The organism is Pseudomonas sp. 2822-15 (genome assembly GCF_002742515.1).
Lineage (GTDB): Bacteria > Pseudomonadota > Gammaproteobacteria > Pseudomonadales > Pseudomonadaceae > Aquipseudomonas > Aquipseudomonas salomonii.
Map to the genome: position 1 here is coordinate 280953 of NZ_LJRY01000156.1, position 113720 is coordinate 394672.

At 60.3% G+C, this 113720-nt stretch carries 107 protein-coding genes (2 of these 107 cut by a window edge); 37 read left to right on the forward strand and 70 right to left on the reverse strand.

Annotation, left to right across the window (positions count from 1 at the left end; genetic code table 11):
- The 10 genes from AOA59_RS03005 to pdeM all read left to right on the forward strand — a co-directional run.
- A protein-coding gene (locus tag AOA59_RS03005; RefSeq protein WP_099485874.1) for a penicillin acylase family protein crosses the window boundary here: on the forward strand, positions 1-110 show its 3' portion. The gene continues 2332 nt to the left of window position 1, outside the view; 110 of the gene's 2442 nt are visible here — the last part of the coding sequence; its start codon lies off the left edge, out of view; it ends in the stop codon at positions 108-110.
- A 176-nt stretch (positions 111-286) separates the two neighbouring features.
- Positions 287-1291: a ligase-associated DNA damage response exonuclease gene (locus AOA59_RS03010; protein WP_099485876.1), complete on the forward strand. Its 1005-nt coding sequence runs from the start codon at positions 287-289 to the stop codon at positions 1289-1291.
- On the forward strand, positions 1288-2922 hold the full coding sequence (locus AOA59_RS03015) for an ATP-dependent DNA ligase (RefSeq protein WP_099485878.1): 1635 nt from the start codon (positions 1288-1290) through the stop codon (positions 2920-2922). The genes AOA59_RS03010 and AOA59_RS03015 overlap by 4 nt, the downstream gene beginning before the upstream one ends.
- A 340-nt stretch (positions 2923-3262) precedes the next feature.
- Positions 3263-4042 (forward strand): transporter substrate-binding domain-containing protein, encoded by a 780-nt coding sequence (locus tag AOA59_RS03020; RefSeq protein WP_017137173.1) that lies wholly within the window; start codon positions 3263-3265, stop codon positions 4040-4042.
- Positions 4043-4102: 60 nt separating this feature from the next.
- Complete coding sequence (locus AOA59_RS03025; RefSeq protein WP_099485880.1) at positions 4103-4831, forward strand: ABC transporter permease; 729 nt, start codon at positions 4103-4105, stop codon at positions 4829-4831.
- Positions 4828-5538 carry an ABC transporter permease gene (locus tag AOA59_RS03030; protein WP_058421686.1) on the forward strand — a complete coding sequence of 237 codons (711 nt, stop codon included), beginning with the start codon at positions 4828-4830 and terminating at the stop codon, positions 5536-5538. The genes AOA59_RS03025 and AOA59_RS03030 overlap by 4 nt, the downstream gene beginning before the upstream one ends.
- A 9-nt stretch (positions 5539-5547) precedes the next feature.
- On the forward strand, positions 5548-6666 hold the full coding sequence (locus tag AOA59_RS03035; RefSeq protein WP_099485882.1) for a succinylglutamate desuccinylase/aspartoacylase family protein: 1119 nt from the start codon (positions 5548-5550) through the stop codon (positions 6664-6666).
- A gap of 13 nt (positions 6667-6679) precedes the next feature.
- Positions 6680-7444 carry an ABC transporter ATP-binding protein gene (locus AOA59_RS03040; RefSeq protein ID WP_017137170.1) on the forward strand — a complete coding sequence of 255 codons (765 nt, stop codon included), beginning with the start codon at positions 6680-6682 and terminating at the stop codon, positions 7442-7444.
- 57 nt (positions 7445-7501) lie between these two features.
- A complete protein-coding gene (locus tag AOA59_RS03045; RefSeq protein WP_099485883.1) occupies positions 7502-9982 on the forward strand; it encodes a ligase-associated DNA damage response DEXH box helicase in 2481 nt (826 codons plus the stop codon).
- The gene (gene pdeM, locus AOA59_RS03050) at positions 9982-10632 is read left to right on the forward strand and encodes a ligase-associated DNA damage response endonuclease PdeM (protein WP_099485885.1); all 651 of its coding nucleotides are present in this window, start codon (positions 9982-9984) and stop codon (positions 10630-10632) included. The genes AOA59_RS03045 and pdeM overlap by 1 nt, the downstream gene beginning before the upstream one ends.
- A gap of 24 nt (positions 10633-10656) precedes the next feature.
- On the opposite strand, the gene AOA59_RS03055 is transcribed toward pdeM, so the two are convergent.
- Together AOA59_RS03055 and dcd are read right to left on the reverse strand one after the other, a co-directional pair.
- Positions 10657-10857, reverse strand: coding sequence for a hypothetical protein (locus AOA59_RS03055; RefSeq protein ID WP_017137167.1), 201 nt, complete (start codon positions 10855-10857; stop codon positions 10657-10659).
- 107 nt (positions 10858-10964) lie between these two features.
- Positions 10965-11531: a dCTP deaminase gene (dcd, locus tag AOA59_RS03060; RefSeq protein WP_017137166.1), complete on the reverse strand. Its 567-nt coding sequence runs from the start codon at positions 11529-11531 to the stop codon at positions 10965-10967.
- A 389-nt stretch (positions 11532-11920) separates the two neighbouring features.
- Between dcd and AOA59_RS03065 the strand changes: the two genes are divergently transcribed.
- On the forward strand, positions 11921-12130 hold the full coding sequence (locus AOA59_RS03065; RefSeq protein WP_002554837.1) for a cold-shock protein: 210 nt from the start codon (positions 11921-11923) through the stop codon (positions 12128-12130).
- Positions 12131-12392: 262 nt separating this feature from the next.
- Here AOA59_RS03065 and rpoS read toward each other — a convergent pair whose 3' ends face one another.
- From rpoS to AOA59_RS03105, 8 genes are all read right to left on the reverse strand, one after another.
- Complete coding sequence (gene rpoS, locus AOA59_RS03070; protein WP_056857520.1) at positions 12393-13403, reverse strand: RNA polymerase sigma factor RpoS; 1011 nt, start codon at positions 13401-13403, stop codon at positions 12393-12395.
- Positions 13404-13509: 106 nt separating this feature from the next.
- On the reverse strand, positions 13510-14352 hold the full coding sequence (locus AOA59_RS03075) for a peptidoglycan DD-metalloendopeptidase family protein (protein ID WP_099485887.1): 843 nt from the start codon (positions 14350-14352) through the stop codon (positions 13510-13512).
- A gap of 209 nt (positions 14353-14561) precedes the next feature.
- Positions 14562-15197, reverse strand: coding sequence for a protein-L-isoaspartate(D-aspartate) O-methyltransferase (locus tag AOA59_RS03080; protein WP_169850588.1), 636 nt, complete (start codon positions 15195-15197; stop codon positions 14562-14564).
- Between the two features lie 41 nt (positions 15198-15238).
- Positions 15239-15988 carry a 5'/3'-nucleotidase SurE gene (gene surE / locus AOA59_RS03085; RefSeq protein ID WP_017137163.1) on the reverse strand — a complete coding sequence of 250 codons (750 nt, stop codon included), beginning with the start codon at positions 15986-15988 and terminating at the stop codon, positions 15239-15241.
- Entirely contained in the window at positions 15976-17034 is a 1059-nt protein-coding gene (gene truD, locus AOA59_RS03090; RefSeq protein WP_099485889.1) for a tRNA pseudouridine(13) synthase TruD, read from the reverse strand. The genes surE and truD overlap by 13 nt, the downstream gene beginning before the upstream one ends.
- Positions 17031-17504 carry a 2-C-methyl-D-erythritol 2,4-cyclodiphosphate synthase gene (gene ispF / locus AOA59_RS03095; protein ID WP_012722614.1) on the reverse strand — a complete coding sequence of 158 codons (474 nt, stop codon included), beginning with the start codon at positions 17502-17504 and terminating at the stop codon, positions 17031-17033. Before ispF ends, truD begins: the two co-directional genes overlap by 4 nt.
- A 54-nt stretch (positions 17505-17558) precedes the next feature.
- Positions 17559-18404, reverse strand: a complete 846-nt coding sequence (gene fghA / locus AOA59_RS03100) for an S-formylglutathione hydrolase (protein WP_099485891.1) — start codon at positions 18402-18404, stop codon at positions 17559-17561.
- An 8-nt stretch (positions 18405-18412) separates the two neighbouring features.
- Positions 18413-19525 carry an S-(hydroxymethyl)glutathione dehydrogenase/class III alcohol dehydrogenase gene (locus AOA59_RS03105; RefSeq protein ID WP_017137160.1) on the reverse strand — a complete coding sequence of 371 codons (1113 nt, stop codon included), beginning with the start codon at positions 19523-19525 and terminating at the stop codon, positions 18413-18415.
- Positions 19526-19634: 109 nt separating this feature from the next.
- Between AOA59_RS03105 and AOA59_RS03110 the strand changes: the two genes are divergently transcribed.
- Entirely contained in the window at positions 19635-20531 is an 897-nt protein-coding gene (locus AOA59_RS03110; protein WP_058421678.1) for a LysR substrate-binding domain-containing protein, read from the forward strand.
- Between the two features lie 236 nt (positions 20532-20767).
- Here the strand turns inward: AOA59_RS03110 and ispD are convergent, their stop codons facing one another.
- The 23 genes from ispD to rpsB all read right to left on the reverse strand — a co-directional run bounded on the left by ispD (position 20768) and on the right by rpsB (position 46970).
- On the reverse strand, positions 20768-21475 hold the full coding sequence (gene ispD, locus AOA59_RS03115) for a 2-C-methyl-D-erythritol 4-phosphate cytidylyltransferase (RefSeq protein WP_099485893.1): 708 nt from the start codon (positions 21473-21475) through the stop codon (positions 20768-20770).
- Entirely contained in the window at positions 21472-21750 is a 279-nt protein-coding gene (ftsB, locus tag AOA59_RS03120; protein ID WP_017137157.1) for a cell division protein FtsB, read from the reverse strand. Before ftsB ends, ispD begins: the two co-directional genes overlap by 4 nt.
- Before the next feature lie 170 nt (positions 21751-21920).
- Complete coding sequence (eno, locus tag AOA59_RS03125) at positions 21921-23210, reverse strand: phosphopyruvate hydratase (protein ID WP_065928985.1); 1290 nt, start codon at positions 23208-23210, stop codon at positions 21921-21923.
- A gap of 157 nt (positions 23211-23367) precedes the next feature.
- Positions 23368-24213 carry a 3-deoxy-8-phosphooctulonate synthase gene (gene kdsA / locus AOA59_RS03130; RefSeq protein ID WP_065928984.1) on the reverse strand — a complete coding sequence of 282 codons (846 nt, stop codon included), beginning with the start codon at positions 24211-24213 and terminating at the stop codon, positions 23368-23370.
- 5 nt (positions 24214-24218) lie between these two features.
- Positions 24219-25850 (reverse strand): CTP synthase, encoded by a 1632-nt coding sequence (locus tag AOA59_RS03135; protein ID WP_056857526.1) that lies wholly within the window; start codon positions 25848-25850, stop codon positions 24219-24221.
- Between the two features lie 273 nt (positions 25851-26123).
- Complete coding sequence (gene tilS, locus AOA59_RS03140) at positions 26124-27458, reverse strand: tRNA lysidine(34) synthetase TilS (RefSeq protein ID WP_099485894.1); 1335 nt, start codon at positions 27456-27458, stop codon at positions 26124-26126.
- A gap of 190 nt (positions 27459-27648) precedes the next feature.
- Positions 27649-28596, reverse strand: coding sequence for an acetyl-CoA carboxylase carboxyltransferase subunit alpha (locus tag AOA59_RS03145; RefSeq protein WP_065928982.1), 948 nt, complete (start codon positions 28594-28596; stop codon positions 27649-27651).
- A gap of 129 nt (positions 28597-28725) precedes the next feature.
- A complete protein-coding gene (gene dnaE / locus AOA59_RS03150) occupies positions 28726-32247 on the reverse strand; it encodes a DNA polymerase III subunit alpha (protein WP_065928981.1) in 3522 nt (1173 codons plus the stop codon).
- A 77-nt stretch (positions 32248-32324) separates the two neighbouring features.
- Positions 32325-32957 carry a ribonuclease HII gene (gene rnhB, locus AOA59_RS03155; RefSeq protein WP_065928980.1) on the reverse strand — a complete coding sequence of 211 codons (633 nt, stop codon included), beginning with the start codon at positions 32955-32957 and terminating at the stop codon, positions 32325-32327.
- On the reverse strand, positions 32954-34093 hold the full coding sequence (gene lpxB, locus AOA59_RS03160; RefSeq protein ID WP_056857530.1) for a lipid-A-disaccharide synthase: 1140 nt from the start codon (positions 34091-34093) through the stop codon (positions 32954-32956). The genes rnhB and lpxB overlap by 4 nt, the downstream gene beginning before the upstream one ends.
- A 2-nt stretch (positions 34094-34095) precedes the next feature.
- Entirely contained in the window at positions 34096-34872 is a 777-nt protein-coding gene (lpxA, locus tag AOA59_RS03165; protein WP_056857531.1) for an acyl-ACP--UDP-N-acetylglucosamine O-acyltransferase, read from the reverse strand.
- Positions 34869-35309 (reverse strand): 3-hydroxyacyl-ACP dehydratase FabZ, encoded by a 441-nt coding sequence (gene fabZ, locus AOA59_RS03170; RefSeq protein WP_003172281.1) that lies wholly within the window; start codon positions 35307-35309, stop codon positions 34869-34871. Before fabZ ends, lpxA begins: the two co-directional genes overlap by 4 nt.
- A gap of 111 nt (positions 35310-35420) precedes the next feature.
- Positions 35421-36476 carry a UDP-3-O-(3-hydroxymyristoyl)glucosamine N-acyltransferase gene (gene lpxD, locus AOA59_RS03175; protein WP_056857532.1) on the reverse strand — a complete coding sequence of 352 codons (1056 nt, stop codon included), beginning with the start codon at positions 36474-36476 and terminating at the stop codon, positions 35421-35423.
- Positions 36477-36479: 3 nt separating this feature from the next.
- Entirely contained in the window at positions 36480-36983 is a 504-nt protein-coding gene (locus AOA59_RS03180; RefSeq protein WP_003189173.1) for an OmpH family outer membrane protein, read from the reverse strand.
- A gap of 45 nt (positions 36984-37028) precedes the next feature.
- Positions 37029-39419, reverse strand: a complete 2391-nt coding sequence (gene bamA / locus AOA59_RS03185) for an outer membrane protein assembly factor BamA (protein ID WP_065928979.1) — start codon at positions 39417-39419, stop codon at positions 37029-37031.
- Between the two features lie 74 nt (positions 39420-39493).
- Positions 39494-40846 carry a sigma E protease regulator RseP gene (rseP, locus tag AOA59_RS03190; protein ID WP_099485896.1) on the reverse strand — a complete coding sequence of 451 codons (1353 nt, stop codon included), beginning with the start codon at positions 40844-40846 and terminating at the stop codon, positions 39494-39496.
- A 53-nt stretch (positions 40847-40899) separates the two neighbouring features.
- Positions 40900-42090 (reverse strand): 1-deoxy-D-xylulose-5-phosphate reductoisomerase, encoded by a 1191-nt coding sequence (gene ispC, locus AOA59_RS03195; protein WP_099485898.1) that lies wholly within the window; start codon positions 42088-42090, stop codon positions 40900-40902.
- Positions 42087-42896 (reverse strand): phosphatidate cytidylyltransferase, encoded by an 810-nt coding sequence (locus AOA59_RS03200; RefSeq protein ID WP_065928976.1) that lies wholly within the window; start codon positions 42894-42896, stop codon positions 42087-42089. Before AOA59_RS03200 ends, ispC begins: the two co-directional genes overlap by 4 nt.
- Entirely contained in the window at positions 42897-43652 is a 756-nt protein-coding gene (uppS, locus tag AOA59_RS03205; protein ID WP_056857537.1) for a polyprenyl diphosphate synthase, read from the reverse strand. It lies immediately after the preceding gene.
- A 17-nt stretch (positions 43653-43669) separates the two neighbouring features.
- Positions 43670-44227 (reverse strand): ribosome recycling factor, encoded by a 558-nt coding sequence (gene frr, locus AOA59_RS03210; RefSeq protein WP_099485900.1) that lies wholly within the window; start codon positions 44225-44227, stop codon positions 43670-43672.
- Positions 44224-44967 carry a UMP kinase gene (gene pyrH / locus AOA59_RS03215; protein WP_003172271.1) on the reverse strand — a complete coding sequence of 248 codons (744 nt, stop codon included), beginning with the start codon at positions 44965-44967 and terminating at the stop codon, positions 44224-44226. Before pyrH ends, frr begins: the two co-directional genes overlap by 4 nt.
- A 210-nt stretch (positions 44968-45177) precedes the next feature.
- Positions 45178-46041 carry a translation elongation factor Ts gene (tsf, locus tag AOA59_RS03220; RefSeq protein WP_053254736.1) on the reverse strand — a complete coding sequence of 288 codons (864 nt, stop codon included), beginning with the start codon at positions 46039-46041 and terminating at the stop codon, positions 45178-45180.
- A gap of 191 nt (positions 46042-46232) precedes the next feature.
- Complete coding sequence (gene rpsB, locus AOA59_RS03225; RefSeq protein WP_003219330.1) at positions 46233-46970, reverse strand: 30S ribosomal protein S2; 738 nt, start codon at positions 46968-46970, stop codon at positions 46233-46235.
- Positions 46971-47357: 387 nt separating this feature from the next.
- On the opposite strand from rpsB, the gene map reads away from it, so the two are divergent.
- From map to AOA59_RS03245, 4 genes are all read left to right on the forward strand, one after another.
- Positions 47358-48140 (forward strand): type I methionyl aminopeptidase, encoded by a 783-nt coding sequence (map, locus tag AOA59_RS03230; RefSeq protein ID WP_032877377.1) that lies wholly within the window; start codon positions 47358-47360, stop codon positions 48138-48140.
- A 66-nt stretch (positions 48141-48206) separates the two neighbouring features.
- Complete coding sequence (locus tag AOA59_RS03235; RefSeq protein WP_065928974.1) at positions 48207-50909, forward strand: [protein-PII] uridylyltransferase; 2703 nt, start codon at positions 48207-48209, stop codon at positions 50907-50909.
- Between the two features lie 140 nt (positions 50910-51049).
- A complete protein-coding gene (gene dapC, locus AOA59_RS03240) occupies positions 51050-52246 on the forward strand; it encodes a succinyldiaminopimelate transaminase (protein WP_065928973.1) in 1197 nt (398 codons plus the stop codon).
- Positions 52247-52413: 167 nt separating this feature from the next.
- Positions 52414-53124, forward strand: a complete 711-nt coding sequence (locus AOA59_RS03245) for a M12 family metallopeptidase (protein ID WP_065928972.1) — start codon at positions 52414-52416, stop codon at positions 53122-53124.
- Positions 53125-53143: 19 nt separating this feature from the next.
- On the opposite strand, the gene AOA59_RS03250 is transcribed toward AOA59_RS03245, so the two are convergent.
- Entirely contained in the window at positions 53144-54787 is a 1644-nt protein-coding gene (locus tag AOA59_RS03250; RefSeq protein WP_065928971.1) for a Na+/H+ antiporter, read from the reverse strand.
- A gap of 278 nt (positions 54788-55065) precedes the next feature.
- On the opposite strand from AOA59_RS03250, the gene AOA59_RS03255 reads away from it, so the two are divergent.
- The 4 genes from AOA59_RS03255 to AOA59_RS03270 all read left to right on the forward strand — a co-directional run bounded on the left by AOA59_RS03255 (position 55066) and on the right by AOA59_RS03270 (position 58119).
- On the forward strand, positions 55066-55374 hold the full coding sequence (locus AOA59_RS03255; RefSeq protein ID WP_231982825.1) for an arsenate reductase: 309 nt from the start codon (positions 55066-55068) through the stop codon (positions 55372-55374).
- 31 nt (positions 55375-55405) lie between these two features.
- The gene (gene dapD, locus AOA59_RS03260) at positions 55406-56440 is read left to right on the forward strand and encodes a 2,3,4,5-tetrahydropyridine-2,6-dicarboxylate N-succinyltransferase (RefSeq protein WP_017137134.1); all 1035 of its coding nucleotides are present in this window, start codon (positions 55406-55408) and stop codon (positions 56438-56440) included.
- Positions 56441-56503: 63 nt separating this feature from the next.
- Positions 56504-57709 (forward strand): aminotransferase class V-fold PLP-dependent enzyme, encoded by a 1206-nt coding sequence (locus tag AOA59_RS03265; RefSeq protein WP_099485902.1) that lies wholly within the window; start codon positions 56504-56506, stop codon positions 57707-57709.
- On the forward strand, positions 57706-58119 hold the full coding sequence (locus tag AOA59_RS03270; RefSeq protein ID WP_099485904.1) for a SufE family protein: 414 nt from the start codon (positions 57706-57708) through the stop codon (positions 58117-58119). The genes AOA59_RS03265 and AOA59_RS03270 overlap by 4 nt, the downstream gene beginning before the upstream one ends.
- A 99-nt stretch (positions 58120-58218) precedes the next feature.
- Here the strand turns inward: AOA59_RS03270 and tcdA are convergent, their stop codons facing one another.
- Positions 58219-59040, reverse strand: coding sequence for a tRNA cyclic N6-threonylcarbamoyladenosine(37) synthase TcdA (tcdA, locus tag AOA59_RS03275; RefSeq protein WP_099485906.1), 822 nt, complete (start codon positions 59038-59040; stop codon positions 58219-58221).
- Positions 59041-59251: 211 nt separating this feature from the next.
- On the opposite strand from tcdA, the gene AOA59_RS03280 reads away from it, so the two are divergent.
- The 4 genes from AOA59_RS03280 (at position 59252) to AOA59_RS03295 (ending at position 64489) form a co-directional block, all read left to right on the forward strand.
- Positions 59252-61843 (forward strand): glycosyltransferase, encoded by a 2592-nt coding sequence (locus AOA59_RS03280; RefSeq protein WP_065928967.1) that lies wholly within the window; start codon positions 59252-59254, stop codon positions 61841-61843.
- 253 nt (positions 61844-62096) lie between these two features.
- On the forward strand, positions 62097-63248 hold the full coding sequence (dapE, locus tag AOA59_RS03285; RefSeq protein ID WP_056857547.1) for a succinyl-diaminopimelate desuccinylase: 1152 nt from the start codon (positions 62097-62099) through the stop codon (positions 63246-63248).
- Positions 63248-64057: a putative RNA methyltransferase gene (locus tag AOA59_RS03290; RefSeq protein ID WP_065928966.1), complete on the forward strand. Its 810-nt coding sequence runs from the start codon at positions 63248-63250 to the stop codon at positions 64055-64057. Before dapE ends, AOA59_RS03290 begins: the two co-directional genes overlap by 1 nt.
- 54 nt (positions 64058-64111) lie before the next feature.
- Entirely contained in the window at positions 64112-64489 is a 378-nt protein-coding gene (locus tag AOA59_RS03295) for a hypothetical protein (protein ID WP_056857549.1), read from the forward strand.
- Positions 64490-64626: 137 nt separating this feature from the next.
- On the opposite strand, the gene AOA59_RS03300 is transcribed toward AOA59_RS03295, so the two are convergent.
- Positions 64627-64836 (reverse strand): cold-shock protein, encoded by a 210-nt coding sequence (locus tag AOA59_RS03300; protein ID WP_003219353.1) that lies wholly within the window; start codon positions 64834-64836, stop codon positions 64627-64629.
- 182 nt (positions 64837-65018) lie between these two features.
- Between AOA59_RS03300 and plsB the strand changes: the two genes are divergently transcribed.
- From plsB to AOA59_RS03315, 3 genes are read left to right on the forward strand one after another with little or no spacing between them, the layout of a single operon-like run.
- Complete coding sequence (plsB, locus tag AOA59_RS03305) at positions 65019-67523, forward strand: glycerol-3-phosphate 1-O-acyltransferase PlsB (protein ID WP_099485908.1); 2505 nt, start codon at positions 65019-65021, stop codon at positions 67521-67523.
- A 51-nt stretch (positions 67524-67574) separates the two neighbouring features.
- Positions 67575-67976 (forward strand): YbaY family lipoprotein, encoded by a 402-nt coding sequence (locus tag AOA59_RS03310; protein WP_099485910.1) that lies wholly within the window; start codon positions 67575-67577, stop codon positions 67974-67976.
- Positions 67977-68015: 39 nt separating this feature from the next.
- Entirely contained in the window at positions 68016-68705 is a 690-nt protein-coding gene (locus tag AOA59_RS03315; protein WP_065928963.1) for a DUF4197 domain-containing protein, read from the forward strand.
- Between the two features lie 502 nt (positions 68706-69207).
- Here the strand turns inward: AOA59_RS03315 and AOA59_RS03320 are convergent.
- The 5 genes from AOA59_RS03320 to AOA59_RS33095 form a co-directional block, all read right to left on the reverse strand.
- Complete coding sequence (locus AOA59_RS03320) at positions 69208-69801, reverse strand: LysE family translocator (protein WP_065928962.1); 594 nt, start codon at positions 69799-69801, stop codon at positions 69208-69210.
- A 48-nt stretch (positions 69802-69849) separates the two neighbouring features.
- Entirely contained in the window at positions 69850-70467 is a 618-nt protein-coding gene (locus AOA59_RS03325) for a LysE family translocator (RefSeq protein ID WP_083221713.1), read from the reverse strand.
- Positions 70468-70500: 33 nt separating this feature from the next.
- A complete protein-coding gene (locus AOA59_RS03330; protein ID WP_256593022.1) occupies positions 70501-71817 on the reverse strand; it encodes a serine hydroxymethyltransferase in 1317 nt (438 codons plus the stop codon).
- A 44-nt stretch (positions 71818-71861) separates the two neighbouring features.
- Positions 71862-72131: a hypothetical protein gene (locus AOA59_RS33090; protein WP_256593023.1), complete on the reverse strand. Its 270-nt coding sequence runs from the start codon at positions 72129-72131 to the stop codon at positions 71862-71864.
- Positions 72132-72194: 63 nt separating this feature from the next.
- Complete coding sequence (locus tag AOA59_RS33095) at positions 72195-72626, reverse strand: hypothetical protein (protein WP_256593024.1); 432 nt, start codon at positions 72624-72626, stop codon at positions 72195-72197.
- Positions 72627-72791: 165 nt separating this feature from the next.
- On the opposite strand from AOA59_RS33095, the gene AOA59_RS03340 reads away from it, so the two are divergent.
- Entirely contained in the window at positions 72792-73247 is a 456-nt protein-coding gene (locus tag AOA59_RS03340; RefSeq protein ID WP_065928959.1) for an Lrp/AsnC family transcriptional regulator, read from the forward strand.
- Positions 73248-73350: 103 nt separating this feature from the next.
- Here AOA59_RS03340 and AOA59_RS03345 read toward each other — a convergent pair whose 3' ends face one another.
- Positions 73351-76416: an efflux RND transporter permease subunit gene (locus AOA59_RS03345; protein ID WP_099485914.1), complete on the reverse strand. Its 3066-nt coding sequence runs from the start codon at positions 76414-76416 to the stop codon at positions 73351-73353.
- Positions 76417-76422: 6 nt separating this feature from the next.
- On the reverse strand, positions 76423-77523 hold the full coding sequence (locus AOA59_RS03350; protein WP_099485915.1) for an efflux RND transporter periplasmic adaptor subunit: 1101 nt from the start codon (positions 77521-77523) through the stop codon (positions 76423-76425).
- A 93-nt stretch (positions 77524-77616) separates the two neighbouring features.
- On the opposite strand from AOA59_RS03350, the gene AOA59_RS03355 reads away from it, so the two are divergent.
- On the forward strand, positions 77617-78252 hold the full coding sequence (locus tag AOA59_RS03355) for a TetR/AcrR family transcriptional regulator (protein WP_017137119.1): 636 nt from the start codon (positions 77617-77619) through the stop codon (positions 78250-78252).
- Between the two features lie 122 nt (positions 78253-78374).
- Here AOA59_RS03355 and AOA59_RS03360 read toward each other — a convergent pair whose 3' ends face one another.
- On the reverse strand, positions 78375-79157 hold the full coding sequence (locus AOA59_RS03360) for a class I SAM-dependent methyltransferase (RefSeq protein ID WP_099485917.1): 783 nt from the start codon (positions 79155-79157) through the stop codon (positions 78375-78377).
- Positions 79158-79253: 96 nt separating this feature from the next.
- Here AOA59_RS03360 and AOA59_RS03365 point away from each other — a divergent pair, with 96 nt between their 5' ends.
- On the forward strand, positions 79254-79886 hold the full coding sequence (locus tag AOA59_RS03365) for an energy transducer TonB (protein ID WP_099485919.1): 633 nt from the start codon (positions 79254-79256) through the stop codon (positions 79884-79886).
- A gap of 1 nt (position 79887) precedes the next feature.
- Here AOA59_RS03365 and AOA59_RS03370 read toward each other — a convergent pair whose 3' ends face one another.
- The 6 genes from AOA59_RS03370 to ppc all read right to left on the reverse strand — a co-directional run bounded on the left by AOA59_RS03370 (position 79888) and on the right by ppc (position 86398).
- Positions 79888-80715 carry an isocitrate lyase/phosphoenolpyruvate mutase family protein gene (locus tag AOA59_RS03370; protein WP_099485921.1) on the reverse strand — a complete coding sequence of 276 codons (828 nt, stop codon included), beginning with the start codon at positions 80713-80715 and terminating at the stop codon, positions 79888-79890.
- 27 nt (positions 80716-80742) lie between these two features.
- Positions 80743-81603 (reverse strand): DUF72 domain-containing protein, encoded by an 861-nt coding sequence (locus AOA59_RS03375; RefSeq protein WP_099485923.1) that lies wholly within the window; start codon positions 81601-81603, stop codon positions 80743-80745.
- The gene (locus tag AOA59_RS03380) at positions 81603-81905 is read right to left on the reverse strand and encodes a hypothetical protein (protein ID WP_017137114.1); all 303 of its coding nucleotides are present in this window, start codon (positions 81903-81905) and stop codon (positions 81603-81605) included. The genes AOA59_RS03375 and AOA59_RS03380 overlap by 1 nt, the downstream gene beginning before the upstream one ends.
- A 160-nt stretch (positions 81906-82065) precedes the next feature.
- Positions 82066-82752 carry a tRNA (adenosine(37)-N6)-threonylcarbamoyltransferase complex dimerization subunit type 1 TsaB gene (gene tsaB / locus AOA59_RS03385; protein ID WP_099485925.1) on the reverse strand — a complete coding sequence of 229 codons (687 nt, stop codon included), beginning with the start codon at positions 82750-82752 and terminating at the stop codon, positions 82066-82068.
- 90 nt (positions 82753-82842) lie between these two features.
- On the reverse strand, positions 82843-83490 hold the full coding sequence (gene adk / locus AOA59_RS03390; protein WP_099485927.1) for an adenylate kinase: 648 nt from the start codon (positions 83488-83490) through the stop codon (positions 82843-82845).
- 280 nt (positions 83491-83770) lie between these two features.
- A complete protein-coding gene (gene ppc / locus AOA59_RS03395; RefSeq protein WP_099485929.1) occupies positions 83771-86398 on the reverse strand; it encodes a phosphoenolpyruvate carboxylase in 2628 nt (875 codons plus the stop codon).
- 184 nt (positions 86399-86582) lie between these two features.
- On the opposite strand from ppc, the gene AOA59_RS03400 reads away from it, so the two are divergent.
- The 3 genes from AOA59_RS03400 to AOA59_RS03410 all read left to right on the forward strand — a co-directional run bounded on the left by AOA59_RS03400 (position 86583) and on the right by AOA59_RS03410 (position 88477).
- The gene (locus AOA59_RS03400) at positions 86583-86927 is read left to right on the forward strand and encodes a pilin assembly protein (protein WP_065928949.1); all 345 of its coding nucleotides are present in this window, start codon (positions 86583-86585) and stop codon (positions 86925-86927) included.
- Positions 86928-87210: 283 nt separating this feature from the next.
- Complete coding sequence (locus AOA59_RS03405) at positions 87211-87636, forward strand: DUF4398 domain-containing protein (RefSeq protein WP_017137109.1); 426 nt, start codon at positions 87211-87213, stop codon at positions 87634-87636.
- A 55-nt stretch (positions 87637-87691) separates the two neighbouring features.
- On the forward strand, positions 87692-88477 hold the full coding sequence (locus AOA59_RS03410; RefSeq protein ID WP_056857564.1) for an OmpA family protein: 786 nt from the start codon (positions 87692-87694) through the stop codon (positions 88475-88477).
- A 47-nt stretch (positions 88478-88524) separates the two neighbouring features.
- Here the strand turns inward: AOA59_RS03410 and AOA59_RS03415 are convergent, their stop codons facing one another.
- From AOA59_RS03415 to AOA59_RS03490, 17 genes are all read right to left on the reverse strand, one after another.
- The gene (locus AOA59_RS03415) at positions 88525-88848 is read right to left on the reverse strand and encodes a hypothetical protein (protein ID WP_083221712.1); all 324 of its coding nucleotides are present in this window, start codon (positions 88846-88848) and stop codon (positions 88525-88527) included.
- Between the two features lie 121 nt (positions 88849-88969).
- A complete protein-coding gene (locus AOA59_RS03420) occupies positions 88970-89296 on the reverse strand; it encodes a hypothetical protein (RefSeq protein ID WP_069786226.1) in 327 nt (108 codons plus the stop codon).
- Positions 89293-90198, reverse strand: a complete 906-nt coding sequence (locus AOA59_RS03425) for an alpha/beta hydrolase (RefSeq protein ID WP_099485931.1) — start codon at positions 90196-90198, stop codon at positions 89293-89295. Before AOA59_RS03425 ends, AOA59_RS03420 begins: the two co-directional genes overlap by 4 nt.
- Positions 90199-90373: 175 nt before the next feature.
- Positions 90374-91651, reverse strand: coding sequence for a flavohemoglobin expression-modulating QEGLA motif protein (locus AOA59_RS03430; protein WP_017137104.1), 1278 nt, complete (start codon positions 91649-91651; stop codon positions 90374-90376).
- Between the two features lie 21 nt (positions 91652-91672).
- Complete coding sequence (locus AOA59_RS03435; RefSeq protein WP_099485933.1) at positions 91673-92233, reverse strand: hypothetical protein; 561 nt, start codon at positions 92231-92233, stop codon at positions 91673-91675.
- Positions 92234-92262: 29 nt separating this feature from the next.
- Positions 92263-92979: a TetR/AcrR family transcriptional regulator gene (locus tag AOA59_RS03440; protein WP_074854403.1), complete on the reverse strand. Its 717-nt coding sequence runs from the start codon at positions 92977-92979 to the stop codon at positions 92263-92265.
- 96 nt (positions 92980-93075) lie between these two features.
- Positions 93076-94578: a lysine--tRNA ligase gene (gene lysS / locus AOA59_RS03445; protein ID WP_099485935.1), complete on the reverse strand. Its 1503-nt coding sequence runs from the start codon at positions 94576-94578 to the stop codon at positions 93076-93078.
- 79 nt (positions 94579-94657) lie between these two features.
- Positions 94658-95753, reverse strand: a protein-coding gene (prfB, locus tag AOA59_RS03450; protein WP_096236834.1) for a peptide chain release factor 2 whose coding sequence is annotated in 2 segments (ribosomal slippage) — positions 94658-95680 and positions 95682-95753 — 1095 coding nt in all. Because the reading frame shifts where the segments join, the coding sequence is not laid out codon by codon here.
- Positions 95679-95930, reverse strand: coding sequence for a hypothetical protein (locus tag AOA59_RS32620; protein WP_178076227.1), 252 nt, complete (start codon positions 95928-95930; stop codon positions 95679-95681). The genes prfB and AOA59_RS32620 overlap by 75 nt, the downstream gene beginning before the upstream one ends.
- Before the next feature lie 56 nt (positions 95931-95986).
- Entirely contained in the window at positions 95987-96988 is a 1002-nt protein-coding gene (locus AOA59_RS03455; protein WP_056857569.1) for a PleD family two-component system response regulator, read from the reverse strand.
- Positions 96989-97040: 52 nt separating this feature from the next.
- Positions 97041-98051, reverse strand: a complete 1011-nt coding sequence (locus tag AOA59_RS03460) for a chemotaxis response regulator protein-glutamate methylesterase (RefSeq protein ID WP_065928944.1) — start codon at positions 98049-98051, stop codon at positions 97041-97043.
- Positions 98048-100333 carry a hybrid sensor histidine kinase/response regulator gene (locus AOA59_RS03465; protein WP_099485937.1) on the reverse strand — a complete coding sequence of 762 codons (2286 nt, stop codon included), beginning with the start codon at positions 100331-100333 and terminating at the stop codon, positions 98048-98050. Before AOA59_RS03465 ends, AOA59_RS03460 begins: the two co-directional genes overlap by 4 nt.
- Positions 100330-101031, reverse strand: coding sequence for a chemotaxis protein CheW (locus tag AOA59_RS03470; protein WP_099485938.1), 702 nt, complete (start codon positions 101029-101031; stop codon positions 100330-100332). The genes AOA59_RS03465 and AOA59_RS03470 overlap by 4 nt, the downstream gene beginning before the upstream one ends.
- Positions 101028-102281 (reverse strand): protein-glutamate O-methyltransferase CheR, encoded by a 1254-nt coding sequence (locus AOA59_RS03475; protein WP_099485940.1) that lies wholly within the window; start codon positions 102279-102281, stop codon positions 101028-101030. The genes AOA59_RS03470 and AOA59_RS03475 overlap by 4 nt, the downstream gene beginning before the upstream one ends.
- On the reverse strand, positions 102278-102790 hold the full coding sequence (locus tag AOA59_RS03480; protein WP_099485942.1) for a chemotaxis protein CheW: 513 nt from the start codon (positions 102788-102790) through the stop codon (positions 102278-102280). Before AOA59_RS03480 ends, AOA59_RS03475 begins: the two co-directional genes overlap by 4 nt.
- Entirely contained in the window at positions 102790-104412 is a 1623-nt protein-coding gene (locus AOA59_RS03485; protein WP_056857575.1) for a methyl-accepting chemotaxis protein, read from the reverse strand. Before AOA59_RS03485 ends, AOA59_RS03480 begins: the two co-directional genes overlap by 1 nt.
- Before the next feature lie 174 nt (positions 104413-104586).
- Entirely contained in the window at positions 104587-105294 is a 708-nt protein-coding gene (locus tag AOA59_RS03490) for a tellurite resistance TerB family protein (RefSeq protein ID WP_056857576.1), read from the reverse strand.
- Positions 105295-105598: 304 nt separating this feature from the next.
- Between AOA59_RS03490 and AOA59_RS03495 the strand changes: the two genes are divergently transcribed.
- Positions 105599-107224, forward strand: a complete 1626-nt coding sequence (locus tag AOA59_RS03495) for a glucan biosynthesis protein D (RefSeq protein WP_099485944.1) — start codon at positions 105599-105601, stop codon at positions 107222-107224.
- A 51-nt stretch (positions 107225-107275) separates the two neighbouring features.
- Here the strand turns inward: AOA59_RS03495 and AOA59_RS03500 are convergent, their stop codons facing one another.
- From AOA59_RS03500 to AOA59_RS03510, 3 genes are all read right to left on the reverse strand, one after another.
- Positions 107276-107461: a hypothetical protein gene (locus AOA59_RS03500; protein ID WP_065928938.1), complete on the reverse strand. Its 186-nt coding sequence runs from the start codon at positions 107459-107461 to the stop codon at positions 107276-107278.
- 335 nt (positions 107462-107796) lie between these two features.
- The gene (locus AOA59_RS03505) at positions 107797-108903 is read right to left on the reverse strand and encodes an NADH:flavin oxidoreductase/NADH oxidase (RefSeq protein WP_065928937.1); all 1107 of its coding nucleotides are present in this window, start codon (positions 108901-108903) and stop codon (positions 107797-107799) included.
- Positions 108904-109030: 127 nt separating this feature from the next.
- On the reverse strand, positions 109031-110932 hold the full coding sequence (locus AOA59_RS03510; RefSeq protein ID WP_056857580.1) for a potassium transporter Kup: 1902 nt from the start codon (positions 110930-110932) through the stop codon (positions 109031-109033).
- Between the two features lie 289 nt (positions 110933-111221).
- Here AOA59_RS03510 and rimO point away from each other — a divergent pair, with 289 nt between their 5' ends.
- The 3 genes from rimO to AOA59_RS03525 all read left to right on the forward strand — a co-directional run.
- On the forward strand, positions 111222-112562 hold the full coding sequence (rimO, locus tag AOA59_RS03515) for a 30S ribosomal protein S12 methylthiotransferase RimO (RefSeq protein WP_099485945.1): 1341 nt from the start codon (positions 111222-111224) through the stop codon (positions 112560-112562).
- Between the two features lie 158 nt (positions 112563-112720).
- A complete protein-coding gene (locus AOA59_RS03520; RefSeq protein WP_099485947.1) occupies positions 112721-113188 on the forward strand; it encodes a GNAT family N-acetyltransferase in 468 nt (155 codons plus the stop codon).
- A 215-nt stretch (positions 113189-113403) separates the two neighbouring features.
- Positions 113404-113720, forward strand: partial view of an rRNA pseudouridine synthase gene (locus AOA59_RS03525; protein ID WP_065928935.1) — the 5' portion only. The gene runs 394 nt beyond the window's last position; only the first 317 of its 711 coding nucleotides appear in the window; it begins with the start codon at positions 113404-113406; its stop codon lies beyond the right edge, outside the window.

Sequence of the window (113720 nt, forward strand, 5' to 3'; positions counted from 1 at the left end):
ACGGCATCGATGCGTCGCTCAAGGCGCAATACCTGAGCTTCCCGATGCAGCCGCAGAACTTTGACAAGGTGTATGGGAAAACCCGCTTGACCCTTACACCCGGCAAGTAACCCGGTGATCGTTCCCACGCTCTGCGTGGGAATGCATCCTGTGACGCTCCGCGTCACGCCATCAAAATGTGGGAGCTGGCTTGCCTGCTCCCACATTTGGATTGCATGCATTCAGATAGAACTTCTGCGTTGCGCTTTGCCTCCTAACTGATAAGCCCATCGCCCCCGGCACGCCCATGGACCTTGTCATCGCCCGCCCCGAAGGCCTCTATTGTGCTGCGGGAGATTTCTACATCGACCCCTGGCGCCCGGTGGACCGCGCCGTCATCACCCACGCCCATGGCGACCACGCCCGCACCGGCAACCAGCATTACCTGGCCGCCGCTCCAGGCGAAGGTATCCTGCGCTCGCGACTGGGCCAGGACATCAACCTGCAAACCCTGGCCTACGGCGAAAAACTCCTCCATCACGGCGTCACCCTGAGTTTCCACCCCGCCGGGCACGTGCTCGGCTCCGCCCAAGTGCGCCTGGAATACCAGGGCGAAGTCTGGGTCGCCTCCGGCGACTATAAAGTCGAACCCGACGGCACCTGTGCGCCCTTTGAGCCGGTGCGTTGCCACACCTTCATCACCGAATCCACCTTCGGCCTGCCGATTTACCGCTGGCAGCCCCAGGCGCAGATTTTTGCCGGCATCAATGACTGGTGGCAGGCCAATATCGCGGTCGGCAAGGCCAGCGTGTTGTTCTGTTATTCCTTTGGCAAAGCCCAGCGCATCCTGCATGGCATCGACGCCAGCATCGGCCCGATCCTCAGCCATGGCGCGGTCGAACCGCTGAACCGTGTGTACCGCGAGGCCGGCATTTATATCCCTGAAACCCTGTATGCCGGTGACTTCAAAAAGACTGACCCATTGCTGCGCCAGGCACTGATCATCGCCCCGCCGTCTGCCGGTGGCAGCAGTTGGATCAAGCGCTTCGGCGACTACAGCGACGCTTTCGCCAGCGGCTGGATGCGCCTGCGTGGCACGCGACGGCGGCGCGGTGTGGACCGAGGTTTTGTGCTCTCGGACCACGCCGATTGGCCCGGATTGCTGTGGGCCATCGAACAGACCGGCGCCGAACGGGTGATGGTCACCCATGGCTCTGTCGGCGTATTGGTGCGCCACTTGCGGGAAAAAGGCCTGGATGCCCAGGGCTTCACCACCGAATACGGCGATGACGAAGAAGAGGCCACGGCATGAAAGCCTTCGCCGAGCTGTACGCTAACCTCGACGCCACCACCTCCAGCAACGCCAAGCTGGCCGCGCTGCAAGCCTACTTCCGCCAGGCGCCACCCGAAGATGCGGCCTGGGCCGTGTATTTCCTCTCCGGCGGGCGGCCCCGGCAATTGGTGCCAACCCGTCTGCTGCGTGACATGGCCACCGCAGCGTCGGGCATAGAACCTTGGTTATTCGAAGAAAGTTACCAATCAGTGGGCGACCTGGCCGAGACCATTTCGCTGTTGTTGCCCGAATCCTCCTACACCTCGGAAGACGGGCTGGCGGTATGGCTGGAAGAAAAGTTGCTGCCCCTGCGGGGTCTGCCGCCGCTGGAATTGGCTGAACGCCTGCCCGCGTTATGGGCGCAGCTCGATCAGCCGAGCCTGATGGTGTGCATCAAATTGATCACCGGCAGTTTTCGCGTCGGCGTGTCCAAACTGCTGGTCACCCGCGCCCTCGCCGCCATGGCCGACCTGGACAGCAAACGTGTGGCACAACGGTTGGTGGGCTACACCGACCTGTCCAACCGGCCTACGGCCGAAGGCTACCTCAAGCTGATCGCCGCCGAATCGTCCGACGAACATGCGCAACGCGGCGGGCAGCCGTATCCATTTTTTCTGGCCCATGGGCTGGCGCAACCGGTGGAGCAATTCGACGCCTTGCTCGGCGCAACCGCCGACTGGCAGGTGGAATGGAAGTGGGATGGCATTCGCGCGCAACTGGTCAAGCGCGAAGGTCGCCTGTGGGTTTGGTCGCGCGGTGAGGAGTTAGTCACAGAGCGCTTCCCCGAACTGCACAGCCTGGTCAGCGGCCTGCCGGATGGCACGGTGATCGATGGCGAAATTGTGGTGTGGAAGGACGCGGTGCAACCCTTCGCTCTGCTGCAACAGCGCATTGGCCGTAAAACCTTGAGTAAAAAAGTCCTGGAGGATGCGCCCGTCGCGGTTCTGGCCTATGACCTGCTGGAGCATCAGGGCAACGATTGGCGCAACCACACCCAGGCCGTACGCCGCGCCCAGCTTGAGCAAGTGATTGCGCAGTGCAACCAGCCCGTGCTGTTGCCATCGCCCTTGCTGACGGGCGCGAGCTGGAAGGACCTGGCTGAGCAACGCGAAGACTCTCGCCGCCTCGGCGTGGAAGGCATGATGCTAAAAGCCCGCGATGGCCTGTACGGCGTGGGCCGCACCAAGGACATGGGCGTGTGGTGGAAATGGAAGGTCGACCCGTTCAGTGTCGACGCCGTATTGATCTACGCCCAGCGCGGCCATGGCCGACGCGCCAGTTTGTATAGCGATTACACCTTCGCGGTGTGGGACGGCCCACCCGGCACTGAACGCACGCTGGTGCCATTCGCCAAGGCGTATTCAGGGCTGACGGACGAAGAAATGCGCAAGGTCGACGCCATTGTGCGCAAGACCACGGTGGAGAAATTCGGCCCGGTCAGCAGCGTAACGCCGAGCATGGTGTTTGAGCTGGGGTTTGAGGGGATTGCCTTATCCAAACGCCACAAGAGCGGGATTGCGGTGCGGTTTCCGCGGATGCTGCGGTGGCGGCAGGATAAGACAGTGGAAGAAGCCGACAACCTCGGGACCTTGCAGGACTTGTTGACTTGACCCCTTACTCCCAAACACTGCAGAAACCTGTGGGAGCCGGGCTTGCCCGCGATGGCGCTGGGTCAGCTTAGAGAGATTTGGCAGACACACCGCTATCGCGGGCAAGCCCGCTCCCACATTTTAATTTTCATTTGCTTCAAAATGGTGCGCCGAATTTTCCATGCCCATTTTCGGGCATCTCCTACAATCACATCTCCTTTATCCTTCCTTTTAAAACACCCATTCGGAACTACTTTCGGAACTATGGTGCAGAAATTGCTACTTGTGATCCGTCTGACACCGTTCAGTAACAGTCCTAACCGCGCCACAAGCGCTTATCTTGGTTTCCAGGGATTACATAATGAAAAAAGCATTGCTGACCCTTTCTGCACTGGCTCTGTGCATGGCTGCCGGTACCGCGCTGGCCAAGGAATACAAGGAATTGCGTTTTGGTGTCGATCCTTCCTACGCACCATTCGAGTCCAAGGCCGCCGACGGCAGCCTGGTAGGCTTCGATATCGACCTGGGCAATGCGATCTGCGCCGAGCTGAAAGTGAAGTGCAAGTGGGTTGAAAGCGACTTCGACGGCATGATTCCAGGCCTGAACGCCAACAAGTTCGACGGCGTGATTTCCTCGATGACCGTGACTGAAGCCCGCGAAAAGGCGATCGATTTCTCCAGCGAGCTGTTCTCCGGCCCGACGTCCCTGGTGTTCAAAAAGGGCGCGAACTTCTCCACGCCTGAGTCCCTCAAGGGTAAATCCGTGGGCTACGAGCAAGGCACCATCCAGGAAGCCTACGCCAAGGCCGTGCTGGACAAGGCCGGTGTGACCACCAAGGCCTACGCCAACCAGGACCAGGTTTACGCCGACCTGACTTCGGGCCGCCTGGACGCTTCCGTGCAGGATATGCTGCAAGCCGAACTGGGCTTTTTGAAGTCGCCGGCCGGCGCTGACTACGAAGTCAGCAAGGCCATCGACGACCCACTGCTGCCATCGAAAACTGCGGTCGGTATCAAAAAAGGTAACAAAGACCTCAAGGCTCTGCTCGATAAAGGTATCAAAGCGTTACACGATGATGGCACCTACGCCACCATCCAGAAGAAACACTTCGGCGACCTGAACCTCTACAGCGGTAAATAACACCCCGGCGCCCACCGGTTTGCGGTGGGCGCTTTTTTATCGCCATTAGGTCCTGAATTCATGTTTGAAGATCTTTTGCAAACCCTGGGGCTGGGTGCCTTCAGCTTGAAGGGGTTCGGCCCGCTGTTGCTGCAAGGTACGTGGATGACCGTGAAACTGTCGGTCGCCTCCCTGGCCGTCAGCGTCCTGCTGGGCCTGCTCGGCGCCAGCGCCAAACTGTCCAGCGTCAGCCTGATACGCATCCCTGCCCAGCTCTACACCACCTTGATTCGCGGTGTGCCCGACCTGGTGCTGATGCTGCTGATTTTTTACAGCCTGCAAATCTGGCTGACCGGCTTAACCGACTTTATGGAATGGGACTACATCGAAATCGACCCATTCAGCGCCGGGGTCATCACCCTGGGCTTCATCTATGGCGCCTATTTCACCGAGACCTTTCGCGGCGCGATCCTCGCCGTGCCCCGTGGCCAACTGGAAGCGGCGACCGCCTACGGGCTCACGCGCGGGCAGCGGTTTCGCTTCGTGACCTTCCCGCAGATGATGCGCTTTGCCTTGCCGGGCATCGGCAACAACTGGATGGTGATGCTCAAGGCCACCGCGCTGGTGTCGATCATCGGCCTGGCGGACCTGGTCAAGGCCGCGCAGGATGCGGGCAAGAGTACTTATCAGCTGTTCTATTTTCTGGTGATCGCCGCGCTGATCTACCTGCTGATCACCAGTGCATCCAACGTCGTCTTGCGCTGGCTTGAGCGCCGCTACTCCGCTGGGTCCCGGGAGGCCGTGCGATGATCGAACTTCTTCAACAATACTGGCGGCCGTTCCTGTACAGCGACGGCCAGCACATCACCGGGCTGGCGATGACCATGTGGCTGCTGAGCGCGGCGCTGGTAATCGGCTTTCTGGTCTCGATCCCGCTGTCCATCGCCCGCGTCTCGCGCAAACGCTCCATACGCTGGCCGGTGCAGTTCTACACCTACCTGTTTCGTGGCACGCCGCTGTATATCCAACTGCTGATTTGCTACACCGGCATCTACAGCATCGCCGCCGTGCGTGCGCAGCCGGTGCTGGATGCGTTCTTTCGCGATGCGATGAACTGCACGATCCTCGCCTTCGCGCTTAACACTTGCGCGTACACCACGGAAATTTTCGCCGGCGCGATCCGCAGCATGGCCCATGGCGAAGTCGAAGCGGCCAAGGCGTACGGCCTGAGCGGCTGGAAACTCTATGCTTACGTGATCATGCCGTCGGCCCTGCGCCGCTCGTTGCCCTACTACAGCAACGAAGTGATCCTGATGCTGCACTCGACCACCGTGGCATTTACTGCGACGGTGCCGGACATTCTCAAGGTAGCGCGGGATGCCAACTCAGCCACTTACATGACCTTTCAATCATTCGGCATCGCCGCGCTGATCTACCTGACCGTGACCTTCGCGCTGGTCGGGCTGTTTCGTCTGGCGGAGCGCCGCTGGCTGGCCTTTCTCGGGCCGAGCCATTAAGGAGTCGCGATGCGTCATCAGGTACATGAACTGATCGCGCCGGTGCCCGGCACGGCGCGGCAGGTTCACAGTTTCCACTTCGGCCCGGAACAGGCTGAGGGCAAGGTTTACATCCAGTCATCACTGCATGCCGATGAGCTGCCGGGCATGCTGGTGGCCTGGCACCTGAAGCTGCGTCTGGCGGAGCTGGCAGCGGCCGGGCGCCTGCGCAGCGAGATCGTGCTGGTGCCCGTCGCCAACCCGGTGGGGCTTGAGCAGGTGTTGATGGACATTCCATTGGGCCGCTACGAGCTGGAAAGCGGGCAGAACTTCAATCGCCTGTTTGTCGATCTCAGTGAGGCAGTCGGCAATCAGGTCGAAGACCTGCTGGGCGACGACCCCACGCACAACGTCGAGCTTATTCGCGACGCCCTGAGCCTGGCCCTTGCGGCGCAAACGCCCGCGACCCAGCTGCAATCCCAGCGCCTGGTGCTGCAACGCCTGGCCTGTGACGCCGACATGGTGCTGGACCTGCATTGCGACTTTGAGGCCGTGGCACACCTGTACACCACGCCCGAGGCGTGGCCGCAGGTGGAGCCGCTGGCGCGCTATATCGGCTCGGAGGCCAACTTGCTGGCGACCGACTCCGGCGGGCAGTCGTTCGACGAGTGCTTCACGCTGGTGTGGTGGCAGTTGCAGCAACGCTTCGGCGAGCGCTTCCCGATCCCGATGGGCAGCTTTTCGGTGACCGTCGAACTGCGCGGCCAGGGCGACGTCAACCACGGCCTGGCGGCGCTGGATTGCCAGGCGATCATCGATTACCTGATTCACTTCGGTGCCATTACCGGTGACGCGCCGCCGCAGCCCGAGCTGCCTTACCCGGCCACGCCACTGGCGGGCGTGGAACCGGTGGCCACGCCGGTCGGCGGCTTGCTGGTGTTCTGCGCCCTGCCCGGGGAATACGTGGAGGCCGGGCAACTGCTCGCCGAAATCATCGACCCCATTACTGACCGCGTAACGCCTGTGCACTGCCAACATGCCGGCCTGCTTTACGCCCGTTCGCTGCGGCGCATGGCCACTGCCGGCATGGTGATCAGCCATGTTGCCGGCACGCAGGCCTATCGCAGCGGCTACCTACTTTCGCCTTGAGGATGCACGCCCCATGTACAAATTGACCGTTGAAGGCCTGCATAAAAGCTATGGCGACAATGAAGTGCTCAAAGGTGTTTCGCTCAAGGCCAACACCGGTGACGTGATCAGCCTGATCGGCGCCAGTGGTTCGGGCAAAAGTACCTTTTTGCGCTGCATCAACTTTCTGGAAACGCCCAACGACGGCGCCATGACCCTTGATGGTCAGCAGATCCGCATGGTCAGCGACCGCCACGGCATGCGCGTGGCCGACGACGCCGAACTGCAACGCCTGCGTACGCGGCTGGCGATGGTGTTCCAGCATTTCAACCTGTGGAGCCATATGAGCGTGCTGGAAAACATCACCATGGCGCCGCGCCGGGTACTGGGTTGCAGCAAGAAGGACGCCGAAGACCGTGCCCGTCGCTACCTGGATAAGGTCGGGCTGCCGGCACGCGTGGCCGATCAATACCCGGCGTTCCTCTCGGGTGGCCAACAGCAACGGGTGGCCATCGCCCGCGCCCTGGCCATGGAGCCGGAGGTAATGCTGTTTGACGAACCCACCTCGGCCCTCGACCCGGAACTGGTCGGCGAGGTGTTGAAGGTGATCCAGGGCCTGGCCGAGGAAGGCCGCACCATGATCATGGTCACCCACGAGATGAGCTTTGCGCGCAAGGTGTCGAACCAGGTGCTGTTCCTGCACAAGGGTCTGGTGGAAGAGCAAGGCACGCCCGAAGATGTGTTGGGCAATCCCAAGAGCGAGCGCCTGCAGCAATTTCTGAGCGGTAACTTGAAGTAAACCTTTGCCACGCCTGGAGGGTCTCTGACATAGAGCCTCCAGAGCGTCAGCCGCCGAATGGCAAAACCCCTCGACTTCGCCAAAAAATGGTTTGCCGCCAAGGGCTGGAAGCCGTTCGCCTTTCAAAAAGCCGTATGGGCGGCCGTTAAAGAAGGCCAGTCAGGCCTGCTGCACGCCAGCACCGGCGCGGGTAAAACCTATGCGCTGTGGTTTGCCGCCCTTAACCGCTTCGCCGTCACTCGCCCGCCCGCTACCGGTAAACGCAAAATACCCGCCGAGCCTCTGACGGTGTTGTGGATCACACCTATGCGCGCCTTGGCCGCCGACACGGCACGCGCCCTGGAGGCGCCACTGGCGGCACTGGAGATTCCCTGGAGCGTCGGCCTGCGCACGGGGGATACCAGCAGCAGTGAACGCGCACGCCAGACCCGCCGCCAGCCCACCGCGCTGGTGACCACACCGGAAAGCCTGACACTGATGCTTGCGCGTGCCGACAGTGAGACGAGCCTTACGCACCTGCGCATGGTGATCGTGGATGAGTGGCACGAACTGATCGGCAATAAGCGTGGCGTGCAGTTGCAATTGGCGTTGGCGCGCTTGCGGCGTTGGCATCCGGATTTGATGGTGTGGGGGATTTCCGCGACGTTGGGCAACCAGTCCCACGCCCTTGAGGTTCTGGTCCCGCAAGGCGGCGCAATTAATGTGCAGGGGCAGACGGCTAAAGAACTGAAGGTCGACACCTTGTTGCCGCCCACTGTCGAGCGTTTTCCCTGGGCCGGGCATATCGGCTTGAAGATGCTCCCGCAGGTGGTGGCCGAAGTGGAGGCCAGCAGCAGTTGCCTGGTGTTTACCAATACGCGCGCGCAGTCGGAGATCTGGTACCAGGCGCTGCTGGAGGCGCGCCCGGATTGGGCGGGTTTGATTGCCCTGCACCATGGCTCGCTATCCCGTGAAACCCGCGACTGGGTGGAGCGCGCCCTGAAAGACGGTCAGCTCAAAGCGGTGGTGTGTACCTCGAGCCTGGACCTGGGCGTGGATTTCCTGCCGGTGGAGCGCGTGCTGCAAATCGGCTCGGCCAAAGGCGTGGCGCGCCTGATGCAACGCGCCGGGCGCTCCGGCCATGCGCCAGGCAGGCCATCACGGGTGACGTTGGTGCCGACCCATAGCCTGGAACTGGTGGAAGCCGCCGCTGCCCAGGATGCGATAGCGCAGCGGCGCATCGAAGCTCGCGAATCGCCCTACAAGCCTTTGGATGTACTCGTACAACACTTGGTGAGCATGGCCCTGGGCGGTGGTTTTACCCCGGATGCACTGTTGACGGAGGTGCGTGGTGCCTGGGCTTATCGTGACCTTACTGACGCCGACTGGGCCTGGGCGCTGGGGTTTGTGCGCCATGGCGGCCTGTCGTTGACGGCCTATCCGGATTACCGCCGTGTGGAGCCCGATGAGCATGGCGTGTGGCGCGTGCCGGATGCACGCCTGGCGCGACGCCATCGCATGAGCGTGGGCACGATCGTCAGCGATGCGAGTATCCAGCTGAAATTCTGGAGCAAGGGCGGCGGCGGCAAGAATCTGGGCAGTGTCGAAGAAGGCTTTATCGCCCGGCTCAAGCCTGGCGACGGTTTTTTGTTTGCAGGGCGTTTGCTGGAGTTGGTGCGCGTGGAAAACATGACGGCGTATGTACGCCGCAGCACCGCGAAAAAGGCTGCCGTGCCGCGCTGGAATGGCGGGCGCATGCCGCTATCCAATGAATTGGCGCAAGCGGTGGTCGAGCGCTTTGATGCAGCCGCCCACGGTCACTTTGACGGCCCTGAGATGCGCGCGGTGCAACCTCTGCTACAAACCCAGTTGCGCTGGTCAGGTCTGCCGACACGTGCGCGCTTGCTGGCGGAAGCCCTGAAGTCGCGGGAGGGCTGGCACCTGTTTCTCTACCCGTTCGCCGGGCGCCAGGTGCATCTGGGGCTGGCGAGCCTGCTGGCGTGGCGGGTCAGCCAAGGCCAGCCGGTGACCTTTTCGATTGCGGTGAATGATTACGGGCTGGAACTGTTGAGCGCCACCCCGGTGGACTGGCCGGTGTTGTTGAACGAAGCGCTGCTGAGCCCGGCTAACCTGCTGGTGGATGTAGCCGCCAGCTTGAACGCCGGGGAACTGGCGCTGCGCCGCTTCCGCGAAATCGCCCGCATCGCCGGGCTGGTGTTTGCCGGTTACCCCGGTGCGCCGAAAAGCACGCGGCAGGTGCAAGCTTCCAGCGGCTTGTTCTTTGAGGTGTTCAAACAATATGACCCAGAGAACCTTTTACTGACCCAGGCCGGGGAAGAAGTCCTGCGTGATGAGTTGGATATTCGTCGGCTCGAAGAGACATTAAGCCATCTGTCGGCACTGAAACTCGACCTGCATGTAATCGAACGGCCGACGCCGCTGGCTTTTCCCCTGCTGGTTGAGCGAATGCGCGAGAGCATGAGTTCGGAGAAGCTGTCCGAGCGCATTGCACACATGGTCAAGGACCTGGAAAAAGTCGCGGATAACGGGAAACGCTGATGCATCATTCGCTGACGCTTGAGGGTGAGGAGCTGTGGCTGCTGGCGGAAAAGGCGATTTACTGGCCCGCCCGCCAGTGCCTGCTGATCGCCGATGCGCATTTTGGCAAGGCCTCGGCGTATCGCAGCCTCGGGCAACCGGTGCCGCAGGGCACCACCACCGAAAACCTGCAGCGCCTGGACCGTCTGTTATCGGCCCTGCCGTGCACGTGGGTGATCTTTCTCGGCGACTTCCTGCATGGCCCTGGCTCACACGCCAGCGGCACCCTGAGCGCCTTGAGAGCCTGGCGCGCGCACAATCACGAACTGAACCTGACCTTGATTCGCGGCAATCACGATAAACGCGCTGGCGACCCGCCTGCCGACCTGAGGATTGAAGTGGTGGCCGAGCCGCTGTTGATGGGGCCGTTCGCGCTGCAGCATGAGCCGGATGCCCACCCCAGCCATCATGTGCTGGCCGGGCATGTACATCCGGTGTACCGGTTGCGCGGCAAAGGCCGCCAGAGTTTGCGACTGCCGTGCTTTCAGATCGGCTCGCGGATCAGCTTGCTGCCGGCGTTCGGAGCTTTTACCGGCGGCTATTCCGTGGAGAAAAGCGATGATCAGCGGTTATTTGTGATCGGCGATCAAGACGTATGGCCGGTGCACTGAAGCGCCAGCCATGTCTTTTATAAATCAGGCGACAGGCGCTGGAGGCGGCTCATCGGGAAGGACTGGCTCACCGGGCTCGGTGGGCTGCTGTGGCCAATCTTCGTCAGGTTGACCAGGGATGCCGCCCGCATATGCAGGGTCGGCCATCAGGGACCAGGCCAAAACACCAATCTGGTTGGGTTCAAGCCGGGCGAGTTCGGCGCTGATTCGCGGGTCGATCTTCATAAAGTACTCCTCAAGCGTGGCTCGGCGCGTTTTGCACGCGCCGAGGCAGTACACCCAATAGAGTCACTTCACGCAGACTAATTCCCTTTACGTGTAAGACCTTTCGATCAAGCGCGTGGGAGAGTGACGCCGCGCTGGCCCTGGTACTTGCCGGCGCGGTCTTTATAAGACACTTCACAGGCTTCGTCGGACTGCAGGAACAGCATCTGCGCCACGCCTTCGTTGGCGTAGATCTTGGCCGGCAAGGTGGTGGTGTTGGAGAACTCCAGGGTCACGTGGCCTTCCCACTCCGGCTCAAGCGGCGTCACGTTAACGATGATGCCGCAGCGTGCGTAGGTGCTTTTACCCAGGCAGATGGTCAGCACGTCACGGGGAATCCGGAAGAATTCCACTGTGCGCGCGAGGGCAAAGGAGTTTGGCGGAATGATGCACACGTCGCTTTTAACGTCGACGAAGCTCTTTTCGTCGAAGTTTTTCGGGTCGACGATCGCCGAGTTGATGTTGGTGAACACCTTGAATTCATCGGCACAGCGCACGTCGTAGCCGTAGCTGGACACACCGTAGGAAATCACGGGAGCCGCGCCTTCGCCACGGATCTGGCGTTCAACGAAGGGTTCGATCATGCCGTGTTCTTGCGCCATGCGGCGAATCCACTTGTCCGATTTGATGCTCATGGCGGGTGTCCTGAATAGCGAGGTGGAAAAATTCTGTTGGGCATCTTACCGGGGCCGGCCTTGGGGTTCAAAGGGCGCGGGGCATTTGTTGATGAATGTGCAGCCGTCCATAAGCGGCAGCCAGCAGGGCCGGGGCCCACATTGCAATGCCCGATGACTGTAAATACCACCGCCAGTCACGAAAATAGAGAAACCTTCGGAAATACCATTGGCACGTCCCGGAAAAAGGGTTAAGGTGGCGCCACTGTGCTGCTTGTGTCACTGAGAATCTCTACACGATATGTTGAATTTCGATCCAACCATCTCCAAGAATTTTTCCTGCTCTTTGCACTCAGTCTCGGCCAGGGCTTTTCCTGAGTCGCAGTTAACTTTGTCCAAGGAGATACACCATGTCTAATCGCCAAACTGGTACCGTTAAGTGGTTCAACGATGAAAAAGGCTTCGGCTTCATCACTCCACAATCCGGTGACGACCTGTTCGTTCACTTCAAAGCTATCCAATCCGACGGCTTCAAAAGCCTGAAAGAAGGCCAACAGGTTTCTTTCATCGCTACCCGCGGTCAGAAAGGCATGCAAGCTGAAGAAGTTCAAGTTATCTAACTTGTACTGACTTAGTCGAAAAAACCCCGCCCTTAAAAGCGGGGTTTTTTTATGCCTGATCGTTCCCACGCTCTGCGTGGGAATGCCTCTTGTGACGCTCTGCGTCACGCTTGGGGACGCTCTGCGTACTGCCCTGATCGTTCCCACGCAGAGCGTGGGAACGATCAGGGCAGGTACAAAAAAATGTGGGAGCAGACTTTATGTGGAAGCTGGCAAGCCAGTTCCTACATAAAGTCTGCTCCCACATTTTGTTCAGCGTCGCTTATTGGAACAACGACTCACTCGACAAGCCGTTCTTCTCGAGGATCTCACGCAAGCGTTTGAGGCCCTCTACCTGGATCTGCCGCACCCGCTCACGGGTCAGGCCGATTTCCAGGCCCACATCCTCCAGGGTGCTGCTCTCATGGCCGCGCAGGCCGAAGCGGCGAATCACCACCTCGCGCTGCTTGTCCGTGAGTTCCGACAACCACTGGTCAATGCTTTGGGAAAGATCATCGTCCTGCAACAGCTCACAAGGATCTGTCGGGCGATCATCCGTCAGGGTGTCCAGCAGGGTTTTATCCGAATCCGGACCCAGCGAGACATCGACCGAAGACACGCGCTCATTCAAGCCGAGCATGCGCTTGACCTCTCCCACCGGTTTTTCCAGCAGGTTGGCGATTTCTTCAGGCGAAGGTTCATGATCGAGTTTTTGTGTCAGCTCACGTGCCGCCCGCAGGTAGACGTTGAGCTCCTTGACCACATGGATCGGCAACCGGATCGTGCGGGTCTGATTCATGATCGCCCGTTCGATGGTCTGGCGAATCCACCAGGTGGCATAGGTAGAAAAGCGGAAGCCCCGCTCAGGGTCGAACTTCTCCACCGCCCGGATCAAGCCCAGGTTGCCCTCCTCGATCAGGTCCAGCAGCGACAGGCCACGATTGACGTAGCGTCGGGCGATTTTCACCACCAGCCGCAGGTTGCTTTCAATCATGCGCTTGCGCCCAGCCGGATCGCCCTTTTGCGACAAGCGCGCAAAATGGACTTCTTCTTCGGGAGTCAGCAAAGGGGAAAAGCCGATTTCATTGAGATACAGCTGCGTGGCGTCGAGCGCCCGCGTGTAGTCAATGTACTTGTGTTGCTTCAACGCGGTGGAGTTCTTGGATTTGGTGCGAACTGAAGGAGTTGGAGACCCTTCATCATTCGACATCGATTCCTTTTCGGTGAGTATCTCCATTTCAAGGAGAACCTCATCGTCGATGTCAAACTCCGGCGCTTCTTTACTGAGAGCCATTGTTATAGTCCTTTGGTGAGTTCGACCTCAAGCTCAAGCGACGCCTTTATCCTTGGCAACGCTGGAGCCTGTTCCTTCTACGTGAGGGAACAGGCTGTGCAACACATCAACGACGGGGTAGGAATTGCAGCGGGTCTACAGGTTTCCCTTGGCGGCGAATCTCAAAGTGCAGTTTCACCCGGTCTGTACCAGTTGACCCCATTTCGGCAATTGTCTGTCCGACTTTGACCTGCTGCCCCTCCCGAACCAACAGCCTGCGGTTATGACCGTAGGCACTGACGTAGGTATCGCTGTGTTTGATGATGACCAGCTCGCCGTAGCCCCGTAAACCACTCCCGGCGTAAACCACTGTCCCATCAGACGCAGCTAAAACAGGCTGTCCCAAATCCCCGGCGATATCAATGCCTTTATTCAAACTACCGTTTGAAGAGAATTTTCCAATCAGCACCCCGTTTGAAGGCCATCCCCAACCGGTCGGTGCCGGCCCGGCAGGTGGCAACGGCGTAGCTGCCGGCTTGCTCGCAACCGCAGGCGCGGCGGTGCCCGCAGGCCTGGTGATGATCGTGGTTTTGCTTGAAGAGGAGGCCGAGGATCCGGACTTTGTCACAACTGCCGTCGAGGCCGAACCGGTACGCCCATCGAAACGGATGGTTTGCCCCGGATGTATCGTATAGGGCACAGGAATATTGTTACGAGCTGCGAGCGCCTTGTAATCCCAGCCGTAACGGAAGGCGATCGAGAACATCGTGTCCCCCTTTCGCACTACATATTGCCCGGTGGTGACCGTCGGTTTTTGCGGCACGGCGCTGGCACCGCTTCGATCGACAACCCGAGCGCCACTGGACGGAGAGCTTGAGCAACCCACCAATAAGGAACTCAAGACGAGGCCAAGCACCAGTCGCTGAAAACTTGTTTTACTCATACGCTGCGCAAGACCTGTGAGACTCACCCGCCGCTCCCTTTGTGCTGGCCGAACATGAATGCCTGTATCAGGCTTGAAATATGTCGCAAGTATAACTGGGCATTGGCTTTTTACCGGTACACGACTGAAACGAAAAATTCATCGTGTTTAAACCCGGCATCCAATCATGTTGACTCAATAAGCCCCGCCGTAAGACACATCCCCATCAACAGAATTCACTGTTTACAAAGAAATGATCAGGCCAGCGGGCCATTGAGCAGCGGAACGAAGCGCACGGCACCCAGTACATGCCGGGAAAAACCTTCGTCCTCACGGATAATGAGCATCAATTGTTGCACTTCGCCAGAGCCCACCGGGATGACCAGGCGTCCGCCGGGGGCGAGCTGATCGAGCAGCGCCTGGGGCACATCGGTGGCGACCGCCGTGACGATAATGCCGTTATACGGCGCCAGCGCCGGCCAGCCTTCCCAACCGTCGCCCCAACGGAACACCACGTTGCGCAGGTTGAGCTCCACCAGGCGCTCCTTGGCGCGGTCCTGCAGGACCTTGATGCGCTCCACCGAGAACACCCGTTCCACCAGTTGCGAGAGCACGGCGGTCTGGTAACCCGAGCCGGTGCCGATCTCCAGCACCTTGTCCAACGGCCCCGCCGCCAGCAACAGCTCACTCATGCGTGCAACCATATAAGGCTGCGAGATGGTCTGGTTGTGGCCAATCGGCAACGCAGTGTCTTCATAGGCGCGATGCGCCAGCGCCTCATCCACGAACAGATGCCGAGGCGTGCGCCGGATGACTTCCAGAACCTGGGCGTTGGACAGGCCTTCTTCATACAGACGCTGGATCAAACGCTCGCGGGTACGCTGGGAGGTCATCCCGATACCGCGACGCAACAGGTCGTCTTGTTCACGCGCCATTAACGCAGCCCCTCAAGCCAACCATCCAGACTACTGAAGGCATCACTGAAGGTGCGATCGAGCTGCAACGGGGTAATCGAAACATAACCTTGCATCACCGCATGAAAGTCGGTGCCGGGGCCGCCATCTTCGGCATCGCCGGCGGCAGCAATCCAGTAACCTTCCTTGCCACGCGGGTCGACCACCTTCAACGGCGCTGCCGCACGGGCGCGATGGCCCAGGCGGGTCAGCTGAATGCCGCGGATATGGTCGAGGGGCAAATTGGGAATATTGACGTTGAGCACCGTGCGCGGCGGCAAGTCCAGGGAGCCGTGGGCCTCCACCAGCTTGCGGGCGAAGTACGCCGCCGTCGCCAGGTTATCCAGTTGCCGCGAGGCAAACGAAAAAGCGAACGAAGTGCGCCCCAGGAAACGCCCTTCAAGGGCCGCCGCCACGGTGCCGGAATACAGCACGTCATCGCCCAGGTTGGCGCCCAGGTTGATGCCCGACACCACCAGATCCGGCTCCTGGTCCAACAAGCTGTTGATTGCCAGGTGCACGCAGTCGGTGGGGGTGCCGTTCACGCTGATAAAGCCATTGGCCAGAACCTGCGGGTGCAGCGGACGGTCGAGCGTCAGCGAACTGCTGGCGCCGCTCTTGTCCTGGTCCGGGGCAACCACCACGCACTCGGCGTAATCCTGCAGCGCAGCATAAAGCGCGGCAAGACCGGGTGCGGTGGCACCGTCATCGTTTGATATCAGAATACGCATGGGTTGTCCGTCGGCCCCACCGGCACCAGATCAACAAGCTCGCGCACCAACACAGTGGCGAAGCATCCGGCCGGCAGGACGAATTCCAATTGCAGAATGTCAGGACCGGGATAATGCCACGTCAACCCGCCAATGGGCAGTCGCAGAATGCGCCGTTCCTGGCTCATGCCGGCGTTCACCAGCCAATCGCGCAGCTCTGGCTCGCTGGCGGCAATGGTTTGCTCAAGCGTGTGGGTCGCGCCGCCGGCCGGTGAATCGCCCTCGCCCCACTGCGGGCCGGTGGGGTGCAGGTCCAGAATCGCCAGGCGCGGGTCGCGGCATTCAGCCTCGCCCGCCGGGAAAAAACTGCGACTGTCGGTAAACGCCAGCAGGTCACCGACCTGGGCACGCTGCCAGGAGCCGTCCGCAACCCGCGCCGCCAACACTTTGTTAAACAGAAAGCTGCGCGCGGTCGACAGCAGCCGCGAACGCACATTGCGCTGTTCCGGCAACGCCTTGCGCGCCGCCCAGTCACGGGCATCCACGACGTTGCCGCCGTTATGGCCGAAACGCTGGGCGCCGAAGTAGTTCGGGATGCCGTGCTGGGCGATCAGCTGCAAGCGTGCGTCAATGGCGGCGGTATCGCCGGCCAATTGGGTCAGGCGCAGGGTAAAGCCGTTGGCCGAATGCGCGCCGCGTTGCAGCTTGCGCCTGTGGCGGCCCATCTTAAGAATCTTGAGGGTGTCGTTTTCGGCGCCGCTCATGTCCGGGTCGGCCTTGCCTGGCAGTTGCACGCTGAACCACTGACGGGTCAACGCCTGACGATCCTTGAGCCCGGCGTAGCTGACGGTGCGCAAGGGCACGCCGGCAGCCTTGGCGATACGGCGCGCAGCCTCTTCGGTATTCAGGCCGCGCTTTTCGACCCACAGCCACAGGTGCTCACCGTCGCCGCTCAGGGGAATGTCCAGCACTTCGTCGACCTGGAAATCTTCAGCCGTCGCTTTCAAAACCGCGCTGCCCAGGGCCTCGCCATAGGCACGCGGGCCCAGCAATTGCAGATCATTCATGCGCGCAGCAACAAGGCGACGGAGTGCACCGCGATGCCCTCTTCCCGGCCGGTAAACCCGAGCTTTTCGGTGGTGGTGGCTTTCACGTTGACTTGATCCAATTCAATTTGCAGGTCGGCGGCAATCAGCGCGCGCATCGACTCGATATGCGGGGCCATTTTCGGTGCCTGGGCCACGATGGTGTTGTCGACGTTGCCGACCTTCCAGCCCTTGGCGTGGATCAGGCCGACCACATGGCGCAACAACACACGGCTGTCCGCGCCCTTGAAGGTCGGGTCGGTGTCTGGAAAGTGCTTGCCGATATCGCCCAACGCGGCCGCGCCGAGCAAGGCATCGCTCAAGGCATGCAACACAACGTCGCCGTCGGAATGAGCCAGCAACCCATGGTGGTGTGCAATGCGCACGCCGCCCAAGGTGATGAAATCGCCTTCAGCGAAACGGTGCACATCATAGCCGTGGCCAATACGCATAAAAAAACGCCCCGATTTAATTCAGGGCGTGATTCTACCTACTTTTGCCTCACATTAACCGAGCAAAGCACGACCATGATGTCGCAAATGGTCTTCGATGAAGCTGGCGATAAAGAAGTAGCTGTGGTCATAACCCGGCTGCAGGCGCAGTTCCAGCGGATGGTTGGCGGCCTTGGCCGCTTGCTGCAACGCCTCAGGCTTAAGCTGCACGGCAAGGAAATCGTCGCGATCACCCTGGTCTACCAGCAACGGTAGTTTTTCCGAGGCTTCGCTGATCAGCACGCAGGCATCCCACTCGCGCCATTTGGCGCGTTCTTCGCCCAGGTAACGGGAGAAGGCTTTCTGGCCCCACGGGCAATCCATCGGGTTGTTGATCGGCGAAAACGCCGACACCGATTGGAAACGCCCCGGGTTGCGCAAGGCACACACCAGCGCACCGTGACCGCCCATGGAGTGGCCGCTGATGCCGCGTTTGTCCGAAGCCGGGAAATGCGCCTCAACCAAGGCAGGCAATTCCTGCACGACATAGTCATGCATCCGATAGTGCTTGGCCCAGGGTTCCTGCGTGGCATTCAGGTAGAAGCCGGCGCCGAGGCCAAAGTCCCAGGCGTTGTCCGGGTCGCCCGGCACACCCGGCCCACGCGGGCTGGTGTCGGGTGCGACGATGATCAACCCAAGCTCGGCGGCCATGCGCTGGGCGCCGGCCTTTTGCATGAAGTTCTCATCGGTGCAGGTCAGCCCCGACAGCCAGTACAGCACTGGCAACTTGCCGCCCTGCTCCGCCTGCGGCGGCAAGTAGACGGCGAACGTCATGTCGCAACCGAGCACATCGGAATGATGCTTGTAGCGTTTATGCCAGCCGCCGAAGCTCTTCTGGCACGACAGGTTTTCCAGGTTCATGGCCGACCTCAGAAGTGGATGACGGTACGAATGCTCTTGCCTTCATGCATCAGGTCAAACGCTTTGTTGATGTCTTCCAGGCCCATGGTGTGGGTGATAAAGGTGTCCAGCGGGATCTCGCCGGTCTGGGCCATTTCCACATAGCTTGGCAATTCGGTGCGGCCGCGCACGCCGCCGAACGCCGACCCGCGCCAGACGCGACCGGTGACCAGCTGGAATGGGCGGGTGGAAATTTCCTGGCCGGCACCGGCCACACCGATGATCACCGACTCGCCCCAGCCTTTGTGGCAGCACTCAAGCGCGGCGCGCATCAGTTGTACGTTGCCGATGCACTCAAAGGAGAAGTCCACGCCGCCGTCGGTCAAGTCGACGATCACGTCCTGGATTGGGCGGTCGTAGTCTTTCGGGTTAATGCAGTCGGTGGCGCCCAGTTGCTTGGCGATTTCGAACTTGGCCGGGTTAATGTCGATGGCAATGATGCGACCGGCCTTGGCTTTCACCGCGCCGATCACCGCCGACAGGCCGATGCCGCCAAGGCCGAAGATGGCCACGGTGTCGCCTGGTTTGACCTTGGCGGTGTTGATCACTGCACCGATGCCGGTGGTAACGCCACAGCCCAGCAGGCAGACTTTTTCCAGCGGTGCTTCTTTAGGGATCTTGGCCACGGAGATTTCCGGCAACACGGTGTACTCGGAGAAAGTCGAGGTACCCATGTAATGGAAAATCGGCTGGCCCTTGTAGGAGAAACGCGTGGTGCCGTCGGGCATCAGGCCTTTGCCCTGGGTGGAACGGATGGCCTGGCACAGGTTGGTCTTGCCAGACAGGCAGAATTTGCACTTGCCGCATTCCGGGGTGTACAGCGGGATCACGTGGTCGCCAACCGCGACCGAGGTCACGCCCTCGCCGATCGCTTCAACCACCGCACCGCCCTCGTGACCGAGGATCGACGGGAAGATGCCTTCCGGGTCGGCGCCCGACAAGGTGTAGGCGTCGGTATGGCACACGCCGGACGCAACCACACGCAACAGCACCTCGCCGGCCTTGGGCATGGCGACATCCACTTCAACAATCTCAAGGGGCTTTTTCGCTTCGAAGGCTACGGCGGCGCGAGACTTGATCATCCGGGTTTCTCCAGGGAGTTAAAAACTGAGGCAGTGAGTGTAAAACATGGCTCAGTGATGAATAATCCAGGCAAAAGCAAAACATTATTGCCATACAGGGATAATCAACATGCTGGAAAACCGCTGGGAAGGCATCGATGAGTTCGTTGCTGTGGCCGAGTGCAGCCAGTTCACGGCGGCGGCCGAGCGGCTTGGGGTTTCTTCATCGCATATCAGCCGGCAGGTGGCGCGCCTGGAAGAACGGCTGCAAACGCGCTTGCTCTACCGCAGTACGCGCAAGGTAACCCTGACCGAAGCCGGCCAGACCTTTCTGCAACATTGCCAGCGCTTGCAGGATGGTCGTGAAGAAGCCTTGCGCGCGGTGGGCGACCTCACCAGCGAGCCAAAAGGTATGTTGCGCATGACCTGTGCGGTGGCGTATGGCGAGCGCTTTATCGTGCCATTGGTTACGCGGTTCATGGGGCTGTATCCGCAGCTGCGCGTGGACATCGAATTGAGTAATCGCCAGTTGGACCTGGTGCACGAGGGGCTGGACCTGGCGATTCGCCTGGGGCGCTTGCAAGACTCACGCATGGTCGCCAGCCGCCTGGCGCCTCGGCGCATGTACCTGTGCGCGTCGCCGTCCTACCTGGCGCGGTATGGCCGGCCACATAGTTTGTCGGAATTGAGTCGGCATAACTGCCTGATCGGCAGCTCGGATATCTGGCAACTGGCTCAGGATGGGCGGGAATTTTCCCAACGGGTGCAGGGAAACTGGCGCTGCAACAGTGGGCAGGCGGTACTGGACGCGGCGCTGCAAGGGGTTGGGTTGTGCCAACTGCCGGATTATTACGTGCTGGAACATTTGCACAGTGGCGCGCTGGTGTCATTGCTGGAGGCGCATCAGCCGCCGAATACGGCCGTGTGGGCGTTGTATCCGCAGCAGCGGCATTTGTCGCCGAAGGTCAGGAAGCTGGTGGACTTTTTGAAGGCAGGATTGGCTGAAAGGCCGGAGTACTGTGGCTGATTATTCGGCGCCTGTACCGGCCTCATCGCGGGCAAGCCCGGCTCCCACAAGGGAATGCATTTCAAAGGTGGAGCTGGCTTGCCTCCCACAGGGGAATACATTTCAAAGGTGGGAGCTGGCTTGCCTCCCACAGGGGAATGCACTTCAAAGGTGGAGCTGGCTGGCCTCCCACAAGGGAATGCACTTCAAAGGTGGGGGCTGGCTTGCCTGCGATGAAGTCGACACGGTTTAACTGACTACCTGCGGTTAGCCCACCGCAACCTGAGCCATTCAAGATCTTCCGGCCGGGTCACCTTGATGTTGTCCGATCGCCCCTCGATCAGGCGCGGTGCTTGACCGGACCATTCCATGGCCGAGGCTTCATCGGTGATCACCGCATCGGCCACCAGGCTGTCAGCCAAGGCACGGTGCAACGCGCCCAAACGGAACATCTGCGGCGTATACGCCTGCCAGATCAGGCTGCGGTCGACGGTTTCGACCACACGGCCATGCTTGTCGACGCGTTTGAGCGTGTCGCGAGCCGGCACGGCCAGCAGGCCACCAACGGGATCATCGGCCAGTTCAGCCAGGAGTTTGTCGAGGTCATCCCGGCTCAGGTTCGGCCGCGCTGCGTCATGCACCAGCACCCAGTCATCATCACTGGCGCCCAGGGCGTTGAGTTGCAACAACGCATTGAGCACCGAGCCCGAGCGCTCGTCGCCGCCGTCCGCACGCACGATGCGTGGGTCGTTGGCACACGGCAGGTTTGGCCAGTAAGGATCATCAACAGCAAGACTGACCACCAGCCCCTTGAGGCCTGGATGGTCGAGAAAACAGCCAAGGCTGTGTTCCAGAATAGTGCGTCCGTCCAGTTGCAGATACTGCTTGGGACGGTCCGCAGCCATACGGGCACCCACGCCCGCGGCAGGAATCACGGCCCAGAAGGCCGGTAAAGACTCAATCATTGGGCCAACTGGTAGAGGGTTTCGCCCTCCTTGACCATGCCCAACTCATGGCGAGCCCGCTCTTCAACGGTCTCCGTACCTTTTTTCAGCTCAAGCACTTCGGCATCGAGGACGCGGTTGCGCTCCAGCAGACGTTCGTTTTCGGCATGCTGGTCGGCAATCTGCTGGGTCAACTCTTTTACCTGCGCAAAGCTGCCATTACCCACCCATAGGCGGTATTGCAGGCCAGCCAGCAACAAGAGCAAGACGAGGAACAACCAATTGGGACTGCGCATCGAAATCCGGGTATCCAGTAAAAAAAGACAGCCATGTAAAACTTTTACAGCAACTGATAGCACGAAGCCTGGAAGACCCAGGCTTGTGCTTGATAGCCGTCAGATTAGCGCCGAAATACACACTGTCGTGAACTTTCCGACACAATCCTTAGACTTTTACCACTTAACAATCAGCCGCGAAACTCGCTGCGACCGTTGTACTTGGCCTTACCTGCCAGTTGCTCTTCGATACGCAGCAATTGGTTGTACTTGGACACGCGGTCGGAACGGCACAGCGAACCGGTCTTGATCTGGCCTGCCGAGGTGCCCACAGCCAGGTCGGCAATGGTCGAGTCTTCGGTTTCGCCGGAGCGGTGCGAGATCACGGCAGTGTAGCCCGCAGCCTTGGCCATCTGGATGGCTTCCAGGGTTTCGGTCAGGGTGCCGATCTGGTTGAACTTGATCAGGATCGAGTTGGCGATCTTTTTGTCGATGCCTTCTTTCAGGATCTTGGTGTTGGTGACGAACAGGTCGTCGCCCACCAGCTGGATTTTCTCGCCGATCTTGTCGGTAAGGACTTTCCAGCCATCCCAGTCGGACTCGTCCAGGCCGTCTTCGATCGAGATGATCGGGTAGCGCTCGGTCAGGCCTTTGAGGTAGTCGGCAAAACCTTCCGATGTGAACACGTGGCCTTCGCCGGACAGGTTGTATTTGCCGTCTTCGTAGAATTCGCTGGCCGCGCAGTCCAGGGCCAGGGTCACGTCGGTGCCCAGCTTGTAGCCGGCATTGGCCACGGCTTCGGAGATGACTTTGAGTGCATCTTCGTTGGACGCCAGGTTCGGCGCGAAACCACCTTCGTCACCGACCGCAGTGCTCAGGCCACGGGCCTTCAGCACAGCCTTGAGGTGATGGAAAATCTCGGTACCCATGCGCAGGCCTTCGGAGAAGGTCTTGGCGCCCACCGGCTGCACCATGAATTCCTGGATGTCGACGTTGTTATCGGCGTGCTCACCACCGTTGATGATGTTCATCATCGGCACCGGCATCGAGTAAACACCCGGGGTGCCGTTCAGGTTGGCGATGTGCGCGTACAGCGGCAGGTCCTGGTCCTGTGCAGCAGCCTTGGCAGCGGCCAGGGACACGGCGAGGATGGCGTTGGCGCCCAGGCTGCCTTTGTTTTCGGTGCCGTCGAGCTTGATCATCGCGTGGTCCAGGGCTTTCTGGTCCAGCGGGTCTTTGCCCAGCAACAGGTCACGGATCGGGCCGTTGATGTTGGCTACAGCTTTGAGTACACCTTTGCCCAGGTAACGGCTCTTGTCGCCATCACGCAGTTCCAGCGCTTCGCGCGAACCGGTAGACGCACCGGACGGCGCGCAGGCGCTGCCGATGATGCCGTTATCGAGAAGCACGTCGGCTTCGACGGTGGGGTTGCCACGGGAGTCGAGAACTTCACGACCTTTGATGTCGACGATTTTTGCCATTGTTGTAAACACTCCAAAGTTGACGAAAACGACGCAGCTGTAGGAAATCTTTTGACCGACCGCAAGGGTGGAACAACAGGGCAGGCTTGCAGGCGACAAGGCTCAGGCCCGCAGGCCTGAGCGTTTAGCGTGGGATACTTTACCGGAGAAACGCGGCTTACGCGGTCTCTACCGTCGGAAAACTCTTGACCAGTTCGTCCAACTGCTTCAACTGGGCCAAAAACGGCTCCAGCTTGTCCAGGCGCAGGGCGCAAGGGCCGTCGCACTTGGCGTTGTCCGGGTCCGGGTGAGCTTCCAGGAACAGGCCCGCCAGCGACTGGCTGATGCCCGCCTTGGCCAGGTCCAGCACCTGGGCACGTCGCCCGCCAGCGGAATCGGCGCGACCACCGGGCATTTGCAGCGCGTGGGTCACGTCGAAGAACACCGGGTATTCGAACTGTTTCATGATGCCGAAACCGAGCATGTCCACCACGAGGTTGTTGTAGCCGAAGCTCGAACCGCGCTCGCAGAGGATCAACTGGTCGTTACCCGCTTCCACGCACTTGTTCAGGATGTGTTTCATTTCCTGGGGCGCGAGAAACTGGGCTTTCTTGATATTGATCACAGCGCCGGTCTTGGCCATCGCCACGACCAGATCGGTCTGGCGCGACAGGAAGGCCGGCAACTGAATGATGTCGCACACCTCGGCGACCACGGCAGCCTGTTCAGGCTCGTGGACGTCGGTGATGATCGGCACGCCGAAGGCTTGCTTGATGTCCTGGAAGATCCGCATGCCTTCTTCGAGGCCGGGCCCACGATAGGAGGTCACGGACGAGCGGTTGGCCTTGTCGAAGCTGGCCTTGAATACGTAAGGGATACCGAGCTTCTCGGTCACTTTTACGTACGCTTCACAGACCTGCATCGCCATGTCACGGCTTTCCAGCACGTTCATGCCGCCGAACAGCACCATGGGCTTGTCGTTGGCAATCTCGATGTCGCCTACGCGAATGATCTTCTGGGCCATCAGGTTTACGCCTTCTTCTGATGTTGCGTCAGTGCTGCTTTAACGAAACCGCTGAACAACGGGTGACCGTCGCGCGGGGTCGAGGTGAATTCAGGGTGGAACTGGCATGCCACGAACCACGGATGATCCGGTGCCTCGACCACCTCAACCAGCTTGCCATCACCGGAGCGACCGGAGATTTTCAGGCCGGCTTCTTTGATCTGCGGCAGCAGGTTGTTGTTCACTTCGTAGCGGTGACGGTGACGCTCGACGATCACGTCCTTGCCGTAGCAGTCGTGAACCAGCGAACCCGGCTCCAGCAGGCAGTCCTGCGCGCCAAGGCGCATGGTGCCGCCCAGGTCGGAGGTTTCGGTGCGGGTTTCAACGGCGCCGGTGGCGTCTTCCCACTCGGTGATCAGGCCCACGACCGGGTGGCCGCTGGTGTGATCGAACTCGGTGGAGTTGGCGTCTTTCCAGCCCAGCACGTTACGGGCGAACTCGATAACGGCCACTTGCATGCCCAGGCAGATACCCAGGTATGGCACTTTGTTTTCACGGGCGTATTGAACGGCAGTGATCTTGCCTTCCACGCCACGCAGGCCGAAACCGCCGGGTACGAGGATCGCGTCAACACCTTCGAGCAGCGCAGTGCCCTGGTTCTCGATGTCTTCGGAGTCGATGTAGCGCAGGTTGACCTTGGTACGGTTGCTGATACCGGCGTGGCTCATCGCTTCGATCAACGACTTGTACGCGTCCAGCAGTTCCATGTACTTGCCGACCATGGCGATGGTGACTTCGTGCTCAGGGTTGAGCTTGGCGTCGACGACCGCTTCCCATTCGGAGAGGTCGGCACTGCCGCACTGCAGGCCGAAGCGCTCGACCACAAAATCATCCAGGCCTTGCGCATGCAGGATGCCCGGGATCTTGTAGATGGTGTCGGCGTCTTCCAGGCCAATCACCGCACGTTCTTCAACGTTGGTGAATTGCGCGATCTTGCGACGCGAGGAAATGTCGATCGGGTGATCGGAGCGACAGATCAATACGTCCGGCTGCAGGCCGATGGAACGCAGTTCCTTGACGGAATGCTGGGTCGGCTTGGTTTTGGTCTCGCCGGCGGTGGCGATGTACGGCACCAGGGTAAGGTGCATCAGCATCGCGCGCTTGGCGCCGATTTCGAAACGCAGTTGGCGGATGGCTTCGAGGAACGGTTGGGATTCGATGTCACCTACGGTGCCACCAATCTCGACCATTGCCACGTCGGCATCGCCTGCACCCTTGATGATGCGGCGCTTGATTTCGTCGGTGATGTGCGGGATCACCTGGATGGTTGCACCCAGGTAGTCACCACGACGCTCTTTGCGCAGCACGTGCTCGTAGACACGGCCGGTGGTGAAGTTGTTGTTCTGGGTCATGGTCGTGCGGATGAACCGCTCGTAGTGGCCCAGGTCCAGGTCAGTTTCGGCGCCGTCGTGGGTGACGAACACTTCACCGTGCTGGAACGGGCTCATGGTGCCCGGGTCAACGTTGATGTACGGGTCCAGCTTGAGCATGGTGACCTTAAGTCCCCGCGCCTCCAGGATGGCCGCCAATGAAGCGGAGGCAATGCCTTTCCCCAATGAAGAAACAACACCGCCCGTGACGAATATGTAGCGCGTCATGAAAAACCCTAGAAGTCTGCGTTAAAGCGGTCCGAGCCGCCGGGGAAAGCGAAGGAAGGCCGAAGCCCCCGATCACCTGCATTAATCACAGTGCACCTTTCAAAAAAACCGCCGCGTGGTGACAGACCAGCAATGAAACACCGGTACGTTGATCGCTACACATTTTTTGGAATCGCCCAGCAAAGACTGCTTGGTAATCGGCAACTGCTGCGATTCAGCTGAATCCACAGAAGTTGTATCAAGAAGGGAGCGTAGTCTACCGGAAAGCCTCTATCAGCTCAAACCTTGATCGCACCTCTGTGGCATCCAATGTAATCGCCACTTGCCAGCCGAGCAGGCCCATAGTCCCGCAAGGGTTGGGACAGCCAGCAATTGCTCGCCCTGATAGAGCAGCGGCAATCTGCCACGGATGAAACCTGGCAAGCCGCTTTCATTCAGCAGGCGCTTCAAGTCCCGCCGGCCTCGGCCAGGTACATCGATGATTTCGCCGCCTTGGCGATAACGAATCACCAACGGGCCTGCGGGCGCGTCTCCGATAAACTCAAGCTGACCATTACCCGGTAACTCTAGTGGGTTTTGCGGATGGGGCCAGCTCACCGGAGTGTCGGAAAACTCTGAGTAGGTGGAAGGCAACCACCACACGCGCTCGCCGCTGCGGTGCAACTGACCATCGGCCAGGCGCCACAGCGGTTGCGCATCACCCTTGGCATCCCGCAAGGCATACCAACCGGCCCAGTGGTCGCTGTCGGGTAAACGCGTCAGCGGCGTCAGCCAATGGCGCAGGGCATTGCGCTGGCGGGCGTCGGAAAGCCCGCGCAAGGGCGCGAGGGCCAATGACGGCAAAGCCAGCCAGGGAAACGGCGAAGGTGGGTCGGCGGCTTGCAGGTCAATGACGGCCAATTCGTCGAGCAAGGCCTGGGCTTCGCTCAAGTGCTCGGCAGTACGGGCCAGGCTGGCGACGGCTTGGGGCCAGCGCTCGGTCAGCAGCGGGAACACACGATGGCGCAGGTAATTGCGTGCAAACCGGGAATCGGCGTTGGAAGGGTCTTCGATCCACTGCAACTGATGCTGCTGCGCATAGGCTTGCAGCTCGGCGCGTGAGACATCCAGCAACGGCCGTACCAAGTGTCCGTCAGCCAAGTGCGCCCCCGCCAATGGGCGATGCACCGGCATAGCCGCCAAGCCCCGCACCCCCGCGCCGCGCAACAGGCGAAACAGCAGGGTTTCGGCTTGGTCGTCACGATGCTGGCCGGTGAGCAGCACCTGCCCTGCCCCGGTCACTTCGGTAAACGCCCGGTAGCGCGCATCACGCGCTGCACGTTCAAGGCTGGCACCCGACTGGACCTGCACGCGCATCACCTGCAAAGGCACGCCCAGCTCGTCACAGACGGCTTGGCAATGACCTGGCCAGGCATCGGCGGCCGCTTGCAGGCCATGGTGAACATGGATTGCGCTGAGGGGCGGCAGGGTTTCGGTGTTTGCCAGGGAGGCCAGGAGGTGCAGCAGGACGGTGGAATCAAGGCCGCCAGAAAAGGCGACATGCCAGGCGGGGGCGTTGCGCCAAGGGGCGAGGTTTTGCAGGAGTTTGGCGGTCAGGGTGGGCTTCATAGCAAAGTACGCCATCAATCTGGAGAGCGATAACCCAGCATACACAACGCAAATGTGGGAGCGGGCTTGTGTGGGAGCCGGGCTTGCCCGCGATGCAGACAACTCGGTTTATCTGTTACACCGAGTTGATGCTATCGCAGGCAAGCCAGCTCCCACATAAGCCAGCTCCCACATTGGGTACTGCGTCGACTTAGAGGCCGTAGCTCATCAGGCGCTCATAACGACGCTTGAGCAGCGCTTCATTGTCCAGCTTCTTGAGCATCGCCAGTTGCGAACCCAGCTCGGCACGGATAGTCGCAGCAGCGGCAGCCGGGTCGCGATGGGCGCCGCCCAATGGCTCGGCGATAACCTTATCCACGATGCCCAGGCCTTTGAGGCGATCGGCGGTGATGCCCATGGCTTCGGCAGCGTCCGGGGCTTTTTCGGCGGTTTTCCACAGAATCGAGGCGCAACCTTCCGGCGAAATCACCGCGTAGGTCGAATATTGCAGCATGTTCAGTTGGTCGCAGACGCCAATGGCCAACGCACCGCCGGAACCACCTTCACCAATCACGGTGGCGATGATCGGGGTTTTCAAGCGGGACATCACACGCAGGTTCCAGGCAATCGCTTCGCTCTGGTTGCGCTCTTCGGCGTCGATACCTGGGTAGGCACCCGGGGTGTCGATGAAGGTCAGGATCGGCATCTTGAAGCGTTCGGCCATTTCCATCAGGCGGCAGGCCTTGCGGTAGCCTTCCGGGCGCGGCATGCCGAAGTTGCGACGCACCTTTTCACGCACTTCACGGCCTTTCTGGTGACCGATCACCATCACTGGCTGGTCGTCCAGGCGAGCGATACCGCCCACGATGGCTGCGTCGTCAGAGAAGTGGCGATCACCATGCAGCTCGTCGAACTCGGTGAAAATGTGCTGAATGTAGTCCAGGGTGTACGGACGGCGCGGGTGGCGGGCCAGGCGCGCGATCTGCCAGCTGGTCAGCTTGCCGAAGATGTCTTCGGTGAGCGAGCTGCTCTTGTCTTGCAGGCGAGCGATCTCATCGCCGATATTCAGCGAATTGTCATTGCCGACCAGGCGCAGTTCTTCAATCTTGGCTTGCAGGTCAGCGATCGGCTGTTCGAAATCAAGAAAATTCGGGTTCATAAGCGTCCGTCTTGGGTCGACGGCCAGGGAGTGCCTGGCCAGCCGGTTGTCTATTCGCGCCCTACCTTAAGGGAGAGGCGCGTTTAGGTCGAGATTAAATGTTCAGCCGAGATCAGACTTATCTGACCGTCAGCGGTATTGGAGGAAGACGTTGTCTCGCCCGAACTGGTCACGCAAAGCTTGAATCAAGCCATCAGCGGGATCAATTCGCCACGTCTCGCCAAACTGCAACATCGCCTTGGCGTCGTTGCCGGTGTACTCCATGGTCACCGGGCACGCGCCGCGGTGACGTTTGAGCAGGTCACCCAACCAGCGTAGCTGATCGCCTTTGAGAGCCTCGGTCTTGACCTTCAGGCGCAGGCTTTCGGCCAGGTTGGTGCGCGCATCTTCCATGCTCATCACCCGCTTGATCCGCAGGCGCAGGCCGCCGGAGAAGTCATCGTTGCTGACCTCACCTTCCACCACCACCATGGCATCGGTCTGCAGCAGCGACTGCGCGGAGTGGAACGCATCGGCAAACAGCGACGCCTCGATGCGACCCGAGCGGTCATCAAGGGTGATAAAACCCATTTTGTCGCCCTTCTTATTTTTCATCACCCGCAGGGCGATGATCATGCCGGCGACGGTCTGGGTATCGCGCGCCGGCTTCAGATCAATGATGCGCTGGCGGGCGAAACGGCGTATTTCACCCTCGTACTCGTCAATCGGGTGACCGGTCAGGTACAGGCCCAGGGTGTCCTTCTCACCTTTGAGACGCTCCTTGAGGGTCAGCTCCTTGGCCTTGCGATGGTTGGCATAAACATCGGCATCCTCTTCGACAAACAGCCCGCCAAACAGGTCGGCGTGGCCACTGTCATGGGTGCGGGCGGTCTGTTCGGCGGCTTTGATCGCTTCTTCCATGGCGGTGAGCAGCACCGCACGGTTGCGGTCGATATTCGCCTGGTAAGCCTTGGGCTCATCATGGAAATACGGGCCGAGACGGTCAAGTGCCCCACTGCGGATCAAACCATCGAGGGTGCGCTTGTTGATACGCTTAAGGTCGACCCGTGCGCAGAAGTCGAACAGATCCTCGAACGGCCCGTGCTGACGCGCCTCGGTGATCGCTTCGACCGGGCCTTCGCCCACGCCCTTGATGGCGCCCAGGCCATAGATGATGCGGCCTTCGTCGTTCACCGTGAACTTGAACTCCGAGGCGTTCACGTCCGGCGCGTCGAGGCGCAGCTTCATGGTGCGCACTTCCTCGATCAAGGTCACGACCTTGTCGGTGTTGTGCATATCCGCCGAGAGTACCGCCGCCATGAACGGCGCCGGGTAGTGGGCTTTCAGCCACGCGGTCTGGTACGACACCAGGCCGTAGGCGGCAGAGTGGGATTTGTTGAAGCCGTAACCGGCGAACTTCTCTACCAGGTCGAAAATGTTACCGGCCAGGTCCGCGTCGATATTGTTGGTGGCGCAACCCTCAATGAAACCACCGCGCTGCTTGGCCATTTCCTCGGGTTTTTTCTTACCCATGGCGCGACGCAGCATGTCTGCGCCGCCGAGGGTGTAACCCGCCATCACCTGGGCAATCTGCATCACCTGTTCTTGATACAGGATGATGCCGTAGGTCGGTGCCAGTACCGGCTTGAGGCCTTCATACTGGTAATCGGAGTGCGGATACGCCAGTTCGGCGCGGCCGTGCTTACGGTTGATAAAGTCGTCCACCATGCCCGATTGCAGCGGGCCAGGACGGAACAGGGCCACCAGTGCGATCAAGTCTTCCAGGCAGTCGGGCTTGAGCTTTTTGATCAGCTCTTTCATGCCGCGCGACTCAAGCTGGAACACCGCGGTGGTTTCGGCTTTTTGCAGCAGCTGGTAGGTAGGTTTGTCATCCAGCGGAATAAACGCGATGTCCAGCGGCTCCTCGTCGACCTTGGCGCGTTCGCGGTTGATGGTCTTGAGCGCCCAGTCGATGATCGTCAGGGTTCGCAGGCCGAGGAAGTCGAACTTCACCAGGCCGGCCGCCTCCACATCATCCTTGTCGAACTGGGTGACCAGGCCATCGCCTTCTTCATCGCAATAAATCGGCGAAAAGTCAGTGAGCTTGGTCGGCGCAATCACCACACCGCCGGCGTGTTTACCGACGTTACGCACCACACCTTCGAGTTTGCGCGCCATGTCCCAGATTTCGGCGGCTTCTTCATCGACCTTGATAAAGTCGCGCAGGATTTCTTCCTGCTCATAAGCCTTCTCAAGGGTCATGCCGACTTCAAACGGAATCATCTTCGACAGACGGTCAGCCAGGCCGTAGGACTTGCCCTGCACCCGCGCTACGTCGCGGATTACAGCCTTGGCCGCCATGGAACCGAAGGTGATGATCTGGCTCACGGCGTTGCGGCCGTATTTCTCGGCCACGTACTCGATCACACGGTCGCGACCGTCCATGCAGAAGTCGACGTCAAAGTCGGGCATGGAAACCCGTTCCGGGTTCAGGAACCGTTCGAACAGCAGGTCGTATTCCAGCGGGTCAAGGTCGGTGATCTTCTGCACATAGGCCACCAGCGACCCGGCACCCGAACCCCGGCCTGGGCCTACCGGCACGCCGTTGCTCTTGGCCCACTGGATAAAGTCCATCACGATCAGGAAGTAACCGGGGAACCCCATCTGGATAATGATATCCAGCTCGAAATTCAGCCGGTCAACGTAGACCTGGCGCTTGGCCTCATAGTCTTCGGTGGTGTCCTTGGGCAGCAGAACGCTTAAGCGCTCTTCCAGGCCGTCGAACGACACCTTGCGGAAATACTCGTCGATGGTCATGCCATCGGGAATCGGGAAGTTGGGCAGGAAGTGCTTGCCCAGCTTCACTTCAATATTGCAGCGCTTGGCGATTTCGACCGAGTTTTCCAACGCCTCAGGCAGGTCGCTGAACAGCTCGGCCATTTCATCGGCACTTTTGAGGTACTGCTCTTCGCTGTAGTTCTTGGAGCGACGCGGGTCATCCAGGGCCCGGCCTTCGCCGATGCACACACGGGTTTCGTGGGCCTCGAAATCTTCTTTCTTGATAAAGCGCACATCGTTGGTCGCAACCAGCGGCGCGCCCAGCTTGTCGGCCAGGGCCACCGCGGCGTGCAGGTGCTCTTCATCGTTGGGGCGGTTGGTGCGCTGAACTTCCAGGTAGAAGCGATCGGGGAAGACGTCCATCCACTCGCGAGCCAACACTTCGGCTTCCTGGGGGTTGCCGCCCAGCAGCGCGATACCGATCTCACCTTCCTTGGCGGCCGAGAGCATGATCACGCCCTCGCTCGCCTCGGCAACCCATTCACGCTCGATAATGATCGAGCCGTTGCGCTGGCCGTCGATAAACCCGCGGGAGATCAATTCGGTGAGGTTGCGATAACCCACGCCATTCATCGCCAACAGGCTGATGCGACTCAGTGGGTTATCCGGGTCTTTGTTCGACAGCCACAGGTCGACGCCACAGATCGGCTTGATGCCGGCGCCCATGGCGTTTTTGTAGAATTTGACCAGGGAACACATGTTGTTTTGATCGGTAACCGCCACCGCAGGCATGTTCATGCCCACTAGGGTTTTGACCAGCGGTTTGATCCGTACCAGGCCGTCGACCAGGGAGTATTCAGTGTGCAGGCGCAGGTGAACGAATGAAGCCGGCATAGTGATCCTGTCTAAAAACTTAGAAACAACAAGGCCCGGGATTGTACCGGGCCTTGAGCAAAACATCAGCCTCGCGACTAAACCCCGATCAGGCTCTCGCGCGCCTCGTAAGCCTGGCGGACCGGGGCGAACGAGCGACGGTGGATCGGCGTCGGGCCCAGGCGAGCCAAGGCTTCCAGATGAACGGGCGTCGGGTAGCCTTTATGACCACCGATGCCATAACCCGGATAGATCAATTCGAACGCCGCCATTTCGCGGTCGCGGCTGACCTTGGCCAGGATCGAGGCGGCGGCAATCGCCGGAACCTTGCTATCGCCCTTGACCACGGCTTCTGAAGGCATCGCCAGTTTGGGGCAGCGGTTGCCGTCGATCATCGCCATTTTCGGCGTGATGTGCAGCCCTTCGACGGCACGCTGCATGGCCAGCATGGTCGCGTGAAGGATGTTCAGCTCATCGATCTCTTCGACTTCAGCCCGGGCGATGTGCCAGCTCAACGCTTTTTCGCAGATCTCGTCGTAGAGCTTTTCACGGCGTGCTTCGGTGAGTTTTTTCGAGTCATTGAGACCGAGGATCGGGCGATTTGGGTCGAGGATCACCGCCGCCGTCACCACCGCGCCACACAACGGGCCGCGCCCTACTTCATCCACACCGGCGACCAGTGCGTCGGCGTGTGCGACCAGACTGAAATCCAGGCCCATTTGCGTGGTCATAAAGCGTCCTGTTTTTGCCCGATCAAGGTTAATACGGCATCGGCCGCCTGGTTCGATGCATCACGCCGCAGGGTGCGGTGGATGTCGTCAAAACCACGGGTCTGCTCTTCGCCGCCGTCGATCAAGGGTAGTAGGGTTTGTGCCAGGGCTTCGGGCGTCGCATCGTCCTGCAACAACTCCGGCACCAGCAGGCGTTGGGCCAGCAGGTTAGGCAAGGAGATGTAAGGGCTCTTGACCATGCGCTTGAGAATCCAGAACGTCAGCGGCGCCAGGCGATAAGCCACCACCATTGGGCGCTTGTACAGCAGCGCCTCCAGGGTCGCGGTGCCCGAGGCAATCAGTACCGCATCACAAGCGGCAAGTGCCAGATGCGACTGGCCGTCGAGCAAGGTCAACGGCAGAGTGCGGCCTTCGAGCAACGTCTCGATTTGTGCACGCCGTTGCGGGCTGGCGCAAGGCAACACGAAACGCACGCCTGGCTTCAAGGCTTGCAGGCGTTCGGCAGCCTCGAAAAACACACTGGCCAGACGCCCGACTTCACCGCCCCGACTGCCCGGCATCAATGCCACCAGCGGACCGTCGGGCAAGCCCAGCTCGGCACGCGCGGCGGCGCGATCAGCTTGCAGTGGGATAGTGTCGGCCAAGGTATGCCCGACAAACCGCACCGGCACGCCCTTCTCTTCGTAAAACCTGGCCTCGAACGGCAGCAAGGTCAGCATCAAGTCGCAACCCTCACGGATCTTCAGCACGCGCTTCTGCCGCCACGCCCATACGGACGGGCTGACGTAATGCACGGTCTTGATGCCGGCCTGACGCAACTTGAGCTCGATATTGAGGGTGAAGTCCGGCGCATCGATGCCAATAAAGACGTCGGGCTTTTCTTCGATCAGGGTTTGAATCAGCAGCTTGCGGCGCGCCAGCAACTCACGCAGGCGGCCCAGCACCTCCACCAGCCCCATGACCGACAGGCGCTCCATGGGAAAGTAGGAGGTCAGACCTTCGGCCTGCATTAGCGGGCCGCCCACACCGATAAACTCCACTGCAGGATGCTGGGCCTTGAGTGCCCGCATCAGGCCAGCGCCCAGAATATCGCCGGAAGCTTCACCGGCCACCAGCGCGATTCGCAGATTAGCCATGATCAGCGGGTGATGCCGCGGGTCGATGCCTGGATAGAGTCACGGAACACCGCGACTTCCGGGAACAACGCTGCCGGCTCGGTCAGTTCAGTCAGGGCCTGTTCAACCGTCAGCCCCTGACGGTAAACCGTCTTATAGGCGCGGCGCAGGGCGTGAATCGCATCTTCGCTGAAACCACGACGGCGCATGCCTTCGAAGTTCATGCTGCGGGCTTCGGCAGGGTTGCCGAACACCGTGACAAATGCAGGAACATCCTTGCCGATCGCGGTGCCCATGCCGGAAAAGCTGTGGGCGCCGATATGGCAATACTGGTGAACCAGGGTGAAGCCGGACAGGATCGCCCAATCGTCAACGTGCACATGGCCGGCCAGCGCCGTGTTGTTGACCAGGATGCAATGGTTGCCGATCACACTGTCATGGCCGATATGCGCATAGGCCATGATCAAATTGTGGTCACCCAAGGTGGTTTCGGCACGATCCTGCACAGTGCCCCGGTGAATGGTCACACCTTCACGGATGATGTTGTGATCACCGATTACCAGGCGTGTCTCTTCACCCTTGTACTTCATGTCCGGGGTGTCTTCGCCTACCGAGGAAAACTGGTAGATGCGATTGTGTTTGCCAATGCGGGTCGGACCTTTGAGGATCACGTGTGGCCCGATGACAGTCCCCTCGCCGATTTCAACACCTGCGCCGACGATCGACCAGGGGCCGACCTCAACGTCGGCGGCCAGAACGGCCGACGGATCGATGATTGCGCGAGGGTCAATCAAACTCATAGTTTGCGTTCCGCGCAGATGATCTCGGCGGAGCACACCGGCTTGCCGTCCACCGAAGCCTGGCATTCGAACTTCCAGATCTGGCGCTTGCAGCTGATGAACTTGGCTTCCAGGATCAACTGGTCACCCGGGGTGACCGGGTTGCGAAAGCGCAATTTGTCGGAGCCCACGAAATAGTAAAGCGTCCCGTCGGCAGGCTTGAGGTCGAGCATTTTGAAACCAAGGATACCGGCAGCCTGGGCCATCGCCTCGATGATCAGCACGCCCGGCATGATGGGATGCGCGGGGAAGTGACCATTGAAGAACGGTTCGTTGATGCTGACATTCTTGTAGGCACGAATGCGCTTTTCCTCGACGTTGAGGTCCACTACTCGGTCCACCAGCAGGAACGGGTAACGGTGAGGCAGGTATTCGCGAATCTCGTTGATGTCCATCATTTCGGGGGGAAGCCTGTAATAAAGATTGGGGGCGGGCGAACTAAACGCACGCCCCGCTAGCAAATCAAGGAGGCAGTCTAGCGGCTGTGCACACTTGATATGGAAATGGTATCAGCCTTCTGATGAAGCATTACCGCCAGGGGTCACGTCCTCGACACGCTTTTCGACCTGCTTGAGGCGTCGGGCCATGTCGTCGATCTTGCGCAAACGTGCCGCACTTTTGCGCCATTCAGCCGCCGGCTGCATGGCCGTACCGGAAGAATAGGAACCCGGCTCGGTAATCGAGTGGGTCACCATGGTCATGCCGGTGATGAAGACGTTGTCGCAAACTTCAATATGACCCACCAGGCCTACGCCACCGGCGAGCATGCAATGCTTGCCGATCTTGGTACTGCCGGAGATGCCTACACAGGCCGCCATGGCGGTGTGATCGCCAATCTGCACGTTGTGGGCGATCTGGATCTGGTTGTCGAGCTTCACGCCGTTACCGAGCACGGTATCTGCCAAGGCCCCGCGATCCACAGCGGTGTTGACACCGATTTCCACGTCATCGCCGATCAATACGCCGCCGACCTGGGCAATTTTGTGCCAGATGCCTTTGGCGTTGGCAAAACCGAAACCTTCACCACCGATCACGGCGCCCGACTGAATCACCACCCGCGCACCAATACGCACGTCGTGGTACAGGGTAACCCGCGGTGCCAGCCAACCATCGGCGCCGATTTCACAGCGCGCACCGATAAAGCAATGAGCACCCACCGTGACGCCGGCAGCAATGCGCGCACCACTCTCGATCACCGCAAACGCACCAATGCTGGCCGCAGGATCAACCTGGGCATCATCGGCAATCACGGCCGAAGGATGTATACCAGCCGCCGCCTTGGGTTTTGGATCGAACAGGTGCGACGCCCGGGCATACGCCAGGTAAGGGTCGGCAACCACCAGCGCATCCCCGGCAAACCCTTCCGCGTCAGCGGCCTTCAGCAACACGGCTGCGGCTTGGCTGTCGACCAGGTATTTACGGTATTGGGGATTTGCGAGGAAGCTCAACTGAGCTGGGCCAGCCTCCTGCAAGGTGGCTAGCCCAGTGATTTCTTTCTCCTTGGAGCCACGTAAGGTGGCCCCCAGGAACTCGGCCAACTCGCCGAGCTTGATAGTCGCGGTCATGGCTTACTTCAGCTGGTTCATGCGCTCGATCACCTGGCGGGTGATGTCGTATTGAGGCTTGACGTCAATCACGGCGCCGCGCTCGAACACCAGGTCAAAGGCACCTTTCTTGATGACTTCTTCCACAGCGCTGTCGAGCTTAGGCTTGAGCTGCTTGAGCATTTCACGGTCAGCAACGGCTTTGGCTTCGTTCAGTTCCTTGGATTGGAACTGGTAGTCACGGGCCTTTTGCTTGAACTCAAGCTCCAGACGCTCACGCTCGCCTTGCTGCATTTTGTCGCCACCGGCTACCAGACGATCCTGGATACCCTTGGCACTGCTCTCCAGCGTCTTGAGCTTGGTCAGTTGCGGACCGAACTTCTTCTCGGCATCCACGGCGTAACGCTTGGCCGCGTCGGATTCCAGCAGGGCCATCTGATAGTTCAGGACGGCGATTTTCATTTCGGCGAAGGCCGGGGTGGTTACCAGCACGGTGGCCAGCAGAACCAATTGAGTCAACTTACGCACGATGTACTCCTACAGAATCCGTTGTCGTTATCTTGGGTCAGACGCTTAGAACGTCTGGCCGAGGGAGAATTGGAAAATCTGGGTTTCAGCGTTATCCGGTTTCTTGATCGGCATGGCCAAAGCAAAGCTCAATGGGCCAAGTGCGGTCACCCACGTCACACCCACACCAACGGAGCTGGCGAGGTTGCTCAGGCTGACGTCGTTGCACTGAGTCTGGGACACAGAACCAGGAGCCGGGTTGTTGACCTGCTGGCACTTGGAGTCGAACACGTTACCCACGTCCCAGAAAACCGAAGTACGCAGCGAACGCTGATCTTTGACGAATGGCAGTGGGAACAGAAGTTCAGCACCACCCTGGATCAGTACGTTACCACCGAATGCCAGAGCGTCATTGTTGGAATCAGGGAGCGTGCCTTGGTTACCGGTTACCGCTTGACCACGACTCGGCGTACCACGCGGGCCCAAGGTGCTGTCCTTGAAGCCACGAACCGAGTTGAAACCACCTGCATAGTAGTTCTCATAGAACGGCAGACCACTGGTCGAACCATAACCGTCGCCATAACCCAGTTCGGTGTGCAGGCGTACGGTGTAGTTGTCGCTCAGGGGCTGGAACAACTGGCCACGGTAGTCGAGTTTGAAGAACGACAGGTCGCTGCCCGGCGTAGTGGCTTCAGCAGTCAGGCTTTGGGAATGGCCACGGGTCGCCAGTACACCTTTGTTCAGGGTCGATTCAGACCAGCCAACCGACGCCTTGAAGTTCAGGAACTGGTCACCTTCACGACGCACGAAGTCGAAAATCTCGTCCGTGGTGTACACACCGGTCTTGATTTTGTCCTGTTGCGCAGTAAAACCGAAGGTCAGACGCGAAGTCTCGCTGATCGGGTAACCGATGTTGACACCGGCGCCGAGGCTGTCGATCGCGTAGCTGGCAACGTCAACGTTAAGGTCTTTGTAGTCGGTGGTGCGGTAGAAGGCGTTGTAGCCCAGGCTCACACCGTCAGCAGTCCAGTAGGGGTCGACATAACCGAAGTTATAGCGGCTCTGGTATTCGCTTCGGGTCAGGCCGATGGAGACCTTGTTACCGGTACCGAGGAAGTTGTTCTGGGTAATCGAACCACCGAGGATCAGGCCGGCGCTCTGTGCGAAACCGACGCTGGCGGTGATCGAGCCCGACGCTTGTTCTTCAACGGCGTAGTTCACGTCAACCTGGTCATCCACACCCGGTACGGCCGGGGTTTCGACGTTGACTTCCTTAAAGAAGCCCAGGCGCTCAAGACGGGTCTTGGACTGGTCGATCAGGTAAGTCGACGCCCAGCCACCTTCCATCTGACGCATCTCGCGACGCAGCACTTCGTCCGCAGACTTGGTGTTGCCACGGAAGTTGATGCGGTTCACGTAAGCACGCTTGCCAGGGTCGACAACGAAGGTGATGTCCACGGTGTGGTCTTCATCGTGCGGGGTCGGCACGCCGTTGACGTTGGCAAAGGTATAGCCTTCGTTACCCAGGCGACGGGTGATCAGTTCGGACGTGGTGGTCATCAGCTTGCGCGAGAACACCTGGTCTTTCTGCACCAGCAACAGCGACTTCACCTGGTCTTCAGGGACTTTCAGGTCGCCGCTGAGCTTGACGTCACGCACGGTGTATTTCTCACCTTCGTTGACGTTGACGGTGATGTAGACGTGTTTTTTGTCCGGGGTGATGGACACCTGGGTCGAAGCGATATCCATGTTGATATAGCCACGGTCCAGGTAGTAGGAACGCAGACGTTCCAGGTCACCGGAGAGTTTTTCACGGGCGTACTTGTCATCGTTCTTGAAGAACGACAGCCAGTTGGTGGTCTTGAGTTCGAACAGGTCGATCAGGTCGTCATCAGCAAACTTGGTGTTACCCACCACGTTGATGTGCTGGATGGCCGCCACGGTGCCTTCGTTGATCTTGACCTTGAGGCCAACACGGTTACGAGGCTGCGGGATCACTTCGGTTTCCACGGACGCGGAGTAGCGACCCTGGGCGACGTACTGACGTTGCAGTTCGTTACGCACACCCTCGAGGGTGGCGCGCTGGAAGATCTCGCCTTCGGCCAGGCCGGATTGCTTGAGACCCTTCATCAAGTCTTCAGTGGAGATCGCCTTGTTACCCTCGATCTCGATACTGGCGACGGAAGGTCGCTCAACGACGGTGATGACCAGGACGTTACCTTCGCGACCCAGTTGGATATCTTGAAAGAACCCGGTTTTGAACAGCGCACGAGTGGATTCCACCAGGCGACGATCATCCGCCTGTTCCCCGACGTTCAACGGCAAGGCACCAAAGACGCTACCGGCGGAAACCCGCTGGAGGCCGTTGACGCGAATATCGGAGATAGTGAAGGACTCGGCGTGAACTTCGGCGATCATCAATACGGTGAGAACCGCAGTTAGCAGCAGACGTTTCATGAAGTCCTTTCTTATTCCAACTGGCAATAAACAAACTGCCGCAAAATGCGGCAGATTCGCAATTCAGCGAAGCGTTACAGTCGTCCCAGATCGTTGACCAGAGCTAACAACATCACTCCGACCACCAAACTGATACCGATCTGTATCCCCCAACCCTGCACCCGATCCGACAAGGGGCGACCACGCACCCACTCGACCAGATAAAACAACAGATGCCCCCCATCCAATACTGGAATGGGCAACAAATTCAGAACTCCAAGGCTAATACTCAGATAAGCCAGGAAATTCAGGAAATCCGCGACACCCGACTGGGCAGAAGCGCCCGCCACTTTAGCAATGGTTATCGGTCCACTCAAGTTTTTTACCGAGAGCTCGCCGAACAACATTTTCTTGAGCGATTCGAGGGTCAGCACACTCATGGTCCAAGTGCGTTTTGCACCCTCGCCAATTGCGGCCAACGGCCCGAAGCTGACCTCCCGTACCATCGATGGCGGCCAGTCGACACCTTTTACCCCGGCACCCAGATAACCCCCGGCTGCCTTGGCTTCCCCACGTACCGCCAGGGTCACAGGGACATCGATTTGAGCACCATCGCGCTCAACTTTCAGCACAATTTTGGTATCAGGACGTACACGCACCAGGTCGACCACTTGCTGCCAGTCGCCCAGCGCCTGGCCATCGAGTGCCAACAAGCGATCGCCGGTTTTCAGACCTGCGGCTTGCGCCGGGCCTTTCGGGTCCAGCTCGGCCAGCACCGGCGGCAAGGCCGGGCGCCAAGGCCGAATCCCCAACGATTTGATCGGATCAGGCTCATCCGCCCCCTTGAGCCAATGGTCCAGGGTTAGAGCGCGAGGCGTCTCGGTAGTGGAATCCGGTTCGCGCACCAGCACATTAATGGTGCCGCTTTCACCCATGCGGCGTACCAACTGCAAATTGACTGCGCCCCAACCCGTGGTCGGCTCGCCATCAATGGAAACAATTTCTTGCCCTGCGACCAGGCCGGCCCTGGCCGCCATGCTATCCGCTTCGACCGCGCCGATGACCGGGCGCACCTGTTGGCTGCCCATCATGGCCAGGACCCAGAAGAACACCATCGCCAACAGGAAGTTGGCGATCGGACCGGCAGCTACAATGGCGATTCGCTGACGAACGGTCTTGCGATTGAAGGACTGGTCCAACTGATCGGCCGGCACTTCGCCTTCACGCTCGTCGAGCATCTTGACGTAGCCACCCAGTGGAATGGCCGCAATCACGAATTCGGTGCCACGACGATCGTGCCAACGCAGCAACGGCATGCCGAAACCGACGGAAAAGCGCAGTACCTTGACGCCGCAACGACGCGCCACCCAAAAGTGGCCGAATTCGTGGAAGGTAACCAGCACACCCAGAGCAACCAGGGTGCCGACAATCATGTAGAGCGCACTCATCTAATTTCTCCGCATTCCAATCCAGTGCCTGAAGACTCAAACCTGCCCACAGACTAACGCGCGTTGCGGTTCAACCATTGCTCGGCCAGTATGCGGGCCTTTGCATCGGCCTCGAACACTGCACCTAAATCATCCACTGCCACAACGGGCTCAAGGCTCAAAACTTCCTCGATGATACTCGGGATCTGCGGGAAGCGAATACGCCCGTCAAGAAACGCCGCCACAGCCACCTCGTTAGCCGCATTAAGCACCGCCGGCGCGCTATTGCCCGCCTCTGCCGCTTGCCGCGCCAAACGCAGGCACGGGAAGCGCTGCTCGTCCGGCGCCTCGAAGTCCAGGCGCGCAACCGCGAACAGGTCCAACGGCGCGACACCCGAGTCAATCCGCTCCGGCCAGGCCAAAGCATTGGCGATCGGCGTGCGCATGTCCGGGTTACCCAACTGCGCCAACACCGAACCGTCCACATAGTCGACCAGGGAATGAATCACACTTTGCGGGTGGATCACCACTTCCACCTGATCGGGCCGAGCGTCGAACAACCAGCACGCTTCGATCAACTCCAGGCCCTTGTTCATCATGCTCGCCGAGTCCACGGAAATCTTGCGCCCCATGGACCAATTCGGGTGTGCACAAGCCTGGTCAGGCGACACATGCTCAAGGTCAGCCAAAGGAGTTTGCCGGAATGGACCACCGGATGCCGTAAGAAGAATCCGCCGTACACCCACTTGGCTCAAGCCGCGGGCAAAATCACCGGGCATGCACTGGAAGATTGCATTGTGTTCGCTATCGAGGGGCAGCAACACTGCGCCGCTCTTGCGTACCGCCTGCATAAAGAGCGTGCCGGACATGACCAGCGCTTCTTTATTGGCCAGCAGGATCTTCTTGCCAGCATCCACCGCTGCCAGCGTCGGGCGCAAACCCGCCGCGCCGACAATGGCCGCCACCACGGTGTCTACCTCGGCATCCGCCGACACCTGGCACAGACCTTCCTCACCGACCAACACCTGCGTGACCAGCCCGGCAGCCTGCAGTTGTTGCTGTAAGCCACGCGCCGCCGCCACTTCAGGCACCACGGCAAAGCGCGGCGTGTGACGCACGCACAGGGCCAGCAGCTCGGCCAAACGGGTGAAGCCGGTCAAGGCAAACACCTGATAACGATCAGGGTGGCGGGCGATCACATCCAGGGTGCTCAACCCGACCGAGCCGGTTGCACCCAGCACGGTCACCTGTTGCAAGCGGCTCACGAAGCCGTCATCCACAGCAGTACGGCAAAGATTGGAATCGCAGCGGTAAGGCTGTCGATACGATCCAGCACGCCGCCATGACCCGGCAGCAGGTTGCTGCTGTCCTTGATTCCGGCCTGGCGCTTGAACATGCTTTCAGTCAGGTCGCCCACCACCGAGATGAACACCACGACGGCCGTACCCAGCAGGGCCAGGAGTATTTCCTTTACCGACCAGTCGCGCACAACACCCACCACCAGCGTGATCAGCAAGGTCAACGCCAAGCCGCCGTAGACGCCTTCCCAGCTTTTGCCGGGGCTGACAGCCGGGGCCAGCTTGCGCTTGCCGAAGGCGCGGCCGGAGAAGTAGGCGCCGATATCCGCGCCCCACACCAGCACCATCACCGCCATGATCAACCAGTTGCCCATGGGCGCATTCTTGATTTCCACCAGGCCTTGCCAGGCCGGCAGCAAAATCAGCAAGCCGATCACCAATTTACTGGCGACACTGGACCAATGGCCGCTGGTGCGCGGAAAGGTCAGCACCAGGAAGGTCGCGAGCGCCCACCACAGTACCGCAGCGCCCAATACCCAAGGCACCACGATACTCGACAGGGTATGCATCAGAAACAGCAACAGCGCCACGACAGCGGCGTAGACCACGCGCGGCAATTGCGCGTTGAAGCCCGCCAGACGCGCCCATTCCCAGGCACCCAGGGTCACGACCACGCCGATAAACAGCGCAAAGCCGGAACCGTCGAGCAGGAAAAACCCACACAAGGCAATCGGCAGCAGGATCAGTGCGGTGATGATTCGTTGTTTAAGCATTTAAACCCGGGCTCCAGCTTCGATCTGCTCGCTCGTTTTACCGAAGCGGCGCTGACGGGAAGCGAAATCGGCCAGCGCATTACGCATGGCATCGTGTTTGAAGTCCGGCCAGAACAGGTCGGAGAAGTACAGCTCGGTATAGGCTAGCTGCCACAACAGGAAATTGCTGATGCGGTGCTCGCCACCGGTGCGGATGCACAGGTCCGGCAACGGCAGGTCGCCGGTCACCAGGCAGGTTTGCAGCAGTTCGGGCGTGATGTCGTCGGGCCGCAGGTGCCCGGCTTGTACTTCGCGGGCCAGGCGCTGCGCGGCCTGGGCGATATCCCACTGGCCGCCATAGTTGGCCGCGATCTGCAGTACAAAGCGGTCGCTGCCGGCGGTGATGGCTTCAGCTTCGCGCATGGCCGCCTGCAACTCCGGATGAAACCGCGAGCGGTCACCGATGATACGCAGGCTGATGTTGTTGTCGTTGAGGCGCTTGGCCTCACGACGCAGAGCCTTGAAGAACAGGTCCATCAAGGCGCTGACTTCTTCGGCCGGCCGTTGCCAGTTCTCACTGGAGAAGGCAAACAAGGTCAACACTTCGACCTTGGCCTCGGCACACACCTCAATCACGGCGCGCACTGCATCGACACCCGCTTTATGCCCGGCGACACCCGGCATAAAGCGTTTCTTCGCCCAGCGATTATTCCCATCCATGATGATCGCGACATGGCGCGGCACCACGGAGGGCACAGTCTGCTTGGTCTTTTCCATGAAGGCGTCCTGACCCCTTATACGGCCATCAGGTCCTTTTCTTTATCGTCCGTGGCCTTGGTGATCTGGGCCTCAGCATCTTTGGTCAGCTTGTCGATTTCAGCAACGGCGCGGTGCTCTTCGTCTTCGCTGATTTCCTTGCCCTTGACCAGCTTCTTCAGGTCACCCAGCGCATCACGACGGATGTTACGCACTGCAACCCGTGCATCTTCAGCTGCGCTGCGCGCCTGCTTGGTGAAGCCCTTACGGGTTTCCTCGGTCAAGGCCGGCATGGAGATCAGCAGCAACTCGCCCAGGTTGGTCGGGTTGAGGTTCAAGCCGGCGCTCTGGATGGCTTTGTCGACAGCGCCGAGCATGTTGCGCTCAAAAGCCACGACTTGCAGGGTGCGCGAGTCTTTTACGGTGATGTTGGCTACCTGGGTGATGGAGGTATCTGTGCCGTAGTACGGCACCATCACGCTACCCAGGATACTTGGGTGCGCCTTGCCGGTACGAATCTGGCCAAATGCATGGGCCAGAGACTCCAGGGATTTTTGCATACGCTCTTGAGCGTCTTTCTTGATTTCGTTGATCATTGTTGGCCTTCCTCGATCAGAGTCCCTTCCGCGCCGCCGTGTACGATATTCAGCAGGGCACCGGGCTTGTTCATGTTAAATACGCGCAGCGGCATCTTGTGGTCGCGACACAAGCAAATAGCCGTCAGGTCCATCACACCCAGCTTGCGATCCAGCACTTCATCGTAGGTCAGATGATCGAACTTCTCGGCATGCGGGTCTTTGAATGGGTCGGCAGTGTAGACGCCATCCACCTTGGTGGCCTTGAGCACCACGTCGGCATCGATTTCGATGGCGCGCAGGCAAGCAGCCGAGTCCGTGGTGAAGAACGGGTTGCCGGTACCGGCAGCAAAGATCACCACTTCCTTGGCGTTCAGGTGGCGCATGGCTTTGCGACGATCATAGTGATCGGTCACGCCAACCATGGAAATAGCCGACATCACGATGGCCGAGATATTGGCGCGCTCCAGGGCGTCGCGCATGGCCAGGGCGTTCATTACAGTGGCCAGCATGCCCATGTGGTCGCCAGTGACACGGTCCATACCGGCAGCGCTCAGTGCCGCGCCACGGAACAGGTTACCGCCGCCAATCACTAGGCCGACTTGTACGCCGATGCCGACCAACTGGCCGACTTCGAGTGCCATGCGGTCGAGCACCTTGGGATCGATCCCGAACTCTTCCGAGCCCATCAGGGCCTCGCCGCTGAGCTTGAGTAGAATGCGTTTATAGCGAGCCTGATAACCACTGCCCTGCTGAGCCATTGCGAATCTCTCCTGCGGCGTATTTTTTAAAAATTCTTGGCGAGCCGTTTACGGCTTGCGTTCACTCTAGCTGGACGCTATCACAGCGCCATCGGAACACGGCTTTGTAAGCCAGTTCCGACAGGAAACCAAATAAAATTGGCCTTCCCATTTGAAAAGAGGCTGCGCGCGTGAGCGGGCAGCCTCTTTCGGCGACAGTTGAAAACTGTCTTATTGCTTGGCGGCAGCCAGCTGGGCAGCAACTTCTTCAGCGAAGTTGTCGACCGGCTTCTCGATGCCCTCACCTACTTTGTAGTAGGTGAAGGAAACGATTTCAGCACCGGCTTTCTTGGCCAGTTCGCCAACCTTGATTTCAGGGTTCTTGACGAACGCCTGCTCAACCAGGCTCGCTTCAGCCAGGAACTTGCTGATACGGCCTTTGATCATGTTTTCAACGATGTTTTCCGGCTTGCCGGCGATCTTGTCGGCGTTGAGGCTCAGGAACACGGCTTTTTCGCGTTCGATTGCGTCAGCGGAGACTTCCGATGGCAGCAGGAATTCAGGGTTGCTGGCCGCTACGTGCATAGCGATGTCTTTGGCCAGCTCAACGTCGCCGCCTTTAAGGGCAACCACAACGCCGATTTTGTTGCCGTGCAGGTAACCACCAACCACATCACCTTCGATGCGAGCCAGGCGACGGATGTTGACGTTTTCGCCAACCTTGCCGACCAGTACCAGGCGATCAGCTTCTTGAGCTTCGATCAACGGCTCAACGGTAGTGAGCTTGTCGTCGAATGCTTTCTTGACGCTGGCAGCAACGAATGCCTTGAAGTCGTCCTGCAGAGCCAGGAAGTCGGTCTGGGAGTTCACTTCCAGCAGAACGGCAGCCTTGCCGTCTTCAACCAGAGCGATAGCGCCTTCAGCAGCAACGTTGCCTGCTTTCTTGGCAGCCTTGATGGCGCCGGAAGCACGCATGTCGTCGATGGCTTTTTCGATGTCGCCGCCAGCCTTGGTCAAGGCCTTTTTGCAATCCATCATGCCTTCGCCGGTACGCTCACGCAGTTCTTTAACCAACGCTGCAGTAATCTCTGCCATTTCAAAATCCTCTTGGATAGGTTTTCAACCATTCCACCCGATCAAACGGGCGATCAATTCTTCCCGAATCACCCTTGTAGGCCGCTGCACGTTACAGAAGTTGTAGCTGCGCTGCCGACAAATGGTTTTCGAGGTGGCAAAAAGGGGGCCAAGCCCCCTTTTTGCTTACTGAGTCAACGCCAGGGCGCTAATTACTCAGCGGCAGCTACCGGAGCTTCTTCAACGAACTGCTCGGTACCACCAGCAACGTGGTTGCGACCACGGATTACAGCGTCAGCCATCGAACCCATGTACAGCTGGATAGCGCGGATTGCGTCATCGTTGCCTGGGATGATGTAGTCAACGCCTTCCGGGCTGCTGTTGGTATCGACTACGCCGATAACCGGGATGCCCAGCTTGTTGGCTTCGGTGATCGCGATGCGCTCGTGATCAACGTCGATAACGAACAGTGCGTCAGGCAGACCGCCCATGTCCTTGATACCACCCAGGGAACGATCGAGCTTCTCAAGATCGCGAGTGCGCATCAGCGCTTCTTTCTTGGTCAGCTTGGCGAAAGTACCGTCTTCGGCTTGCACTTCAAGGTCACGCAGACGCTTGATGGAAGCACGGATGGTTTTGAAGTTGGTCAGCATGCCGCCCAACCAGCGGTGATCGACGTACGGCGAACCGCAACGTGCTGCTTCTTCAGCAACGATCTTGCCAGCGGAGCGCTTGGTGCCGACGAACAGGATCTTGTTTTTGCCCTGGGCCAGACGCTCTACGAAAGTCAGAGCTTCGTTGAACATTGGCAGGGTTTTTTCAAGGTTGATAATGTGGATCTTGTTACGCGCGCCGAAAATGTATTTACCCATTTTCGGGTTCCAGTAACGGGTCTGGTGACCGAAGTGCACACCGGCCTTCAGCATATCGCGCATGTTGACTTGGGACATGATAGTTCCTTAATAAGTCGGGTTTGGCCTCCACGTATCCCAATGACCAACCAGCGGCATCAAGGCCTCCGGCACCCAGGTCATCGTGTCGACACGTGTGTGGATTTAAGCTTTGCGGGGTATCCCCGGAAAGCGGCGCATTTTATACCACACGAAGGACGAAAACGAAACCCGCAATCACATTTGCCGGCCACCGCGTTCGCGTAACCCCTTGAATAGAGCCAACATACCCCTACTCTATAGAGAGAAGCGATCATCAGAGGCTCATGATTTGACGCCAGCGTCTGTTAGAATCGCGTTTTTTGAGGCTTGTGCGAATTCCGTAACCATTTGTCGCACGCCCGTAAACCGTATTGATTTCAGCGCGTCGCGCTAGAGAGAGCCTGTATGACCGTTAGTTTGAAAACCGCCGAAGACATCGCCGGCATGCGCATTGCCGGCAAACTGGCTGCCGACGTGCTGGAAATGATTGCCGAGCATGTCAAGCCAGGCGTCACCACCGAAACCCTGAACCAGATCTGCCACGACTATATAGTCAACGTGCAGAAGGCCATCCCTGCCCCCCTGAACTACAAGGGCTTCCCCAAATCGATCTGCACCTCGGTCAACCATGTGGTCTGCCACGGGATTCCAGGCGACAAGCCGTTGAAGGACGGCGACACCCTGAACATCGACGTTACCGTGATCAAGGACCGCTATTTCGGCGATACCAGCCGCATGTTCCACGTCGGCAATGTGCCGGTTTGGGCTGAGCGCCTGTCCCAGGTCACCCAGGAATGCATGTACAAGGCGATCGAGATAGTAAAACCTGGCTGCCGCCTGGGCGACATCGGTGAAGTGATCCAGAAGCACGCAGAAAAGAACGGCTTTTCGGTGGTGCGCGAATTCTGCGGCCACGGTATCGGCACCGTTTTCCACGAAGAACCGCAGATTCTGCACTACGGCCGCGCCGGCACCGGCATGGAACTCAAGGCAGGCATGACCTTCACCATCGAGCCGATGATCAACCAGGGCAAGGCCGACACCAAGGTGCTGGGCGACGGCTGGACCGCCATCACCAAGGACCGCAAGCTCTCGGCCCAGTGGGAACACACCCTGCTCGTCACCGAAACCGGTTACGAGATCTTCACCCTGCGCGCAGACGACACGATCCCGCGCGTCTCGGCGTAATGGTTGCCTCGGTTTTCCAGCTACACCGTTGTGACTGACTCCATAGACAGATAGGAAAGCCGATCGATGCCCCAGGTGGATCCCGAACTCTTCGACCGTGGCCAGTTCCAGGCCGAACTGGCCCTGAAGGCAAGCCCCATCGCCGCCTTCAAGAAGGCTATCCGCCAGGCCCGCGAGGTGCTCGATGCACGCTTTCGCAGCGGCCGCGACATCCGTCGGCTGATCGAGGATCGCGCCTGGTTCGTCGATAACATCCTGCAAAAGGCCTGGGAACAGTTCAGCTGGAGTGAAGACGCCGACATCGCTCTGGTGGCGGTCGGCGGCTACGGGCGCGGCGAGCTGCACCCCTACTCCGACATCGACCTGCTGATCCTGCTGGACAGTGCCGACCATGAGATCTTTCGCGATTCCATCGAGCGTTTTCTGACGTTGCTGTGGGATATCGGCCTGGAAGTCGGCCAGAGCGTGCGCTCGGTGGACGAATGCGCCGAAGAGGCGCGCGCCGACCTCACCGTGATCACCAACCTGATGGAAAGCCGCACCATCGCCGGCCCCGAACGCCTGCGTCAGCGCATGCTGGAGGTCACCAGCACCGCACATATGTGGCCGAGCAAGGAGTTCTTCCTGGCCAAGCGTGCCGAGCAAAAAGCCCGGCATCACAAGTATAACGACACCGAATATAACCTGGAGCCCAACGTCAAAGGCTCACCGGGCGGGCTGCGCGACATCCAGACCATCCTGTGGGTAGCTCGTCGCCAGTACGGCACCCTCAACCTGCGTGCACTGGCTGGCGAAGGCTTTCTGGTCGAGAGCGAAAATGCGCTGCTGGCCTCGTCCCAGGAGTTTCTGTGGAAGGTGCGTTACGCCCTGCACATGCTCGCCGGGCGCTCCGAAGACCGCTTGCTGTTCGACCACCAGCGCTCCATCGCCACCCTGCTGGGCTTTGAAGGCGAAGACGCCAAAACCAGCATCGAAAGCTTCATGCAACAGTATTACCGCGTGGTCATGAGCATTGCCCAGCTCAGCGACCTGATCATCCAGCACTTTGAAGAAGTGATTCTGGCCCCGGAGGACGAAGCCCCGCCGCTGCCGATCAACTCGCGCTTTCAACTGCACGACGGCTATATCGAGGCGCGCAACGACAATGTGTTCCGCCGCACACCGTTCGCCATGCTGGAAATCTTCGTGCTGATGGCCCAGCAGCCGGAAATCAAAGGCGTGCGCGCCGATACCATCCGCCTGCTGCGGGAAAACCGTCACCTGATCGACGATGAGTTTCGCAACGATATCCGCAACACCAGCCTGTTTATCGAACTGTTCAAGTGCAAGATCGGCATCCACCGCAACCTGCGGCGCATGAACCGCTACGGCATCCTCGGCCGCTACCTGCCGGAGTTCGGCTTTATCGTCGGGCAGATGCAACACGACCTGTTCCACATCTATACCGTGGACGCCCACACGCTCAATTTGATCAAACACCTGCGCAAGTTGCAGTACACCCAGGTGTCGGAGAAATTCCCGCTGGCCAGCAAGCTCATGGCCAAGTTGCCCAAGCCCGAACTGATCTACCTGGCCGGCCTGTACCACGACATCGGCAAAGGCCGGCATGGCGACCACTCCGAAGTGGGCGCGGTCGATGCCGAAGCCTTCTGCCAGCGCCACCAACTGCCGCTGTGGGACAGCCGCCTGATCGTCTGGCTGGTGCAGAACCACTTGGTGATGTCGACCACCGCCCAGCGCAAAGACTTGTCCGACCCGCAGGTGATTCATGATTTTGCCGGGATCGTCGGCGATGAAACCCGCCTCGACTACCTCTACGTGCTGACCGTCTCCGACATCAACGCCACCAACCCGACACTGTGGAACTCCTGGCGCGCCAGCCTGTTGCGCCAGCTCTACACCGAGACCAAGCGCGCGCTGCGCCGCGGCCTGGAAAACCCGGTGGACCGCGAGGAGCAGATCCGCCGCACCCAAAGCGCGGCCCTGGATATCCTGGTGCGCGGCGGTAACGACCCGGATGACGTCGAGCAGCTATGGTCGCAACTGGGCGATGATTACTTCCTGCGCCACACTGCCGGCGACGTGGCCTGGCACAGTGACGCGATCCTGCAGCAGCCGGCCGACGGCGGGCCACTGGTGCTGATCAAGGAAACCACCCAGCGCGAATTCGAGGGCGGCACGCAGATCTTCATCTACGCGCCGGACCAGCACGACTTCTTCGCTGTGACCGTGGCCGCCATGGACCAGCTCAACCTGAACATCCATGATGCGCGGGTTATCACGTCCAGCAGCCAGTTCACCCTCGACACCTATATCGTGCTCGACACCGACGGCGACTCGATCGGTGACAACCCCGCACGCGTGAAAAAGATCCGTGAAGGCCTTACCGAGGCTTTGCGCAACCCGGACGACTACCCGACCATCATCCAGCGTCGGGTACCGCGCCAGCTCAAGCACTTTGCGTTTGCGCCCCAGGTGACCATTTCCAACGACGCCCAGCGCCCGGTCACAGTGCTGGAACTCAGCGCACCCGACCGCCCAGGCTTGCTGGCGCGCATCGGCGGGATCTTCCTGGAATTCGACCTGTCGTTGCAAAACGCCAAGATTGCGACCCTGGGGGAACGCGTGGAAGACGTGTTTTTCATTACCGACGCCGACAACCAACCGCTGTCCGACCCGCAGCTGTGCCTGCGTTTGCAGGAAGCCATCGTGCAGCAGTTGAGCGTGACCCAGGAACCGGGTGTCGAGCTGACCAGACTGACCATTTGATTTTTAACATTGTGGACACGATTCATGTGGGAGCTGGCTTGCCTGCGATGCAGACACCTTGGTCTATCAGGCAAACCACAGTGATGCCATCGCAGGCAAGCCAGCTCCCACAGAGTGCGTGCTGACCGTAAGAGGCTTACATGAACAACGCCCTGAACCAGCTCCAGCCCTACCCGTTCGAGAAACTGCGCGCCCTGCTCGGCAGCGTCACGCCCAACCCGGACAAACGCCCGATTGCGCTGTCGATCGGCGAGCCGAAGCACAAATCCCCAGCCTTCGTAGCCAAGGCCCTGGCGGATAATCTTGACCAGATGGCGGTGTACCCGACTACTCTGGGCATCCCGGCCCTGCGCGAGGCCATCGGCGCCTGGTGCGAGCGGCGCTTCGACGTGCCCACAGGTTGGCTGGACCCGGCACGCAACATCCTGCCGGTCAACGGCACCCGCGAGGCGCTGTTTGCCTTCACCCAAACCGTGGTCAACCGCGCTGACGATGCACTGGTGGTCAGCCCCAACCCGTTCTATCAGATCTACGAAGGCGCTGCGTTCCTGGCCGGGGCCAAGCCGCATTACCTGGCGTGCCTGGACAGCAATGGGTTCAACCCGGACTTCGACGCCGTCTCGCCAGACATCTGGAAACGCTGCCAGATCCTGTTCCTGTGCTCGCCCGGCAACCCGACCGGCGCGCTGATCCCGGTCGAGACCCTGAAAAAGCTCATCGCCCTGGCCGACGAATATGACTTCGTGATCGCCGCCGACGAGTGCTACAGCGAGCTGTACTTCGACGAACAAACTCCGCCGCCAGGCCTGCTCAGTGCCTGCGTGGAACTGGGCCGCCAGGATTTCAAGCGTTGCGTGGTGTTTCACAGCCTGTCCAAGCGCTCCAACCTGCCGGGCCTGCGCTCGGGTTTCGTGGCTGGCGATGCCGATATCCTCAAGGCCTTCCTGCTGTACCGCACCTATCACGGTTGCGCGATGCCGGTGCAAACCCAGCGGGCCAGCATTGCTGCCTGGCAGGATGAAGCTCACGTATTGGCCAACCGTGACCTGTATCGGGAGAAGTTCGACGCCGTGCTGGCCATTCTCAAGCCAGTGCTGGATGTACAAGCCCCAGACGGCGGCTTCTATCTGTGGCCGAACGTGAAGGGCGACGATGCTGCGTTCTGTCGTGACTTGTTTGTAGAAGAACACGTGACCGTAGTGCCGGGTTCGTACCTGTCACGCGAAGTGGACGGTTTCAACCCGGGTGCCGGGCGCGTACGCCTGGCGCTGGTGGCGCCGTTGGCGGAGTGTGTGGAAGCGGCAGAACGGATTCGCGACTTCATAAGTCGTCGCTGAACATCCCTGCGCTGCCCGTACTGTAAATAAAGTGCGGGCAGCGCCATATCATCGACACTGCGCTGCATAAGCAGCTGTTTGCGTAAAAATGATAATCGGTGGAACCTTATCAGCCACAAGTACCACTCAATGTTCATTAACGTTTTGAACAATGTGGACATGGCACGATGACGAACCTGAGCACGGCAACTCTCGGTTTCACCTCCATACGCACTCACGACAGTGATAGATATCAAACGTCCCCGGATAAATCCCACTCAAGAAAAACCCGCGCAGTTTCAGCACCCGAAAAATACTGGCCGCAAAATTCCACGCTGAAGATCGCTGTCTATGATGCCGACGAAGAAGCACTGGAGCAGATAAAAAAAGCTGCGAATCTTTGGCTACCGCATATCAATCTGACCTTCGAATTTGTTTCAGGGGAAGAGGGAGATATACGCATCGCGCTGGACTATGGGGAGACTCAATCAGGCAGCTCTGCACTGGGCACCAACGCGCAAAAGGTGCCCTTCTACATGCCGACCATGGTGTTGCCAAACCCTTACGACAACCCAAGATTCGAAGCGATTGCAGCCCATGAATTCGGGCATGCCCTAGGGCTGTACCATGAACATAAACACCCCGATAGAACGATCGATTTTAATACGCCGGTCATCTACAGACATTTCAAAGGCCATGGGTCGGATGAAGCCATCCATAAAGACATTCTCCAGCGCCTTGCTGGACAAAACGTCGCCGCCTCCGAATACGATCAAAACTCAATCATGCATTACGGCTTCAGCCGCGACGAGCTATGGAAGCAGCCGGCAATCCCCTGGCCCACCCGATTGACAGAACTGGATAAGTCTTTCATAGCCTCGCAATACCCCAAACCTTAAGGCACCGCGGTGCGCACAACTACTTCATCACCCCCAGATTCGCCTCACTCATATCCAGATCCGCCAATACTTCGCGCAACACGTCATCACCAATCTGGTGATGGCGGCTCAGGCTGTACAACTCCAACCGCTGGGCGCGCAGGGCCTTGAGCCGCAACTTGCGCTCAAGCTGGTCCATCTGCAACGCCAGCGCCTGGGCTTCGGCCGAATCGTTGAACACGTCCAACTGGTGACGATACTCGGACATCAACCGTGCCTTAAGCTCAGCGGCCAACGCCGCCTGGGCGGCGTCAGGGGTTTCGCTTTCTGCCGGTTCTTCTGCTTCAAGGGCATGGATCGCCGCCACGGCAGTTTTTTTCCACGCTTCACGCACTTCGTTATGGCGTTTTTCGTCGGGGCTTTGCTCGATACCGCGCAACAGCAACGGCAACGCAATGCAGGCGGCCACCAGCGACAACAGGATTACCCCGGCGGCGATGAAGATCAGCAGGTCACGCTGAGGAAAATCCTGGCCGGGCGCCAGCAGCAAAGGCACCGACATCACACCCGCCAACGTGACCGCACCGCGCACGCCACCCACGGTCAACAACCAGCAGGAGCGGGCCGTGGGCACAAGTGTCAATTCGCTTTTCCCACGTAGCCGCCGCAACAGGCCCGACAGCCGCCAGATGCTTTGCACCCAGACAAACCGTAACACCACCAGCACCAGGAAAATCGCAACCACATCCAGGCAGCGGTACAGCAAGGTTGGCCACAGTGTCGGCTCATGGCTGACCACGGCCTTGATGATGTCGGGCAGTTGCAGGCCCAGCAGCAGGAAGATCAGGCCATTAAACGCAAACTCCAGCAGCGACCACACACTGCGGTTGAGCAAACGCGTGCTGGTCTGGCGTGGCAGCAAGTCGAGCCAGCTTTGCATCATGCCCGCCGCCACCGCCGAGAGAATCCCCGAGGCGCCCAGGCGCTCGGCCAGCACATAGGCTGCGAACGGCAGCAACAACATAAACACCACGTGGGTGGCCGGGTCGTCCCAGCCCCGCGCGATCATCCAGGCGCGTAAACGGCCGACCAGCCAACTCAGCGCCACGCCAACGGCCAGACCGCCCACCGCCACCAGCACAAAAGTGAGGCTGGCATCCGCCAGGGAAAACACGCCGGTCAACGCAGCCGCCAGGGCGAACTTGAAGGTCACCAGGCCGGAGGCATCATTCATCAATGCCTCGCCTTGCAGCATATGCATCAGAGGTTTTGGCAGGCGATTTTGGGAAATGGCCGACACCGCCACGGCGTCAGTCGGGGACAATACGGCCGCCAAGGCGAAGGCCACCGGCAACGGGATCGTAGGCAATATCCAATGGATGAAGTAACCGGCACCCACCACGGTAAAGAGCACCAGCCCCACCGCCAGCGTAAGGATCGGGCCTCTGAGCCGCCACAATTCGCGCTTGGGCATGCGCCAGCCATCGGAGAACAGCAACGGCGGCAGGAACAGAAACAGGAACAGCTCCGGGTCCAGCGCTACGTGCAGCCCCAGCGTCGGCCAGGCCAGCAAGGCCCCGGCGGCGATCTGCACCAAAGGCAACGGCAGGGGAATAATGCGCCCGACAAGGCGCGAAACGCTGACCAGCATCAGCAGGATAAGAACGGTGTAGGCGGTTTGCATAACGCGGGTTTCCCGGACAATCGACTTGCTATGACACCGATCAGGCAACAACAGGCCGTTGAAGTGCCATATTAACCGGCTATGTTACCCCCATGGCTGCGCAACGGCTTTTGCACATAAGTCGCACTGAATCATCGGCGAGTATGACGAGCGGCACCCAAACCCGCTGGCCGTGGCATAATCCGTGACCTTTAACTTTCATACGTCCAAAGGGGGGCAATTCCTTGACCGCTTCAAGCAAAACCTTGCACCTTTTCGGCATCAAAGCCTGCGACACCATGAAAAAGGCGCGCACCTGGCTCGATGAGCACGCTGTGAGCTATGAGTTCCACGACTACAAAACGGCCGGTATCGACCGCGAACACTTGACCCAATGGTGCAATGAGCACGGTTGGCAGGTGGTTTTGAACCGTGCGGGCACCACCTTTCGCAAACTCGAAGACGAACGCAAAGCCGATCTCGATCAGTCGAAAGCCATTGAATTGATGCTCGCACAACCCTCGATGATCAAGCGCCCGGTGCTCGATCTCGGTGACAGAACCCTGATTGGCTTCAAGCCAGATAGTTATTCGGCGGCCCTCAAGTAGGCCAGCCTTCCATTTTTGTAGAGGTAACAGCATGTCCAATTCCCTGTTCAGCCTGGGCTTCGGCGTCGGCACTCAGAACCGCCAAGGTGCTTGGCTGGAAGTGTTTTACGCACAACCGCTGCTCAACCCGTCGGCCGAGATTGTGGCCGCCATTGCGCCGATCCTCGGTTACACCGAAGGCAACCAGGCTATTACCTTCACCGTGAGCCAGGCGCTGCAACTGGCTGACGCGCTCAAAGGCGTCGACACAGCCCAGGCCGCACTGCTCAGCCGTCTGGCCGAAAGCCACACCCCATTGGTCGCGACCCTGTTGGCCGAAGACGCCGCATTGACCTCCACGCCTGAGGCCTACCTCAAGCTGCACCTGCTGTCCCACCGTCTGGTCAAGCCCCACGGCCTGAGCCTGGCCGGTGTGTTCCCGCAGTTGCCGAACGTGGCGTGGACCAGCCAGGGCGCAATCGACATCAACGAACTGGCCGAACGCCAACTGGAAGCACGCCTGCGTGGCGAGCTGCTGGAAGTGTTCTCGGTGGACAAGTTCCCGAAAATGACTGACTACGTAGTGCCGGCCGGTGTGCGCATCGCTGATGCCGCGCGCATCCGCCTGGGCGCCTACGTGGGCGAAGGCACCACCGTGATGCACGAAGGTTTCGTCAACTTCAACGGCGGCACCGAAGGCCCGGGCATGATCGAAGGCCGTGTATCGGCAGGCGTGTTCGTCGGCAAGGGTTCGGACCTGGGCGGCGGTTGCTCCACCATGGGCACCCTGTCGGGCGGCGGCAACATCGTGATCAAGGTAGGCGAAGGCTGCCTGATCGGCGCCAACGCCGGTATCGGTATCCCGTTGGGCGACCGCAATACCGTGGAATCGGGCCTGTACGTGACTGCCGGCACCAAGGTTGCCCTGCTCGACGAGCACAACCAACTGGTCAAAGTGGTCAAGGCGCGCGAACTGGCCGGCCAGCCGGACCTGCTGTTCCGTCGCAATTCCCAGACCGGTGCCGTGGAGTGCAAAACCCACAAATCGGCGATCGAACTGAACGAAGCGCTGCACGCTCACAACTAAGCAGCCACTCGATGCCACTAGCGGGCCCCACACCTGGGGCTCGCTTATACGAGTCTTAAGACCATGCTTGTGCCCTCCCCCTGGCGCGCCGACTTCCCGGCCATCGCCACCCTGCAACGGCAAGACCAGACCTACCTGGACAACGCCGCCACCACGCAAAAACCCCAAGCCCTGTTGGACGCCATCAGCCATTACTACGCCAATGGCGCAGCCAATGTGCACCGCGCCCAGCATTTGCCGGGGGCTCACGCGACCCAGGCGTTTGAAGACAGTCGCAGCAAGGTCGCGCAGTGGTTGAACGCAGGTGACAGCGGGCAGATCGTGTTTACCCACGGCGCGACGTCTGCGCTGAACCTCTTGGCCTACGGCCTTGAGCACTTATTCAATGCGAGTGATGAAATTGTCATCAGCGCCCTGGAACACCACGCCAACCTGCTGCCCTGGCAGCAACTGGCCAAACGTCGCGCACTCACGCTGGTGGTCTTGCCCCTTGGCGATGATGGCGTGATTGACCTGCAAGCCGCCGCCGAATTGATCGGCCCGCGCACGCGCTTGCTGGCAGTGAGCCAGCTATCCAACGTGCTCGGCGCCTGGCAACCCCTGCAGGCCTTGCTGCCTATGGCCAAGGCCCACGGCGCCTTGACCGTGGTCGATGGTGCCCAAGGCATTGTTCATGGTCGCCACGACGTACAGGCGCTGGGTTGCGACTTCTATGTATTCTCCAGCCATAAGCTCTACGGCCCGGACGGCGTCGGCGTGTTGTATGGCCGTAATGAAGCCCTGCATCACCTGCGCCACTGGCAGTTCGGCGGCGAGATGGTGCAGCAGGCCGAGTATCAAAGTGCGAGCTTTCGCCCTGCGCCGCTGGGTTTCGAGGCGGGCACGCCGCCGATTGCGAGTGTGATCGGCCTGGGCGCCACGCTGGATTACCTGAATTCACTCGACCCGTCGGCCGTGGTCGCCCATGAAGCGGCCCTGCATGACTACCTGCTGCGCGGGCTGAAAGCGCGCAATGGCGTGCGCGTACTCGGCTCCCCCCAGGTGGCACTCGCCAGTTTCGTGGTGGAGGGCGTGCACAACGCCGACCTGGCGCACTTGCTCACCGAACAAGGCATTGCGGTGCGGGCCGGCCACCACTGCGCAATGCCGTTGCTCAAGGCCATGCACTTGTCCGGGGCGATCCGTGTGTCCCTGGCGCTGTACAACGACTCCGATGACCTGGAGCGCTTTTTTGAAGCGCTGGACCAGGCGCTGGATATGTTGCGATGAGCTTGCCGGTGGATGCCGTCAGCGCGCTTGAGTCGTTTCAGGCAGTAGCCAGTTGGGAGCAGCGCGCCCGCATGCTGATGCAATGGGGCGAGCGGCTGCCGGCGCTGGCGGATGTCGAGAAGGTCGAGGCCAACCTCGTGCAGGGCTGTGAAAGCCTGGTGTGGTTGGTCGGCCGTTTGCAGGATGGTCATTGGCAATTTGCCGCCAGCAGCGACGCGCGCATGATTCGTGGGTTGGTGGCGTTGCTGCTGGCACGGGTCAATGGGTTGTCGGCAAGTGAGTTGCAGGCCGTTGACCTGCCGGACTGGTTCGCTCAACTGGGGCTTTCCCGGCAACTGTCGCCGTCGCGCAGTAATGGGCTTACTGCTGTCCTGCAGCGCATGCAAGAGCTGACCTGTACGCAAAACTAATGTGGGAGCTGGCTTGTGTGGGAGCTGGCTTGCCTGCGATGCAGGCACCTCGGTCTATCAGTCAAAGCCAGCTCCCACATTTTGTTTTGTGCAGGACAGCTAGATCTGGGTAGGCTTGACCCGCTCCGACGGCCTGCGCACCCCGGCCACAATCTTGTCCACCGCCTTGGTCGCCGCCACCATGCCGAACGTGGCCGTGACCATCATCACCGCGCCAAACCCACCGGCGCAGTCCAGCTTCACGCCGTCACCGACGAAACTCTTCTGCAAACAAATGCTGCCGTCCGGCTTGGGGTAGCGCAGTTGTTCGGTAGAAAACACACACGGCACGCTGTAATGGCGGGTCACGGTGCGCGAAAAACCGTAGTCGCGGCGTAGCGTGGAGCGCACTTTCGAGGCCAGCGGGTCGTTGAAGGTGCGGTTCAAGTCGCAGACCTGGATCAGCGTCGGGTCGATCTGCCCGCCGGCGCCGCCGGTGGTAATGATCTGGATCTTGCGGCGCTTGCACCAGGCGATCAGTGCGGCCTTGGCGTTGACCGCGTCGATGCAGTCGATCACGCAATCGATATTCGGCGTGATGTACTCGGCCATGGTGTCGCGCGTGACGAAGTCCGGCACCGCGTGCACCGTGCAGTCCGGGTTGATGCCGCGCAGGCGTTCGGCCATCACGTCGACCTTGGGCTTGCCCACGGTGCTATCCAGAGCGTGCAACTGGCGGTTGCTGTTGCTGACGCAGACATCGTCCAGGTCAAACAGCGAAATCTCGCCCACGCCGCAACGGGCCATGGCTTCCGCCGCCCAGGAGCCCACGCCGCCAACGCCGACGATCGCCACATGGGCCGCTTTCAAGCGGTCCAGGCCTTCAATGCCATACAAGCGGGCGACGCCTGCAAACCGCGGATCTTCTGTGCTCATGACCATTACCCCAAAAACCGGCGCGCATTATGGACTACGCAGCGACAAGTTCGAAGCTTCCAGCTACAAGTAAAGAACTTAGAGGGTCTTTCGCTGACTAACGTCCGGCTTTTCTCTGTCTGCTGTACGCTCAGTTGAAGGCCGGTGTAGGATGCGCGCCGTTCGGCGTAGGCCGACACCTCTTTTCGTTCCACACCCTTTGGAACCCGAAATAGCCATGTCATCGCGTAAATTTGGACTCAACCTGGTGGTAGTGCTGGCAATTGCCGCGCTGTTTACCGGCTTCTGGGCGCTGATCAACCGCCCGGTCACTACCCCTAACTGGCCTGAACAGATCTCCGGGTTCTCCTACTCGCCGTTCCAACAAGGCCAGTTCCCGCAGAAAGACCAGTACCCCACTGACGACCAGATGCGCCAGGACCTGGCGATTATGAGCAAGTTGACGGACAACATCCGTACTTACTCGGTGGACGGCACGTTGGGCGATATCCCCAAACTGGCCGAAGAGTTCGGCCTGCGCGTGACCCTGGGGATCTGGATCAGCCCGGACCTGGAACGCAACGAGCGTGAAATCCAGCGCGCCATCGAGATCGCCAACACCTCGCGCAGCGTTGTGCGCGTGGTGGTCGGTAACGAGGCATTGTTCCGCGAAGAAATCACCCCAGAGGCGCTGATCGTGCTGCTGGACCGGGTGCGCGCCGCCGTGAAAGTGCCGGTGACCACCTCCGAGCAATGGCACATCTGGGAAAAGAACCCGCAACTGGCCAAGCACGTCGATCTGATCGCCGCGCACATCCTGCCGTTCTGGGAGTTCATCCCCATGGACAAGGCCGGCCAGTACGTGCTCGACCGTGCCCGCGACCTGAAAAAGCTGTTCCCGAAAAAGCCGCTGCTGCTCTCGGAAGTGGGCTGGCCGAGCAACGGCCGTATGCGCGGTGGCAATGAAAGCTCGCCGGCCGACCAGGCGATTTACCTGCGTACGCTGGTCAACAAGCTCAACCGCCAGGGTTACAACTATTTCGTGATCGAGGCTTTCGACCAGCCGTGGAAAGTCAGTGACGAAGGTTCGGCCGGCGCTTATTGGGGTGTTTATAACGCCGCGCGCCAGCAGAAATTCAACTTTGAAGGCCCGGTCGTCGCCATTCCGCAATGGCGCGTGCTGGCCATCGGCTCGGTGGTGCTGGCACTGCTGTCGCTGACCCTGCTGATGATTGACGGCTCGGCCCTGCGCCAGCGTGGCCGCACCTTCCTGACCTTTATCGCGTTCCTCTGTGGTTCGGTATTGGTGTGGATCGGCTATGACTACAGCCAGCAATACAGCACCTGGTTCAGTGTGACGGTTGGCATCTTGCTGGCCCTCGGTGCGCTGGGCGTGTTTATCGTGTTGCTCACCGAAGCCCACGAACTGGCGGAAGCGGTGTGGACCCACAAGCGCCGGCGTGAATTCCTGCCGGTGGAAGGCGATTCGCACTACCGCCCGAAAGTCTCGATCCATGTGCCGTGCTACAACGAGCCGCCGGAGATGGTCAAACAGACCCTCGACGCCCTGGCCGCCCTCGATTACCCGGACTTCGAAGTCCTGATCATCGATAACAACACCAAGGACCCGGCCGTCTGGGAGCCGGTGCGCGACTACTGCGAAACCCTCGGCCCGCGCTTCAAGTTCTTCCACGTCTCGCCCCTGGCCGGTTTCAAGGGCGGCGCGCTGAACTACCTGATTCCGCACACCGCCAAGGATGCCGAAGTGATCGCGGTGATCGACTCGGACTACTGCGTGTCGCCCAACTGGCTCAAGCACATGGTGCCGCACTTCGCCGACCCGAAAATCGCCGTGGTGCAGTCGCCGCAGGACTACCGCGACCAGAACGAAAGCACCTTCAAGAAGCTCTGCTACGCCGAATACAAGGGCTTTTTCCATATCGGCATGGTCACCCGCAACGACCGTGACGCGATCATCCAGCACGGCACCATGACCATGACCCGTCGCTCGGTGCTCGAGGAACTCGGCTGGGCCGACTGGTGCATCTGTGAAGACGCCGAACTCGGCCTGCGGGTATTCGAAAAAGGCCTGTCGGCGGCGTATTACCACGACAGCTACGGCAAGGGCTTGATGCCGGATACCTTTATCGACTTCAAGAAGCAGCGTTTCCGCTGGGCCTACGGCGCGATCCAGATCATCAAGCGCCACACCGCCAGCCTGTTGCGCGGCAAAGGCACCGAGCTGACCCGTGGCCAGCGTTACCACTTCCTCGCGGGCTGGTTGCCGTGGGTGGCGGATGGCATGAACATCTTCTTCACCGTCGGCGCCCTGTTGTGGTCGGCGGCGATGATCATCGTGCCGACCCGTGTTGACCCGCCGCTGCTGATTTTCGCGATCCCGCCGTTGGCGTTGTTTGTGTTCAAGGTCGGCAAGATCATCTTCCTCTACCGCCGTGCGGTGGGGGTGAACTTGAAAGACGCGTTCTGCGCGGCACTGGCCGGGCTGGCGTTGTCGCACACCATCGCCAAGGCGGTGCTGTATGGCTTCTTCACCACCAGCATTCCATTCTTTCGCACACCGAAAAACGCCGATAACCACGGCTTCTGGGTCGCGATTTCCGAAGCCCGCGAAGAGATGTTCATCATGTTGCTGTTGTGGGGCGCCGCACTGGGGATTTACCTGGTGCAGGGCCTGCCGAGCAATGACATGCGCTTCTGGGTGGTGATGCTGCTGGTGCAATCGCTGCCGTATGTGGCGGCACTGATCATGGCGTTCCTGTCGTCGCTGCCAAAACCTGCACCTAAGGTTGAGCCGGCAACCGCAGAGTAAAAACTTGCGCAATGCACTAAACGGCGGCCTCTGGCCGCCGTTTTGCTATAAGATAACGGCCGTTTTGCGAGACTTGGCCTAGCCCTGCTTTCTGTGGGAGCTGGCTTGCCTGCGATGCAGACGCCACGGTCTGGCAGGTACACCGCGGCGACGCTATCGCAGGCAAGCCAGCTCCCACATTAGATTTGCGCCGATTCAGGTTCTGTATTCCACATTCGTCCTGCGCCCCTTACACGCTTCCCGGAGTTTCCCCATGACGGCCCATGCCGACCTTTCGCCGACCCTTCAACTTGCCATCGACTTGATCCGTCGCCCCTCGGTGACGCCGATCGATGCCGACTGCCAGAAGCTGATGATGCAGCGCCTGGGCGACGCCGGTTTTGCGCTTGAGCCGATGCGTATCGAAGACGTTGACAACTTCTGGGCCACCCATGGCAAACACGAAGGGCCGGTACTGTGCTTTGCCGGTCACACCGACGTGGTGCCAACCGGCCCGGTGCAGGCGTGGCAGAACGACCCGTTCGACGCGTTGATCGACGAACACGGCATGCTCTGCGGGCGTGGCGCGGCGGACATGAAAGGCAGCCTGGCGGCAATGCTGGTGGCCTCGGAGCGTTTTGTGACCGACTACCCGGACCACAAGGGTTCGGTGGCTTTTCTGATCACCAGCGATGAAGAAGGCCCGGCGCACCACGGCACCAAAGCGGTCATCGAGCGCCTGGCGGCCCGCAAGGAGCGTCTGGACTGGTGCATCGTCGGCGAACCGTCGAGCACTACGCTGGTGGGCGATGTGGTCAAAAATGGTCGTCGCGGTTCCCTCGGTGCCACCCTGACCGTGCGCGGCGTACAGGGCCACGTGGCGTACCCGCACCTGGCGAAAAACCCGATCCACCTGGCCGCGCCGGCGCTGGCGGAACTGGCGGCCGAGCACTGGGACGATGGCAACACCTTCTTCCCGCCAACCAGCTTCCAGATTTCCAACCTCAATTCCGGTACCGGCGCCACCAACGTGATTCCGGGCGACCTGACGGCAGTGTTCAACTTCCGCTTCTCCACCGAATCCACCGTCGAGGGCCTGCAACAGCGCGTTGCAGCGATTCTGGATAAACACGGCCTGGACTGGCACGTTGAATGGGCCTTGTCGGGCCTGCCATTCCTCACCGAGCCGGGCGCGTTGCTGGATGCTGTTTCGGCCAGCATCAAGGCGATTACCGGCCGCGAGACTAAAGCGTCCACCAGCGGCGGCACGTCCGATGGGCGCTTCATTGCCACCCTCGGTACTCAGGTCGTGGAGTTGGGGCCGGTCAACGCGACGATCCATCAGGTCAACGAACGCATCCTGGCCAGCGACCTCGATGTGCTGACCGAAATCTACTACCAAACCCTGATCAAGTTGCTCGCCTGATGCTCGCCTGCCCCCTTTGCAGCGCACCGCTCAACGCGGTGGATAACGGCGTGGCGTGCCCGGCCGGGCACCGTTTCGACCGTGCGCGCCAGGGTTACCTGAACCTGTTGCCGGTGCAGCACAAGAACAGCCGCGACCCAGGTGACAACCTCGCCATGGTCGAGGCACGCCGCGACTTTCTCAATGCCGGGCACTATGCGCCAGTGGCCAAGCGCCTGGCCGAACTGGCCGCCGAGCGCGCGCCGCAGCGCTGGGTGGACATCGGATGTGGCGAGGGTTACTACACCGCGCAAATCGCCGACGCCCTGCCCCACGCTGACGGCTATGCGCTGGATATCTCCAAGGAAGCGGTGAAACGCGCGTGCAAACGCAACCCGGCGCTGACCTGGTTGATCGCCAGCATGGCCCGCGTGCCGCTGGCGTCGGGCAGTTGCCAATTTCTCGCCAGCGTGTTCAGCCCTTTGGACTGGGACGAAGCCAAGCGCCTGCTCAGCCCCGGCGGCGGTTTGATGAAGGTCGGCCCAACCGCCGGCCACCTGATGGAACTGCGCGAGCGCCTGTACGACGAAGTGCGTGAATACACCGACGACAAGCATTTGGCGTTGGTACCCGAAGGCATGAGCCTGGCGCACAGTGAAACGCTGGAGTTCACCCTGAGCCTGATCGAGCCCCGGGACCGCGCCAACCTGCTGGCGATGACGCCCCATGGCTGGCGTGCGAGTGCCGAGCGCCGTGCTGAAGTGATCGAGGCCGCCGAACCGCTGCTGGTCACCGTATCGATGCGCTACGATTATTTCGTGCTTCAATAACCGACTTTTAAGTATCCGCGAATGGATTTTCGAATCCCGCAACGAGGAACATCCATGCGCCAACCTGATATCGAGATTTACCTGAAAGACGCCGAGGTCGACTACAAGGCCATCGCCGCCTGGCTGGGCACTGCCCTCGGCCCGTGCACCGACTGGGTCCAGAAAGGCCAGACCTACAAGTGCAAGGCCGGCACTGTGCCGGTCACCTGGCTGCCAAAAGCCGTGGGCAAGTGGAACAGCCTGTACCTGGAAAGCGACCAGACGCCGTGGGACGACGACATCGCCTGCGCCCGCGCCGCCTTTGCCGCGCTGAACGTCGAAGTGCGCTGCGCGCCGGGTACCTGGGTTGAGGAGGAAGGTGAGGAAAGCGCTGATACCTGGATTCGCATCAGTGCCGACGGTGAAGAGCAGATCACCTGGAAAACTGCCTGATCCAAACCGGAAAACCCAATCAATGTGGGAGCTGGCTTGCCTGCGATAGCATCACCGCGGTCCGACTGATAGACCGAGGTGTCTGCATCGCAGGCAAGCCAGCTCCCACAGTTGACTGGGTTGGCAGGACAAGGGTGTTACAGGCCCACCACATCCTCAGCCTGCAAGCCCTTCTCGCCGGTTACCACGGCGTATTCCACCTGCTGCCCCTCCGCCAATGAGCGGTGGCCCTCACCGCGAATGGCGCGGTAGTGCACAAACACATCCTTGCCGTCTTCACGCTGGATAAAGCCATAGCCCTTTGCATCGTTGAACCACTTCACATTGCCGGTTTCACGCGTTGCCATCTGTCTTACTCCCACATGCATTTTTATTGTTGAGTTGCTCGCATTGAACTGCCGAGTATAAGACAGGCTCAAAAACGATCAACTCAAGTTTACATCGCTGCTTTTTTGCCGATTTTCGGCGAATACGGCACACTACCCGCCCGAGCACCTGCTCGGTTTTTTCCACTTCAAGCAGCACGCCTATGACCCGCTCCCCGTTCCGCCGTCTGGTGTTTGGCACCTTGCGCCGACTGTTGTACCTCTGGGTTCGCTCGGAGACGATCAATCAGTCGTCCCTAACCCTTAACCTGGACCGCAGCCGGCCGGTGTTTTACGTGCTGCAATCGCCTTCTCTCACCGAATTGGCGGTGGTCGACAAGGAATGCACCAAGGCCGGCCTGCCGCGCCCGGTGCTGCCGGTATCGGTGGGCCCGCTGATGGAACCGGCGGCGTTTTTCTACCTCACGCCGGAACCCGACTGGCTCGGCCGCCAGGACAAGCGCGGCGCGCCGCCGACCCTGACCCGCCTGGTCAACACCCTGACCGAGCACGCCGAAGAGAATGCACAAATCATTCCGGTCAGCGTGTTCTGGGGGCAGTCGCCCGAAAGCGAGTCCAGCCCATGGAAACTGCTGTTTGCCGACAGCTGGGCGGTCACCGGCCGCCTGCGCCGCTTGCTGAGCATCCTAATCCTGGGTCGCAAGACCCGTGTGCAATTCTCCGCGCCTATCAACCTGCGTGAATTGATCGAGCACAATAAAGGCCACGAACGCACCGTGCGCATGGCCCAGCGCATCTTGCGCGTGCACTTTCGTAACCTGAAGACTGCGGTCATCGGCCCCGACCTGTCCCACCGCCGTAACCTGGTCAAAGGCCTGGTCAACATGCCGCTGGTGCGCCAGGCGATTGCGGATGAGGCCGAACGCGAAAAAATCACCCTGGAAAAAGCCAAGGCCCAGGCCCTGCGCTACGGCAACGAGATCGCGTCGGACTACACCTACACCGCCATTCGCTTTCTGGAAGTGGTATTGAGCTGGTTCTGGAACAAGATCTACGACGGCATCAAGGTCAACAATATCGAAGGTGTGCAAAAGGTTGCCCAGGGTTACGAGGTGATCTACGTGCCTTGCCACCGCAGCCATATCGACTACCTGCTGCTCTCATACCTGCTGTTCAAAAACGGCCTGACCCCGCCGCACATTGCCGCCGGCATCAACCTGAACATGCCGGTGATCGGCAGCCTGCTGCGCCGTGGCGGTGCGTTTTTCATGCGCCGCACCTTTAAGGGCAACCCGCTGTACACCTCGGTGTTCAACGAATACCTGCACACCCTGTTCACCAAGGGTTTCCCGGTGGAGTACTTCGTCGAAGGCGGACGCTCGCGCACCGGGCGCATGCTGCAACCGAAAACCGGGATGCTGGCGATCACACTGCGCAGCTTCTTGCGCTCCTCACGCATGCCAATCGTGTTCGTGCCGGTGTATATCGGCTATGAACGCGTGCTCGAAGGCCGTACTTACCTGGGCGAGTTGCGCGGGGCGAGCAAGAAGAAAGAATCGATCTTCGATATTTTCAAAGTGGTCGGCGCGCTCAAGCAGCGCTTTGGCCAGGTCGCGGTCAACTTCGGCGAGCCGATCAAGCTGGCCGAGTTCCTCGACGCCGAGCAGCCGGACTGGCGTGCCCAGGAGCTGGGCCCGAACTACAAACCGGCGTGGCTCAACGAAACCACCAACCGCCTCGGCGAGCAGGTGGCACGCCACCTCAACGAAGCCGCAGCCGTCAACCCGGTGAACCTGGTAGCCCTGGCCCTGCTTTCCACCACGCGCCTGGCCCTGGATGAACAGGCCATGGCCCGCCAGCTGGACCTGTACCTGGCACTGCTGCGCCGCGTGCCCTACTCACCGCACACCACGTTGCCTGAGGGTGATGGCCTGGCGCTGATCAAGCACGTCAAGGACATGAACCTGCTCTCGGAGCAGAGTGACGCCTTGGGCAAGATTGTGTATCTGGATGAGCAGAACGCCGTCCTGATGACTTATTACCGCAACAACGTGCTGCACATTTTCGCCCTGCCGGCGCTGCTGGCGAGCTTCTTCCAGAGCAGCTCACGCATGAGCCGCGAGCAGATCCTGCGCTTTACCCGCGCGCTCTACCCGTACCTGCAATCGGAGCTGTTTATTCGCTGGTCGCTGGAGGAGTTGGACGCGGTAGTCGACCAATGGCTGGAAGCCTTTGTCGAACAAGGCCTGCTGCGTTTTGAAAACAACGTGTACCTGCGCCCGGCCCCGAGTTCGCGGCACTTTGTGCTGCTGACGCTGTTGTCCAAGAGCATCGCCCAGACCCTGCAACGCTTCTACATGGCGATCTCGCTGCTGCTTAACAGCGGCCAGAACAGCATCAGCGCCGAAGAGCTGGAAGACCTGTGCACGATCATGGCCCAGCGCCTGTCGATCCTGCATGGCCTGAACGCGCCGGAGTTCTTCGACAAGAGTCTTTTCCGACATTTTATCCAGACATTGCTGGAACAAGATGTGCTGCGTCGCGACGAGGCCGGGAAATTGAGTTACCACGACCTGCTGGGTGAACTGGCGGAAGGCGCGGCCAAACGCGTGTTGCCTGCCGAGATTCGCCTGTCGATTCGCCAGGTGGCCTTGCATCGCGTCGACGGCGCCGCTGAAGTGCCTGTGGAACCGGCAGAAAGCCGCTAGATTGACTGAGGCGCCGGGCTGTTTCCGGCGCCGTTGAAAAGGAGCCGTACCATGAAAAAGATCATCCTCCTGGGCCTTACCGCCCTGCTCGGAGCCTGCCAATCCATGACTCCAGCCCCCAAGGCCAGCCTCGACGGCGAAGTGTTCTACCTGCAACGCATCGCCCTGCCGCCCACTGCCACTTTGAGCGTCAGCCTGCAGGACGTGTCGCTGATGGACGCGCCGGCGGTGACCTTGGCCGAACAGAAAGGCCCGGTCAAAGGCCAGGTGCCGCTGCCGTTTCACCTGAGCTACGACCCGGCGCAGGTCAAACCCGGCCACACTTACTCGGTGAGCGCTCGCATCGAGCTGGACGGCAAGCTACTGTTTATTACCACCGAACGCCACGCGGTGCAGCTCGACGGCAAGGACAAACACCCCCTGCGCCTGCGCGTTGATGCTGTCGCACACTGACCTTTTCCAGACCATAAGCCCGAACATAAGGAAGCGCTCATGCTCCGTCACTCTCTTCGCCTCACTGCTCTGTGTGCCGGCTTGCTGCTCGGTGCCAACGCCATGGCCCTGGACCTTGGCAGCCTGTCCCAGGGCGACGCCTCCGGCGGTCTCAAGGACGCCTTGACCCAAGGCGCTCAGATCGCCGTGAAGCAACTGGGCACGCCCGGTGGTTTCAGCAACAACCCCGAAGTAAAGATCGGCTTGCCAGGCAAGCTGGGCAAAGTCGCCGACAAGCTGAAGATGTTCGGCATGGGTGACCAGGTCACGCAGTTGGAAACCAGCATGAACAAGGCCGCCGAAACGGCGGTGACCCAGGCGCAACCGATCCTGGTCAATGCGGTTAAAAACATGAGCGTGACCGACGCCAAGGGCATTCTCAGCGGCGGCCAGGACTCAGCGACGCAGTACCTGAATAAAAGCAGCCGCGAACAGATCCGCGCCAAGTTCCTGCCGATCGTCAAGGCGGCTACCGACAAGGTTGGGGTTGCTCAGCAGTACAACGCTCTGGCCGGCAAGGCGGCAGCATTCGGTGCAGTGGATGCCAAAAGTGCCAACGTTGAAAACTACGTGACCGAACAGGCGCTGGACGGCTTGTTCAAGATGATCGCGCAGCAGGAAGAAACCATTCGCAAAAACCCGGCAGCCGCGGCCACCAGCCTGGCGAAGAAGGTGTTTGGCGCGCTGTAAGCCACTCAAACATGCTGGATCCACTGCGCCAAGGCCGCTTACCACGGGCCTTGGCGCAGTTGTTTCTGGCCGGGCCGCTTAACGACTCAAAGTATAAAGCGGATACGTAGGCCGGTAGGGTGAAGGCTGCTCGCAGATCCTGGGTTGCTGCGTATGCGGCTCGCCAGGATTCGTCTGGCAGGGATAGGTATTGCCCGCATGTGGCCGAACTGTTTGAGGACGATGGAGATGGTGGTGATCGTTTGTTGCGTGCCCTGACCGATACCCGTTTCCAAAATCATTGCGCGGTACGTTATTGCCCAGCAGGGCTCCGAGCAGCGCACCTTTGAGAGCAATTACAGCATCAAAAAAAGCCATGTATATCTCCATAAACTCATTGAATAGGCCGGACTGCCGCATCAGGGAAGTCCAAACCTGTGCCTGTCCATCAGGCAATTCTGAGTGGAGGGAAAAAACACAAACGTTCCACAGGCGCACACGCCTGTTTCAATCAGCATGTGAATCAGTGAATCACCGCCCCTGCCAATCGCCCCATCATGATCGTGGCAAAACAACCAATGGCCACGGAGGCGATGCGGTTGATCTTCAAGGGGGTTAACCAGGCTTTCTGAACGCCCTCAAAACGGCTGCCCAGTACGATCCAGACAGCGCCTACCGGTATCACCACCAACGCCAGCAGGGTCATGAACCCGACATAGCCTGGCAGCGAAGTGAAGGTGCCGAGCGGCGCGATAAACGAAACAATCAGCAGGCCCTTGGGGTTCATCACCGTGAGCCAGAAAAAATGCACGCCGGATAACCGATCGTGCTGTGAGTCGACACTGCTGGTGTGGCGTTGCCACAGCGTGAATGACAATTTGAGCAGATAGCAGGCCGCCGCCATTTGAGTGGCTTTCACCGCCCACGGTGACCAGGCCGAGAGATAAAACAGCACCACGCCCCAGACAGAGACTTGCAGCAGATAAGCCAGGCATTCAATCAATGCCATACGCCACGAAGCGGCAAACCCAAACAGCACACCCGCGCGTAACAGCAGCGTGTTTGTCGGCCCAGGCACGACCAGTAACAACACCAGTGCAGAAACGGTCCCAAACATGAAGGTTTTCCTCGGTTGGAATGATCACGGGCCCTCCCACCGATAGCGCTACCACGTCAGCGTGAATGACCAGGCGACAGTCGCTACCATCAAAATCGCGAAGCTTACGTTAAGTCGTCGACTCCAAACGGGATGGATGAACAACTTGCGCATCCGGCTGCCTGCAAAAAGCCACAAAAAATCGAATACCACGCAAACCAATAAACAAATAAACGCTTTTGTACCCTGCTCCCAGCCCGGCGTCGTGCCCAAGGTGAAACTGCCCAGTAACGCTGCAAACGCGGCATACGCTTTGATATTCGCAACCCCCAGCACAAAACCGGCACCCCAGCCCGGCGTGACCACGGCTTGCTCATCCTGAATGGGCGGTGCCGTGCCAATGCGGTAAGCCAACCAAAAAATATAAACAATAGAGATGACCGTCAGTGCCACCGCCAACCCGGGAAAGCTGTGCAAGACGACGTATAAACCCGAAGCAACCAACGCCATGGCAATCACTAAACCCAAGGTGACCCCGACAAAAAACTCAAACGAGCGTTGCATGCCATACGCCGCGCCGCTGGCTGCCAGCGCCAGGGTGGCGGGGCCGGGGCTGGCAAGTAAGGCGATAGCTGCAAGGGTAAAGGTGAATATCGCCTGGTAAACGGAAATCAGGATGTCAGGCATGCACTTTTCCTCTGTGACTACGTTCAGGATGGCTCAACCGGGTAGCCCATTTTCGTGGCAGTAATAGATTGTCCTGTGGTTTTTCATGAAATCAATCACACCATTGGCAACGCCCATCGGGTCCTCTTTATGCAGGAGCACCCTGGCAATCTGCTCGGCGATCCAGGCCATTTCCGGCTCCTTCATGCCCAGGCGGGTAGCCTCGACAGTACCGAGCCGAATGCCTGTTTCTCGATAAGGGTCGGTGTCCCAAGGCAACGGCATTTCGTTGGTAATGATGTTGGCGGCCTCCAGGCGCTGTACTGCCTCACGGCCGCAGGCGAAGGGCTTTGAATCAATCACAATCTGATGGGTTCGGGTGTAACCCTGTTCTCGATAGAAGGCCGTCACCCCCCGAAGCTCCAGGTGCATGGCCAACGCCTGGGCGTTACTGACCACCTGTTTCATATAGGTTCGCCCGAACTCGAGCATTTCCGTAGCCGCCACCGCGAGCGCAGCCACACGGTTGATTTGATGGCTACCGGTCAGCGTAGGGAAAATCGCCTCATGCAGCGGCGCTGTCAGTGTTGCATCGTTCCAGACAATGACGCCGCCCTGAGGGCCACTGAACGTCTTCCCGGAAGACCCGGTCATGAGGTCGGCGCCCTCAGCCAATGGGTCCTGGAACAAGCCGGCACTGATCAAGCCCAATTGGTGGGCGGCGTCGAAATAGACCTTGCCCTCCCAGGATGAAACGATGCCTTTTATGTCCGCCAACGGTAACGGAAACAAGGTCAGTGTCATGCCCAACCCAATCACAGCAGGTTTGAGGGTCTGAGCGATTTCACTGAAGCGTGTGAGGTCGATGTCTGCAGTTTTGTGCACAAACGGAATGTCCCACACCTTGAGTCCGCGAACCCCAGGCGGCCCGTTGGTGCGGTTACTGGTATCTCCACCGCGGATCACCGGCACCGTCATCACGTTGTCTTCAGGACGAGCCAGCGCTGTGTACGCAGCCATTACAGCCGCCAGACCACCCATCAAACGATGATCGGCGTACCGGGCATGCAGCGTGATTTTAAGCAATTCCACGCAGAGCGATTCCAGCTCGTCGATGTTCTTCATCCCGGAGAAAAACCGGTTGTCACGTCCGATATGCCCACCCGATGCGCGCGTCCCCACCTCACTGGCCAGTAACGCACGCACCGACGGGCTGGTGGGCGACTCAGCGGCCACGAGATTGATGCACTGCTGCCCACGCCATTGCTCATTGCGGCCCACCGCCGCCCGGACCAGATCGGCCATGGCCGAGTGTGATTGCGCCTGCTTGAGCAGGGCATTGGCGCGCTGGAGGCATTCAATATCATGCATGACCTTCATCCCATCTGTTCGCGTGACAACCAGCCACAGGCGTTTTACGTCAGGCTTTTGGCCGCCTCAACATGCTGGTCTTCCCACCAGCGATCATTGCCGTGCAGGTTTGCGCTGAGATCTTTTTCAGCCGCCCACGTCATATTGAGGATGATCCGGGTGGCATCTTCATTGAGTGGGATAGTGCGATGCAGGGTGGTATCGGTGCGCAGGAAATAAATATCCCCGGTCTTGAAACCGTAAGTCGCAATCGGGTTACTGCACAGCAGCTCGTGAATCCTCGGGTTGGCCTTGTCCCACGAGGTATGGGGCACGCACTGCAATATCCCGCCCTTGGCGACAGGGGGCGTTTCGATAATCCAGATCAGTGCAAAGCTTTAATCCCCCCAGTGCCATCCATGGGTGTCGCCTTTGCGCTCCTGCTGGGTGATCAGGTATGCCTCGTCCTTGGAGACGGACGGGACAATGCGTGTTCCGGCTATCTGTGACAGGGTGCCAAGCAACACATCGGACTTCGACAGCGCATTAATGAGAGGACTGTTTTCAGCAATGAATTCGCTGCGCACAACACTCATATAACGCGGTGTATTATCGGTAGTTGCCAAGTGCAGGTCACGCCGTTCAAGCTGGCGCTCGATCAAACTTTTTACTTCAGCGGCAATCTCTTCACGCACCGTATCATCGACGATATCGCGCAACTTTATAAACCCATCTCGGGCAAATTCATGACGTTGCGAAAACAATCGCTGCTCAGAAAAATTATTATTATGGTGCTCTTGCAAGCGTGCCTCATCAAGTACGTGGTTCATTTCAATCCCTCGACGAATAGATCAAGTTGAAATAGCACTACAGTACTGCGTCTGACTGCAGACAAAACAATAGGTAGGAGTTTTCGAAAAATCCATCCTTTTTTCAGGGATCTGTGGTATGTAAGATTTTCACGCTATTTCATCAATGTTCGTAAGGTCCATCTAATGAAAAGGCTTACAAAAAACGATCAGACACTCGATGCAATTGATCGCGCGCTGCTGATCGCCCTGCATCAGAATGCGCGGGCATCTATCCGCGCACTTGGCCGGCAGGTGGGGTTATCTGCCCCAGGTTGCAGCGAGCGTCTCAAACGCCTGGAGGTGGCAGGGGTTATAAGCGGGTTCAGCGTAGAGTTGGACGCACACGCTCTCGGGTTTGCGCTTCAAGCTCTGGTGCGGGTAAAACCGCTGACGGGGAATTTTCAAACCGTGGAGCAGTTACTGTCAGAAATGCCTGAGTGTATTGTTTGTTACAAGATTACCGGCGAAGACAGTTTCGTCTGCCATCTGTACACACACTCCGTCAGCCACCTTGACCAGACATTACAAAAAATAACGCCGTTAGCCGACACCAACACCTCCATTATAAAAACCGTCGAGAAAAAACTGCCCCCACTCTAATCAAACAAGTGGGAGACATTCAGGCTTAAACAGCAGTTATCGGATTTCAGGCTTTTCCCACACCCGCCAACACTAACTACACGCCTTCGTCTCCCGTCATGAACTAGTGCGCCTCCTTCTTAATGCGAAACCACGCAGCATACAGTGCCGGCAAGAACAATAACGTCAACGCCGTCGCCACAATCAACCCGCCCATGATTGCCACCGCCATCGGCCCGAAGAACACGCTGCGTGACAGTGGAATCATCGCCAATACCGCCGCAAGCGCCGTCAGTACAATCGGGCGAAAGCGTCGGACGGTGGCTTCGATGATCGCTTGCCAGGGCGTGAGCCCGGCCTTGATGTCTTGTTCGATCTGGTCCACCAGGATCACCGAGTTACGCATGATCATGCCCGACAGCGCGATGGTGCCGAGCATGGCGACGAAGCCGAAGGGCTGGCGGAACACCAGCAGAAACAAGGTCACACCGATCAAGCCCAGCGGCGCCGTCAGAAACACCATCGCGGTGCGTGAGAAACTGCGCAGTTGCAGCATCAGCAAGGTCAGCACCACCACGATAAACAGCGGCACGCCGGCCTTGACCGAGTTCTGGCCACGGGCCGAATCCTCGACGGTGCCGCCCACTTCGAGCAGGTAACCGTCCGGCAGTTCGGCGCGCACACCTTCCAGGGTCGGCAGGATCTGCTGGACCAGGGTGGCCGGCTGTTCCTTGCCGTAGATGTCGGCACGCACGGTCACCGTCGGCAGGCGATTGCGGTGCCAGATGATGCCTTCTTCAAAGCCATACTCAAGGGTCGCAATCTGCGACAACGCTACGCTTTTGCCGTTGTCGGTCGGCACCGCCAGGCTCGGCAGCAGCGACAGTTCGGTACGCTCATGCACGGTGCCGCGCAGCAGAATCTCGATCAATTCGTTGTCCTCGCGGTACTGACTGACGGTGGAGCCGGTCAAGGAGCTTTGCAGGAACTTCGACAGGTTGGCAGTGCTGACGCCCAGCGCACGGGCACGGTCCTGGTCGATATTCAGGTAGACGATCTTGCTCGGCTCCTCCCAGTCCAGGTGCACGTTGACCACGTGGGTATTTTCGCGAACCTTGGCCGCGACCTTGCGCGCCAGGGCACGGACTTCTTCGATGTGCTCGCCGGTCACGCGAAACTGCACCGGGTAACCCACGGGCGGGCCGTTTTCCAGGCGCGTGACGCGTGAACGCAGGTCGGGGAATTGTTCGTTAAGGGTCTCGATCAGCCAGGTGCGCAGGCTCTCGCGTTCCTCGATGGTTTTGGCCAGTACCACAAACTGCGCAAAGCTGGCGGCCGGCAGTTGCTGGTCCAGCGGCAGGTAAAAACGCGGCGAACCGGTGCCCACATAGGCCACATAGTTGTCGATACCGGCATGTTCCTTGAGCAAGGCTTCCAGGCGCTTGACCTGGTCGGCGGTGTTGCTCAGCGAGGCACCTTCAGCCAGTTTCAGGTCGACCATCAACTCCAGGCGACCGGAGGCCGGGAAGAACTGCTGAGGCACAAAACGGAACAGCGCCACCGAGCCGATAAACAACAGCAAGGTCAACACGATCACGGTTTTGCGCCGACGCACACACCATTCGACCAAGCGTCTTACACGCAGATAGAAAGGTGTGCCGTAGGGATCCGGCCCATCCGTGCCGTGTTTGGCCGCATGAATCTTCGCCAGGTCCGGCAGGAGTTTTTCCCCCAGGTACGGCACAAACACCACCGCCGCGACCCACGAGGCCAGCAGGGCAATGGTCACCACCTGGAAGATCGAACGGGTGTATTCGCCGGTGCTCGATTGCGCAGTGGCAATCGGCAGGAAACCTGCGGCGGTGATCAATGTGCCGGTGAGCATCGGGAACGCGGTGCTGGTCCAGGCAAAACTGGCGGCCTTGAGCCGGTCGTAGCCCTGCTCCATTTTGATCGCCATCATCTCCACGGCGATGATTGCATCGTCCACCAGCAAGCCCAGGGCCAACACCAAGGCACCGAGGGAGATTTTGTGCAGGCCGATGCCCAGGTAATACATGGTCGCAAAGGTCATCGCCAGCACCAGCGGAATCGCCAGGGCCACCACCATGCCGGTGCGTACGCCAAGGGAGAAGAAGCTCACCAGCAGCACGATGGCCAAGGCTTCAGCCAGTACCCGGACGAATTCGCCGACGCTGGTTTTCACCGCTGCCGGTTGGTCCGAGACCTTGCGCAGCTCCATGCCCGCCGGAAGGTTCTTCTGCAGGCGGGCAAATTCGCCTTCAAGGGCCTTACCCAATACCAGAATGTCGCCGCCGTCACGCATCGCCACGGCCAGGCCGATGGCGTCTGCGCCCATGTAGCGCATGCGCGGCGCCGGTGGATCGTTGAAACCGCGATGGATTTGCGCCACGTCACCGATGCGCAAGGTGCGGTCACCGACGCGAATCGGGAAGTTGCGGATCTCATCGACCGTTTTGAAGTTACCCGAGACCCGCAACTGCACGCGCTCCGTCGGCGTTTCAAAGAAACCGGCGGTGGAGACGGCGTTCTGTTCTTGCAGTGCCTGCTGCACCGCTGCCAATGGCAGGCCGAGGGTGGCGAGCTTGAGGTTGGACAGCTCGATCCAGATCTTCTCGTCCTGCAGGCCCAGTAACTCGACCTTGCCCACGTCCGGCACGCGTTGCAACTGAATCTGGATGCGGTCGGCGTAGTCCTTGAGCACCGCGTAATCGAAACCGTCACCGGTCAGGGCGTAGATATTGCCGAAGGTGGTGCCGAATTCATCGTTGAAAAACGGCCCCTGGATATCCGGCGGCAAGGTCTGGCGAATATCGCTGATCTTCTTGCGCACCTGGTACCACAGCTCCGGGATTTGCGCCGAGTGCATCGAATCGCGGGCTATGAAGGTAACCTGGGATTCACCGGGCCGCGAGAACGAGACAATGCGCTCGTACTCGCCCGTTTCCATCAGCTTTTTCTCGATGCGTTCGGTCACCTGCCGCGAGACTTCCTGGGCCGTGGCGCCCGGCCAGTTGGTCTTGATGACCATGGCCTTGAAGGTAAACGGCGGGTCTTCACTTTGCCCCAGCTTGGTGTAGGACAAGGTGCCGACCACGGCCAGCAGGATCATCAGGAACAGTACGATCTGGCGATTACGCAACGCCCATTCGGAAAGATTGAAACCCATCGGGGACTACTCCTTGGCCGCCAGATTCACAACGCGGTTAGCGCGATCCACCGGGCGCACTTGCTGGCCCTCATGCAGCACATGCACGCCCGCCGCGATCACCCAATCGGTGGGGGCCAAGCCTTCGAGCACCGGCACGGTTCTTTCACCAAAAGCACCGATGCGCACCGGGGTTCGTTTGAGGGTGTTATCCGGCTGTACCCGCCAGACGTAGGACGCACCGTTCTCCGCACTCAGGGCCGACAGCGGCACGGACAGTGGGACGACGCCATCGGCCTGGATAAAGACACGGGCGCTCTGGCCCAGCTCGGCGGGGACTTTGCCGCCGGTGAAGGCGACGCGCGCAGCGAAAGTGCGGGATTTGGGGTCGGCGGCCGGTGAGAGTTCACGAATGCGCCCGGCGAAACGCTGGTCGGGCTGGCTCCACAATTCCACCGACACCGGCTGGCCGATCTTGAAGCGGCCAAAACCTTGCTCGGGCAGGCTGATCGACACTTCGCGCTCGCCATCGGTGGCCAGGGTAAACACCGTTTGGCCGGCGGACACCACTTGGCCGACTTCCACCGCACGCTTGGCGACCACGCCATCCTGAGGCGCGCGCAATACGGCGTAGCCGGCCTGGTTACTCGATACGTCGAACTCGGCCTTGATCTGCTTAAGGCGTGCTTCACCTGCTCGGTAGAGGTTTTCGGAATTGTCGTACTGCGAGCGGCTGACCATCTGACGGTCCATCAGGGTCTTGTAGCGGTCGCGTTCGGCGCGCACCAGGCTCAGGTTGGCTTCGGCGGCGGTAACCTGGGCGCGGGTAGCTTCCAGTTGCAGGCGCACGTCCTGGGGGTCGAGCTCTGCCAATGGCTGGTTGGCCTTGACCCGCTCGCCCTCCTCCACCAGGCGCTTACTGACCTTGCCGCCGATGCGAAAGGCCAGGTCCGGCTCATAACGGGCGCGTACTTCCCCCGGAAAACTGTCCATCGCCAGTGCCGAAGGCTGCGGTTGCACCACCATGGCCGGGCGGATGGTGGTTTGGGTCGCTTCTTCATGGCCGCAGGCGGCCAACAGGAAGACCAGGCTGACAGGCAACGCAAGGGGCAGGAAAGTGCTGCGCATGCTGAAGGACCTTTCGCAAATGAAGCCAGGAATAATTATACTGGCCGGTATGTTATTAATACCAAACTCACCAGTCCAGTATTAAAGGTGAAAATGTCCGACAATCCTGTAAACACCAATAGCCCCGGGCGTCCCAAGGACATGGCAAAACGCCAGGCAATCCTCGAAGCAGCCAAAATCCTGTTTTTGAGCAATGGCTACGCCAGCACCAGCATGGATGCCGTGGCCCTTGAGGCCGGCGTGTCAAAGCTGACGGTCTACAGCCACTTCACCGATAAAGAGACCTTGTTCACCGCCGCCGTCGTGGCCAAGTGCGAGGAACAGTTGCCGGTGATGTATTTCGAGTTGCCCGAGGGCATGCCCGTGCACACCGTACTGCTGAACATCGCGCGCGGCTTTCATCGGCTGATCAACAGCGAAGAATCGGTGAACCTGCACCGCCTGATGATGACCACCGGCAACCAGGACGTGAAACTCTCGCAGATCTTCTTTGAGGCCGGGCCCATGCGCATGCTGCAAGGCATGGAGCGCCTGCTCAGCCGTATCGACCAGAGCGGCGCCTTGAGCATCGACAAACCGTTTACGGCGGCCGAGCACTTCTTTTGCCTGCTCAAGGGCACGGCGAATTTCTGCTTGTTGTATGGGTGTGGCGGGCAGTTGAGTGAAGAAGCCGCCGAAGCGCATGTGCAGGAGGTGGTGGGGTTGTTTATGCGGGCGTATCGGCCTTGAACGGTTGTGTTGCCTGATCGGGCGCTATCGCAGGCAAGCCAGCTCCCACCTTTGACTGTGTTTGCAAATCAAAAGGTGGGAGCTGGCTTGCCTGCGATGAGGCCCGAAAGAGCAACAATAATTCAGGACTTGAGCGCTTTCTTTGGATAGATGTCATACCGGCTGGACTTGCCATCCAACGCATGGCTCGGTTTCGGCCCGTCAATGCACGGCGCCTTGCGCGGGCGCTTGACCACCACGCGGTGGCTGGCCAGGGCCAAGGCCGCCGCGAGTAAGGCTGGAGCATCCGGATCATCGCCCACCAAAGGGCGGAACAGGCGCATCTCCTTCTTCACCAGCGCCGTTTTCTCACGGTGCGGGAACATCGGGTCCAGGTAGATCACCTGCGGCGGCTCGCCCTGCCAGTTGCGCATCACCTCGATCGAGTTGCCCTTGAGCAACTGCATGCGCGCCACAATCGGCGCCACTTCAAAGTCATCCGCACCACGGGCCAGGCCGTCTTCGAGCAAGGCGCCGATCAACGGCTGCCGCTCGATCAGGCTCATCTCGCAGCCAAGGCTGGCCAGTACGAACGCGTCCTTGCCCAGGCCTGCCGTGGCGTCGAGCACCCGTGGGCGCACGCCTTGGGCCACGCCGACCGCCTTGGCGATCATCTGCCCGCTGCCACCGCCGTAGAGACGCCGATGCGCCGCGCCGCCTTCGACGAAGTCCACGCGCACCGGCCCCGGCGCGTCAGGCCCGAGCTGTTGCAGTTGCAGGCCGTGTTCCCCGATTTGCAGGGAAAAGTCCGCCTCATCCAGTTGCAAAGGCAGGCCAAGCTGCGCGGCCCAGTGCTCGGCGCGGGCCTTGAAACCGTCGGCCAAAGCCTCGACCCGAATGCGGCTGGCCGCTGGTTGTTCGCTCATCAATCGCTACGCTCAAAAATATTAAGGATCGGCAAACGACGGCCGATAAAAACAACAGTCAGGTATTTTGCCAGAGCTGAGCGTCGACCGAGAAAAATGTCAGACATTCTTCCCCTAACCATCGGTGTACTGCCGACCCACAACCACTACGGCCTGCGCAATACTCAAGCGCTGGCCGGGGTGAGCCATGTGTGGCAGGACTTCTTCGCCCGTGCGTTGGCTGAGCAGCTTGGCGATACGCCGGGTGCGCTGGCAGCCAAAGCCCCGGCGCCGAGGGACCCGGCGGTAGAACCCAGCGAAGGCGCCGACCTGTTGTCGCAGATCCTCACCCAGCGTGAGTGCGACGTGCACGACACCGAGATCGCCCCGCCGGAGCCGTTGTTCCTGCCCATTGCCGAATTTGAAACCGAGCTGCTGCCGCCGGCTGCCACGCCGTTCCCGGCAGAAGAAATCATCGCCCAGCAGCGCCAGCAAAACTTCGAAAGCGGCTGGGTCCGCCCGATTGTGCTCAATGCCGGCAACCCGCCGCCTGAGCCTGGCCCGGCGCCGCAGCCCCAGCCGCAGCCCCAGCCGCTGCACCTGCCGATTGCCGAATTCGAACTGGATCTTCTGCCACCGCCCGCCACGCCTTACCCGGCCGAGGAGCTGGTGGCGCAACAGAAGGCGCTGGACTTCGACTACCACTGGGCGCGCCCGCTGATCCTCAACAACCTGCGCCTGGCGGCCTGATTCAGTCTTTGAAAAAACCGTTAGCCTGACTGAACGGCATCTTGCGTTCAGTGAAGGTAAAAGTGCCCAGCTCATACACCTCCTGCGCCGCCCGATAGAACTCGCCATACGCCGCCAGCGCCATGGCTGAGCCGACACTGATGCGGCGCACGCCCATCTCGCTCAACTGCGCCACGCTCAGGTTCAAACCGCCGGACATCAGCACATTCACCGGTTTGGGCGCCACCGCCTTGACCACCGCGAGCACTTCTTCGGCACTGCGCAAGGCGGGAGCGTAGAGCACGTCCGCCCCGGCTTCGGCGTAGGCTTGCAGGCGGCGAATGGTGTCAGGCAAATCCAGGCGGCCATGCAGGAGGTTTTCTGCACGGGCGGTGAGCGTAAAGGCAAATGGCAAGCTGCGGGCAGCGGCGACGGCGGCTTCCACGCGTTCCACCGACAGGTCAAACGGATAGATCGGATCGACCGCGATGCCCGTGGCGTCTTCGATAGAGCCACCCACAATGCCGCTGGCCGCGGCGCGCAGGATGGTCTGGGCGCAGCCTTCGGGGGTGTCGCTGAAGCCGTTTTCCAGATCAGCCGCTACCGGCAGCGCAGTGGCCTGCACGATCGCCGAGGCATTGGCCAAGGTGTCTTCAAGGGATAATGCGCCTTCCGCATCCGGGCGCCCGAGGCTGAACGCAAAGCCCGCACTGGTGGTGGCCAACGCTTCGAAACCCAGGCTGGCGAGCATGATGGCGGAGCCGGCGTCCCACGGGTTGGGCATCACGAACGCGCGGTCACGCTCATGCAAGGCCTTGAAGGTTTCGGCGCGAAGGGTTTGGGCATCCATGGCTGACTCCTGTCGGAAAAAGGAGCCCTAGAGTAACCCCAGTTGCTGCGCTGCGGGCTCCCGATGCAAGGTCGGCAGCGCTGGCAAACCCGGCAAGCGCAGCATCAACTGTTGGTGAAAACGCAGCGCCAGTTGCGCGGCAAGGCGGTTATCCGAGGTGTGCAGGAACACATAAGGCGTGCGCCCTTCTTCGATCCAGCCAGCAATCTTTTCCACCCACGGAATCAGGAATGGGTCATTGGCCTCCAGTTCCGGATGACCGATAAAGCGCACCTGGGGAAATTGAGTCAACGCCGCCGGCCGTGTTGGCACCTTGGGCTTTTTCGATTGGGCGTGCAGCACGGCCGCTGAGGTTGAAGTGCAACTGAACAGCGCACGCGGATCGAGGCAAATACGCTCGACGCCACGGTCGCGCAACAGCCGGTTGAGCCTGCGCTCGGCATCGCCCTTGGCGAAGAACTCAGGGTGACGCACTTCCACGGCCAGCGGGCGTTCCAGGCCGTCAATAAAACCCGCCAGTTCGCCCAGGCGTTGCGGTGAAAAGCTCGCCGACAATTGCAACCACAGCGGCGAAACCCGCTCGCCCAAAGGGCTCATCAAGCCGACAAAACTTTCCGCTGCCGGCAATTGCTCGCGCAGGTCGCCGCCGTGGCTGATATCTCCGGGGAATTTGGCGGTGAAGCGAAAATCCTCAGGCATGATTTCAGCCCAGCGCTGCACCGTGGCGGCCGAGGGGCGGGCATAAAAGGTGGTGTTGCCTTCAACGGCGTTAAAGACCTGGGAATACAGGGCAAGGTAGTCGCTGGAACGGGCATCGGCCGGGTACAGGTAGTCACGCCAGGCGTTTTCACTCCAGGATGGGCAGCCGATGTAATAAGGCAGGCGCATCAGATGTGGATGTCGAGACCCAGCACTTCCATATCCCATTCGACAAAGCCGGCGGTGGTCAGGTAGCTGGCCAGCGCGGTGGCAACGCTTTTGCTCATGGAGCGGGGGAAGACCATGTCTTGCTGACGGGCAGGAAGGCCACTGATGCGTGCAGCGCCAGAACCCTGGGCACTGGGCTGCGACTCGGACTGAACCTCGATGAAGTCCGGCGAATCTTCGACGGACTCGTCTACCGTGACGTTCGCCTTGCGCGGCTTACGCTTGAGGGGGTAGGACTGTGAGGAAAAGCCGTCTATACGCATACATGCAGACTCGGTATCAATGATGGCAATTTAGCGGCACTTTCCGTGGTGCGCAAATGCTCTGGTGATAACTAGAACACATAATTTGTAAAAGGTTTACAAACAGGGGCAAATTCTGACGATTGGGGATTTTTGCATCAAATTGCCAGCATTTTTGACGTCAAATAATCCCGCGTTCGGCCTTGGTTTGCGCAACTTTATCGCGCAGATAAACCGGTGCAGCCTGGTCGGCCGCAATCGCTTCACCGCGCTCGAAAGCGAAACGTGCGAGGGTCAGCAAGTCTTCGGCGTGGGGCAACATGGCCGCGTCCTGCCCCGCCAATTGCACAGGGATGCGCTCGGCATAACCCCAGCCGGTGCCGGCACCGAACCAATCGCCGCGGGCATCAGCAGGCAACACCGATGATTGCGGAGCCTGTACGGCTTCCACGCCCACCAGACGCATTTCGCCAGCAGTTTCGCGGTAGCAGCCCCAATACACTTCATCCATGCGCGCATCAATCGCCGCCGCCACCTGCGTCGCGCCGTGTTCACGCAACGCCCGCTGAGCCAATACCGCAAGGTTGGACACCGGCAGTACCGGGCGCTCCAGCGCAAAGGCCAGGCCCTGCACTACACCAATGGCGATACGCACACCCGTAAAGGCGCCTGGGCCACGGCCAAAAGCAATCGCATCCACGGCCGACAGCGTGGTGCCCGCCTCTTCCAGCAGTTGCTTGATCATCGGCAACAGCTTCTGCGCATGCAGACGCGGGATCACCTCGTAGTGGCTCGTTACCTTGCCATCGTGCAGCAAGGCGACGGAGCAAGCTTCAGTCGCGGTGTCCAGGGCCAGCAGGGTGCTCATCGGTGTAGGTGTCCAAGTCGAAAAAAAGTGCGCCAGTATAAACAACAACGGCCCGCAAGCGGGCCGTTGTACGCAAAGCCGATCGAAGGATCAGCTCAGGGCTTGCAACACCTTGGCGGTGATGGCTTCTACCGAACCCACGCCAGGGATGTGGCTGTACTTGGGCTTGCCTTGGGCAGCCGAAAGCTTCTGGTAGAAATCCACCAGCGGCTTGGTCTGTGAGTGATAGACCGACAGGCGAAGACGCACGGTTTCTTCGGTGTCGTCCTTGCGCTGCACCAGGTCTTCCCCGGTCACGTCGTCTTTGCCTTCAACCTTTGGCGGGTTGTAGACGATGTGGTACACGCGGCCCGAGCCTTCGTGAACGCGACGGCCCGCAATACGCTGAACGATTTCTTCGTCTTCAACTGCGATTTCAACCACGGCATCCAGCTCGACGCCGGCTTTCACCAAGGCTTGCGCCTGGGGAATGGTGCGCGGGAAACCGTCGAACAGGAAACCGTTCTTGCAGTCTTCCTGGCTGATGCGTTCCTTGACCAGGTTGATGATCAGGTCATCGGAAACCAGGCCGCCGCTGTCCATCACGCTCTTGGCGATCAGGCCCAGCTCGGTGCCGGCCTTGACGGCAGCACGCAGCATGTCGCCGGTGGAGATTTGTGGAATGCCGAATTTTTCAGTGATGAACTTTGCCTGAGTACCTTTACCGGCCCCGGGAGCTCCCAGCAGAATGACGCGCATCGATGTGCTCCTCAATTTTTTATAGAGATGACGCTCGGATTCGCCGCGTGGGGCCAATCTCGTAAAAATGTGGGTCCTGGCCGATCAAACGGCCAAAGGCTGATCAAGATACACAGCGGGCTCTATCCATACAAGCCGCCAAAAGTCGCAAGAACCGCGCCCGGCATGCAGTCATAGGTAGGGTGTGCCTGAGTGCAACCCCGCCCCATAAACGCCGACCGCCCGTTTCCGGGCGGCCGTCGTTGTTTATCCGCAAGCCTTTGAGAACACGCACAAAACCTCAGCCAGTGTTGCGCAAACCGGCGGCAATACCGGCCACAGACACCAGCAGCGCCTGTTCCAGAGGGCTGTCCTGCGCCGCCTCTTGCTGGCGCGAGCGCGCGAGTAATTCGGCCTGCAACAGGTGCAGCGGGTCGAGGTAAGTGTTGCGCAGGCGAATGAACTCAAGCGTGTCGGGGCTATGGGCCAGCAGTTGCGACTGGCCGGTCAGGCCAAGCACCACGTTGCATGCCTGCGACAATAGGTCGCGTAAGTGCGCACCCAATGGCAGCAGGTCCGGCTGCACCAAACGCTCGTCATACAGCCGCGCGATGTCGGCATCGGCCTTGGCCAGCACCATCTCCAGCATATCGATACGGGTGCGGAAGAACGGCCATTGCTCGCGCATCTGCCCCAGCAACTCGCCTTCGCCACGCTCCAGCGCCTTGCTTAATGCCGCTTCCCAGCCTAGCCAGGCGGGCAGCATCAGGCGGGTTTGGGTCCAGCCGAAGATCCATGGAATCGCGCGCAGGCTCTCGATACCGCCCGCACGACGCTTGGCCGGGCGGCTGCCCAATGGCAAGCGGCCCAGCTCCTGCTCGGGTGTGGACTGGCGGAAGTATTCGACGAATTGCGGATTTTCCCGCACCACGGCGCGATAAGCACTGACACCGTCTGCCGCCAACTCATCCATCAGATGGCGCCAGGCCGGCTCAGGCGGCGGCGGTGGCAGCAACGTGGCTTCCAGCACGGCCGCCAGATAAAGGTTGAGGTTCTGCTCGGCAATGTCCGGCAGGCCGAACTTGAAGCGGATCATCTCGCCTTGTTCGGTGGTACGGAAACGCCCCGCCACCGAGCCTGGCGGCTGCGACAGGATCGCCGCATGCGCCGGGCCGCCGCCACGGCCAACGGTACCGCCACGACCGTGGAACAACAGCAACTCCACCTGTTGCTCGCGGCAGATATCCACCAGGCGTTCCTGGGCCCGGTACTGTGCCCAGGCTGCGGCGGTGGTGCCGGCGTCCTTGGCCGAGTCCGAATAGCCGATCATCACTTCCTGCGGGCCTTGCAAACGCGCGCGATAGCCCGGCAATTGCAGCAGGCGCTCCATCACCGGCCCGGCGTTATCCAGGTCGGCCAGGGTTTCAAACAGTGGCACCACACGCATCGGCCGTTGCACGCCCGACTCTTTAAGCAGCAGTTGCACGGCCAGCACGTCCGACGCGGCACCGGCCATGGAGATCACATAAGAACCGAGCGATGCAGCCGGTGCGGCGGCGATTTCCTTGCAGGTGTTCAACACCTCTGCAGTGTCTGCCGACGGCTTGAAATAACCCGGCAGCAGCGGCCGGCGATTGGTCAGCTCTTTGCTGAGGAAGCTGATGCGCGCCTCTTCGTCCCAGTCTTCATAACGGCCCAGGCCCAGGTAATCGGTAATTTCGGTCATGGCCGCCGAGTGGCGGCTGGAATCCTGACGCACGTCCAGGCGCACCAGGAACAAGCCGAAGGTCACGGCACGGCGCAGGCAATCGAGCAACGGGCCATCGGCGATCACGCCCATGCCGCACGCGTGCAGTGACTGATAGCACAGCTCCAGCGGGTCGAGCAGGTCGCGGTTGTTTTGCAGCACCTCGGCCGGCGCGGGCGTGCTGGCGGTTAGCGCGGTATGCGCCCATTGGCGCGTGGCGCGCAGGCGTTCGCGCAGTTGCTTGAGCACGGCACGGTAAGGTTCGACGCTATCCCCGACTTTGGCCTGCAACGCAGGGCTGGCCTGCTGCATCGACAGCTCGGAGGCCAAATGGTCGACATCGCGCAAATACAAGTCCGCCGCCATCCAGCGCGCCAGCAGCAACACTTCGCGGGTGACCGGCGCGGTGACATTCGGGTTTCCGTCCCGGTCGCCGCCCATCCATGAGGCAAAGCGAATCGGCGCCGCCTCAAGTGGCAGGCGCAGGCCGGTGGCGGCGTGCAAAGCCTGGTCGGCCTTGCGCAAATAATTGGGAATGGCGTGCCACAGCGAATGCTCGATCACCGCAAAGCCCCACTTGGCTTCGTCCACCGGCGTGGGCCGGATGCGGCGGATCTCTTCGGTGTGCCAGGCTTCGGCGATCAGCCGCTGCAAGCGCTGGCGAATCTGCTCACGCTCGGCGCCGGTGAGGTCGCGGTGATCCTGCAACGCCAGTTGTGCGGCAATCGCATCGTATTTCTGGATCAGGGTGCGACGCGCCACTTCGGTCGGGTGGGCGGTGAGCACCAGCTCGATCTCCAGGCGCGCCAGCTGGCGGGCCAGGGACTCATTGCTGTGCCCTTCGCTTTGCAGGCGGGCCAGCAACTCCGGTAACACGCGGGACTCGAAGGGCGCCGGCTGCGATTCATCGCGCCGATGGATCAACTGGTACTGCTCGGCGATGTTGGCCAGGTTGAGGAACTGGTTGAACGCGCGTGCCACGGGCAGCAGTTCGTCTTCCTGCAACTGATTGAGGCGGGTACTCAACTCATCACCGGCACCGCGTCTGTCAGCCTTGGCGCCTTTGCGGATCTGCTCGATCTTGTCGAGAAAAGCATCGCCGTACTGTTCTCGAATGGTGTTGCCCAGCAGCTCACCCAGCAGGTGAACATCCTCACGCAAGCGTGCATCGATATCACTCATCAACCAATCTCCAGCCAGAAATCCGGGACGCGCAGGCCTTCCAGAGTGCCGCCCGCGTCAGTTTCTGACAAGACACTTTAAACCTTGCGACTTGTAGCTAGTCTCAACAGTGAGTCGTCGTGTTACCCACGCAGGCGACTGGACACCCATCACCGCCTGCCATCGCGGGCTTATTGAGGTTGCCATGAAAATTCGAGAACTGGCCCAACATTGGGAAGAGAACGCGAAGGGTCGCCTGACCAAAACCGAGTACGCGATCCACTTGGACGTCGAGTCGGCTGCGCGCCTGGCCGCTATCGCCGAGATGTACCCCAAGCGCAGCACCGAAGAATTGCTCGGCGAACTGATCGGCGCGGCCCTTGAAGAGCTGGAAGCGAGCTTCCCCTACATCAAGGGCCAGCATGTGATCGCCACCGATGAAGAGGGTGACCCTTTGTATGAAGACGTCGGCCCTACACCGCGCTTTCTGACCTTGTCACGCCGCTATCTGCATGATTTGTCTGCCGCTGCCGACAAACAGCAACACTGATAAACAGTCGACAAACCCCGTTTAACCCCGGTATTCCGGGCCTCACAGAGGCTCGGCGTACCGCTGCGCAACGTAAAAGTTCAAACTTTTAAACGCTGACCAAACAGTCAGATATTTTTTTAGGCAAATCGCCATCTCCGCTGAACTTTTGAAAAAAGGCTCCGGTCACAACCAGTAAGCCATCACTTGGAACGGCCGTTTGAAAAGGGCATTTGGTGCTTTACCGCCGGGCCTGCAACCGCCAACCAATGAAGTGGATTTTGATTTTTTCAGGAGTTATCCAATGGAGTTGAAGACGATGAAGACCAGCACTGCCAAATCCTCGTTTAACCATCTGCGCGGGCTGAAATTGGCCGCGCTGGCAATCGGCACCAGCTTCGTTCTGGCGGGCTGCGCCGGCAACCCGCCGACCGAGCAATACGCCGTGACCCAGTCCGCCGTAAACAGCGCAGTCAGCGCCGGCGGCACCGAGTACGCAGCGGTAGAAATGAAGTCGGCCCAGGACAAGCTCAAAGCTGCTGAACTGGCGATGCACGACAAGAACTACGACAAAGCGCGTCAACTGGCTGAACAAGCCGAGTGGGATGCCCGTGTCGCAGAGCGCAAAGCCCAGGCTGCCAAGGCTGACCAGGCTGTGAAGGATTCCCAGAAAGCTGTGCAGGAACTGCGTCAGGAAGGCATGCGCCCGGCTGTGATCAAACAGCAATAAGCCGCCGCCACTGATTGCACTGCACCCGATATCGAATTGAAAGGACGACACGACTATGCGTAAACAATTGATGATCCCTGCCCTGCTGGCGATGAGCGTTGCTCTGGCGGCCTGCTCCACCCCGCCGAACCAGAACCTGGAAAACGCGCGGACCAACTTCTCGGCCCTGCAATCCAACCCGCAAGCCACCAAGGTAGCGGCGCTTGAAACCAAGGACGCGCAGGATTGGCTGGACAAGGCTGACAAGGCCTACCGCGACAAGGAAGACGAGAAGAAGGTCGACCAACTGGCCTACCTGACCAACCAGCGCGTTGAAGTGGCCAAAGACACCATCTCGCTGCGTGAATCCGAAGCCAAGCTGAAAAACGCGGGTGACGAACGTGCCAAGGCGTTGCTGCAAGCCCGTGATGCACAGATCAAGCAACTGCAAGACAGCTTGAACGCCAAGCAGACTGATCGCGGCACCCTGGTGACCTTCGGTGACGTGCTGTTCGCCACCAACAAGTCCGACCTGAAATCCAGCGGCCTGGTGAACATCACCAAACTGGCTCAGTTCCTGCGCGACAACCCGGACCGTAAAGTGATCGTCGAAGGCTACACCGACAGCACCGGTTCCGACTCGTACAACCAGAGCCTGTCCGAGCGTCGCGCAGCTTCCGTGCAACGTGCACTGGCTCAACAAGGCGTGGATATCTCGCGCATCGTGACCCAGGGTTACGGCAAGGAATACCCGGTTGCCGACAACGGCAGCGTTTCGGGCCGCGCCATGAACCGCCGCGTTGAAGTGACCATCTCCAACGACAACCAGCCAGTCAAGCCACGCTCTTCCGTTGCTAACTGATTGATTGACGCTGTATAAAAAACCCACCTCACGGTGGGTTTTTTCTATCAGGCCTCGATTTTTCGGCCGGTATCCTCAGCCGGCATCATGGCCTCCATGCCTTGACGCCCGCCCATCAGCTTTTCAAGCATGTCTTGACCCATTTGGCCTTCACCACCTGAGCCTTCAGAACCGCCGCCACCGCCGCCCTGGGCGCCGCCGGCCGCCTTCGAGAGCATATCCATAAGCATCTTCATCGGGTCTGGTTTGTCTTTCCCACCTTTCTCAGCGCCCTTATCAGCGCATTGCTCGCCTTGAGCACCACCCTGCTCCAAACTTTCCTGGCCCCTGGCCATGCCCAACATTTTACCGATAGCACCAATGTCCATCATCACGCTCCAAAGTCCGTCATTCGTAAGTTAATCATCAGCAACACTGACGACTCATTCAGTGGCTTCTTACGCGATTCGGTTCCAGATATTTCCACGATGCGCAGTGGTGATAAAAAGCAGGCTACTCTTGCAGTTGCGGCGTTTCCTGGCCCATGCAACGCACGGCTTGTTTCTTGTTGTTCACCAGCACACCGCTCAAGCCTTTCTGTTCGGTATCAAACATCACCAACACCCCATCAATGCATTGCGCCACTTGTGCGGCCGGGGTCAGCGATACCTTGTAGTCCTCGCCCGGCACGGTCTTGAGCAGGGTGAAGTCACTGAGCAACAAGGCGTCCTCCGGTTTGGCGAAGTGCAGGTAGCCATAGAACCACAGGCAACCGACGGTACCGATAATGGTGCCGATGCCGGTGAGGATCAGCGGGATCATGTTGCGTTCTTCGCTCATTGCGGGCTCTCTGATGCATCAACTTTAGGAATAGGGTAATTCGGAATTTCGCCCAGGCGGCGCAGGCCATTGAAGTGCTGCGGGTCGTCCAGATAGCGCAGCATCACGGTTTGCCAGGTTTTGTCGGCAAAGGTCTGCACATGGCCGCCACGGGTCAACTGCAGCACCCGCGGTGGCGGCGCGGCCTGATACAGGCGAATGCCGTTGGCCACCGGCACGATCGGGTCATCCAGGCTATGGAACAGCAGCTTGGGCACGCCAGTAAGCTGGGGCATGGCATTGATCGCACTGTCGGCGTCGGGCACCAGCCACGACAGCGGCACCTGAAACGGCCATGTTAACCAGGAGGTGCTGAGGGCGAATTGTCCTACGTCACGATAACTGGCGGGCACGCCATCCAGCACCAGCGCCTTGAGCTGAGTTTGACGCTGCGGGTGTGCCGCCAGGTAATGCACCGCCAGCGCACCGCCCAGGCTCTGGCCCAACACAATCAGCGGCTGGCCTTGGGTTTCAGGGGCCTTGTCGATCCAGGCGAACGCCGCATCGATATCCTGATACACCGCCGGCAAGGACGGCTTGCCTTCAGAAAGGCCGTAGCCGCGATAGTCCAGCAACAGCACTTGATAGCCCTGCTCCGGCAACCACCAACTGCCACCCAGGTGCCAGGCCAGGTTGCCGCCGTTGCCGTGCAGGTGCAGCACCGTGCCTTTGAGCGGCACACCGGGTTTGGCCGGCAGCCACCAGGCATGGAGCTTTACTCCATCGGCGGTGGTCAGGGTGATATCGCGGTATTGCAGGTGGGCTTTTTCCGGCGTGAACGGCAGGCCGGGTTCGGGGTAGAACAGCAGTGAGCTGCAGCCGTTTAAAGTGAGTAGCAGGCAAAGAATGCCGAGGATTCTCATCCGTTGAAGCCTCGCTGATAGGTTGTACTCAGTTCTCAAGAACCAATGAGATCAAATGTGGGAACTGGCTTGCCTGCGATAGCGGTCTTTCAGTTGAAACGACGGTGACTGATACACCGCTATCGCAGGCAAGCCGGCTCCCACATGTTTTAACCGGTTTCGTCACGTGGATGGCCTAAAGGATATTCGAGTAATCCGCCTCGATCCGGTCCAGGCTCAGGTGGTTGAGGAAGTTGGAGAAGCACATCCACGCTGCCAGTGCGTTCATGTCGCGAAACTGTTCGGGCAAGTACTTGGGCGGCACGACCAGGCCTTCGTCGACCAGTTGGCGCAAGGTGCGCATGTCTTCCAGAGTGGTCTTGCCGCAGAACAACAGCGGCACTTGCTCCAGTTTGCCTTTGCGCACGGCCAGCTGGATGTAGTTGTAGACCATGATAAAGCCCTTGAGATAGGACAAATCCTTGGTAAACGGCAGGCCCGTCGGCGTCGAACCTCGGAACACGCGGCTGGCATTGCCGTAGCTTTCGGCCATTTCAAAGCCTTGCTCGCGGAAGAACTCAAACACCTGCAGGAAGTCGGCCCCCTCCTCGACCATATGGATGGCGCGGGTGCGGTTGGTCAGTTTGCGCAGGCGGCTGGGGTAGGAGGCAAAGGTGATGATCTCCATCAGAATCGCCAGGCCTTCCTGGGTCACCGTGGACGAGGGCGGCCCTTTGGACAGGAAGGTGCAGATCGGCTGGTTCTGGCCATTGAGCGTGGTGCCGACGTGCACCAGGCCTTCGTGCACTTCCAGCGCGCGCACATCACGCTCGTTGAACATCGCGTCGGCGCGGATCTTGATGTAGTCGGCGCCCGCCGCCGCATCGGCAACGATCCCGTCGGACTCGAACACGCGGATGGTCTCTTCGGCCTCACCGAACACCTTGTTCAAACGGGTTTGCAGCAAGGCCACCGCATGCTTGGCCGTGAGCGTCTTGGCTTCGTCCTTGAGGTCGCCCCGGCCGTCGATCTGGTTCAGGTAGTCGGACATCATCAGGCCCAGGTCGGCCAGCGTCGGGTCACCCGCGTGGAACGCGTCCGAGGCGGCGCCGTAGAGTTCCTGGGAAATCAGGCCGAAATCCTCGGTGCCCCGCGCTTCGAGCATGCGCACCACCATGCGGTACTCGCGGCACATGCGGCGCATGATCTGCCCCACCGGACTGAACTGGCCGAGACGGCGGGTAATGTCGCGCTCGATGTTCTGGAACTCCAGCTTCACCGCACTGGAGTCGAACGACAGCGGCCGGCCCAGGTAGTAATCGCGGTCCACGGCCGGCATGGCCTTGCCCTTGGCCTTGAGAAAGCCCTGGCGAATGTTCTCGTCCCACTTCACGGCGTCGAGGACGCGAATCGGTGTTTGTGCCAGCACAATGCGATCGGACAAGGTGCGTATCGTCTGCTGGTAATCGTCCACCCGGTGCTTCCTCTTTAAACGTTATTTGCCCGCGCGCCGGTAGCGCACGGCTTCAACGAACACATCGGCATTGGCCGGGTCATCCAGATAGGCAAATACCTGGTCCATGGGGCTGTCGACCCGCACACCGGCACCGTCGACGGTTTCCACCGTGCTGCCGCGCAAGGCGTTCTGGCCTATGGCTTGATGGATCTGCTCAAGGTCGAGGTTGTAGACCACCCATTCACGCTGTTTGTCGCCCTCGCCTTCAAAGTCGAACCCGGCCAGGAAGTAATTGCCACCGAAGGCCGCCGGCAACGGCGCCGACAGGTACCAGCGGTTGCCATGGCGCGACACCGTAAACCGGTATTCATCGCGCTGGCCCGGTTTGGCTTTAGGGTAGCTTACGGCCTTGTAATGATGCTGATCGACACGGGTGATCTGCAGATTCAGCGGTTCGCCCCAGGCGTTTGTACTCGACCAGCGGCCGAGCAAGGCGTCGGGCGCCGCTTCAGGGGCCGGCAGCGGGTCCTTGAAGGTGACCAGGCAACCGCTGAGCAGCAGGAACGATATAGCGATTGCAATGACACGCCAGGCTTTCATCGAATACCCCATCAAGTGTGGGAGCTGGGCTAGACCGAGGCCAACACCAAATGCATGTAACGCTTGAGAATCTCAAGCATCTCATCGCTGGTCAGAGGCTCAGGGCCGCCAAGCAGGCCCTGATATTCCATCCGACCGATTATCGCCGTCAACACTCTGGCATCCTGTTGCGGCTCGCGGGAGCCCAATACCTGAAAAAACTGCCCGGTGCCCTGCAACAGAATCTGCTGATGGGAACGCACCAGCTCAGCCAGGCGCGGGTTGAGCAAGGCTTCCTGGCGAAAGGCCTGTTCGGCCATCAAGTGTTCGCGGCGGTTGGTCAGTTGGCGCATCACGTAGTCGGCGGTCAGCCGCGCAATATCATCAGCAAGCTGTGAGCGTGACTGCGGGCTGCCATCGCCATAGGCGACCATCTCACGCAGCAGGCCTTCGTTGCGCACCCACAGCTTGCCCATGAACGCAGCGCTGCGCTCCACGTATTGGGCGAAAGTATCGGTGAGCAGGTCATCGATGTCCTTGAAGTAATAGGTGGTGGCCGACAACGGCACGCCGGCCTCTGCTGCCACCGCGCGATGGCGCACACCGCGTACACCATCGCGCACGACGATGCGCATGGCCGCATCGAGAATGTCTTGCCGGCGTTGCTCGCTGCCTCGACGGCTGGCCTTGCGGCCCTGGTATTGGACACTATCAGCCACGGCAGCAGCAATGCCGGCGGCGCCTTCTTGAGCCATTACGCGGTTCACGACAGATCTTCCTTTAAAGGGCGCCGTTCTGCTGACGGCTGAATTCGCCACACAAAAAAGCCGCCTTATAAAAGGCGGCTTCGGATCTCGCTACGGTTACGCTTGTGGCCGCATGTGCGGGAACAAGATCACATCGCGGATCGACGGCGAGTTGGTCAACAACATCACCAACCGGTCGATGCCGATACCTTCACCGGCGGTTGGCGGCATGCCGTATTCCAGGGCACGAACGAAGTCGGCGTCGTAGTGCATCGCCTCGTCATCGCCGGCGTCCTTGTCGGCCACCTGGGCCATGAAGCGCTCGGCCTGGTCTTCTGCGTCGTTAAGCTCGGAGTAGGCGTTGGCGATTTCGCGGCCGCCGATGAACAGCTCGAAACGGTCGGTGACGTTCGGGTTGTCATCGTTGCGACGCGCCAGCGGCGATACTTCGAACGGGTACTGGGTAATGAAGTGCGGCTGTTCCAGCTTGTGCTCCACCAGTTCCTCGAAAATCATCACCTGCAATTTGCCCAGGCCTTCGAAGCCCAGCACCTTGGCGCCGGCTTTCCTGGCGATGGCGCGGGCCTTGTCGATGTCGGTCAGGTCGTCAGCGGTCAACTCAGGGTTGTACTTGAGGATTGAGTCGAACACCGACAGACGCACGAACGGTTCGCCGAAGTGGAACACCTTGTCGCCGTACGGCACGTCAGTGCTGCCCAGCACCAACTGCGCCAGCTCGCGGAACAGTTCTTCGGTGAGGTCCATGTTGTCTTCGTAGTCGGCGTAGGCCTGGTAGAACTCCAACATGGTGAATTCCGGGTTGTGACGGGTCGAGACACCTTCGTTACGGAAGTTGCGGTTGATCTCGAACACCTTCTCGAAGCCGCCAACCACCAGGCGCTTGAGGTACAGTTCCGGCGCGATACGCAGGAACATTTCCAGGTCCAGTGCGTTGTGGTGGGTTTCGAACGGCTTGGCCGCGGCACCACCAGGGATGGTTTGCAGCATCGGCGTTTCCACTTCGAGGAAGTCACGCTTCATCAGGAAGCTGCGGATGTGCGCAATCACTTGCGAACGCACGCGGAAGGTCTGGCGCACGTCTTCGTTGACGATCAGGTCAACGTAGCGCTGGCGGTAGCGCTGCTCGGTGTCGGTCAGACCGTGGTGCTTGTCCGGCAGCGGGCGCAGCGACTTGGTCAGCAGGCGCACGCTGGTCATTTCAACGTAAAGATCGCCCTTGCCGGAACGCGCCAGGGTGCCTTCGGCAGCAATGATGTCGCCCATGTCCCAGGTTTTCACCGAGGCCAGGGTTTCTTCAGGCAGGGTTTTACGGTTGACGTACACCTGAATGCGACCGGTCATGTCCTGGATCACCATGAACGAGCCACGGTTGAGCATGATGCGACCCGCCACCTTGACCGGGATTGCAGCCTCTGCCAGCTCTTCCTTGGTCTTGTCCGCGTACTGTTTCTGCAAGGCATCGCAGTAGTTGTCACGGCGGAAGTCGTTCGGGAAGGCATTGCCCTTGGCGCGCTCGGCAGCAAGCTTTTCCTTGCGCAGGGCGATCAGGGAGTTTTCTTCCTGTTGCAGGGCTTGCGGGTCGAGTTGTTGGTCGCTCATGTCTTTAAATTTTCCATCAGGTTCGTTGTCCCCAGCCTTCGGCGGGGGATCGCGGGCAAGCCCGCTCCCACAGAGGGTGTTAGAGGCCGGATTTCAGGCTGGCTTCCAGGTATTCGTCGATATCACCGTCGAGCACCTTGTCGCAGTCGCTGCGTTCGATGTTCGTGCGCAGATCCTTGATCCGCGACGCATCAAGCACATACGAACGGATCTGGTGGCCCCAGCCGATATCCGACTTGGTGTCTTCCAGCGCCTGGGACGCCGCATTGCGCTTCTGCATTTCCTGCTCGTACAACTTGGCCCGCAGCATTTTCATGGCGGTGTCCTTGTTGGCGTGCTGGGAACGTTCGTTCTGGCAGCTGACCACGGTGTTGGTCGGTACGTGGGTGATACGTACGGCCGAGTCGGTGGTGTTTACGTGCTGGCCACCGGCACCGGAGGAGCGGTAGGTGTCGATGCGCAGGTCGGCCGGGTTGATCTCGATTTCCACCTTGTCGTCGATCTCTGGCGAGACGAAAACGGCGGAGAACGAGGTATGGCGACGATTGCCGGAGTCGAACGGGCTCTTGCGCACCAGGCGGTGTACGCCGATCTCGGTCCGCAGCCAGCCAAAGGCGTATTCGCCCTTGATGTGCACGGTCGCGCCCTTGATACCGGCGACTTCACCGGCGGACAGTTCCATGATGGTGGCGTCGAAACCGCGTTTATCCGCCCAGCGCAGGTACATGCGCAGCAGGATGTTGGCCCAGTCCTGGGCCTCGGTGCCGCCGGAACCGGCCTGGATGTCCAGGTAGGCGTTGTTCGGGTCCATTTCGTGGCTGAACATGCGGCGGAATTCAAGCTTGGCGAGGTTTTCCTCGAGACGGGCCAGCTCGGCGACGACATCGCCCACTGCGCCTTCGTCGTTTTCTTCAACGGCCATGTCCAGCAGGTCGCGGCAATCGCCCAGACCGGTGTTCAACTCGTCGAGGGTGTCGACGATCTGCGCCAGCGCAGCGCGCTCGCGGCCCAGTTCCTGGGCGTATTCAGGTTTGTTCCAGACAGCCGGATCTTCAAGCTCGCGATTGACTTCGGTCAGACGCTCATGCTTTTGATCGTAGTCAAAGATACCCCCGAATAGTTTCGGAGCGCTCGGACAGGTCCTTGATGGTGTTAAGGATCGGGTTGATTTCCATGGCGGGCAGCACTCGTTGGCGAACTTTTGAAAGCCGACGAGTATAACGACAAACCGGGGCTAACGGCAGCCCGCTTGGCGAAAAGGCGGGGTTGTTGACGATCTCCAGAATGATTGAGATCAAATGTGGGAGCTGGCTTGCCTGCGATAGCGGTGTATCAGGTACGGATGTGGTCACTGACAGGCCGCCATCGCAGGCAAGCCAGCTTCCACAAGGGTTCGGCGGTGTTCTGCCTACTCGATACCGACCTGATTGCGCCCGTTATGCTTGGCCGTATACAACCCCTTGTCCGCCGCCATGATCAACTGCCGACAATCCGTGCCCTGCACCGGCGTCATGGTCGACAGGCCGATACTGATAGTCAGGCTCGCCCCTTCTGCCGGGGCAATGTGCGGGATTTTCAACCCGGCAACCGCCATACGCAGTTTCTCGGCCACCAGGCGCGCGCCGCCCGGCGAGGTATTGGGCAATACCAGCGCAAACTCTTCACCGCCGTACCGCGCCGGCAAGTCCGAAGGCCGGCTACTGGCCTCACGGATGCTCGCGGCGACTTTGCGCAGGGCTTCATCACCTTCGACGTGGCCAAAGCTGTCGTTGTAGGTCTTGAAGAAGTCCACGTCGATCATCAATAACGACAGCTGGGTCTGGTCACGCATGGCACGGCGCCATTCCAGCTCCAGGTATTCGTCAAAATGGCGGCGGTTGGACAGCCCGGTGAGACCATCGGAGTTCATCAGCCGTTGCAACACCAGGTTGGTGTCCAGCAACTGCTGCTGGCTCACCCGCAGCGCGCGGTACGCCGCATCCCGTTGCAACAACGTCATGTACGAGCGTGAGTGATAGCGAATGCGCGCCACCAGCTCGATGTTATCCGGCAGCTTGACCAGGTAATCATTGGCCCCGGCCGAAAACGCCGCGCTCTTGATCAGCGGGTCTTCCTTGGTCGAAAGCACGATGATCGGGATATTCGCCGTGGCCGGGTGGTTGCGGTATTCGCGCACCAGTGTCAGGCCATCAAGGCCGGGCATCACCAGGTCTTGCAGGATCACCGTCGGTTTGATACGGATCGCCTGGGCGATCGCCTGATGCGGGTCGGCGCAAAAGTGAAAATCGATGTTTTCTTCGTGGGCCAGGCCACGCCGCACGGCTTCGCCGATCATGGCCTGGTCGTCGACCAGCAACACCATGGCAGCGTTTTCGTCGGTCTTGATGTCGTCGATCTGTAAATCATTCATGTGCAGTCACCTGAATTACTGTCCTGCAAGCCGGCACCGCGAGAGGTCTTGATCATTTTGCAAATACCTCCAGCAATCGGGGCGCAATTCTGTCCAGTGGGCGAATTTCAACAGCAGCATCAATGGCCGCCGCCGCTTTGGGCATGCCATACACCGCACAGCTCTGCTGATCCTGAGCGATGGTCAAATAGCCTTGTTCACGCAATATCTTGAGGCCCTGGGCCCCGTCGCGCCCCATACCGGTCAGGAGTACGCCGACGGCGTCACCGTTCCAGTGGCTGGCGACGCTCTCGAAAAACACGTCGATGGACGGCCGGTAAATCTCGTTCACCGGCTCCGCGGTATAGGCTAGCGTGCCATTTTTCAACAGGCGAATATGGTGGTTGGTACCGGCCAGCAGCACCACGCCGCTTTGTGGCGGCTCGCCCTCTCGCGCCAGACGCACCGGCAGCCCGGAGGCGCTGCTCAACCATTCGGCCATGCCGGCGGCGAACACCTGGTCCACATGCTGCACCAGCACAATCGCGGCGGGAAAATCGCGGGGCAAGCCCTTGAGCAGGATTTCCAGGGCGGCCGGGCCGCCCGCCGACGACCCAATCGCCACCAGGCTTTGACGTTTGCCGGGCGCGCGTGCAGGCGCGGTGTCGGCGCGTACGCGGCTGCCTCGCTGGCCGATCAGCCAGCCAATATTGAGGATTTTGCGCAGCAACGGCGCCGCCGCATCCTTGGGGTTGCCCACGCCCAGCGCCGGGGTGTCCACCACATCCAGGGCGCCATGGCCCATGGCTTCGAATACGCGACTCATATTTGCCTGGCGGTCGACGGTCACCAGCAGAATAGCGCATGGGGTCTCGGCCATGATCTGTCGCGTGGCCTCCACGCCGTCCATCACCGGCATGATCAGGTCCATAAGGATCAAGTCCGGGGTCAATTCGGCGCAGCGCTGTACGGCCTCCAGGCCATTGTTGGCCACCCACACCACCTGGTGCGCCGGCTCGAAGCTCAAGGCACGGCGCAGCGCCTCTACCGCCAGGGGCATGTCATTGACGATCGCAATCCTCATGCCCGAGCGCCCCCGATCAGCTCCATCACGGCATCCAGCAAGGCGTCGTCGTGGAAACTGGCTTTAGCCAGATAATAGTCGGCACCGGCGTCCAGTCCACGGCGCCGGTCTTCTTCGCGATCCTTGTACGACACCACCATCACCGGCAACGATTGCAGGCGACTATCACGGCGCAAGAGTGTGACCAATTCGATCCCGTCCATACGAGGCATATCAATGTCAGTGATCAGCAGGTCGAAGTCTTCGGAACGCAGTGCGTTCCAGCCATCCATGCCATCGACGGCGACCGCCACTTCATAACCACGATTAAGTAACAATTTACGTTGCAGTTCACGCACGGTGAGCGAGTCATCCACCACCAGCACGCGCTTGCGCGGTGCTTCGGTGGCCTGCTGGCTGCGCCGGGCGATACGCTCCAGGCGGCCAGTGTTGAGCAATTTATCCACCGAACGCAGCATGTCTTCGACGTCGACGATCAACACCACCGAGCCGTCATCCAGCAAAGCACCGGCGGAAATATCCTGGACCTTGCCCAAGCGGTCATCCAGCGGCAACACCACCAGGGTGCGTTCGCCGATAAAACGTTCCACCGCAATGCCATACACCGCATCGCGCTCGCGGATCACCACCACCTTCAGGGTTTCGTCATTGCTCTGCCCCGGCGGGCGCTGCAATAACTGGCTGGCGGCCACCAGGCCGACATGCCGGCCTTCGTGCCAGAAATGCTGGCGGCCTTCCAATTGCACGATGTCCTCCGGCGCCAGGTCGCACATCCGTTCGATATGCGCCAGCGGGAAGGCATAGGCTTCCTCGCCGACTTCCACCACCAGGCTGCGCACCACCGACAAGGTCAACGGCACTTCCAGGTGGAAACGGCTGCCCTGCCCCGCCGTCTGTTCCAGCACCACCGCGCCGCGCAGTTGGCGGACCATGTGCTGCACCGCATCCAGGCCGACGCCGCGCCCGGACACCTCGGTGACCTTGTCGCGCAGGCTGAAGCCCGGCAGGAACAGGAAGGTCAGCAGCTCTTCTTCACTCAAGCGCAGCGCGGTTTCCAGCGGTGACAGATGCCGGTCGACGATAGTGCCACGCAGGCGTTCCAGGTCGACGCCATTGCCGTCGTCGCTTAACTCCAGCACCAGCAAACCGGCCTGGTGGGAGGCGCGCAGGCGGATCAAGCCTTCGGCGGGTTTGCCCGCCAACACCCGCTGCTCGGGCATTTCAATGCCGTGGTCGACGGCATTGCGCAATAAGTGCGTGAGCGGCGCTTCGAGTTTTTCCAATACGTCGCGGTCGACCTGGGTCTTTTCCCCCTCGATCTCCAGGCGCACCTGCTTGCCGAGGCTGCGGCCAAGGTCGCGCACCATGCGCACCTGGCCGGCGAGCACATCGGCAAACGGCCGCATGCGGCAGGCCAGCGCGGTGTCATAAAGCACTTGGGCGCGCTGCCCGGCCTGCCAGCCGAACTCATCCAGCTCGGCGGTTTTATCCGCCAGCAACGCCTGGGCTTCACTCAACAGGCGGCGCGTGTCGGCCAGAGCTTCCTGGGCTTCCAGGCTCAAGTCCATGGCCTTGAGCTGGCCATCGAGGGTGTCCAGGGCGCGCGCACTGTTGCTTTGAATGCGCTTGAGGCGTTGCAGGCTCACCAGGTAAGGCTTGAGCCGCTGGGTCTCGACCAAGGACTTGCTCGACAAGTCGAGCAGGCTGTTCAAGCGCTCGGCGGTGACACGCAGCACGCGCTCGCCGCCTTCGGTCATGCGTTTGTTCGGGCGCGGCAGGTCAGTACTGACAGGCGGCGCGGGCTCAGGCTCCGGCGGCAGCGGGTCAATCACCGGCGCAGGCGCAGGTTCCGGAGTGGCGAAGGCGACCGGTGTGGCCTGGACGATCGGCTGCGACGGATCCAGCAGGCGTTCCATCAGCGCCACATACCCTTCGATATCCGCCGGGCCTACGTCATTGCCCGGCGTGGCGATGCGCATCAGCAGGTCGGTGCCCTGCAGCAAGGCGTCAATATGCTCGGGTTGCAGATAGAGGCGGTTTTTCTGGGCGCTGACCAGGCAGTCCTCCATCACATGGGCCACGCTGACCCCGGCGTCCACGCCGACAATCCGCGCCGCGCCTTTAAGCGAGTGCGCGGCGCGCATGCACGCCTCAAGCTGGTCGGCCTGGGTGGGGTTGCGCTCCAGGGCCAGCAGGCCCGCGCTCAGTACCTGGGTTTGTGCATCGGCTTCCAGGCTGAACAGTTCCAGCAGCGAGGCATCGCGCATCTGGTCGGGGGTCATGTGAGGCTCCGGGTCACGGCAGACAACAATTGCGCCTCGTCCAGCCAACGCAGGCTGCGGCCTTTCCACTGCAACACGCCTTGGGTGAAGCGCGCACTGGCCTGGGTGCCGGAGGCCGACGCGGCCTTCAAGGTGCGCTCATCGATGGCATGGATGCCGTCGACTTCGTCCACCGGCACCACCACCGGGCCGTCCTGGGCAGCAATAATCAACATGCGCGGCATCACGCGTGCGCCAGTAGTGCCTGTGCCGGCAGGGTCCAGCCCCAGCAGCTCCACCAGTGACAGGCACGCCACCAGCGCACCGCGCACATTCGCAACGCCCAGTAATGCGCGGGAACGCTGGTGCGGCAACGAATGAATCGGCTGCAGTGGCGCCACTTCCACCAGGCATCGGGTGGCAATGCCCAGCCACTCTTCACCCAGACGGAACATCAGAATCGAACGGGTGACGATGTTTTCGTCAACTTGCGCGACGGCATACGCCTGCCGGTCGCCCTGCTGCAACGCGTACCGGTCAAGCAGGCGCGTGGCGGCGGCGGAATACACCGAGCAGTTGCGGCAGTGGATATGCTCGGCGAGCAACGGGCAGGACTTGTCACCATGGATGCCGATGCGGTTCCAGCAGTCGTCGATGGCTTGGGTGTCGGCCAGGGTCAGGTCCAGGCCTGCGGTGTCGAGCGCATCAAGGTTATTCATCGTTTGGACTCACTGTCTGCCCGCTCGCTGCGCGCGGCCCGCGCCTGCAAGCGGCGCGCGCCCGCGCTGTCACCCTGGGACTCGAGCAATGCGGCCAGATGCATCAAGGCCTGCGGGTGCTGTGGTTCCAAGTACAAGGCTTTGCGGTAATAACCCTGGGCTTCCAGGGCGCTGCCGGCCACGTCGCTGAGCAGCCCCAGCCAGTAAAACACCTGGGCGGCCGGCGGGTGGTTACTCAAATACTGTTCACACGCGGCACGGGCCTCGGCACTTTTGCCTTCGTTGGCCAGCGTGGCGATGCGGCTGAGCAAGTCGCCCGCATCGCTGTGCGGCGCCTTGATCGGCACTACTTGGGCGCTCACTGTGCTGAACGGGCGCGGCTTGGCCGGAATCGGCGCTGCGCTGCGCTGGGGGATGGGCAGGGGCACAAACACCGGTTCAGGCTTGACCGGCTCGGCATGCCGGCTGAACGCAAAGGATTGCGGCACGCCAATCGAACGCATGCCATGGCGCCCCAACAGGCTGCCCTCGGCGGGGCCGATAAACAGCACGCCGTCTTCGTGGGTCAGGCGCTTGAGCACATCGAACACTTGCTTCTGGGTGGGCTGGTCGAAGTAGATCAGCAGGTTGCGGCAAAATACAAAATCGTAGCTGGGCTCATTCGCCAGCAACGCCGGGTCGAGCAAGTTGCCAACTTGCAGGCGCACTTGTTCGCGCACCCGCTCGGCGATGTGGAAACCGTCGGGCTGTTCGCTGAAGTGACGCTCGCGAAACTCGATATCACCGCCGCGAAAGGAGTTCTTGCCGTACACGCCACGCTTGGCGCGCTCCACCGACAGCGGGCTGACATCCAGCCCCAACACCTTGAACTGGTGCGGCGCCAGCCCGGCATCGAGCAAGGCCATGGCAATCGAATAAGGCTCTTCGCCCGTGGAGCATGGCAGGCTGAGAATACGCAGGGCGCGCATCTGCTTGATCGCCGCCAGGCGCTCCTTGGCCAAACGCGCCAGAGTGGCAAAGGACTCGGGGTAGCGGAAAAACCAGGTCTCGGGGACGATCACCGCTTCGATCAGCGCCTGCTGCTCATCATGGGAACTCTGCAAATGCTGCCAGTACTCTTGTGCGGTCTGCGCCTGCACGGTCTGGCTGCGCTGGCGTACGGCTCGCTCGATGATCGCCTCGCCTACCGAGGCGACGTCCAGGCCAATACGGTCCTTCAAGAAGGCAAAGAAGCGCGGGTCGTTACTCATAGGCTCAGCTCACTGGCAAACAGCAAGGCGCGCACGTCATCGGTGAGCAGGTCGTCGACGCCGATCCATTGCATCAAACCCAAGGCATCTTCACGCACCGGCCCCAGGTACGGCGCCTCGCGGTTAGCCAGGCCGTAAGGCTGGAATTCGGCCGGGTCGCAACGCAGGGTGTCGGTGGCCTGCTCCAGGATCAGCCCCAGCCAGCGCGCCTCGAGCCAGGGTTGCGGCTGGTAATTGACCAGCACCAGCCGGGTGCTGGTGCGCGCCTGGGCCGCTGTGCCGAAGGTCAACGCACACAGGTCGACGACGGGCACCAATGCGCCACGGTGAGCAAAGATCCCCGCCACCCACAATGGTGCATGGGCGATAGGTTTGAGCGGCAGGCGCGGCAACACCTCGGCCACTTCCGTGGCCTTGAGGGCGTAGCGTTCACCACCGATGCGGAACACCAGGAACAACGCCTTTTTCGCTGCCGGGACGGCGCCGCGTTTAGCCGCGAGGTCGCTCATCAGACTTTGAAACGCGATACGCCGCTGCGCAGACCGACCGCAACCTGGCTCAGTTCATCAATGGCAAAGCTGGCCTGGCGCAGGGATTCCACGGTCTGGCTGCTGGCATCGCCCAGTTGCACCAGCGCGTGGTTGATCTGCTCGGCGCCGGTGGCCTGGGCCTGCATGCCTTCGTTGACCATCAGCACCCGCGGCGCCAGGGCCTGTACCTGATGGATGATCTGCGACAGCTGCTCGCCCACTTGCTGCACTTCGAACATGCCGCGACGCACTTCTTCGGAGAACTTGTCCATGCCCATCACGCCCGCCGACACCGCCGACTGGATCTCGCGCACCATCTGCTCGATGTCGTAGGTGGCCACGGCGGTCTGGTCGGCCAGGCGGCGCACTTCGGTGGCCACCACGGCAAACCCGCGCCCGTACTCGCCGGCCTTCTCGGCTTCAATGGCGGCGTTGAGCGACAGCAGGTTGGTCTGGTCGGCCACCTTGACGATGGTCACCACCACTTGGTTGATGTTACCGGCCTTCTCATTGAGGATCGCCAGCTTGGCGTTCACGAGGTCGGCGGCGCCCATCACCGAGTGCATGGTTTCTTCCATGCGCGCCAGGCCTTGCTGGCCGGAACCGGCGGCGACCGAGGCCTGGTCGGCGGCGGTGGACACTTCGGTCATGGTGCGCACCAGGTCTTTGGACGTGGCGGCAATTTCCCGTGAGGTCGCGCCGATCTCGGTGGTGGTGGCCGCTGTTTCGGTGGCCGTGGCCTGTTGTTGCTTGGAGGTGGCGGCGATCTCGGTCACCGAGGTGGTCACCTGCACCGACGAACGCTGGGCCTGGGAGACCAGGGCGGTCAGCTCGGTCATCATGTCATTGAAGCCGGTTTCGACAGCGCCGAATTCGTCCTTGCGCTCAAGGTTCAAACGCTTGCTCAGGTCGCCGGTGCGCATGGTTTCGAGAATTTCGACGATGCGGTTCATCGGCGCCATGATCGCGCGCATCAGCAGCAAACCGCACAGCCCGGCAGCGAGGATGGCCACGGCCAGCGACACGAACATACTGATTTTCGCGGCGGATACTGCGTCATCGATCGCGTTGGTTGCGCGGTCGGCGACATTCTTGTTATCGGTGATGATGTCGTTGAGCTTCATGCGACCTGCGGTCCAGGTCGGCGTCAACTGGGTGTCGAATTCCTTGCGCGCGCCGGCCAGATCACCCCGTTGCAGGCTGTCGAGCACGACGGCGAGGCTCTTGTTATAGGCCTGGTGCAGCGCCTCGAACCGGTCGAACTGACTGCGATCCTCATCACCGCGGATGGTTTGTGCGTAATTGGCCATCTGCTGCACGACGCGGGCTTCGAAGGATTTGAAGTCGGCCTTGTCGGCGTCCGTCAACCCTTTGTCGTCGCGCAGGCCGATCAATTGCAGGGTATCGAGGTAACTGTCGACCCAGGCGCTGCGAATCATCGAACTGAGGTACACCCCAGGCACCGCGTCATCCCGAACCGAATTCTCACCCTCCTCGATTTTCAGCAACCGTGAATAAGAGACCACAACCATTAACAGCATGATGGCGATAATGACCGCAAAGCTTGCCAAGATCCGTTGGCGCAAGGTCCAGTTCTTCACAGTAATTCCTCGAAGGGCCGATCAAATGCCGAGGAGTATAGCTGAGCGGGTGCCCGCATTAATCAACAGGTTTTGATGTAGCGCTCACAGAACGCAAAAACACTGTGCAGGTGACGCAGAGCGTCACGGGCTGCGCTCCCACGCAGAGCGTGGGAGCGATCATTGAGCCGGGACTTATTGGTTAAGCCGTACCTGTTTTTCCAGCTCGGCCTTTAAGCCGGGCTCAAGTTTGAGTTGGCGGGCCAGCTCGTCCAGGTAGGCTTTTTCCATGAAGTTTTCTTCGTCCACCAGCATCACGCTGGCGATGTACATCTCGGCGGCCATTTCCGGGGTGCTCGCTGCCCGCGCCACGTCGGCGGGATCCAGAGGCTTGTTCAGCTCGGCGTGCAGCCAGCTTTGCAGTTCACGGTCGTTATCGAGCTTGGTAAATTCGCCTTCGATCAGGGCGCGTTCACGTTCGTCTACATGCCCGTCGGCTTTTGCGGCAGCGACCAGCGCCTTGAGAATGCCCTGGCTGTGTTGTTCGACCTGGGCCGGCGGCAGGCGGTCGATGGTTTGCGGCTCGCCTTGGGGCGCACCGGCCTGCTGCGCCTGCCAGTTGCCGTAAGCCTTGTAGGCGATCACGCCAAGTGCCGCCAGCCCGCCATAGGTGAGCGCCTTGCCGCCGAATTTGCGCGCCTTTTTATTCCCCAGCAACAGCCCCATCGCACCCGCCGCCAGGGCGCCGCCGCCCGCACCGCCGAGCAAACTGCCGAGCCCGCCGCCACCGAGCAAGCCGCCGAGGGCGCTTTTGTCGTCCGATTTGCGTTGCCCGCCGGCTTTGTTTTGCAACATGTCCTGGCCGGATTTGAGCAACTGATCGAGCAATCCACGGGTATTCATGCGTAGCCTCCAGACACTTGGGTTCGTAGGACCAATAGGCCCCCAGCGTAAAACTAAGTGCCAAAAAGCCGCGATCTAGAGTGCTTCCAGATGTAACGCCGACAGCACAAGCTGGAAACGTCTTGTTTCACATGCAACGCCATCACCCCGCCATCAATCAATTTTCCTTCTGCATCGAACCGCTTAAGCTATCCGGCGTCTGTTTATTGTCCGTTGCGTTTGGTCGAAGGCATGTCCGAACCGTTATTTCTGATCCGTTACGTGCCAGGAACGGCGCGGGATTTGCTCACGACAGGTTGTCTCTATGCACCGCAGGAATTTGCTTAAAGCGTCCATGGCCATTGCGGCTTACACCGGTTTGTCGGCCAGTGGCCTGCTGGCCGCGCAGGCCTGGGCTGGGAACCGTGCCGCCGATGGCAAGGCCGTGGCGTTCGACTTCGAAACGCTCAAGGCCCAGGCCAAGCAGCTCGCCGTCACCGCGTATAAAGACACCAAACAGGTGCTGCCGCCGACGCTGGCAACCATGACCCCACAGAATTTCAACGCCATTGGCTACGACGGCAACCATTCGCTGTGGAAGGAGCTGAACGGCCAGCTTGACGTGCAATTCTTCCACGTCGGCATGGGCTTCAAGACGCCGGTGCGCATGCACAGCGTCGACCCCAAGACCCGCGAAGCCCGCGAGGTGCATTTCCGCCCTTCGCTGTTCAACTATGCCAAGACCACGGTGGACACCAAACAGCTGACCGGCGACCTGGGGTTCTCCGGCTTCAAGCTGTTCAAGGCGCCGGAACTGGATCGCCATGACGTGCTGTCGTTTCTCGGCGCCAGCTACTTCCGTGCGGTGGACGCAACCGGCCAGTACGGCCTCTCCGCACGCGGCCTGGCGATCGATACCTACGCGAAAAAACGCGAAGAATTCCCCGATTTCACACAGTTCTGGTTCGAAACCCCAAGCAAAGACGCCACGCGCTTTGTGGTTTACGCCCTGCTCGACTCGCCGAGCGCCACTGGCGCTTACCGCTTCGACATCGACTGCCAGGCCAGCCAGGTGGTGATGGGCATCGACGCGCACATCAATGCGCGCACCGCCATCGAACAACTGGGCATCGCACCCATGACCAGCATGTTCAGCTGCGGTACCCACGAACGGCGGATGTGCGACACCATCCACCCGCAAATCCACGACTCGGACCGCCTGGCCATGTGGCGTGGCAACGGCGAGTGGATCTGCCGCCCGCTGAACAACCCGGCCAAGCTGCAATTCAACGCCTTTGCCGACACTGACCCGAAAGGCTTCGGCCTGGTGCAGACCGACCATGAGTTCGCCAGCTACCAGGACACCGTGGACTGGTACAGCAAGCGCCCAAGCCTGTGGGTGGAACCGACCACCGCCTGGGGCGAAGGCTCGATCGACTTGCTGGAAATCCCCACCACCGGCGAAACCCTGGACAACATCGTGGCCTTCTGGACCCCGAAAAAGCCCGTGGCCGCCGGCGAATCACTCAACTATGGCTACAAGCTGTACTGGAGCGCGCTGCCGCCGGTAAGCACACCGCTGGCGCAAGTGGATGCCACCCGTTCCGGCATGGGCGGTTTTACCGAAGGCTGGGCACCGGGCGAACATTACCCCGACGTGTGGGCGCGCCGCTTTGCCGTGGATTTCAAGGGCGGCGGCCTGGATCGCCTGCCGGCCGGCACCGGGATCGAACCGGTGGTGACCTGCTCCCACGGCGAAGTCAAAGACTTCAGTGTGCTGGTGCTGGACAACATCAAGGGCTATCGCATTCTGTTCGACTGGTACCCGACCAGCGACAGCGTAGAGCCGGTGGAACTGCGGCTGTTTATCCGCACCCAGGACCGCACCTTGAGTGAAACCTGGCTGTATCAGTACTTCCCGCCGGCACCGGACCAGCGCAAGTACAGCTGATACGCGCCAACAGAGCGTTCCCACGCGAGCGTGGGAACGCGCTTATGCCGGTTAAAACCGCGACACGCTCTTCATTGCGCCGATCAAGTAGCGCATCGCCACCTGATCGTTTTCGGTCAGGGCGCGATACTGCGCCAGCAACTCCACCTCATCCGAACTCAACCTTCGCCCCCGCAAGGACATCCGGCGACCCAAAAAAGACGCCACCGCACCCGCTACGCCATAAGACTTGGTCATGGACCGTTACTCCTGATATCAGTCAATTACTCCTGGTGCCCATTCCCAACGCTCATGAAGCGCAGTGGCTTCAAGGGCAAACAGCCTGACTCCCTGGGCCAGAAATCACACTTACCTTAAGCGTAGAAACAATCTGGTGACGTGTGGGATTTTTTTAGAGTATTCACTTAAAAAATTACTTCGGTAACAAATACCTACAACCCTTTCTCACGCAGCGGCCGCTAAAGGTGGATATCGTGAGGCTCTTGCGCATACGGCTGCGGGTCAGGCTTGCGTTAAACGTGGGTAACAAAAAACCCACCAAATTGGGTGGGTTTGTGGAACGCTGCGCGGGTTCAATCCCTCAGGTCAGACTCATGAATCGGCTGATCACGGTGGGTCGCCCGCTGGTACTGCGCAGGCCAGATGGCTTTGCGCCCGCCCAGGTCATCGTCGGCATGCAGCGGCCAGTAAGGGTCACGCAACAGCTCACGGGCGAGGAAGATGATGTCGGCCTGGCAGGTGCGCAGGATATGTTCGGCCTGGGCCGGTTCAGTGATCATGCCCACCGTGCCGGTGGCGATACCCGACTCTTTGCGCACGCGCTCGGCAAACCGCGTCTGGTAGCCGGGGCCGGTGGGAATCTCGGCGTTCGCGGCGGTGCCACCGGAGGACACGTCGATCAGGTCCACGCCCAGGTCTTTGAGGCGGCGCGCCAGCTCCACGGTTTCATCGGGGTTCCAGCCGTCTTCGACCCAATCGGTGGCCGACACCCGCACAAACAGCGGCAGCTCCTGGGGCCAGACGGCGCGCACGGCTTTGGTCACTTCGAGTACCAGGCGGATACGGTTTTCAAACGAGCCGCCGTAGTGGTCCTGACGCTGGTTGCTGATCGGCGAAAGGAATTGATGCAACAGGTAACCGTGAGCGGCGTGGATTTCCACCACTTCGAAACCGGCGGTCAGCGCACGCTTGGCGGCGGCGACAAAATCGGCAATCACCTGCTGTATCTGCCCTTCATCGAGTGGCTTGGGTTGCGTGTGGTTCGGGTCAAAGGCAATCGGCGAGGGCCCCACCGGCACCCAGCCGCCGTCTTCCGGCTTGACGCTGCCGTGCTTGCCGATCCACGGCCGGTGGGTGCTGGCCTTACGCCCGGCATGCGCCAGCTGGATGCCCGCCACCGCGCCTTGGGCGGCAATAAAGCGGGTGATGCGTTGCAGCGGTTCGATCTGCGCGTCGTTCCACAGACCCAGGTCCTGGGCGGTGATGCGGCCATCGGCGGTGACGGCGGTGGCTTCGGTAAAAATCAGCCCGGCGCCACCGACGGCGCGGCTGCCCAGGTGCACGAGGTGCCAGTCATTGGCCAGGCCATCGTCGGACGAGTATTGGCACATCGGCGAGACGGCGATGCGGTTAAGCAGGGTCAATTGACGGAGGGTGTAGGGTTCGAGCAGCTGACTCATGGCGCACCTCTTCTGGGTTCTGTGGGCACTATTCAAACAGTGCTTAGAGCCTAGTCGACAACGCTGGATTGCACAGGGTTCAGAAAGGAAAGCGGGAGCCGAGTGCCGGCTCCCGTATTGCAAGAGATTACATCTCGACCTGGGTGCCCAGCTCGATCACCCGGTTTACCGGGAGTTTGAAGAAGCGCAGGTTGCCGTTGGCGTTTTTCAACATGAATGCAAACAACGCTTCGCGCCAGCGCGCCATGCCTTTGATGCGCGAGGCGATCACGGTTTCGCGGCTGAGGAAGTAGGTGGTGCGCATCGGGCTGAAGTCCAGTTCGTCCAGATGGCACAGCTTCAGGGCTTCGGGCACGTCCGGCTCATCGGCAAACCCGAAATGCAGGATGACCCGGAAGAAGCCTTCGCCGTAGGCATCGACCTCGAAACGCCGCGTGACCGGCACGCGAGGAATGTCCTCGTAGACCACCGTCAACAGCACCACCTGCTCGTGCAACACCTGGTTATGCAGCAGGTTGTGCAACAGCGCGTGGGGCACGGCGTCCGGCCGCGCGGTGAGAAACACCGCCGTGCCCTGCACGCGGTGAGGCGGCTGCACGCGGATGCTGCTGATAAAGATCGGCAACGGCAGGCCGCCTTCGTCGAGGCGCTCGACCAGCAACTGCTTGCCGCGCTTCCAGGTGGTCATCAGCACGAACAGCACAATCCCCGCGAGCACCGGGAAGGCGCCGCCCTGGATGATCTTCGGCACGTTGGCGGCAAAATACAGGCCGTCCACCAACAGGCAGCAGACCAGTACCGGCACCGCCAGGATCGGTGGCCACTTCCATAGCAGCAGCATGACTGCCGACACCAGGATAGTGGTCATCAGCATGGTCCCGGTCACCGCCACGCCGTAGGCCGAGGCCAGTGCGTTGGAGGACTCGAAGCCAAGCACCAGCAGGATCACACCAACCATCAGCGACCAGTTCACCGCACCGATGTAGATCTGGCCCTGTTCGGCGCTGGAGGTGTGCTGGATGTGCATGCGTGGGATGTAACCGAGCTGGATCGCCTGACGCGTCAACGAGAACGCGCCGGAAATCACCGCCTGGGAGGCAATCACCGTGGCCAGGGTGGACAACACCACCAGCGGGATCAGCGCCCAGCTCGGCGCCAGCAGGTAGAACGGGTTGCGCGCGGCTTCCGGGTCGCCGAGCAACATGGCGCCCTGGCCGAAATAATTAAGCACCAGCGCCGGCAACACCAGGATGAACCAGGCGCGGGCAATGGGTTTGCGCCCGAAGTGGCCCATGTCGGCATACAGCGCCTCGGCGCCGGTCAGTGCCAGCACCACGGCGCCGAGGATCGCCACGCCAATGCCTGGGTGGGCCTCGAAGAACCGCACGGCCCACATCGGGTTCATCGCGCTGAGCACTTCAGGGTGCAAGGTGATGCCATAGATCCCAAGGCCGCCCAGCACCAGGAACCAGGTGACCATCACCGGCCCGAACAGCTTGCCGATGCGGTCGGTGCCGTGTTTCTGGATCAGGAACAGCGCCACCAGCACCACCAGTGCAATCGGCACGACCCATTTTTCCAGGCCATCGAACGCCAATTCCAGGCCTTCAATGGCCGACAACACCGAAATCGCCGGGGTGATCATGCTGTCGCCGTAGAACAGCGCCGCACCGCACAGCCCGCACACCACCAAAAAACTGCGCAGGCGCTTGCGCGTGCCTGCCGCGCGCCTTGCCAGTGCCGTCAGCGCCATGATGCCGCCCTCGCCCTGGTTGTCGGCACGCAGCACGAACAGCATGTATTTGATCGACACGACCCAAATCAGCGACCAGAAGATCAGCGCCAGGATACCCAGCACGCCATCATGGTTGACCTGCACACCGTAACCACCGGTAAACACTTCTTTAAGGGTATAGAGCGGGCTGGTACCGATATCGCCGTAAACCACCCCGACCGCCGCCACCAGCATGCCAATCGGCTTTGCATTGGAATGCTCGGCACCTGCCGCCTGACTATTTGCCTGACCCATCAACCACTCCTGCCCTTTGACCTGAGGTCTTTTATAAACAACGCGCCTAAGCTGACCCTAGCATGCGCTGTTTTACTTCTCGTAACAGACGTTTTATTGACCCCGGGCTTTCACCCGTGTGCAACGGCGCGAAGCATAGCGCAGCACTCGTCGCATTTCCCCGTATAAAGCTGGTCAAGCGCGCTGCCCGCCGATAGAATTGCGCACTTTTTGATCAGAGGCGCACCAAGCGCCCGTCTACCGCCGTGTCGTGCCCGACTGGCGGCGTCATTCAATACCGAGGTTAGACATGTCCACCACCATCGCAAAAGCCAACCCCAAGGTCGGCTTTGTATCCCTGGGTTGCCCAAAGGCTCTGGTCGACTCCGAGCGCATCCTTACGCAACTGCGTATGGAAGGCTATGACGTTGTGTCCACCTACCAGGACGCCGACGTGGTGGTGGTCAACACCTGCGGCTTCATCGACTCGGCCAAGGCTGAGTCCCTGGAAGTGATCGGCGAAGCCATCAAGGAAAACGGCAAGGTCATCGTCACCGGCTGCATGGGCGTGGAAGAAGGCAATATCCGCAACGTGCACCCAAGCGTGCTGGCCGTGACCGGCCCGCAGCAGTACGAGCAGGTGGTCAATGCCGTTCACCAGGTGGTGCCGCCGCGTCAGGACCACAACCCGCTGATCGACCTGGTGCCGCCGCAAGGCATCAAGCTGACGCCGCGTCACTACGCGTATCTGAAGATTTCCGAAGGCTGTAACCACAGCTGCAGCTTCTGCATCATCCCGTCGATGCGCGGCAAGCTGGTCAGCCGCCCGGTGGGCGATGTACTCGACGAGGCCCAGCGCCTGGTCAAATCCGGCGTTAAAGAGCTGTTGGTGATCTCCCAGGACACCAGCGCCTATGGCGTCGACGTGAAATACCGCACCGGTTTCTGGAACGGCGCGCCGGTCAAAACCCGCATGACCGAACTGTGCGAAGCCTTGAGCAGCCTGGGCGTATGGGTGCGCCTGCACTATGTTTACCCGTACCCGCACGTCGACGAGCTGATCCCGTTGATGGCCGCCGGCAAGATCCTGCCGTACCTGGACATCCCGTTCCAGCACGCCAGCCCGAAAGTCCTCAAGGCCATGAAACGCCCGGCCTTTGAAGACAAGACCCTGGCGCGCATCAAGAACTGGCGCGAGATCTGCCCGGAGCTGATCATCCGTTCGACCTTTATCGTCGGCTTCCCTGGCGAAACCGAAGAAGACTTCCAGTACCTGCTGGACTGGCTGACCGAAGCGCAGCTGGATCGCGTCGGTTGCTTCCAGTATTCGCCGGTGGAAGGCGCGCCGGCCAACCTGCTGGATGCGGCCATCGTGCCGGACGACGTCAAGCAGGAGCGTTGGGAGCGTTTCATGGCGCACCAGCAGACCATCAGCTCGGCGCGCCTGCAACTGCGCATCGGCAAGGAAATCGAAGTGCTGATCGACGAAGTCGACGAGCAAGGCGCAGTGGGCCGTTGCTTCTTCGACGCGCCGGAAATCGACGGTAACGTGTTTATCGACGATGCCAGCGGCTTGAAGCCGGGTGACAAGGTCTGGTGTACCGTGACGGATGCCGACGAGTACGACCTGTGGGCTGAAAAGCGCGACTAGCTCTGCGAACGCAAAGCGTCCGGCGAGGCATTCCCACGCAGAGCGTGGGAACGATCGGCGTGAAAAATTGAAAAAGCCTCGTGTCTGAACAAGATGCGGGGCTTTTTTAGGTCTATCGTTTGCCCATCAGCACCGATCATCGGCAAGGGGCAGCGGGCATGCGTCAGCATTCGTTTATCCACACACCTAAAACCAGCGACTACGCGCAATTGGCGCAAATCTGGGAAGACTCCGTGCGGGCGACCCATGATTTTTTGCCGGACAGCTACATCGTAGTGCTCAAAGAGCTGGTGCTGACGCGCTACCTGGACGCGGTGATGCTGATCTGCACCAAGGACGCGCGCCAGCGCATCACCGGGTTTGCCGGGGTGGCGGCGGGCAAGGTCGAGATGCTGTTTATCGACCCGCAATACCGTGGCCAGGGCTTGGGTCGGCAACTGCTGGGTTATGCGATCGAGCACCTGAATGCCGATGCGCTGGACGTTAATGAGCAAAACCCCCAGGCCCTGGGGTTTTACTTCAAGCAGGGTTTCGAGGTGATCGGACGTGCCGAGCATGATGGCCTTGGCCAGCCGTACCCGCTGCTGCATATGCGCTTGCGCCAACAGCAACGGCGCAGTGGCTGACAGCGCCAATGTGGGAGCTGGCTTGCCTGCGATGGCATCACCTCGATTCCAAATGCACGACCGAGGTGTCTGCATCGCGGGCAAGCCCGACTCCCACACAAGCCCGGCTCCCACACAGGCCAGCGCCCACAAAAAGCCACCGTGCTGAAATGGGTCCGGGATTAACCGCGCCCACACAGGTACAATAGCCGCCCCCTTTTGCTACGGCCCTTGTCATGACTGACCCCATACGCCTCTCCAAACGCCTTATCGAACTGGTCGGTTGCTCCCGTCGGGAGGCTGAGCTGTTTATCGAAGGCGGCTGGGTCTCGGTGGACGGTGAAGTGATCGACGAACCGCAATTCAAGGTCACCACCCAGAAGGTCGAGCTGGACCCAGAGGCTAAAGCCACTGTGCCGGAACCGGTGACCATCCTGCTGCACGCCCCGGTGGGCGTGGATGTGGAAACGGCGATGGCCTCGATCAGCGCCGAGTCGCTGTCCGAAGAGCACCGTTTCAGCAAGCGCCCGCTCAAGGGCCATTTCCTGCGCCT

Excerpts from the sequence above, each read along its gene's own strand:
- AOA59_RS03325 (WP_083221713.1), bottom strand. The coding sequence starts at position 70,467 with ATGCCTGACATCCTGATTTCCGTTTACCAGGCGATATTCACCTTTACC.
- rpsB (WP_003219330.1), bottom strand. The coding sequence starts at position 46,970 with ATGTCCCAAGTCAACATGCGCGATATGCTGAAGGCCGGTGTGCACTTC.
- dcd (WP_017137166.1), bottom strand. The coding sequence starts at position 11,531 with ATGAGCATCAAATCGGACAAGTGGATTCGCCGCATGGCGCAAGAACAC.
- AOA59_RS03475 (WP_099485940.1), bottom strand. The coding sequence starts at position 102,281 with ATGAGTAACGACCCGCGCTTCTTTGCCTTCTTGAAGGACCGTATTGGC.
- AOA59_RS03455 (WP_056857569.1), bottom strand. The coding sequence starts at position 96,988 with ATGAATGATTTACAGATCGACGACATCAAGACCGACGAAAACGCTGCC.
- AOA59_RS03410 (WP_056857564.1), top strand. The coding sequence starts at position 87,692 with ATGCGTAAACAATTGATGATCCCTGCCCTGCTGGCGATGAGCGTTGCT.
- lysS (WP_099485935.1), bottom strand. The coding sequence starts at position 94,578 with ATGAGCGACCAACAACTCGACCCGCAAGCCCTGCAACAGGAAGAAAAC.
- AOA59_RS03405 (WP_017137109.1), top strand. The coding sequence starts at position 87,211 with ATGGAGTTGAAGACGATGAAGACCAGCACTGCCAAATCCTCGTTTAAC.
- bamA (WP_065928979.1), bottom strand. The coding sequence starts at position 39,419 with ATGAAACGTCTGCTGCTAACTGCGGTTCTCACCGTATTGATGATCGCC.
- AOA59_RS03520 (WP_099485947.1), top strand. The coding sequence starts at position 112,721 with ATGCGTCAGCATTCGTTTATCCACACACCTAAAACCAGCGACTACGCG.
- AOA59_RS03080 (WP_169850588.1), bottom strand. The coding sequence starts at position 15,197 with ATGACCTCCCAGCGTACCCGCGAGCGTTTGATCCAGCGTCTGTATGAA.
- AOA59_RS03505 (WP_065928937.1), bottom strand. The coding sequence starts at position 108,903 with ATGAGTCAGCTGCTCGAACCCTACACCCTCCGTCAATTGACCCTGCTT.
- eno (WP_065928985.1), bottom strand. The coding sequence starts at position 23,210 with ATGGCAAAAATCGTCGACATCAAAGGTCGTGAAGTTCTCGACTCCCGT.
- truD (WP_099485889.1), bottom strand. The coding sequence starts at position 17,034 with ATGAATGATCTGCAATTGCTGGGCCCGCGTGCCTATGGCGAGGCCCTG.
- AOA59_RS03355 (WP_017137119.1), top strand. The coding sequence starts at position 77,617 with ATGTCCGACAATCCTGTAAACACCAATAGCCCCGGGCGTCCCAAGGAC.
- map (WP_032877377.1), top strand. The coding sequence starts at position 47,358 with ATGACCGTTAGTTTGAAAACCGCCGAAGACATCGCCGGCATGCGCATT.
- AOA59_RS03200 (WP_065928976.1), bottom strand. The coding sequence starts at position 42,896 with ATGCTTAAACAACGAATCATCACCGCACTGATCCTGCTGCCGATTGCC.
- AOA59_RS03345 (WP_099485914.1), bottom strand. The coding sequence starts at position 76,416 with ATGGGTTTCAATCTTTCCGAATGGGCGTTGCGTAATCGCCAGATCGTA.
- AOA59_RS03400 (WP_065928949.1), top strand. The coding sequence starts at position 86,583 with ATGAAAATTCGAGAACTGGCCCAACATTGGGAAGAGAACGCGAAGGGT.
- AOA59_RS03270 (WP_099485904.1), top strand. The coding sequence starts at position 57,706 with ATGAGCTTGCCGGTGGATGCCGTCAGCGCGCTTGAGTCGTTTCAGGCA.
- AOA59_RS03015 (WP_099485878.1), top strand. The coding sequence starts at position 1,288 with ATGAAAGCCTTCGCCGAGCTGTACGCTAACCTCGACGCCACCACCTCC.
- ispF (WP_012722614.1), bottom strand. The coding sequence starts at position 17,504 with ATGCGTATTGGCCACGGCTATGATGTGCACCGTTTCGCTGAAGGCGAT.
- AOA59_RS03490 (WP_056857576.1), bottom strand. The coding sequence starts at position 105,294 with ATGAATACCCGTGGATTGCTCGATCAGTTGCTCAAATCCGGCCAGGAC.
- AOA59_RS03145 (WP_065928982.1), bottom strand. The coding sequence starts at position 28,596 with ATGAACCCGAATTTTCTTGATTTCGAACAGCCGATCGCTGACCTGCAA.
- AOA59_RS03105 (WP_017137160.1), bottom strand. The coding sequence starts at position 19,525 with ATGATCAAGTCTCGCGCCGCCGTAGCCTTCGAAGCGAAAAAGCCCCTT.
- AOA59_RS03425 (WP_099485931.1), bottom strand. The coding sequence starts at position 90,198 with ATGAGAATCCTCGGCATTCTTTGCCTGCTACTCACTTTAAACGGCTGC.
- AOA59_RS03365 (WP_099485919.1), top strand. The coding sequence starts at position 79,254 with ATGTCAGACATTCTTCCCCTAACCATCGGTGTACTGCCGACCCACAAC.
- fabZ (WP_003172281.1), bottom strand. The coding sequence starts at position 35,309 with ATGATGGACATCAACGAGATTCGCGAATACCTGCCTCACCGTTACCCG.
- pdeM (WP_099485885.1), top strand. The coding sequence starts at position 9,982 with ATGCATCATTCGCTGACGCTTGAGGGTGAGGAGCTGTGGCTGCTGGCG.
- plsB (WP_099485908.1), top strand. The coding sequence starts at position 65,019 with ATGACCCGCTCCCCGTTCCGCCGTCTGGTGTTTGGCACCTTGCGCCGA.
- ppc (WP_099485929.1), bottom strand. The coding sequence starts at position 86,398 with ATGAGTGATATCGATGCACGCTTGCGTGAGGATGTTCACCTGCTGGGT.
- AOA59_RS03235 (WP_065928974.1), top strand. The coding sequence starts at position 48,207 with ATGCCCCAGGTGGATCCCGAACTCTTCGACCGTGGCCAGTTCCAGGCC.
- AOA59_RS03255 (WP_231982825.1), top strand. The coding sequence starts at position 55,066 with ATGAAAAAGGCGCGCACCTGGCTCGATGAGCACGCTGTGAGCTATGAG.
- AOA59_RS03250 (WP_065928971.1), bottom strand. The coding sequence starts at position 54,787 with ATGCAAACCGCCTACACCGTTCTTATCCTGCTGATGCTGGTCAGCGTT.
- AOA59_RS03360 (WP_099485917.1), bottom strand. The coding sequence starts at position 79,157 with ATGAGCGAACAACCAGCGGCCAGCCGCATTCGGGTCGAGGCTTTGGCC.
- AOA59_RS03350 (WP_099485915.1), bottom strand. The coding sequence starts at position 77,523 with ATGCGCAGCACTTTCCTGCCCCTTGCGTTGCCTGTCAGCCTGGTCTTC.
- rpoS (WP_056857520.1), bottom strand. The coding sequence starts at position 13,403 with ATGGCTCTCAGTAAAGAAGCGCCGGAGTTTGACATCGACGATGAGGTT.
- AOA59_RS03025 (WP_099485880.1), top strand. The coding sequence starts at position 4,103 with ATGTTTGAAGATCTTTTGCAAACCCTGGGGCTGGGTGCCTTCAGCTTG.
- dapE (WP_056857547.1), top strand. The coding sequence starts at position 62,097 with ATGACGGCCCATGCCGACCTTTCGCCGACCCTTCAACTTGCCATCGAC.
- AOA59_RS03420 (WP_069786226.1), bottom strand. The coding sequence starts at position 89,296 with ATGAGCGAAGAACGCAACATGATCCCGCTGATCCTCACCGGCATCGGC.
- AOA59_RS03470 (WP_099485938.1), bottom strand. The coding sequence starts at position 101,031 with ATGAATAACCTTGATGCGCTCGACACCGCAGGCCTGGACCTGACCCTG.
- AOA59_RS03495 (WP_099485944.1), top strand. The coding sequence starts at position 105,599 with ATGCACCGCAGGAATTTGCTTAAAGCGTCCATGGCCATTGCGGCTTAC.
- lpxD (WP_056857532.1), bottom strand. The coding sequence starts at position 36,476 with ATGACCGCGACTATCAAGCTCGGCGAGTTGGCCGAGTTCCTGGGGGCC.
- AOA59_RS03030 (WP_058421686.1), top strand. The coding sequence starts at position 4,828 with ATGATCGAACTTCTTCAACAATACTGGCGGCCGTTCCTGTACAGCGAC.
- dapC (WP_065928973.1), top strand. The coding sequence starts at position 51,050 with ATGAACAACGCCCTGAACCAGCTCCAGCCCTACCCGTTCGAGAAACTG.
- AOA59_RS03020 (WP_017137173.1), top strand. The coding sequence starts at position 3,263 with ATGAAAAAAGCATTGCTGACCCTTTCTGCACTGGCTCTGTGCATGGCT.
- AOA59_RS03010 (WP_099485876.1), top strand. The coding sequence starts at position 287 with ATGGACCTTGTCATCGCCCGCCCCGAAGGCCTCTATTGTGCTGCGGGA.
- AOA59_RS03295 (WP_056857549.1), top strand. The coding sequence starts at position 64,112 with ATGCGCCAACCTGATATCGAGATTTACCTGAAAGACGCCGAGGTCGAC.
- AOA59_RS03065 (WP_002554837.1), top strand. The coding sequence starts at position 11,921 with ATGTCTAATCGCCAAACTGGTACCGTTAAGTGGTTCAACGATGAAAAA.
- lpxA (WP_056857531.1), bottom strand. The coding sequence starts at position 34,872 with ATGAGTTTGATTGACCCTCGCGCAATCATCGATCCGTCGGCCGTTCTG.
- AOA59_RS03135 (WP_056857526.1), bottom strand. The coding sequence starts at position 25,850 with ATGACGCGCTACATATTCGTCACGGGCGGTGTTGTTTCTTCATTGGGG.
- AOA59_RS33095 (WP_256593024.1), bottom strand. The coding sequence starts at position 72,626 with ATGAACCACGTACTTGATGAGGCACGCTTGCAAGAGCACCATAATAAT.
- AOA59_RS03290 (WP_065928966.1), top strand. The coding sequence starts at position 63,248 with ATGCTCGCCTGCCCCCTTTGCAGCGCACCGCTCAACGCGGTGGATAAC.
- surE (WP_017137163.1), bottom strand. The coding sequence starts at position 15,988 with ATGCGTATTCTGATATCAAACGATGACGGTGCCACCGCACCCGGTCTT.
- dnaE (WP_065928981.1), bottom strand. The coding sequence starts at position 32,247 with ATGCCGGCTTCATTCGTTCACCTGCGCCTGCACACTGAATACTCCCTG.
- AOA59_RS03320 (WP_065928962.1), bottom strand. The coding sequence starts at position 69,801 with ATGTTTGGGACCGTTTCTGCACTGGTGTTGTTACTGGTCGTGCCTGGG.
- tsf (WP_053254736.1), bottom strand. The coding sequence starts at position 46,041 with ATGGCAGAGATTACTGCAGCGTTGGTTAAAGAACTGCGTGAGCGTACC.
- uppS (WP_056857537.1), bottom strand. The coding sequence starts at position 43,652 with ATGGAAAAGACCAAGCAGACTGTGCCCTCCGTGGTGCCGCGCCATGTC.
- AOA59_RS03500 (WP_065928938.1), bottom strand. The coding sequence starts at position 107,461 with ATGACCAAGTCTTATGGCGTAGCGGGTGCGGTGGCGTCTTTTTTGGGT.
- adk (WP_099485927.1), bottom strand. The coding sequence starts at position 83,490 with ATGCGCGTCATTCTGCTGGGAGCTCCCGGGGCCGGTAAAGGTACTCAG.
- AOA59_RS03435 (WP_099485933.1), bottom strand. The coding sequence starts at position 92,233 with ATGAAAGCCTGGCGTGTCATTGCAATCGCTATATCGTTCCTGCTGCTC.
- AOA59_RS03300 (WP_003219353.1), bottom strand. The coding sequence starts at position 64,836 with ATGGCAACGCGTGAAACCGGCAATGTGAAGTGGTTCAACGATGCAAAG.
- tsaB (WP_099485925.1), bottom strand. The coding sequence starts at position 82,752 with ATGAGCACCCTGCTGGCCCTGGACACCGCGACTGAAGCTTGCTCCGTC.
- AOA59_RS03480 (WP_099485942.1), bottom strand. The coding sequence starts at position 102,790 with ATGAGCGACCTCGCGGCTAAACGCGGCGCCGTCCCGGCAGCGAAAAAG.
- AOA59_RS03510 (WP_056857580.1), bottom strand. The coding sequence starts at position 110,932 with ATGGGTCAGGCAAATAGTCAGGCGGCAGGTGCCGAGCATTCCAATGCA.
- tcdA (WP_099485906.1), bottom strand. The coding sequence starts at position 59,040 with ATGGTCATGAGCACAGAAGATCCGCGGTTTGCAGGCGTCGCCCGCTTG.
- AOA59_RS03375 (WP_099485923.1), bottom strand. The coding sequence starts at position 81,603 with ATGCGCCTGCCTTATTACATCGGCTGCCCATCCTGGAGTGAAAACGCC.
- AOA59_RS03315 (WP_065928963.1), top strand. The coding sequence starts at position 68,016 with ATGCTCCGTCACTCTCTTCGCCTCACTGCTCTGTGTGCCGGCTTGCTG.
- tilS (WP_099485894.1), bottom strand. The coding sequence starts at position 27,458 with ATGAAGCCCACCCTGACCGCCAAACTCCTGCAAAACCTCGCCCCTTGG.
- ispD (WP_099485893.1), bottom strand. The coding sequence starts at position 21,475 with ATGATTGAGTCTTTACCGGCCTTCTGGGCCGTGATTCCTGCCGCGGGC.
- rnhB (WP_065928980.1), bottom strand. The coding sequence starts at position 32,957 with ATGACCACGCAAATGGGCCTGGATTTCAGTCTGGTCGCACACGCCGAC.
- fghA (WP_099485891.1), bottom strand. The coding sequence starts at position 18,404 with ATGAACCTGGAAAACCTGTCGTGCCAGAAGAGCTTCGGCGGCTGGCAT.
- AOA59_RS03380 (WP_017137114.1), bottom strand. The coding sequence starts at position 81,905 with ATGCGTATAGACGGCTTTTCCTCACAGTCCTACCCCCTCAAGCGTAAG.
- ftsB (WP_017137157.1), bottom strand. The coding sequence starts at position 21,750 with ATGCGCAGTCCCAATTGGTTGTTCCTCGTCTTGCTCTTGTTGCTGGCT.
- pyrH (WP_003172271.1), bottom strand. The coding sequence starts at position 44,967 with ATGGCTCAGCAGGGCAGTGGTTATCAGGCTCGCTATAAACGCATTCTA.
- dapD (WP_017137134.1), top strand. The coding sequence starts at position 55,406 with ATGTCCAATTCCCTGTTCAGCCTGGGCTTCGGCGTCGGCACTCAGAAC.
- AOA59_RS03465 (WP_099485937.1), bottom strand. The coding sequence starts at position 100,333 with ATGACCCCCGACCAGATGCGCGATGCCTCGCTGCTGGAACTGTTCAGC.
- lpxB (WP_056857530.1), bottom strand. The coding sequence starts at position 34,093 with ATGGCTAATCTGCGAATCGCGCTGGTGGCCGGTGAAGCTTCCGGCGAT.
- frr (WP_099485900.1), bottom strand. The coding sequence starts at position 44,227 with ATGATCAACGAAATCAAGAAAGACGCTCAAGAGCGTATGCAAAAATCC.
- AOA59_RS03415 (WP_083221712.1), bottom strand. The coding sequence starts at position 88,848 with ATGATGGACATTGGTGCTATCGGTAAAATGTTGGGCATGGCCAGGGGC.
- AOA59_RS03040 (WP_017137170.1), top strand. The coding sequence starts at position 6,680 with ATGTACAAATTGACCGTTGAAGGCCTGCATAAAAGCTATGGCGACAAT.
- AOA59_RS03340 (WP_065928959.1), top strand. The coding sequence starts at position 72,792 with ATGAAAAGGCTTACAAAAAACGATCAGACACTCGATGCAATTGATCGC.
- AOA59_RS03245 (WP_065928972.1), top strand. The coding sequence starts at position 52,414 with ATGACGAACCTGAGCACGGCAACTCTCGGTTTCACCTCCATACGCACT.
- AOA59_RS03045 (WP_099485883.1), top strand. The coding sequence starts at position 7,502 with ATGGCAAAACCCCTCGACTTCGCCAAAAAATGGTTTGCCGCCAAGGGC.
- AOA59_RS03265 (WP_099485902.1), top strand. The coding sequence starts at position 56,504 with ATGCTTGTGCCCTCCCCCTGGCGCGCCGACTTCCCGGCCATCGCCACC.
- rimO (WP_099485945.1), top strand. The coding sequence starts at position 111,222 with ATGTCCACCACCATCGCAAAAGCCAACCCCAAGGTCGGCTTTGTATCC.
- AOA59_RS03330 (WP_256593022.1), bottom strand. The coding sequence starts at position 71,817 with ATGCATGATATTGAATGCCTCCAGCGCGCCAATGCCCTGCTCAAGCAG.
- rseP (WP_099485896.1), bottom strand. The coding sequence starts at position 40,846 with ATGAGTGCGCTCTACATGATTGTCGGCACCCTGGTTGCTCTGGGTGTG.
- kdsA (WP_065928984.1), bottom strand. The coding sequence starts at position 24,213 with ATGGCCCAGAAGATCATTCGCGTAGGCGACATCGAGATTGCCAACGAC.
- AOA59_RS03460 (WP_065928944.1), bottom strand. The coding sequence starts at position 98,051 with ATGAGGATTGCGATCGTCAATGACATGCCCCTGGCGGTAGAGGCGCTG.
- AOA59_RS03055 (WP_017137167.1), bottom strand. The coding sequence starts at position 10,857 with ATGAAGATCGACCCGCGAATCAGCGCCGAACTCGCCCGGCTTGAACCC.
- AOA59_RS03370 (WP_099485921.1), bottom strand. The coding sequence starts at position 80,715 with ATGGATGCCCAAACCCTTCGCGCCGAAACCTTCAAGGCCTTGCATGAG.
- AOA59_RS03110 (WP_058421678.1), top strand. The coding sequence starts at position 19,635 with ATGCTGGAAAACCGCTGGGAAGGCATCGATGAGTTCGTTGCTGTGGCC.
- AOA59_RS03280 (WP_065928967.1), top strand. The coding sequence starts at position 59,252 with ATGTCATCGCGTAAATTTGGACTCAACCTGGTGGTAGTGCTGGCAATT.
- AOA59_RS03310 (WP_099485910.1), top strand. The coding sequence starts at position 67,575 with ATGAAAAAGATCATCCTCCTGGGCCTTACCGCCCTGCTCGGAGCCTGC.
- AOA59_RS03035 (WP_099485882.1), top strand. The coding sequence starts at position 5,548 with ATGCGTCATCAGGTACATGAACTGATCGCGCCGGTGCCCGGCACGGCG.